The following is a 114570-nucleotide window of genomic DNA, read 5'->3' on the forward strand; positions in this document are numbered from 1 at the left end:
TGCGTACGGCCGCGAGTCGCTCGGCGAGTCGATGGGCGAGCCAGATAGGCACCGGCATGAGTTCTGGAGTCTCACGGGTGGCGTAGCCGAACATGATGCCCTGATCGCCTGCCCCCTGCTGGTCGAGCGCGTCGTCACTGGCCCGCTCACGAGACTCGAACGCGCGATCGACGCCCTGTGCGATGTCGGGCGACTGGCCGCCGATCGACACCGAGACTCCGCAGGAGCGCCCGTCGAACCATGCGTCGGATGAGTCGTAGCCGATCGATGTGACGCGCTCGCGCACGATCGCCGGAATCTCGACGTACCCGCTCGTCGTCACTTCGCCCGCGACGTGCACGAGCCCGGTGGTCACGAGGGTCTCGACCGCCACTCGGCTCGTCGGGTCTTCACGCAGCAGCGCGTCGAGGATCGAATCGGAGATCTGGTCGCACAGCTTGTCTGGGTGCCCTTCGGTGACTGACTCGGAGGTGAACAGGCGGAGTGCGCTCATGCTGGATCGGATTCCTTCGTAGTCGTCGCGGCAGTCGTCGCTTCCGAGACAACCACGTCGAGGATGTCATGCGCCACCGACAGCTTCGTTCCGTGTGCTCGTGTGACGACGACGCCGTCGGTGCCGATGACGACGACCCGGTTCTCGTCGCTCGCGAAGCCCTCATTCCAGCCGACCCGATTGACGACGAGCAGGTCGGCACCCTTCGCCTCGAGCTTGGCCCGGCCGAGTTCGAGCAGCCGATCGTCGTCGGCCTCGGTCTCGGCCGCGAAGCCGACGAGCAGGGTGCCGTCGTGCGGTGCATGGCCGAGGCCGGCGAGGATGTCGGGGTTGCGCACGAGTTCGAGCGTGAGTCCGTCGTCGCTCTGGTCTTTCTTGATCTTCGCCTCGCTCACCGTCGCGGGGCGGTAGTCGGCGACGGCCGCCGCCATCACGACGACATCGGCGCCCGACACCGCCTCGGTCACAGCGCGCTGCAGTTCGAGCGCCGTCGAGACACGGCGGATGTCGCAGCCATCGGGTTCGGCGACCTCGAGGTTCGCTGCGATGAGCGTGACGCGCGCGCCCCGTTCCCGCGCGGCCTCGGCGATCGCGATTCCTTGCTTGCCGCTCGAACGATTACCGAGGAACCGCACGGGATCGAGCGGTTCGCGCGTGCCGCCGGCGGTGACGACGACGTGCAGACCCGAGAGATCACCGCGATCGGCGGATGACGCGGCCGCACCGTTCGCGCCGAGCGCCCGCTCGAGCGCCGCGCGCACGATCTCGTCGGGTTCCTCCATGCGACCTGGCCCACTGTCGGTGCCGGTGAGCTGGCCGACCGCCGGACCGACGATCGTGACGCCGCGGGAGCGCAGCGTCGCGACGTTCGCCTGGGTGGCGGGGTGACGCCACATCTCGGTGTGCATGGCAGGCGCGATGACGACGGGCGCTTCGCTTGCGAGCACCGCGTTGCCGAGCAGGTCGTCGGCCAGGCCCGCGGCGAGTTTCGCGATCGAGTTCGCCGTCGCCGGAGCGATGACGATGAGGTCGGCTGCCTGACCGATGGCGACGTGCCGCACCTCGGCGACGCCCTCGTACAGCTCGGTGTGCACCGGGTTGCGAGAGATCGCCTCGAGCGTGGGTTTGCCGACGAAGCGCAACGCTCCCTCGGTCGGTACGACGTGCACATCGTGCCCCGCGAGCACGAGCGCGCGAATGACGCCGACGGCCTTGTACGCGGCGATGCCGCCGGTGATGCCGACGACGATGTTGAGCCGAGTCATCCGGCCCTCCCGGATCACTCGGCGATCGGGCGGAGCCGGAGCTTGTCCTCGTTGATCTCGTGCAGTGCGACCGAGAGCGGCTTGTCATCGATCGAGGAATCGACGAGCGGGCCCACGTTGTCGAAGAGGCTTCCCTCGTGCAGGTCGGCGTAGTAGTCGTTGATCTGACGCGCACGCTTCGACGCGAAGATGACCAACTGGTACTTCGAGTCGACCTTGGAGAGCAGGTCGTCGATGGGCGGATCGATGATGCCGGACAGCTTCTCAGCCATGGATTGACTCCTTGATCGTGGGGTGCGCACCCGCGGTGCGCGAAAAGTCGTGGCGAGGGCAGCTCAACGCCGACCCTTGCGAGATCTCATCAAGTCTACGACCTCTTGCGCGGCTTCGGCGACGTCGTGGTTGACGACCTGATGATCGAACTCGTCGACCGCGGCCAGCTCGACCCTTGCGGTCTCGAGTCTGCGCTGCTGTTCGGCCGGACTCTCAGTGCCCCGACCGACGAGCCGGCGCACCAGTTCGTCCCAGCTCGGCGACAGCAGGAAGACGAGGGTCGCCTCGGGCGCGGCCCGTCGAATCGAGCGGGCTCCCTGGATGTCGATCTCGAGCAACACGCTGTTGCCGGCGGCGATGGCCTCTTCGACCGCCTTGCGCGGTGTGCCGTAGCGGGAGGCGTTGTGGACCGTCGCCCACTCGAGCAGCTCGCCGTTCTCGACGAGACGATCGAATTCGGCGTCGTCGACGAAGAAATAGCTCTCGCCCTCGACTTCGCCGGGCCGTGGTTTTCGGGTCGTCGCCGATACCGAGAGTCGCACGTCTGGGTGATGACGACGGATGTAGTCGGCCACGGTGCCCTTGCCCACCGCCGTGGGACCGGCGAGCACGACGAGCCGGTCGCCGGTGCCGCCGTGCGCGGCGACCCAATCGGCGAGGAACTCCCGCAGTCGCCGACGCTGCAGCCGGCCGAGCCCGCCGAGACGCTTCGACGGGGAGATCTCGAGCTCCTCCATGATGCGTGCCGACTTCGTCTGACCGATCGCGGGGATGGAGGTCAGGAACTCGGTCACCCGCAGTCGCCCCTCGACCCCATCGGGTGACTCGAATGCCTCGCGCAACACGTCGAGCGGGCTCCGCGAGCCCGCCGCGATCGCGGACTTGACCGTGGCCCGCGCCCGACGCGCGGCGACGGCCGCGCGGGATGCCGCGACCCGGTCGACCTCGGGCGGAGCCTGCCGCGTCGCGGCGGCGGTTTCGTGCTCAGACACTCGCGGCCCCCACTTCGTCGACGCGACGGGTGATCGCCTCTGCGAGGCCGTCGGGCCCGGCGCTGAGAATCGACCGTGACTCGCTGACGATCACGCCGCCTGCGAGCGATCCGTAGATCGCCCGCAGGTCGGAGAGCTCCGCCCCCTGATACCCGAAGCCCGGCGCCAGCACCGGCAGGCCGGGGCGCGGCGGGTCGGCATCGAGATCGATGCCGTACGTGCGGGGGTCGACGGTCGCTCCGAGCACCACGCCTACCGAGCCGAGCGCCCGGCTCGCGGCATCCGCTCGCCCCTGGTTCCAGCCGATGACGCCGGAAGTGATGGCCTGCGCGACCGTGAAGCCCTCGCGGCTCGACTGCTGAAGTACCGCCCGCTGGATGGCCGCCGCCTCGGGGTTGGAGGTCGCGGCGAGCACGAAGACGCCCTTGCCCGCCGACTCGGCTGCGGTCAGGACGCCCTCGAGCGAACCGAGGCCCTGGTAGGCGCTGACGGTCATCGCATCGGCCTCGAGGCTCGATCCGGGTCGCAGCCACGCCTGGCCGTACGCCTCGACGCTCGTGTCGAGATCGCCGCGCTTCACGTCGGCGATGATGAGCAGCCCGGCGTCGCGCGCTTCGGCCAGCACTCGCTCGAGCGCCGCGTACCCCGCCGCACCGTGTCGTTCGAAGAACGCCACCTGCGGCTTCACGATGCCCACGCGACCGGCGGTCGCCTCGACCACGCGCAAGCCGAACTCCCGCACTCCCTCGGCCGAGTCGGGCAGGCCCCACGCGTCGAGGAGTGAGGCGTGCGGGTCGATGCCGACGCAGAGCTTGCCATAGGCGGCGAAAACGGCTTCGAGTCGTTCTCCGAAGGGCGTCTGGCCGATCATGCGTTCGCCTCCCGTCGGAGCTGGTATTCCTGCAGGCTCGTGACTTCGAAGCCCTCGCGCTGCACGTCGAGCGAAGCGACCGCAGCGGAGAGTTCGGCGATCGTCGTGAACAACGGGATGTCGGCGGCGACGGCCGCCGCACGGATTTCGTAGCCGTCGGCGCGCGACGAACGCCCGCTCGGGGTGTTCACCACCACGTCGACGTCGCCGCGGTGGATGAGCTCGACCACGGATGCCGCGTCTTCGCTCGTCTTCTCGCTGAACTTCAGCACCTCCTGCGCCCGGATGCCGTTGCGCCGCAGCACCTCGGCGGTGCCCTCGGTCGCTGCGATGTCGTAGCCGAGTTGCTGCAGGCGGAGCACCGGCAGGATGATCGCGCGCTTGTCGCGATCGGAGACCGAGACGAACACCGTGCCCGAGGTGGGCATGCCGCCGTAGGCCGCGAGCTGGCTCTTCGCGAACGCGGTCGGGAAGTCCTTGTCGATGCCCATGACCTCGCCGGTCGAACGCATCTCGGGCCCGAGCACGGAGTCGACCATGATGCCCTCGCGGGTGCGGAAGCGGTGGAAGGGCAGCACGGCCTCCTTCACGGCGACCGGTGCGTCGAGCGGCACGCGCGAGCCGTCGGATGCAGGCAGCATTCCCTCTTCGATGAGCTCGGCGACGGTCGCACCGACCATGATGCGCGCAGCCGCCTTCGCGAGTGGAATGCCGAGCGCCTTGGAGACGAACGGCACAGTGCGGCTCGCACGAGGGTTCGCCTCGAGCACATAGAGCACGCCGGCCCCGATCGCGAACTGCACGTTGAGCAGGCCGCGAACACCGATGCCCTCGGCGATCGCGCGCGTCGCTACGCGCACGCGGTCGACCTCTGCACGCCCGAGCGTCACGGGCGGCAGGGTGCAGCTCGAGTCGCCGGAGTGGATGCCGGCCTCCTCGATGTGCTCCATGACGCCGCCGATGTAGAGGTCGGTGCCGTCGTAGAGGGCGTCGACGTCGATCTCGATCGCGTCGTCGAGGAACCGGTCGACGAGCAGCGGATGACTCGGGCCGACGATGCCCTGACCTTCGATGCGATCGAAGTAGTCGGCGAGCGAGGGCGAGTCGTAGACGATCTCCATGCCGCGGCCGCCGAGCACGTAGCTCGGGCGCACGAGCACTGGGTAGCCGATGCCCTCTGCGACCTGCACCGCGCCGGCGACGTCGAGGGCCGTGCCGTTCTTCGGCGCGAGCAGCCCGGCCGCGTCGAGGATGCCGGAGAAGAGGCCGCGCTCTTCGGCCAGGTCGATCGCGTCGGGGGTCGTGCCGAGGATCGGGATGCCCGCCGCCTCGAGGCCCTTCGCGAGACCGAGCGCCGTCTGGCCGCCCAGTTGCACGACGACCCCGACGAGTTCACCGGACTGCGACTCGGCATGGATGACCTCGAGCACGTCTTCGAGGGTGAGCGGCTCGAAGTAGAGCCGGTCGCTCGTGTCGTAGTCGGTCGAGACCGTCTCTGGGTTGCAGTTGATCATGATCGTCTCGAAGCCCGCTGCCGAGAGAGCGAACGAGGCGTGCACGCACGAGTAGTCGAACTCGACGCCCTGGCCGATGCGGTTCGGGCCGGAACCGAGGATCACGACCTTCTTGCGGTCGCTCGGCTCGACCTCGGTCTCCTGGTCGTAGCTCGAGTAGTGGTACGGCGTGAGGGCCGGGAACTCCCCCGCGCACGTGTCGACGGTCTTGTACACCGGCCGGATGCCGAGGATGTGCCGCACCTCGCGCGCGTCCGCCTCGCCGAAACCGCGGAGCTGTCCGATCTGCGCGTCGGAGAACCCGTGGTTCTTGGCGAGCAGCAGGAGTTCGGTGTCGAGGTTCTCGGCCGCCGCGATCGTCTCGGCGACCTCGTTGATGAGCACGATCTGGTCGAGGAACCACGGGTCGATCTTCGTCGCCTCGAAGAGCTGCTCGAGTGTTGCGCCCTTGCGAAGCGCCTGCTGCACGAGCACGATGCGACCGTCGGTCGGGGTGGCGGATGCCTCGACGAGCTCGTCGGCCGTTCGGGCCTCGTCTCCCCAGTGGAACGAGGAACCGCGCTTCTCGAGCGAGCGGAGCGCCTTCTGCAGCGCGGTCGCGTAGTTGCGGCCGATCGCCATGGCCTCGCCGACGGACTTCATGGTCGTCGTGAGCGTCGGGTCGGCGGCCGGGAACTTCTCGAACGCGAACCGGGGCACCTTCACGACGACGTAGTCGAGCGTCGGCTCGAAGCTCGCCGGCGTGACCCGCGTGATGTCGTTGGGGATCTCGTCGAGCCGGTAGCCGATCGCGAGCTTCGCGGCGATCTTGGCGATCGGGAAGCCGGTCGCCTTCGATGCCAGCGCACTCGAACGCGACACACGGGGATTCATCTCGATGACGATGATGCGTCCGTCGGCGGGATCGATCGCGAACTGGATGTTGCAGCCCCCGGTGTCGACGCCGACGGCGCGGATGATGTCGATGGCGATGTCGCGGAGCTTCTGGTACTCGCGATCGGTCAGCGTGAGCGCCGGCGCGACCGTGATCGAGTCGCCCGTGTGCACGCCGACGGGGTCGACGTTCTCGATCGAGCAGACGACGACGGTGTTGTCGGCCGTGTCGCGCATGAGTTCGAGCTCGTACTCCTTCCAGCCGAGGATCGACTCCTCGAGGAGCACCTCGCTCGTGGGTGAGTCGTGGAGGCCCTGCGTGACGATGCGCACGAGGTCTTCCTCGGTGTGGGCGAAGCCGGATCCGAGACCGCCCATCGTGAACGACGGGCGCACGACGAGCGGGTAGCCGAGATCGAGGGCGAACTCCTTCGCCTGCTCGAGCGTCTTCGCGACGTGCGAGCGCGCGACCTCGGCGCCGATCTCGATCACGAGGTCTTTGAAGAGCTGGCGGTCTTCACCCTTGCGGATGGCGTCGACCTTGGCGCCGATGAGTTCGACGCCGTGCTTCTCGAGGATGCCGGCGTCGTGCAACGCGATCGCCGCGTTCAGCGCCGTCTGCCCGCCGAGCGTCGGCAGTACCGCGTCGGGCTTCTCCTTGATGATGATCGACTCGATGATCTCGGGCGTGATCGGCTCGATGTAGGTCGCGTCGGCGAAGTCGGGGTCGGTCATGATCGTCGCCGGGTTGGGGTTGACGAGGATGACCCGCACGCCCTCCGCTCGGAGCACGCGGCACGCCTGGGTGCCCGAATAGTCGAACTCGGCGGCCTGGCCGATGACGATCGGACCCGATCCGATGACGAGGACGCTGTTGATGTCGTCGCGCTTGGGCATTACTCGTTGCTTCCTTCGGTCGCTGAGCTCGTCGAGGTGTTCGCGATGACCATGTCGCGGAATCGATCGAAGAGGTAGTTCGCGTCGTGCGGGCCTGCCGCGGATTCGGGGTGGTACTGCACGCTGAATGCGGGGATGTCGAGGCAGTTCAGGCCCTCGACGACATTGTCGTTGAGGTCGTAGTGGCTCACTTCGACACGCCCGAAGCCCTCGCTCGACTCGCTCACCCGGTCGATGGGTGCGTCGACCGCGAACCCGTGGTTGTGCGCCGTGATCTCGACACGGCCGGTCGCCTTGTCGAGCACCGGCTGGTTGATGCCGCGGTGGCCGAACGGCAGCTTGTAGGTGCCGAAGCCGAGTGCCCGCCCGAGCAGCTGGTTGCCGAAGCAGATGCCGAAGTAGGGCAGCCCTTCGCGCAGCGTGGTTCGCAGCAATTCGACATGGCGGTCGGATGCCGCGGGGTCGCCGGGCCCGTTGGAGAAGAACAGTGCATCGGGGGCGAGTGCGAGCACCTCTTCGGCGGTGATCGACTGCGGCACGACGTGCACCTCGAAGCCCCGCTCGGCGAGGTACTTCAGGGTCGACGTCTTCACACCGAGGTCGAGCACCGCGACCGAACCGACCCGCTCGCTCTCGGCGGGCAGCGTGTAGGACTCGGTGGTCGAGACGGCGCCCGACAGGTTCGCGCCGGTCATGGCGGCGCCGCCCTGCACGAGGTCGAGCTGCTCCCCCGGTGTCAGCAGCGCGTCGTCGCCCGAGAAGACTCCGGCGCGCATGGCACCGGCGGAGCGGAGGTGCCGGGTGAGCGCTCGAGTGTCGATGCCGCTGATGCCGACGACGCCCGCGGCCGTGAGATCGTCGTCGAGACTCCGCTGCGAGCGGAAGTTCGACACCACCCGTGATGGATCGCGCACGATGAACCCCGCCACCCAGATGCGGGCGGATTCCATATCTTCGTCGTTCATGCCCGTGTTGCCGATGTGCGGCGCGGTCATCATGACGATCTGACCTGCGTACGACGGGTCGGTGAGCGTCTCTTGGTAGCCGGTCATGCCGGTGGCGAAGACCGCTTCGCCGAGCGTACGGCCGCGTGCGCCGTAGGCGCGCCCGTCGTAGCGGCGTCCGTCTTCGAGGACGAGCACGGCGGTGTCGCTCGTGCTTGCTGGGGTCTCAGTCATTCGAGGCCTCACTCTCTTGCTCTGGCTGCGGCGCGGCCGGCGCTGCAGCGATGTCCTCTGGCTGCGGCGCGGCCGGCGCCGCAGCGATGTTGTTGACGACCTGGATGATCCTGGCCGGGTCGCCCGGATACCGGGCGCGCACGTAACTGTCGACGCGAGTCTCAGTCTGCTCGGCCGCGCCTCGTTCCTGGGCGATCCAGGTGAGGGCGATGAGACCATCGGGCTCGACGCCGCGATCGATCGCATAGCTCGCGAGCTCGGCACCGACCAGCTTGTCGGCCGGGACGAAGGTCGTCGACTCCCCCGCGATGCGGAGGATGATGCCCTCGGGGAGCACTTCGATGCGCGCCGAGCCGCGGAACGCGAGACCATGCACGGCGAGGCGCTCGAGCGGCTCACCGAGCGGAGTCGTCGCGACGTAGAGCACCTCGGTCTCGAGCAGGGGCGTTCCGCGCGTCGACGGCTCGGGATAGGACCCGAGGGTCTCGTCGCGCACGGTGCGGCGCTTCCAGGAGCGGTACATCAGCCAGCCGGCGACACCGACGATGACGACCGCGACCACGATTCCCATCCATTTATCCATGGTCGCCCCCCGATGCCGCCGCGAGCCGGGCGACCTCGTCGCGCGGGCGCACCTCGCCGTCGAGGAAGGTCGGGTAGCCGCCGTGGAAGGTCGCGACGACGCGGCCGGGCAGGCTCCGCCCGAGGTACGGCGAGTTCGCGCTGCGGCCGGCGAGGCGGTCGAGGTCGAACTCGGATGCCGCGGCGGGGTCGTACAGCGTCAGCTCAGGTGCGGCGCCGACTGCGATCGACTCGCCGTGACCGCGGAGTCGGCCGATTCGGGCAGGGGCGGCCGACATGACGCGCGCGACGTCCGACCAGCCCATGAGCTCCGTCTCGACGAGGGCGGCGTGCACGACCGCGAGCGCCGACTCGAGCCCCACCATGCCGTTGGCTGCCGCCTGCCACTCGCTCTCTTTCGCCTCGACCGGATGCGGAGCATGGTCGGTCGCGACGATGTCGATCGTGCCGTCGGCCAGTGCCGCGCGCAGCGCCTCGACGTCTTCAGCGCGGCGCAACGGCGGGTTGACCTTGAAGCGGGGGTCGTAGCCGGCGATGAGATCCTCGGTGAGCAGGAGGTGGTGGGGAGTCACCTCGGCCGTCACGTCGATGCCGCGGGCCTTCGCCCAGCGGATCACCTCGACGGAACCGGCGGTCGAGACGTGGCAGACGTGCAGCCGCGACCCGACGTGCTCGGCGAGGAGCACATCGCGGGCGATGATCGACTCCTCGGCGACGGCCGGCCAGCCGGTGAGGCCGAGTTCGCCCGACAGCGCACCCTCGTTCATCTGCGCGCCTTCGGTCAGGCGCGGTTCCTGAGCATGTTGGGCGATGACGCCGTCGAACGCCTTGACGTACTCGAGCGCGCGGCGCATGAGCAGCGGGTCGGAGACGCAGAAGCCGTCGTCGGAGAAGACCCGCACGTTCGCGCGCGAGCGGGCCATCGCCCCGAGCTCGGCGAGCTGTTCGCCCTTGAGCCCCACCGTCACGGCTCCGATCGGTTGCACGGTGGCGTACCCGGCGGCGCGGCCGAGACTGGCCTCCTGCTCGACGACACCGGCGGTGTCGGCCACGGGGAATGTGTTCGCCATCGCGAACACCGCGGTGTAGCCGCCGGCGGCGGCCGCCTGGGTACCCGTGAGCACGGTCTCGCTCTGCTCGTAGCCCGGCTCGCGCAGGTGCGTGTGCAGGTCGACGAGACCCGGCAGGGCGATGAGCCCGTCGGCGTCGATCACCGTTGCGCCAGCGGCATCCGCAACCCGACCGACCTCGGCGATGATGCCACCGTCGAGGAGGATGTCAGCGCGTTCGCCGTCGGGAAGGCTGGCGCCCGTGATCAGGAAACGCTCGTTCATCAGGCTTCCCCCCGATCGCCGGACAGCAACAGGTACAGGGCGGCCATTCTCACTGAAACTCCGTTCGCAACCTGCTCGCGCACCGTCGACTGCGGGGAGTCGGCTGCACGAGCGGCGATCTCCAGCCCGCGATTCATCGGGCCGGGATGCATGACCATCGTACTGGGGGGCAGGGCGTCGAACCTGGCGTCGTCGAGACCCCAGGTGCGCGCGTACTCGCGACTGTTCGGGAAGAACGCCGCATGCATGCGCTCCGCCTGGATGCGCAGCATCATGACGACGTCGGGCGTTCCGCGCAGCGCCGCGTCGAGGTCGTACCCGACACGCGCAGGCCACGCCGTCGTATCGACCGGCACGAGTGTCGGCGGGGCGACGAGCTCGACCTCGGCGCCGAGGGTTGCGAGGAGCCACACGTTCGATCGCGCGACTCGCGAATGCAGGATGTCGCCCACGATGACGACGTGGACTCCGTCGAGTGCCCGTCCGCGCGAACACTTGCCATGCAGGCGCCGACGAATCGTGAATGCGTCGAGCAGTGCCTGCGTCGGATGCTCGTGGGTGCCGTCGCCGGCGTTCACGACTCCGGCGTCGATCCAGCCGCTCGTCGCGAGCGTGTACGGCGCACCCGAGGCGTGGTGGCGGATCACGACACCGTCGGCGCCCATCGCCTGCAGGGTCTGCGCCGTGTCCTTCAGGCTCTCGCCCTTCGAGACGCTCGAGCCTTTCGCACTGAAGTTGATGACGTCGGCCGAGAGGCGCTTGGCGGCCGCTTCGAACGAGATGCGAGTGCGTGTGGAGTCTTCGAAGAAGAGGTTCACGACCGTCTTGCCGCGAAGCGTCGGCAGCTTCTTGACCTCACGGTGCTGCACTGCGGCCATGTCTTCGGCGATGTCGAGCAGCTCGATCGCCTGCTCGCGCGACAGTTCGCGGGTGCTCAGCAGGTGTCGCATCACTCCTCGCCCTCGTCGATCGTCACGCCGTCTTCGCCGTCGATCTCGCTGAGACGCACGTTGATGCGCTCGCGAGTCGAGCTCGGGAGGTTCTTGCCGACGAAGTCGGCACGGATCGGGAACTCGCGGTGGCCGCGGTCGACGAGCACCGCGAGCCGCACGGCGCGGGCACGGCCGAGGTCGCTCAGCGCGTCGAACGCGGCTCGGATCGTGCGCCCCGAGTACAGCACGTCGTCGACGAGCACGACCGTCTTGCCATCGATGCCGCCAGGGGGCAGTTCGGTCGGCTGCGGTGTGCGGGTGCGCGTGCGCGTGAGGTCGTCACGGTACATCGTGACGTCGAGTGCACCGGCGAGGGCCGGAGGCGCGTCGGGCTCGATGCGGGCGATCGTCTCGGCGATGCGACGGGCGAGGATCACGCCCCTGGTCGGGATGCCGAGGATGACGAGATCGGAGCTTCCGCGATTGGACTCGAGGATCTCGTGCGAAATGCGGGTCAGCGCCCGCGAGATGTCAGCTTGACTCAGCACAGCACGTGCCATCAAACGACTCCCTTCTCCGCCTCACAGGACGGCCTTAAAGGTTGTCAACTTCGACAAGCCTATCCTGTCTCAGGCGCGTGTGGTCTCGTTGTTCCCGTCGGTCTCGGGGTGCCTGCCGTTCGGACGACCCCCGCCGCAATCGGCAGGGGTCGTCGGTGGACACCGATCGCAAGGTCCTCCGGTCACCCGATTCGGCGGGTGAATGCTCTCGACGCGACGACCATCGCGGCGGCGACGAGCACGACATCCTTCAGGATGTACTGCGCGGTCAACGTCGGACCGGTCGCGGTGAAGAGTTCGCCGGCGAAGAACGCCACGGGCGAGAACACCCCGACGAAGGTCACCGCCAATGCCAGGAGCCCGATTCGGAGCAGCACACCGGTCACGAGCGTGATCCCGACGAAGACCTCGAGCGTCGCCGTCAGTGCAAGAGCGGCGTAGCCGTCGACGACGCCGAATGAGAGCACGTTCCACGTGCGGATCACGAGGTCTTCGACCGGGCTCATGCCCGGCAGAAACTTCAGCGCACCGAAGACAAGGAAGACGAGGCCGAGCGAGATCCGCAGCGCAGGCGCCCCGGCCCGTGCGAGGAAGCGTTGGACGACCGCCTGCGCCGCGTTCGCGCGATCGAGGATCGAATCGTGGCCGGCCGCCGTCGAATCGCGACCCGTGCCGATGATGGTGCTGGACATGGTGCCCCTTCCGAGAGCAACGAGGGTGATGCCGGCCGGAAATCGGCGGCTCGCTCATCACACCGTCATCGCGCCGACCCGTCGTCGGGATTGCCGCTGATCTCCGCTCGGTGGTCGCACGGAACCCGGCCTCAGGGCAACGAGCCGCGGACCCCCTGTCTGCGGGACATCGCGCACGCGCCCCACATGGTGGAATGGGCCTGAGCCTCGGCGCTCATCTCGTCGCGACGCACACGGGAACGCGGTGGGTGACGGTGAGCATCGTGCCACACCGCCGGCGCTCGGCTTGTCGCCCGCCCGCGGCCCGGTGGGGCGTCTCCGCGATCTGGTCTTGCATCGCCTCGTGCTTGTCGCGGCTCGCGGGATCCAGCGGGCCTACGAGGAGCAACGAAGTGCAGTCGGGCTACCGGCCGTCGAGCTGACCTTCGCCGAGGCCTGCTACTCCCCCGACCGCGTCTGCGCGAGCGGGGTCGCCGAACTCGAGTATCCACGGCGCGAGTGGCAGAGTCGGGTGGTCTTCGTCGGCGCACTCGCCTGGCCCGCGGGCCGCCCCATGTCCGGCGCAACCCCGCCGGCCGTACCCGAACGAGCAGCCTGGTGGCTGACGTGCGCGAGGGGAAGGAGCCGATCGTGCACGTCAGCCAGGGCACTCTGAACGTCGACCCAGACGACCTGATCCGGCCGGCATCCTCCGCACCGGCCGCCCACGTCCGCGGGCCATTCTCGCGGCGTGGCGCCGGGTCTCGACGGACGCCGCCTTCCGCACGAACGCCGAACGCATCGGTTCGAGTCTTCGCAGCCACGATGGTCCGACCGAGGTCGTCGCTCACACGCTCGAACTCGTCGAGTCGAGCCGCTCGACCTGACCGCGCACCCCGCAGGGTGCCGCGGGGTCAGGCCTTCGAGTGCGAGATGGCCGCGAGCAGCCCGTTGACGAAACCGGCCGAGTCATCGGTCGAGAGCACGGTGGCCGCCTCGACGGCTTCGGAGATCGCCACGGCGTCGGGCACGGCGTCGTTGTGGGTGATCTCCCACACGCCGATGCGCAGGATCGCCCGGTCGACGGCGGGCATGCGCTCGATCGTCCAGCCGTGCGAGTTCGTCTCGATGAGCTCGTCGATCTCGGCGCGGTGGTCGACGATGCCGTCGACGATCTCGCGGGCGTACAGCCACGAAGCTGCTCGTTCAGGTTCCCCGACGGCTTTCTCCGCCTCGACGACCAGCATCTCCTCGACCGGCACTTGGCGCATGTCGGCGGAGTACAACATGTCGAGCGCGCGTTTGCGTGCTTTGGTTCGAGCGCTCACTAGTCGTTCACGCGGCCGAGGTAGTCACCCGTGCGGGTGTCGACCTTGACCTTCGTGCCGGTCTCGAGGAAGAGCGGCACCTGGATCTCATAGCCGGTCTCCACGGTGGCAGGCTTCGTGCCGCCCGTCGAGCGGTCGCCCTGCAGGCCCGGCTCGGTGTACGTGATCTCGAGCACGACCGATGCGGGCAGGTCGACGTACAGCGGGTTGCCGTTGTTCAGCGCGATCGTGACCGCCTGGTTCTCGAGCATGAAGTTCGCGGCATCGCCGACGACCGTGCCGGGCACGGTGATCTGGTCGTAGTCGCTCGTGTCCATGAACACGAATCCGTCGCCGTCGGCGTACAGGTAGGTGAAATCGCGGCGGTCGACGTTCTCGATCTCGATCTTCGCGCCCGCGTTGTAGGTGCGATCGACGGTCTTGCCGGTGACGACGTTCTTGAGCTTCGTACGCACGAACGCACCGCCCTTGCCGGGCTTGACGTGCTGGAACTCGATGACGTTCCAGAGCTGGCCGTCGATGGAGAGGACGACGCCGTTCTTGATGTCAGCGGTGCTTGCCATGCGTGTGTGTTCCATTCGGTAGCGAAGAGGCTCGGCCTGAGGCGGCCGCAGAAGTACAGTCGGTCGAGTTTAGTCGCTCGGTTCCAGCTGCGCCAATGCGAGCGGATGTCGCCCAGCAGGTGAGTGCGCGTCAGGCGTGACGCAGTACCCAGTCGACCGCGAGGCGATACGAATCGCCGCCGAAACCGGCGATGACGCCCGTCGCCACGCCCGAGATGACGCTCGTGTGGCGGAACGTCTCGCGCGTGTGCGGGTTCGACAGGTGCACCTCGACGAGCGGGATACCGGCCTGCTTCAGCTGCGCGGCGGCGTCGCGGAGTGCGTAGCTGTAGTGCGTGAACGCGGCCGGGTTCAACACGACGGGAAGCCGCCGATCAACGGCCTCGTGGATCCAGCCGATGAGTTCGGCCTCGTCGTCGCTCTGGCGCAAGTCGATCTCGACGTCGTCTGGTACGAAGCCGGCGAGCGAGGCACGGATGTCGACGAGGCTCTCGCTGCCGTAGACCTCGGGTTCGCGGGTGCCGAGCCGGCCGAGGTTCGGGCCGTTGAGCACGAGGATCGTCGTCATGCGAAAAGCCTAGCGTCGCGGCATCCGTCGCCCTGTTCGTTCAGGAGGCGATCTCCTGGTAGGCGGCGAAGAGGAGCGACTGGTCGGGCGCGAGCATCACGGTCGGTTTCGCGAGGTCGTCGAGCACGATGAACCGCAACTGGCCGGCGCGCGCCTTCTTGTCGCGCTGCATGGTGGCGAGCAACGTGTTCCACCGCCCGGCGGGATAGGAGGTCGGCAGGCTCAACAGGTCGAGCACCCGCTTGTGCCGGTCCGCGACCTCGTCGGAAAGGCGGCCGGAGAGGCGGCCGAGCTCGGCCGCGAACGACATGCCGACCGCGACGGCTGCGCCGTGCCGCCATTGGTACCGCTCGGCGTGCTCGACCGCGTGGCCGAGGGTGTGCCCGTAATTCAGGATCTCGCGCAGCCCCTGCTCGGTGAAGTCCTCGGAGACGACGTCGGCCTTCATCTGGATCGCGAGCTCGATGACGCGCCGGAACTCGGGGGTCGCCGGGTCGGTCGCGACCTCGGGGTCGGCCTCGATGATGTCGAGGATCTCGGGGTAGCGGAGGAAGCCCGCCTTCACGATCTCGGCGAAGCCGGCGAGGATCTCGTTCTTCGGCAGCGTGTCGAGCACGTCGAGGTCGCAGATCACCGCGGCGGGAGCGTGGAAGGCCCCGACGAGGTTCTTGCCCTCGTTGGTGTTGATGCCGGTCTTGCCGCCGACGGCCGCATCGACCATGCCGAGCACTGTGGTCGGCACCTGCACGACGCGCACTCCGCGAAGCCACGTCGCCGCGACGAACCCCGCGAGATCGGTGACCGCTCCCCCGCCGAAGCCGACGATCGCGTCGGTTCGAGTGAAGTCGGCCTGCCCGAGCACCTGCCAGCAGAACGCGGCGACCTCGACGCGCTTGCCGGTTTCGGCGTCGGGCACCTCGGCGAGCAGCACCTGGTACCGGTCGGAGAGCGCTTCGCGCAGCTCGGCGGCGCGGGCCCCGAGCGTCGCGGGGTGCACGATGAGCACTTTCGTCGGTGCCGTGCCGAGCGCCTCGCCGAGCTCGGCGATCACGCCCCGGCCCACGACCACGTCGTAACCCGATTCGCCGCCGACGCGGATGCTCGTTCGTGCCTCGTCTACTGTCATCGTGTTCCTCCGAAGTGCTCGGTGATGTCCTCGACGATCCGTGCGACCGAGCGGCGCGAGGTGTCGATGCCGAGATCGGCCAGTGCTGCGTAAATGGGGCGGCGCGCCTCGAGAATCGCCGTCCAGCGTTCGAGCCCGCCGTCGGCGAGAAGGGGACGATTGCCGCCGGCGAGTCTGGGGGCGACTGCCGCTGCCGAAACCTGGAGCCAGACTACGGGCAGGCCGGTCAGGTCGTCGCGAGTGTCGGCGTGCAGCACGGCGCCGCCGCCGACCGAGATGACCGCCTCCTCACGGAGCGCCTCGGCGACGACCTCGCGCTCGACGATGCGGAAGTACTCCTCACCCTCGCGTTCGAAGATCTCCTCGATCGGTCCGTAGCGCTCGACGATGCGCAGATCGGTATCGATGAACGGTGCACCGACGGATGCCGCGAGCCGCTGTCCGACCCGGGACTTGCCCGCGCCCATCGGGCCGACGAGCACGATCGGCAGGGCGAGGCGGCTCGTCTCAGACACCGTCTGCCGCGGCATCCGCCGACGCGACCGCCGTACGGAGGGTTTCGGGAATCGCCGCGAGGTAGGACTCGAGGTTGCGGCGCGTCTCGGCGACCGAGTCGCCGCCGAACTTCTCGAGCACCGCGTTCGCGAGCGTGAGGGCCACCATGGCCTCGGCGACGACGCCGGCAGCGGGAACGGCGACGACGTCGGAGCGCTGGTGGTGCGCTGCGGCGGCCTCCCCGGTTGCGACGTCGACGGTCGGCAGTGCGTGCGGGATGGTCGCGATCGGCTTCATGCCGGCTCGCACGCGCAATACGGTGCCGGTGGACATGCCGCCCTCGGTTCCGCCCGCGCGATCACTCGAACGCGAGATGCGCCCGTCTGCGACGTGCAGCTCGTCGTGGGCCGCAGAGCCGCGTCGTGTCGTCGTGAGGAAGCCGTCTCCGACCTCCACGCCCTTGATGGCCTGGATGCCCATGAGCGCAGCGGCGAGCTGAGAATCGAGCCGGCGGTCCCAGTGCACGTGGGAACCGAGGCCGGGCGGCACACCATAGGCGAGCACCTCGACCACGCCGCCGAGGGTGTCGCCCTCTTTGTGGGCGAGATCGACCTCGGCGACCATGGCGGCCGAGGTCTCAGGGTCGAAACAGCGCAACGGATCGCCGTCGAGCCGGTCGACGTCGTCTGGCGTGGGCAGCGGCCGCCCCTCGGGCACTCGCACCGGCCCGATCGCGAGGGTATGCGCGACGAGTCGGATGCCGAGTTCTCCGAGGAACGAGCGGGCGACGGCACCGAGCGCGACACGGGCGGCGGTCTCACGGGCGCTCGCCCGCTCGAGCACCGGCCTGGCCTCGTCGAAGCCGTACTTCTGCATGCCGACGAGGTCGGCGTGCCCCGGCCTCGGGCGAGTCAGCGGCGCTCCGCGACCGCGCCCGAGCTTGGCAGGGTCGATCGGCTCTGGGCTCATGACCTCTTGCCACTTCGGCCACTCCGTGTTGCCGATGCGCAGCGCGATCGGACTGCCGAGGCTCAGGCCGTGCCGCACGCCACCCGAGATCGCGAGTTCGTCTTGCTCGAACTTCATGCGAGCGCCCCGCCCGTAACCGAGTTTGCGGCGCGCGAGGTCGGCGCGAATATCGTCGAGCGAAACGGGGATACCGGCGGGAAGACCCTCGAGGATCGCGACGAGCTCAGGGCCGTGCGACTCTCCGGCAGTGAGCCAACGGAGCATGCTCCCATCCTTCCACAGGCTCACGCACGAGACTTGCGCATGACCTACGCGCGGGGACGTCCTCGATCAGCTGACGGCGTCGCGCATGACGGCGAGCACGCGCTCTTCATCGTCGAGGGCGATGCTCGGGTCGCCATGCACGAAGATGCGCACCTGGAGCAGCGCCTGGTGCAGGAGCATCCCCAGGCCATGCACGACCGTGCCACCGCCGGCGAGCCAGCTTGAAGCCAGCGGCGTCGGCCACGGATCGTAAGCGACGTCGAGCAGGGCGGCGTTCGAGATGAGCGCAGCGGATGCCGCGACACCGAGGTCGGAGGCGCCGGGAATCGTGCTCACCACCACCTCGCCTGCTTCGACCGCCGCGAGATCCGAGATCGCGCCTTCGATGACCTCGACGCCGAGCTGCGACCCGAGCTTCACGAGTGCCGCCGCCGCACCCGGCCGCCGCACGAGCACCTGCACGCGGCGCGCCCCGAGCTGCGCCATGGCGACGAGCGCCGATGCTGCGGTGGCGCCGCCACCGAGTAGCAGTCCGTCGGTGATCTCGTTCACGCCCACGTCGCGCAGGGTGCGCACGATGCCGCCCACGTCGGTGTTGAACCCTCGCCTGACTCCCTCATCGAAGAGCACAGTGTTCGCTGCTCCCGTGAGCGCCGCGACCTCATCGACGGTGTCGAGCAGCGGCAGCACCTCCTGCTTCAGCGGCATGGTCAGCGAGAGACCGCGCCACTCGCCCTCGCGGCTCGCGATGAAGTCACGCAGACCGGCCCCATGCATCTCGATCGCGCTGTACTGCCAGGGAAGACCGAGCAGTTCATAGGCGGCTCGGTGCAACGCCGGGCTCTTGGAGTGCGAGATCGGCGAGCCCAGCACGGCAAGCCGGCGGGGCTCATTCACAGTACGAGGCGTTCTCGTCTTGCGCGCACCATTCCTGCAGGCGTGCCACGGCGGCCTCGTGCTCGTCGACGGTTGTCGAGAAGACCGTCTCACCAGATTCGAGGTTCACCGGCACGAAGAACAGCCAACTGCCGTCCGCCGGGTGGATCGCGGCGTTGATGGCGACGTCGCCCGGGTTGCCGATCGGGCCGACCGGTAGACCGGGGTTCGCATACGTGTTGTACAGGTTCGAGGCGTCGGCCCGTTCCGCGTCGGTGGTCCAGACCGTGTGCGTGTTGCCGGTACCGTATGCCACGGTCGCGTCGGATTCGAGATTGATCCCCTGGTCGAGTCGGTTCTGGAATACACGCCCGACCTTCGGGAAGTCGGCGACGTTCGATCCCGCTTCGCGCTGCACGATCGAGGCGAGCACGATGGTGCGCCAGCGCTGATCGGCTGGCACCCCGGCCGTGTCGAGTGCTTCGAACTGACGATTCACGAGCGTCTGCAGCACGGTGTGCGCGTCGAGCCCCGGCTCGAGGGTGTACGTCGCCGGGAAGAGGAAGCCCTCGAGCGTCGTCGCTTCGGCCGGCAGCCCGTAGCTCGCGGGCGGCTCGGCCGCCGCCGCCTGCAGCTCTTCGATGGGCACGCCGGAGCCTTCGGAGATCGCGACGAGCGCGTCGGGCAGAGCCGTGCCCTCTGGAATCACGAAGGTGTTCTCGAGTTTGTTCGCAGGATCGACCAGGGCGTCGAGTGCTGCCTGCGCACTCATCCGCTCGGCGAGCTGATAGGCGCCGGGGTGGAACTCCGGCTCGGGGGTCTGCTCGAGCAGCAGATCGTAGAACGCGTCGTACGAGGCGGTGACGCCCTCATCGACGAGGTTCTCGGCGATGCTCGATCCGGTGTCGCCGTCGTGGATCATGAACACGACCTCGCCGGTTCCCGTGCCGGAGTAGTCGGCGGCCGGGGAGAAGCGCTCGATGAGCGCGTTGATCGGCCCCTGCAGGAAGAAGAATGCACCGGCGCCGAGCGCGATGACGACGATCAGGGCGACGAGGCATCCCCATGCACCGCGTTTCTTGGGCTTCTCGGGTTCGTAGGGGTCGGATGTCACGGCGCGGCGCTCCGCCCGCGACGGTCGCGCCGGCCCTGGTTCCTCGGGCGCCGGCGTCTCGGGCGCCGGCGTCTCGGGCGCTGCCGCAGCCCAGTCGTGCGTCGGTACCGGGCGTTCCGGTGGTGCTGCAGCCCAGTCCGGCATCGGTACCGGGCGTTCCGCCGTCGCGGCTTCCGCTTCGGCTGCGCGCCGTTGCTCCGCCTCGCGGGCCTCGCGCCGGGTCATCGGGCGGTCGTTTGCGCCGCCCTGGGGCGGCCCGGCGGAAGCGACGCCTGGTGCGGGCGCGGCATCCCTGCGACCCGGTGGCGACGTCGGCGGCTTGCCCGCGAGCATCGCGTGCCAGTCGGTTGCGGCGCGGGCGGCTGCGTCGTCGTTGTGCTCTGGGGGGAGCTGGGTCACAGGGGGGATGGCCCTTCGTCAGTGTCGATCGTGCGGCCGGGCGGGCGGCCAGAGGTGCGTTCAGCATCGATGGCGTGTTGCAAAATGATAACGGCTGCAACTTGGTCGACGATGGGACGCTGCTTGCGCGTCGACTTTCCCGCCGCACGAAGGGCCTGCTGGGCGCTCACGGTCGAAAGGCGTTCGTCGACCAGCCGCACGGCGGCTCCGCCGCTGGCGAGCCGTTCGGCGAAGGCCACCGCGTCGTCGGTCGACGGGGTCGCCGCACCCGAGAGCGACAGGGGGTTGCCGACGACGACCTCGATCACCTCGAGTTCGCGCGCGATGTCGAGGATTCGACTCACGTCGGCGTCACCGTCGGCTGCGCGGGGAACCGTTTCGATGGGGGTCGCGAGCAATGCCCCGGCGTCGCAGCGTGCCACACCGATGCGCGCTCTGCCGACGTCGACGCCGAGTCTCACCCCGAGTCGCACGAGCGCTACCCGCGAAGCGCCGAGCGCGCCGCATCGAGCGCCGCGGGGATCGCCGCGAGATCGCTGCCGCCACCCTGAGCGAGGTCGGGCTTGCCGCCGCCGCCGCCCCCGAGCACTCCGGCCATGGTTTTCGCGAGCGCACCGGCGTTCGCACCGGCATCGCGAGCGGCCGGCGAAGTCGCCACGATCGCCACTGGCTTGCCGCCGACCTCGGCGGTCAGTGCAACGACGGATGCCGCGTCGCCGAGCTGCGCCCGCACGGCGAGCGCAAGCGCGCGCAACTCGTCACCGGAGCCGAGCGCTCCGACGTTTTCGGCGACGAGCAGCACCTCTCCGGTGCGCACGGCCTTGGCTGCCAGAGCCGGCACACGGTCGTTCAGTGCCCGAGCCTCGAACGTCTGGATGCGCTTCTCGGCTGCTTTGAGGCTCGACACGAGCTCGCCGACACGGTCGACGAGATGCTCCGGCCGGGTCTTCAACGTCGAGGTGAGTTCGGAGACGAGCGCGCGCTCCGATGCGAACCGCCTGAACGCGTCGAGGCCGACGAGCGACTCAACGCGGCGATTCGAGGCGCCGACGGATGACTCGCTGACGATGTTGATGATGCCGACTTCGGAGCTCGTCGCCACGTGCGTGCCGGCGCAGAGCTCACGCGACCACGGGCCGCCGATGTCGACGACGCGCACGACATCGCCGTACTTCTCCCCGAACAACGCCATCGCACCGAGGGACTTCGCCTCATCGAGGGGCATCTCACGGGTGACGACCTGGAGGTTGTCGCGGATCGCGGCATTCGAGATCTCCTCGATCTCGCTGCGGGTCTCTGCAGACAGGGCTGAATTCCAGCCGTAGTCGAGACGGAGGTAGCCGGCTTTGTTGAACGAGCCTGACTGGTGGGCGTTCGGGCCGAGCACCTGCCGGAGCGCCGCGTGCACGAGGTGCGTGCCCGAATGCGCCTGAGTGGCGCCGCGACGGTACTGCTCGTCGACGAGCGTGGTCGCCGGCACGCCGACGCCGACTTCGCCGGAGGTCACCTTGACGGTGTGGCTGATGAGGCCCTTGATGGGCTTCTGCACATCGAGCACCTCGAGCTCGAAGCCGTCGCCGACGATGCGGCCCTGATCGGGCGCCTGTCCGCCCGACTCGGCGTAGAGCGAGGTCTCGGCGAGGATCACCTCTGCGGTCTGCCCGGCGGTCGCGAAGGGAACGGGCCGGCCGTCGACCAACAGGCCGAGAACCGTCGAGCCCGTGGCGAGCTCGGTGTAGCCGGTGAAGATGGTCTCGCCCTTGGCACGGAAGTCGGCGTAGACAGAGAGGTCGGCGAGCACCTTCTTCTTCGACTTCGCATCGGCCTTCGCGCGGGAGCGCTGCTCGGTCATGAGGGTGTCGAACGCGGCGCGATCGACGGCGAGGCCGGCTTCATCGGCCATCTCGAGGGTGAGCTCGATCGGGAAACCGTAGGTGTCGTGCAGGAGGAACGCGGTGTCTCCCGCGAGTTCGGCCCGCCCCGAACCCTTCGTCTTCGCGACGGCGAGGTCGAGGATCGACGTTCCCGCCGTAAGGGTGCGGAGAAAGGTCTCCTCCTCACCGATCGCGAGCTGTTCGATGTGCGCGTAGTCGGTCGCGACCTCGGGGTAGGCGGACTTCATCGCGTCACGGGACGCGGCGAAGAGTTCGCGGAACGTCGGGCCCTCGACGCCGAGGAGTCGCATGGCTCGGATGCTGCGGCGCAGGAGACGACGCAGGATGTAACCGCGTCCCTCGTTCGACGGGCTCACACCGTCGCTCATGAGCATGAGTGCCGAGCGCACGTGATCGGCGATGACGCGCATGCGCACGTCGTCGTCGTGGTTCGCGCCGTAACGGCGACCCGAGATCTCGGCCGCCCGATCGAGCACGGGACGCACCTGGTCGATCTCGTACATGTTGTCGACGCCCTGCTTGATGAACGCGACGCGCTCGAGGCCCATGCCGGTGTCGATGTTCTTCTTCGGCAGCTCTTTCACGATGCGGAAGTCGGTCTTCGACGTCACGTCATCGATGAGGTACTGCATGAACACGAGGTTCCAGATCTCGACGTACCGGTCGTCATCGGTCGCCGGGCCGCCGTCGATCCCGTACTCGGGGCCGCGGTCGAAGAAGATCTCCGAGCACGGGCCGGCCGGGCCGGGCTGGCCCGTATGCCAATAGTTCGTGTCTTTGCCGAGGCGCTGGATGCGCTCTTCGGGAAGACCCGCGATCGACTTCCAGAGCTGGATCGCCTCATCGTCGTCTTCGTAGACGGTCACCCAGAGGTCGTTCGGGTCGAAGCCGTAGCCGCCGGCATCCTCTGCGGTCGTGAGCAGCTCCCACGCCATGCGGATCGCGCCCTCTTTGAAGTAGTCGCCGAAAGAGAAGTTGCCGCTCATCTGGAAGAAGGTGCCGTGACGCGGCGTCTTGCCGACCTCTTCGATGTCGTTCGTGCGGATGCACTTCTGCACGCTCGTCGCCCGCGGGTACGGCGCGGGTACGAGCCCTGTGAGGTACGGCACGAAGGGCACCATGCCGGCGACCGTGAAGAGCAACGTCGGGTCATCGGACACGAGCGACGCCGAGGGCACGACGGTGTGTCCGCGCTCGGCGAAGAAGTCCAGCCAGCGCTGGCGGATGTCGGCAGTCTGCATGTTTCCGTTCTCAGTCTTGCCCGGGGCAGCCGGGCCATCAGATTCGCGTGCGGCTGAGGTCGCGTCGGCTCAGAGCGACGCGGGCGTTTCGCCCTGCTCGGCGCGGATCTCCGCGTCACGTGCGTGATAGCCCTCGGCGATCGCGTGACCGAAGGCGCGGGCCTTCGCATCCACTGTGGAGAAGAAGTCCCGCCCCTGCTTGGTCTGGTTGACCTGGTGCGCGACGGCGAATCCGGCCGCGACGCCGACGGTGAACCACAGAATGCTCTTCACGAGGTGTTCCTGCTCCCTGATCGATTTATCGCCGACGCGGTGCGCTCGGCACGCCTCGGACCAGTCTAGTGGCCGGGCACGAGCCCTCGCCGAGTACGCGACAGGGGCCGCGGGAAACCCCGCGACCCCTGTCGGAACTGCTCTGCGTCAGCGAGCGGCGTAGTACTCCACGACCAGCTGCACGTCACAGGTCACGGGGACCTCGACGCGCTTCGGACGACGGAGCAGCTTCACCTGGAGCTTGTCGAGCTCGACCTCGAGGTAGCCCGGGAGCTTGGGCAGCACGTCGACGTGACCGCCGGCGGCGGCGACCTGGAAGGGCTCGGTGCCCTCGCTGCGTGCCTTCACGTGCACGAGCTGGCCCGGCTTCACGCGGAACGAGGGGCGGTCGACGAGCTGACCGTCGACGAGGATGTGACGGTGCACGACGAACTGGCGGGCCTGCGAGATGGTGCGGGCGAAGCCGGCGCGCAGCACGATGGCGTCGAGACGCATCTCGAGCAGCTCGACCAGGTTCTCACCGGTCAGGCCGTCGGTGCGACGGGCCTCGTTGAAGGCGATGCGCAGCTGCTTCTCGCGAATTCCGTACTGGGCGCGCAGGCGCTGCTTCTCGCGAAGACGCACCGCGTAGTCGCTGTCCTGCTTGCGCTTGGTGCGGCCGTGCTCGCCCGGGGCGTACGGACGCTTCTCCATGTAGCGGGCGGCCTTCGGGGTGAGGGCGACGCCGAGCGCACGGGAGAGGCGGGTCTTGCTACGTGACTGGTTCGACACGAATGTCCTTTCGGAAGAATCTCAAGTGAATTTCACGGCGCGATCATGCGCCGAAAATCTGTGTCAGAGGGATTCGCCAAGGGTGCATCGGCTACAGATCGCACCCATTCGCCGGTGATCCTCTCGCAGCCGCGCTCGAGAATCAGGCTTCAGGCCAACGGAAATGATACCACGGGGCCCGGTCGCGACCCAACAGACCGCGAGCGTGCGATCGACATCAGCCCTCGCCCCGCACGATGCGACGCAGCTTCGCGAGTCGCGCCGACACCGCGCGCTCGTTGCCGTGCTCGGTCGGCTCGTAGTAGACGGCGCCGCGCAGCGAGTCGGGCAGATACTGCTGCTCGACCACACCGATCTCGTCGTTGTGCGGGTAGCGGTAGCCCTTGCCGTGCCCGAGCCGTTTGGCACCCGGGTAGTGCGCGTCGCGCAGGTGCTTCGGCACCCGGCCCGCCTTGCCCTCGCGCACATCGGCGATCGCCTGGTTGATGCCGAGGTAGGCGGCGTTCGACTTCGGCGCGGTCGCGAGATGTACCACGGCCTGTGCGAGGGGGATGCGCCCCTCGGGCATGCCGATGAGCTGCACGGCGTCTGCAGCGGCCACCGCGACGCCGAGCGCGCTCGGGTCGGCGAGCCCGATGTCTTCCGAGGCGAGCACGATGATGCGTCGGGCGATGAACCGTGGATCTTCGCCGGCCTCGATCATGCGGGCGAGATAGTGCAGCGAGGCGTCGACGTCGCTGCCTCTCACCGACTTGATGAACGCGCTGATGACGTCGTAGTGCTCGTCGCCGTTGCGGTCGTACCGCAGCAGTGCGCGATCGACGGCGCGCGCCACGATATCGGTGGTGATCACGGGCGTGACGGATGCCGCGGCATCCGCTTCACCGTCGCTCTCGTCGGCGTCGGCGCCCGCGGCTTCGCCCTCGTCATCGGCATCGCCTTCACCATCGGCGAGTTCGGCGGTCGCGGTCTCTGCGGCCGGAACCGACTGCGTCGCTGCGACCGCTGCCGCCTCGAGCGCCGTGAGGGCCCGCCGCGCATCGCCCGATGCGAGCCGGATGATGGCAGCGCGCGCCTCGGCGTCGAGCATCACTCGACCGCCCAGCCCGCGCGGATCGGCGACCGCGCGGTCGACGAGCACCCCGAGGTCGTCGTCGGTGAGGAGTTCGAGGGTCAGCAGGAGCGACCGCGACAGGAGCGGGGAGATCACCGAGAACGACGGGTTCTCGGTCGTCGCGGCGACGAGGATGACCCAGCCGTTCTCGACTCCTGGCAGCAGGGCGTCTTGTTGCGCCTTCGTGAAGCGGTGGATCTCGTCGAGGAAGAGCACCGTCGACAGCCCGTAGAGGTCACGGCTGGCACGTGCCTCTTCCATCACCTGGCGCACGTCGCGCACCCCGGCACTGACCGCGGAGAGTTCGACGAACTTGCGGCCGGAAGATCGCGCGATCGCCTGCGCGAGCGTCGTCTTGCCCGTGCCGGGCGGCCCCCAGAGGATCACGGAGACCGAGCCCGACTCCCCCGTGCGGTCGCCCGCGAGCGCCACGAGCGGAGAGCCGGGGGTCAGCAGATGCTTCTGCCCCGCGACCTCGTCGAGACTCGTGGGGCGCATGCGCACCGCGAGGGGGGTCGCGCCGGAGCGCAGCCCCGGGCCGGAATCCACCATGCGATCCAGCGTAGTCGCGGCATCCGACACCGGAACCGGACCAGGACCACGCCGCAGGCACCCCGCGACGTCCCCCGCGACGGCCGGGATCGCTACCTCGAACGGAGCGGCGATTGGTATGCGCACCGGCGCTTGCGTAGAGTCGGCTCGCAGGAGTCCCGAGAAGGAGCATGCGTGGCATCGAACGACCGGCTGGCGCGCGAAGAGCGAGCGCGCCTTCGCACCTACCAGGCACGCCAGGAAGTCCACACGCGAAAGCAGCGCCGGCGTACGCGCGACAACGTCATCGCGGTGCTCGCACTCGTGGTCGTGCTGGCCCTCGCGACGGGCGCCCAGCTCTTCTACTTCAGTGGCGGTCCGGGCACTCCCGAGCCCGTCGCGTCCGAGACGCCGACCCCGACCGCCACGCCGTCGGCCGACGAGAACCAGGGCGACGTGCCCTCGGCCGACCTCGCCGAAGGCCGCACGTGGACCGGCACGCTCACCCTCAACGAGATCCCCCTTGGCATCGAGCTCGATGGTGCGGCCGCTCCACAGGCCGTCTCGAGCGAGATCAGCCTCATCCAGACGGGCTTCTACACCGGCACGAGCTGCCACCGCCTCACGACGGAAGGCCTCTGGGTGCTGCAGTGCGGTGACCCGGCCGGTGACGGCAGCGGCGGCCCGGGCTACAGCTACGGTCCGGTCGAGAACGCGCCGGCCGATGCGCTCTACCCGGCCGGCACGATCGCGATGGCTCGCCAAACCGGCGCGGGCTACAGCCACGGAAGCCAGTTCTTCATCGTCTACGAGGACACGACACTCGATGCCGACGCGGCCGGCGGTTACACGATCATCGGTCACGTCACGAGCGGCCTCGACGAACTCCGGGCCGGCATCATCGACGCCGGCATCAGCGAGGCCGGTCAAACGGACGGCACCCCAGCGGTGCCGACCACGATCACCTCGTTCACCATCCAGTGACGGCCGGCCCCGCCATTCGGCGGTGCAATAGGCTTGATGCCGTCATCGCCGCCTGCGGGCGGCATCCGACCTATGACAGGGTGAGGCCGTGACCGATTCAGAGCAGCAACCGTGGGGCCGCGTCGACGAGACGGGTACCGTCTTCGTGCGCACGAGCGACGGCGAACGAGCCGTCGGGCAGTATCCCGACGGCTCGGCTGAAGAGGCACTGGCCTACTTCGAGCGCAAATACGCCGATCTCGCCGGGCAGGTGGGCCTGCTCGAGCAGCGCGTTCGGCGCGGTGCACCGGCAGCGGACGTCGCGAAAGCCGTCACCACGCTCCGATCCTCGGTCTCCACTGCCAACGCGGTCGGCGACCTCGAATCGCTCGCCCGTCGTCTCGAGGCGCTGTCTGGCACGACCAAAGAGCTGACCGAGCAGCAGCAGGCCGAGACGAAGGCCGCAGTCGCCGAGGCGGTCGCAGAACGCACCGCGATCGTCGAAGCCGCCGAGGCGCTCGCCGCCGGCGACCCGGCGAAGACGCAGTGGAAGCAGGCGACCGCAGAGCTCGACGAGCTGTTCGCCCGCTGGCAGAGCCACCAGCAAGACGGCCCCCGCCTGCCCAAGACCGAGGCCAACGAGCTGTGGAAGCGGTTCCGTGCTGCGCGATCGACGATCGAGACGCACCGCAAGGCGTTCTTCGCCGAACTCGACGCCGCGCACCGCGACGTGCGCACCCGAAAGCAGGCGCTCATCGAACGCGCCGAGGCACTCGCGCCTCGCGGCGCCGACGCAGTGGGCGACTACCGCAACCTGCTCGACGAGTGGAAGCTGGCCGGCCGCGCCGGCAAGAAGCTCGACGACGCGCTGTGGGCGAAGTTCAAGGGGGCGGGCGACGTGCTCTTCAACGCCAAGGCTGAGATCGACGCGCAGGAGGATGAGAGCTACCGCGCCAACCTCGACGAGAAGCTCGTGCTGCTGACCGAGGCCGAGACGCTCCTCACCGAGAAGGACCCGAAGCAGGCACGCGCCGCGCTGAACAAGCTGCAGCGCAAGTGGGATGACCTCGGCAAGGTGCCCCGTGATCAGGTGCGTGTCGTCGAAGATCGTCTGCGCAAGGTCGAGAACCACGTGAAGTCGCTCGAGGAGGAGCGCTGGCAGCGTGAAGACCCCGAGAAGAAGGCGCGGTCCGAGGGCATGCTCGGGCAGCTGCACGACGCCATCGAGAAGCTCGAGGCCGAGCTCGCCGTAGCAGAGGCTTCGGGCGACGCACAGGCCGAGGCATCCGCTCGCGAGGCGCTCGAGGCACGGCGCGCTTGGCTGAAGGCCGTCGGCGGCTGAGATCGGCAGGCGGCGGCGCAGGCGCCGCTACCGACTCGTGCGATCGATTCGCCCTCGATCGACTCGCCCTCGACCGTCGGCTGCACTCGCCGTTCTCCACAGATCGCGCACGGCCGAGCGATTCGCGGTACGGATGCTGCAGCATGAGGTCATGGCCAAGCTTCCGACGGTGCTCAGCACCGACGATCTCCCGCTCGCCGAGCTCTACGCTGCACGCATCGACGGTGAGCTGATCGCGATCGACGAGGTGTGGGCGCCTGTCGACGAGCCCGATCTACCATCGCTTCGCGCTTCTGCCGTGGCGCTGCGTGCGCCGCGTGCCCTCGTGATCGAGCGCTACTCAGCGGCCTGGGTGCACGGTGCGTTGCCCGCTCCCCCGGCGCTCGCACAGTTCTGCGTGCCGCGCACCTCGCGCATCGCGGTGATCTCGGCTCGACGCCTCGTCGTGCGAGAGGTGGTGCTGGCCGAGGCCGACATCGTGGACTTCCCGCATGCGCGATGCACCTCGGTCGTCCGCACGGCGTTCGATCTGTTGCGGGAACCTGGCCGCGACGACCTCCGGCCGGAGCAGGTCGTCGCCGAGCTCTGTGCTACCCGCGCCTGGCTGGTCGGCGAGCTCCGCGGCAGGTTCTCCGCAGCGAACCGGCTGCCCCATCGCGCGCTCGCGCTCGAACGGCTCGATCGCATCGGCATGAAGTTTCGCGCCATGGGCGACGACGCCGGTCTCACCGCCGCTTCGCCCGTCAGCCGTCGCTGACGCGATAGACGTCGTACACCGCGTCGATGCGACGTACCGCGTTCAGTACGCGGTCGAGGTGGGTCGTGTCGCCCATCTCGAATACGAAGCGGCTGAGCGCAAGCCGATCGGTGGAGGTCGACACGTTCGCCGAGAGAATATTGACGTGATGCTCCGAGAGCACTCTGGTCACGTCGGAGAGCAGTCCGGCCCGATCGAGAGCCTCGATCTGAATCTGCACGAGGAAGACGCTCTTCGAGCTCGGCGCCCACTCGACCTCGATCATTCGCTCGGGCTCTTGCATGAGCGATTGCACGTTGTGGCAGCTCGCCTGGTGCACCGAGACGCCCGCGCCGCGGGTGACGAACCCGACGATCTCGTCGCCCGGTACCGGCGTGCAGCATCGCGCGAGCTTGACGAGGATGTCTGGCGCACCCCGCACGAGCACCCCCGAATCCGATTGCCGCGGCAACGGCCGCGACCGCACGGGCATCGGCAGATCGGGCTCGTCGCCTTCGTCGACATCGCGCACGAGCGCGACAACCTTCTCGAGCACCGACTGGGTCGAGACGTGGCCCTCACCGACTGCTGCGTACAGCGATGACACGTCGTCGTAGCGCAGCTGGGCGGCGACCTCGGCGAAGGACTCCTGGCTCATGAGCTTCTGCAGCGGCAGGTTCTGCTTGCGCATCGCACGTGCGATCGAATCGCGACCCTGTTCGATGGCCTCGTCGCGGCGCTCTTTGGTGAACCACTGCCGGATCTTGTTGCGTGCGCGCGGGCTCTTGACGAAACCGAGCCAGTCTTTGCTGGGGCCCGAATCGGGGTTCTTCGAGGTGAACACCTCGACCACGTCGCCGCTCGACAACTCGCTCTCGAGCGGTACGAGCCGCCCATTGACCTTGGCGCCCATCGTGCGGTGGCCGACCTCGGTGTGAACGGCGTACGCGAAGTCGACCGGGGTCGCTCCAGCGGGCAGCCCGATCACTCGCCCCTTCGGGGTGAAGACGTAGACCTCTTTCGCCCCGATCTCGAATCGAAGGGAGTCGAGGAACTCGCCGGGATCGGCGGTCTCCGCCTGCCAATCGGAGATGTGCGCGAGCCAGGCCATGTCGGTCTCGTTCTGACCGGGCTTCTCCGCTGCACGACTCCCCGCCATGCGCTCCTTGTACTTCCAGTGCGCGGCGACGCCGTACTCCGCGCGCTGGTGCATGTCGTGGGTACGGATCTGGATCTCGACCGCGCGGCCCTTCGGACCGATGACGGTCGTGTGCAGCGACTGGTAGAGGTTGAACTTGGGGGTGGCGATGTAGTCCTTGAACCGGCCGGGCAGCGGGGTCCACCGGGCATGGATGGCACCGAGCACCGCGTAACAGTCACGCACGGAGTTCACGAGCACCCGAATGCCGACGAGGTCGTAGATCTCGTCGAAGTCGCGGCCACGCACGATCATCTTCTGATAGATCGAGTAGTACTGCTTCGGTCGGCCGACGACCTTGCCGCGGATCTTGCCCGTCTTCAGATCATCGGTGACGAGATCGATGACGTTCTGCACGAACTCTTCACGCTGCGGCGTGCGCTGCTTGACGAGACTCTCGATCTCGGCATAGAGCTTCGGATAGAGCACGGCGAAGGAGAGGTCTTCGAGCTCCCACTTGATCGCCTGGATACCGAGTCGGTGCGCGAGCGGTGCGTAGATCTCGAGCGTCTCGGTCGCCTTGCGTGCAGCCGATGCGGCCGGGACGAAGCCCCAGGTGCGTGCGTTGTGCAGCCTGTCGGCGAGTTTGATGATGAGCACCCGGATGTCTTTCGACATCGCGACGATCATCTTGCGAACGGTCTCGGCCTGCGTCGAGTCGCCGTACTTGACCTTGTCGAGCTTCGTGACCCCGTCGACGAGCATCGCGATCTCGTCGCCGAAGTCGGCCCGCACCTGGTCGAGGGTGTACGCGGTGTCTTCGACGGTGTCGTGCAGCAGGGCTGCGGCGACGGTCTTCGAACCGATGCCGAGGTCGGCGAGGATCTGCGCGACCGCGATCGGGTGTGTGATGTACGGCTCACCGCTTTTGCGCTTCTGACCTTCGTGCGCGCGTTCAGCGACCGTGTACGCGCGCTCGATGAGTGAGAGGTCGGCCTTCGGGTGGTGCATGCGCACCGTGCGCATGAGCGTGTCGACGGCACCGGAAGGCTGAGCCTTCGAGAAGATGCGGGGTACCAGACGGCGCAGCGATGCCGTCGAGTTGACACCCGTCTCCGTCATCGATCACCTCCGAAACTCAATTATCGCCGCTCCGGAGGCCTCGACATGCCATATGGCGCACGCCGAACGCGAACATCATGCGGTGGGCAGCGCCTCGGCCCCATTCGAAACGGATGTCGCGCGCTCGCGCTCCTTCAGCACCTTCTGGTCGTGACGGCTGATCGCCGGCTCCCCCTCGCGGAGCTGCGAATACAGCGGAGCCGCGACGAAGACCGTCGACCACGTGCCGACGAGGATGCCGATCAGAAGTGCGAGCGAGATGTCGCGCAGTGTGTCAGCACCTAGGACGCCCGCACCGATGAAGAGGATCGCCGCGACCGGGAGCGCAGCCACGACGCTCGTGTTGATCGAGCGCACAAGAGTCTGGTTGACCGCGAGGTTCACGGACTCCGCGAACGTACGGCGGGACTCCTGACCGTCTTCGGCGGTGTTCTCGCGGACCTTGTCGAAGACCACGACGGTGTCGTAGAGGGAGTAGCTGAGGATCGTCAGGATGCCGATCGTCGCTGCCGGGCTGATCTCGAAGCCGACCGCGGCGTAGATGCCCACGGTCACGACGAGGTCGCCGATCAGCGCGAGGATCGCCGCGAGCGACATCTTCCAGGTGCGGAAGTACAGCGCCATGATGATGCCCGCGAGCAGGAGGAAGGCGACGAGGCCGACGAGCGCCTGCCGGGTGACGTCCGCACCCCAGCTGGGTCCGATGAACGAGGAGGTGACCTCGGACTCGGGAACGTCGTAGGCCTCGGCGAGAGCACCGGTCACGTCCTGCGAATCAGATTGGTCGAGCTGGTCGGTCTGCACACGCACACCGGTGCCGCCGACGATCGCGACATGCACCTCGGCGTCGGGAACAACGGAGTGCACCGCCTCGATGGCGGGCTCAGCCGTGGCGTTCTCGACCTCAGCGATCTGGAACTGGGATCCGCCGCGGAACTCGATGCTGAAGTTGATGCCGGTGAGGAGCGGCACGACGATCGACAGCAGGATCAGGATGCCCGCGATCGTGTACCACTTCTTGCGGCCTCCGACGAAGTTGAAGGAGCGCTTGCCGGTGTAGAGGTCGTTGCCGAAGGTCGTGAGACGGTTCGCCATCAGGACTCCTTCCCTTCGTCGGACGAATCGGAGGCGCCGACTGCTGCAGATGCCTTCCGTTCGGCGATCGTCTGACGGCGCTGCGCTTCTTTGGCGCTTGCCGCGGTCTTCTTCGCCGGCTGTCCGACGGGCTTGCGGAACTCGGCACGACCGCGGTACACGGCTCCAAGTGCGTTCGGGTCGAGGCCCGACCAGGAGTTGCCGCTGGAGAAGAAGCGGGTCTGCGCGAGCAGCTGCAGCATCGGATGCGTGAACAGGATGACCACGACGACGTCGATGATCGTGGTGAGTCCGAGTGTGTACGCGAAGCCCTTGACGCTGCCGACGGCGAGCACGAAGAGCACGACGGCCGCGAGCAGGTTGGTGGCCTTCGACGCGAGCACGGTTCGGAATGCGCGCTTCCAACCGGCCTCGACCGCACCGACGAGTGGCCTGCCGTCGCGGAGTTCGTCTCGAACGCGTTCGAAGTAGATGATGAACGAGTCGGCGGTGAAGCCGATGGAGACGATGAGGCCGGCGATGCCGGCAAGCGACAGGCGGTATCCCTCACGCCACGACAGGATCGTGATCATCAGGTAGGTGATGATGCCCACGATCACGAGCGAAGCGATGGTAACCGACGCGAGAGCGCGGTACTGGAAGATCGTGTAGATCACCACGAGGATGAGGCCGATGAGGCCGGCGATCAGGCCGGACTGCAACTGCGAGGTGCCGAGGGTCGGCGAGATCGTGTCGGAGGACTGCACCGTGAAGCTGAGAGGCAGCGCGCCGAACTTCAACTGGTCGGCGAGCGACTTCGAGGACGCCTGGTCGAAGTCGCCGGTGATCTGCGGCTTGCCGTCGGTGATCGCGCCGTTCATCGAGGGTGCAGTGAGCACAGCGCCGTCGAGCACGAACGCGAACTGGTCGCGCGGCGTCTGGCCCTGAAGGCCGTACAGGCGGGTGCTGACCGCGGCGAAGTCTTCGGTGCCCTGTTCGTCGAAGACGATGTTCACGGCCCACTGGCCGGTCGTCGCGCCGGTCGAGGTCTGCACCATGCCGTTGGTGGCGTCGACGATGTTCTCGCCGCTCGCCTCCACAGGGCCGAGCAGGTACTTCGCCGTACGATTCACATCGCAGGTGACCAGCGGTTCATCGGCAGGTGCGACGTTCGTCGACGCCTCGTCGAGCTGCGAGCAGTCGAAGTCGTCGAACTGCTGCTGCAGCGCCGGCGTGATCCACGAGGGGTCGCTGCCATCTGTCGGCACTGCAGTCGGCGTCGACTCGAGCTCTTCGGCGGGCGCTTCAGTCGGCGACGGGCTCGCGCTGGGATCGGCCGAGGTCGTGGTCGCCGCGTCGGCGAGCAGCACAGCTCGGAGCTCGAGCTTCGCTGAGGCCTGGATACGGGCACGGGTCTGGTCGTCGAGTTCGCCCGGAATGCGGACGACGACGTTGTCACCCTCGGTGTTGATCTCCGCCTCGGCCACACCGGACGCGTCGACGCGCTGACGGATGATGGAGACGGCCTGATCGAGCTGCTCCTGCGAGACGTCCGCCCCGGTCTCGACCTTCGGCGCCAGTATGATCTGCGTGCCGCCCTCGAGGTCGAGCGCGAGCTTCGGTGCCCACGACCCGTCGCCCCAGATGACACCGGCTGCGTTGATGCCGAAGAGCAGAGCGATGATGATGCCCAGCCAGGTGAGTGATCTCCATGCCTTGCGCACAGGGGTCGGCCGGGATGACCGCTTCGATGGTGCAGCCACGTGCTCCGCTTTCTCTGCAGGAGCCCGCGCGACAGCGCGCGGGCCCAGCCTCGGGGTGAGTCTTAGTCGTCCGACTTCTTGGTGTCGGGCGTCTCGTCGGTCGTGTCGCCGGGAGTCGCATCGGGCGCGGAGTCGGCAAGGCGCTCTCCGAACTCGGGCTCGCCGTCGACGGATGCCACGGTCGCATCGACATCGTCGACCTTGGGCTCGACGACGCGGGCGATCGTCTGACGGTGCACGGTGAGGATCGTGCCCGGCGAGGTCTCGAGCAGCACCTGGTTCTCTTCTTCGTCCATCGAGAGGATGGTGCCGAAGACGCCGAAGTTGGTCATCACCTTCGCGCCCGGCTGCACCTTCGACTGCAGCTGCTCGGCGTCAGCCTTGCGCTTACGCGAGTTGCGGAACATGAAGAAGATGAGCACCGCCAAGACGGCGAGCATGATGATGGTGAACGGATCGAACGTCATGAGGGGGAGGTACCTTCCGGGGTGCGGCGCGCGCACGAAGTCATCGGTGCTGAGTGGTCAGCCTCAATGGATTATAGGTCATCGATCGGAAGAGCCGTTGCCGAGTCGGGTGCATTCGCGGCGAGACCGAAGTGCCGCCACGCCTCGGGGGTCGCCACTCGGCCCCTCGGGGTGCGGGTGATGAGCCCGATGCGCACGAGGAACGGCTCGACCACCGCTTCGATGGTCTCCGCCTCTTCGCCGACCGACACGGCGAGCGTGTTCAGCCCGACGGGGCCTCCGCCGAACCGCGTGAGGATCATCTCCATGACAGCCCGGTCGAGCCGATCGAGCCCCAGCGGGTCGACGTCGTAGAGCTCGAGCGCCGCGCGCACCGCCGTGATGTCCGCCTTGATCGCCCGCCCAGAGTCTGCCGAAGGGTGCACGAGCGCGTAGTCGCGCACGCGCCGCAGCAGGCGGTTCGCGATGCGCGGCGTGCCCCGGCAACGGCCCGCGATCTCGGCGAGTGCCTCACGGTCGACGTCGAGTCCGAGCATCGTGCCCGCACGCGCGAGCACCTGTTCGAGTTCGGCCTCGTCGTAGAACTCGAGGTGCGCGGTGAAGCCGAACCGGTCACGGAGCGGGTTCGGCAGCAGGCCGGCGCGAGTGGTGGCCCCCACGAGCGTGAACGGTGACAGGTCGAGCGGCACGGACGTCGCTCCGGCCCCCTTGCCCACCATGATGTCGATGCGGAAGTCCTCCATCGCGAGATAGAGCATCTCTTCAGCCGAACGCGCCATGCGGTGGATCTCGTCGATGAAGAGCACCTCACCGGGCACGAGCGAGCTGAGGATGGCGGCGAGGTCGCCGGCGTGCTGGATCGCCGGCCCGCTCGACATGCGCAACGGCCGGCCGCCCTCGTACGCCACGATCATCGCGAGCGTCGTCTTGCCGAGCCCTGGAGGGCCGGCGAGCAGGATGTGGTCGGGTGTGCGCTGCTGCAGGGTCGCGGCAGTGAGCAGCAATTGCAGCTGACCGCGCACCCGCGTCTGCCCGACGAACTCGCCGAGGCTCTTCGGACGCAGCGCGCCCTCGAACGCGAGTTCGGCCTCGGAGGCGAGCACCGGGTCGGTGAGGTCGAGCTCACCGCCGTCGAGATCGTTCTGGCTCATCGCGAACGACCCGCCTGGTGCGCCGGCCCCAACCGGGCGAGCGTCAGCCGTAGCAGCGTGGGCACGGACGTCGCTTCGAGGTCGGATGCCGCGGCGACCGTCTCGTCGACGGCCTCGGCCGCGACCCGCTCCGACCAGCCGAGGCCAGTGAGCGCTGCGAGGACGCTGTCGCCGGCGCTGCCTGCCACGATCGTGGTCTGCGGCGTCGCCGTCACTGCAGCGATGAGCTTGCCGGCGAGCGAGACGGTGATGAGTTTCGCCGTTTTCGGACCGATGCCGCTGACCTTGCGGAAGACGGCGTCGTCGTCGCGCTGCACGGCCTCGGCGATCTGGCCGGGCGAGAGCGACGACAACACACCGAGCGCCGATTTCGGTCCGACACCGGTGACGCCGATCAGCAGGTCGAAGACCTCGAGCTCGTCTCGGGTCGCGAAGCCGAAGAGGGTCAGCGAGTCTTCACGCACGATGAGCGTGGTGTGCACGGATGCCTCGTGGCCCTCGCGCACCGAGAGGGCGAACGCAGGGGTCGTGTTGACGTGGAAGCCGACCCCGCCGACCTCGATCACGACCGAACCACCGGCTGCTGCGAGCACGCGGCCACGAAGAGAAGAGATCACCGCTTCAGCCTACGGGCCGCCCCCGACACGGCGGCAGAGCGTTCAGCGGCGAGCCACGCTCGCTGCGCCGGCGTGAGCGCCGAGTCGTCGACGGACGCGTCGGCGCTGTCGCGCACGGCGGCCCCGGCGACTCCCCCGGTGCGCCAGGCGTGACAGATCGCGAGGGCGAGCGCGTCCGCGGCATCCGCTGGTTTCGGCACCTCGGCGAGGCCGAGGATGCGCGCCACCATGGCCCCGACCTGCTTCTTGTCGGCTCGACCGTAGCCCGTGATCGCGGCCTTGACCTCGCTCGGGGTGTGCAGAGCGACCGGGAGCGCCCGGCGAGCGGCGATCAGCATCGCGACGCCCGAGATCTGGGCGGTGCCCATGATCGTCGAGACGTCGCTGCGCGCGAAGACCCGCTCGAGTGCGACGGCCTGCGGCCGATGCTCCTCGATGATCGCTTCGAGTCCCTCGGCGATGCGCGCGAGCCGGCGTGGCGTATCGAGGTCGGCGGGCGACCGCAGCACCACGACGTCGACGAGGCGCGCCGTGCGGTTCGGATCGACGTCGACCACACCCACGCCGCATCGCGTGAGGCCGGGGTCGATGCCGAGCACGCGCACGGCGATCGGCTACTCCGCCTCGAGCTCGGCCTGCACCTCGGGGGTGAGGTCGAGGTTGCTGTAGATGTTCTGCACGTCGTCGCTGTCTTCGAGCGCATCGATGAGCCGGAACACCTTGCGGGCGGTCTCGGCATCGACCTCGACCTTGATCGACGGCACGAACGCGGCATCCGCCGAGTCGTAGTCGATGCCGGCCTCTTGCAACGCACTGCGCGCCGCGACCATGTCGGACGCCTCGGTGATGACCTCGAAGGTGTCCCCCTCGTCGGTGACCTCTTCAGCACCGGCATCGAGCACCGCGCCGAGCACGTCGTCTTCGGTGAGGCCGTCGGTCTTGCCGACGACGATGAGGCCCTTGCGTGCGAAGTTGTAGGCGACCGAACCCGGGTCGGCCATCGTGCCGCCGTTGCGGGTCATCAACGTGCGCACTTCTGCGGCCGCACGGTTCTTGTTGTCGGTGAGGCACTCGATGAGCAGAGCCACGCCGTGGGGGCCGTACCCCTCGTACATGATCGTCGTGTACTCGATCGACTCACCAGTGAGCCCGGCGCCCCGCTTGACGGCGCGATCGATGTTGTCGTTCGGAACAGAGGTCTTCTTCGCCTTCTGCACGGCGTCGACGAGGGTCGGGTTGCCGGAGAGGTCGGCGCCGCCCATCTTCGCGGCGACCTCGATGTTCTTGATGAGCTTCGCGAACGACTTCGCACGGCGCGAGTCGATGATCGCCTTCTTGTGCTTGGTCGTCGCCCACTTGGAATGCCCGGACATGCGTCTCCTGAATCGAATCCTCGCGCGGCCGGGTCGCGGCTCGCGCGCCACCATTCTAAGTCAGCGACAGCCGCTTCCTGAGCTTGGCGAAGGATCAGGCGAGCAGCTTCACGAGAGTGCGCAGATTGCGGTTCGTCGTCGTGGGCCTGAAGCGCGTCTTCGCAGCGAGCTTCGCGAACGCGCTGTCGACGCCGCGCTCACGGCGGTTGTGCCAGTAGATCACGCCGTCTCCTGGCGCGATCACATCGTCGGCGGCATCGAGGTCGACCGCGACGGCGACGAGATCGGTGAGGTGCTCGGCATCCGAGCCGAAGAGCACGTACGGATGCCACCCCTCGCGCGTCGCATCGAAGGGAAACGCCGCGACGATCCGCTCGAGTTGCTCCCGGTTGATGAGCACGATCCATGCTTCGTACCCGAAACGCTCGCCGAGCGCCTGCTCGATCTGCCTCTTCAGGGCATCGGATGTCGCGGCATCCGCCGTCTCGAATGCGATGTTGCCACTCGCGAGAACTGTGCGCACTCCCCCGAAGCCGAGACGCTCGAAGAGTTCGCGCAACTCGGCCGACTTCACCGTGATGCCGCCGACGTTGATTCCACGGAGCAGCGCGATGTACCCGGTCATTCCCCTAACCTACGAGCCGTGACCTTGCCGAGGAAGTACTCGTGGAAGCGGTACTCCCCCGCGATCTCCGGGTGGAAGCTCGTGCCGAGCAGATTGCCCTGTTCGACGGCGACCACGCGGCCGTCGGAGAGCGTGGCGAGCGGAGTCGCCGCATCGCCGACCGATTCGACGACAGGCCCGCGGATGAAGACCGCGTGCACCGGCTCCTCGCCGAGCGCGGGGACGTCGAGGTCGGTCTCGAACGACTGGTTCTGCGATCCGAAGGCATTGCGGCGCACGACGACATCGAGCCCGCCGAGCGACTCCTGCCCGGCGATCGCATCGAGCACGGTGTCGGCGAGCATGATGAGGCCCGCGCAGGTTCCGTAGACGGGCAGTCCAGACGCGATCGCCGCCCGCAACGGCGCTTGCAGACCGAACATGCGCGCGAGTTTGTCCATGACGCTCGACTCGCCGCCGGGGATCACGAGGCCGTCGATCGCGTCGATCTCCTCTGGGCGCCGCACGAGGGAGACCTCGGCGCCGAGCTTGGCGAGCACGTGCGCATGCTCGCGGAAGTCACCCTGGAGGGCGAGCACTCCGACGCGGGGCCCGGCCGAAGCCGGCCGCCGCGCGTCGAGGGAATCGCTCCGAAGGTTGCTCGTCACCAGCCGCGCTCGGCCAGACGGTGCGGGGCGGCGAGGTCGGCGACGTTGATGCCCACCATGGCTTCGCCGAGTCCGCGTGAGACCTCGGCGATGACCGAGGGGTCGTCGGAGAAGGTGGTCGCCTTGACGACGGCAGCAGCACGCGCCTCGGGGTTGCCCGATTTGAAGATGCCAGAGCCCACGAAGACGCCGTCGGCGCCGAGCTGCATCATCATCGCGGCATCCGCCGGGGTGGCCACGCCGCCCGCGACGAAGAGCACGACCGGGAGCTTGCCGGTCTCGGCGACCTCGAGCACGAGTTCGTAAGGCGCCTGCAATTCTTTCGCAGCGACGTAGAGCTCGTCGCGCGACATCGACTTCAGCTGGTTGATCTCGGAGGAGATCTTGCGAATGTGCTTGGTCGCCTCCGAGACGTCGCCGGTGCCGGCCTCGCCCTTCGAGCGGATCATCGCGGCGCCCTCGTTGATGCGGCGCAACGCCTCGCCGAGGTTCGTCGCCCCGCAGACGAAGGGGGTGTTGAACGCCCACTTGTCGATGTGGTTGACGTAATCGGCCGGCGAGAGCACCTCGGACTCGTCGATGTAGTCGACGTCGAGCGCCTGCAGCACCTGCGCCTCGACGAAGTGGCCGATGCGGGCCTTCGCCATGACGGGGATCGACACCTCGGCGATGATGGCGTCGATCAGGTCGGGGTCGCTCATGCGGGCGACGCCGCCCTGAGAACGGATGTCGGCGGGCACGCGCTCGAGCGCCATGACGGCGACGGCGCCGGCATCCTCGGCGATGCGCGCCTGCTCGGCCGTGACGACGTCCATGATGACGCCGCCCTTCAGCATCTCGGCGAGGCCGCGCTTCACGCGGCTCGAACCCGTTTCGGATACGGTCACAGGGAATCCTTTCGGACGAGCGCGCGCTCTCGTCGCGCATCAGAACAGATCAACAGAACTATTGTCCTAGGCCAAAAGATAGCATGATCGAAGACACGAGGAAGGGCGGTTCGTGACCATCGACATCGAGGGCCGTTCTGCGGCCGAGATCGCCGACAGCCTGCGCGGGCTCATCGAGCGCGGCGCACTCAGACCGGGTGACGCGCTTCCGCCGGTGAGAGCGCTGGCCGACCACCTCGGCGTCAATCGGAACACCGCCGTCTCCGCCTACCGACAGTTGACGAACGCCGGCGTCGTCATCACCCTGGGCCGGGGTGGAACCCGCGTGGCGGCCGCATCCGCCGTCGCTCAAGAGGGGTTCGCTGCTGACACGGCGCTCCGCGACATCGGCACGGGCAATCCGGATCCCGCGCGCATCCCCGACCTCTCCCACGCGCTGGCGAGCACGGCCCGGCGCCCGGTGCTGTACGGCGAGCCCGTCATCGATCCCGAGCTGGCACGATGGGCGCACACGTGGATGAGCGCCGATCTCCCCGCCGAGACGCCGATGCGCATCACGGTGACGAGCGGAGCCGCTGATGCTGTCGAGCGCCTGCTCGCCCAGGCACTCACCCGCGACGACGCCGTCGCCCTCGAAGACCCGTGCTTCCTCACGAGCATCCATACGGTCCGCCTCGCCGGCTACCGTCCGGTTCCGGTTCCCGTCGACGACGAGGGGATGACGGTCGCCGGTCTTCGGGCCGCACTCGATCAGGGGGTCCGAGCCCTGATCTGCACGCCGCGCGCGCAGAACCCGACCGGGGCGAGCCTTTCCGAGCGACGCGCGTCCGAACTGCGCGCGGTGCTCCGCGATCATCCGTACGTGCTCGTCATCGAGGACGACCACTACTCGCTGCTCTCGCAGGTGCCCTTCCACTCGCTCATCGGCGCCGAGCACCGGCGCTGGGCGCTCGTGCGTTCGGTGTCGAAGTTCCTCGGGCCCGACATGTGCCTCGCAGTCACAGCGTCCGATCCCGAGACCGCCGACCGGCTCGCGATGCGGCTGACACCTGGAACCACCTGGGTGAGTCACCTGCTGCAGCGGCTCGTGCACGCGCTCGCGACCGACCCGGGCGTCGAGGCGGGCATTCGAGCCGCAGGCGAGCACTACGCAGCCCGCAACGCCGCGTTCGCCGAACTGCTCACCGCGCAGGGAATCCACACCCGCCCCGGTGATGGCCTCAACGTCTGGGTCCCACTCGGCGCACCGGCGCGCGCCGTGTCCGAGCAGTTGATGCGACGCGGATGGCTCGCCCGGCCGGGCGACGAATTCGCACTCGGTGACACCGCACCATCCGAATGCCTGCGCCTGACCGTCCACGATCTCGAAGATGCCGAGCTGCGGAGGCTCGCGGCCGACCTCGGCGCCTCCGTGCGCAGAGTGAGCGAGCAGGCGGGCAACGGCGGGCGGAGTGCGCACGCCGGAGATGCGATGATCGATCGGTGAAGATTCTCTCGATCCAGTCCGCGGTCGCTTACGGTCATGTCGGCAACTCCGCCGCCGTCTTCCCCCTGCAGCGCATCGGCGTCGAGGTGCTGCCGGTCAACACGGTCAACTTCTCGAACCACACCGGCTACGGCGCCTGGCGCGGGCCGATGATCAGCCCCGACGACGTGCGCGAGGTCATCACCGGCATCGAGGAGCGCGGCGCGTTCCCGCAGATCGACGTGGTGCTCTCGGGTTATCAAGGCGGCGAGGGCATCGCCGATGTCATCCTCGACGCGGTCGCCCGGGTCAAGGCCGCCAATCCCGACGCCGTCTACGCGTGCGACCCGGTCATGGGCAATGCGAAATCCGGATGCTTCGTGGCCCCCGCCATCCCGATCCTGCTGCGCGACCGCGTCGTGCCCGCCGCCGACATCATCACGCCGAACCAGTTCGAGTTGGGCTTCCTCACGGAGACCGAGCCCGACACGCTCGAGTCGACCCTGGCCTCGGTCGACCTCGTGCGCGCCACCGGACCCCGCACGGTGCTCGTGACGAGCGTCGAGCGCCCCGATCGCGAAGACGGCACGATCGAGATGCTCGCGGTCGACGACTCCGGCGCCTGGATCGTGCAGACCCCGCTCCTGCCGATGAAGGCGAACGGCTCCGGGGATGTCACTGCGGCGCTGTTCACGGCGCACTACCGAGGTTCGGGCGACGCAGCAGACGCGCTCGCGCGCGCCACCTCGAGCGTCTTCGACCTGCTCTCGCTCACGCACACCTCGGGCGAGCGCGAACTGCAGCTCGTCGAGGCGCAAGAGGCCTACGCGAACCCGCGCATGCAGTTCGCCGTTCGCCAGGTGCGCTGACCCTCCAACGCCGGTCGAGTAGCGCCGTCACGAGGTCCCGATACGGCGCCGGCGCGCCTACTCGACCAACGGAGTGCCCGCCGGTCGAGTAGCGACGAAGGAGCGTATCGAGACCCGTCACGAAGTCCCGATACGGCGCCGGCGCGCCTACTCGACCAACGGAGTGCCCGCCGGTCGAGTAGCGACGAAGGAGCGTATCGAGACCCCCACACCGCACCTACACCACCGACGCCGGCCACGCCTCCGCGATCTCCTGACGCACCTCGCCGAGGAGTCGGGGCAGCGCCTTGGTGCCCGCGATGATCGGGAAGAAGTTCGAGTCGAGGGCCCAGCGCGGCACGATGTGCTGGTGCAGGTGCTCTGCGATGCCGGCACCGGCGATGCGGCCCTGGTTCATGCCGATGTTGAACCCGTCGCACTTCGACACCTGCTTCACGACCCGCATCGCGATCTGCGTCAGTTCGCCGATCTCGGCGACCTCTTCGGGCGTCGCCTCGTCGTACGTCGCAACATGCCGATAGGGGCAGACCAGCAGGTGTCCGCTGTTGTATGGGTAGAGGTTCAGCAGCACGTAAGCGTGCGTGCCGCGTGCGACGATGAGCGACTGCTCGTCGCTCATCTCGGGCGCGCGGCAGAACGGACAGGCGTGCTCGTCGGGCTGTTGACCGTGCTGGATGTACACGAGACGATGCGGCGTCCAGAGCCGTTGGAACGCGTCGGGTACGCCGGCGAGGTCTGCCGCGTCATCCGTCGGCACGCCTTCGAACTCGTCGGGCTGGTACGCAGTCATGCGAACAGGTCGTCGCGGGTGATCACCTGACGACGCTCCTCGATTACCTGCTGGATGCGCGCGACCGCCTCGGCGATCGCGACACCGTTCTCTTGGGTGCCGTCGCGGAAGCGGAAGCTCACAGTCTCGGCTGAGCGATCGTTCTCACCCGCGATGAGCTGGAACGGCACCTTCTGGGTAGTGTGCGTGCGGATCTTCTTCTGCATGCGGTCGTCGCTCACGTCGAGCTCGGCGCGTACGCCGGCACCCTTCAGCTGCTCGATGATCGCGCCGAGATATGGCACGTACTCGTCGGCGACGGGAATGCCGACGACCTGCACGGGCGCGAGCCACACCGGGAACGCCCCGGCGTAGTGCTCGAGGAGGATGGCGAAGAAGCGCTCGATCGAGCCGAACAGCGCCCGGTGGATCATGATGGGGCGCTTCTTCTGCCCGTCGCGGTCGGTGAACTCGAGCTCGAAGCGTTCGGGCAGGTTCGGATCGACCTGCACGGTCGAGAGCTGCCAGGTGCGGCCGATCGCATCTCGCGTCTTGAGGTCGATCTTCGGCCCGTAGAACGCGGCTTCACCGGGCATCTCGGTGAGTTTGAGTCCGCTCGCGCGGGCGACGTTGCGGAGCGCGTTCGTGGAGTACTCCCAGAACTCGTCTGAGCCGATCCACTTGTCTTTGTGGTCGTCCCGCATCGACAGCTCGAGCTCGAAATCATCGAGCCCGAAGTCGCGCAGCATCGAGATGACGAATGCGATGACCTTGGTGGTCTCCTCCTCGAGCTGGTCGGGGGTGACGAAGAGGTGCGAGTCGTCTTGCGTGAAGCCGCGCACCCGGGTGAGACCGTGCAGTGCCCCCGACAGCTCGTTCCGGTACACGGTGCCGTTCTCGGCGAGCCGCATCGGCAGGTCGCGGTAGCTGCGCCCGCGCTCCTTGTAGATGAGGATGTGCATCGGGCAGTTCATGGGCTTCAGGTAGTAGTCCTGGCCCTGCTTCGTGACGTTGCCCTCGGCGTCGCGCTCCTCGTCCATGCGGATGGGAGGGAACATGCCCTCCTTGTAGGTGACGAGGTGGTTCGACTGCAGGAAGAGGTCTTCCTTCGAGATGTGCGGAGTGTACACGTAGGTGTAGCCGCCCTCCACGTGGCGACGGCGTGCGTGCTGCTCCATCTCCATGCGCACGACACCGCCCCGGGGGTGCCACACCGAGAGGCCAGACCCGATCTCTTCGGGAAAGCTGAACAGGTCGAGTTCGCGCCCCAGCTTGCGGTGGTCGCGGCGTGCGGCTTCCTCGAGTCGGTGCTGGTACGCCCGCAGTTCGTCTTTCGTCGCCCACGCGGTGCCGTAGATGCGCTGCAGTTGCGGGTTCTTCTCGGAGCCTCGCCAGTACGCCGCAGCAAGGCGCGTGAGCGCCCAGCCGTTGCCGATCATGCGGGTGTTCGGCAGGTGGGGTCCGCGGCAGAGGTCCTTCCAGATGGTCTCGCCGGTCTTCGGGTCGACGTTGTCGTAGATCGTGAGCTCGCCGCCACCGACCTCGACGGACTCGTGGTCGTCGCCCGTCGACTCGCCGTGTCCGGCCCCGCCCTTCAGGCCGATGAGCTCGAGCTTGTATGGCTCGTCGGCGAGCTCGGCGCGGGCTTCGTCGTCGGTCACGACGCGGCGCATGAAGCGCTGGCCGGCACGGATGATGCGCGACATCTCTTTGTCGAGCGATTTGAGGTCTTCGGGCGTGAACGCCTCGGCGACGTCGAAGTCGTAGTAGAAACCGTCGCTGATGGGGGGGCCGATGCCGAGCTTGGCCTCGGGGTTCACGGCCTGCACCGCTTGGGCGAGTACGTGGGCGGCCGAGTGCCGCAGAATGCTGAGCCCGTCAGGCGAGTCGATCGTGACAGGTTCGACCGCATCCGTGTCGGTGACCGTCGTGGCGAGGTCCTTGAGCTCGCCGTTGACGCGCATCGCGACAACGGATCGGTCGGTGAAGAGCTCGAAGCCGTCGGCCACCTGGTCCACTCCTTGCAGTAGGAAAACGAATCCTTCAACTGTAGTCGGCGCATCGTGGCCGCTCGGCACCTCGATGGTGGCCCTGAACCGTTGTCGGGGCGACGATTTCACGCTCTTGCGCGATCCACGCAAGTACGTGTCAAGAGCCGCCTGAACTTCCACCTTCTTTCGACCATTTCCGCAAGAACTCGACTTTTCCGTGACGTTCCCTCACGTTCCCTTGTGACGGGATGCGATCGCGCCGTACAGTCGGCACACTCGGCGAGCGCGGATCGCCCACCGAGGTGTCCGATGGCGTGCAACCACCATAAGGAGACGAGTCGACGATGACGCGTATGACGAGCCCTACTCCACTGCCACGACGTGCGCCACGACCGGCCCGCGTCGCAGCGCTCGCCGCAGCCGGGGCGTTGGCGCTCGGCGCGATCGCGGGCGCTCCGCTTTCCGCGGGTGCGGCACCCGGCACGGCGCCGCCTCCCGTCGTCACTCGTGCTGCACTCGACCCCGCCCTCGTCGAGGGGCGAGGGGCATCCGTCGCGTTCCTCGAGCAGGAGGCCGAGTTCTCGGTGCATACCGGCACCGTCATCGGCCCCGACCGAAGTGCGTACACGCTGTCCGCCGAGGCCTCGGGCCGGAGCGCGGTACAGCTCGCGCCGGGCCAGTACGTCGAGTTCACGCTCCCGGCGGCAGCGAACGCCCTCACCGTGCGCTACAGCATCCCGGATGCGCCGAACGGCGGCGGCATCGAGGCTCCCCTCGACATCACCGTCAACGGCAAGCACAAGCGCACCATGACGCTCACATCCGAGTTCGCCTGGCTCTACAACCAGTACCCGTTCACGAATGACCCGAATGCCGGCCTCCTCCACCCCGACTGGTGGATCACCGAGTGCGCTTGCGTTCCCGGTGACGGGTACGAGGTCGCGAAGCCGTTCCGCCCGATGCACTTCTACGATGAGCAGCGGATGCTCCTCGGCAAGTCCTCCCGCGCGGGCGACGTCATCCGGCTCACCGCGCCGGCGGGCACGAATGCCGCTTCGACCACGATCGACCTCATCGACACCGAGCAGGTCGATCGGCCGCATGTCCGGCTGAAGGCCGCGAACGTACTCCTGTTCGGTGCAGACCCGTTCGGTCGTCGCGATTCGGCGAAGGCGTTCGATCGTGCGATCGCATTCGCGCAGCGGCACGACCTGCCCGTCTACGTGCCGCCGGGTAAATTCCGGGTCGATCGGCACATCATCGTCGACGACGTGACGATCGAGGGCGCGGGCAGTTGGTACACGACCATCACGGGCGAGCAGGTGGCCCTCGACGAGCCCTCACCTGATGGCTCCGTGCACACCGGCGTCGGCTTCTACGGCAAGGATGCCTCGGCGGGTGGCAGCTCCAATGTGCACCTCTCGGGCTTCACGATCGAAGGCGATGTGCGCGAACGCATCGACACCGACCAGGTGAACGGCATCGGCGGCGCGATGAGCGACTCGACGATCGAAGGGCTGTACATCCGGCACACGAAGGTCGGCATTTGGCTCGACGGTCCGATGGACGCCCTGACCGTGAAGGACAACATCATCGTCGACCAGATCGCCGACGCCCTGAACTTCCACGGCGGTGTGACGAACTCGACCGTCTCGAACAACTTCATCCGCAACACGGGGGACGACGGGCTCGCGATGTGGTCGGAGCACACCGCGAACGCGAACAACACGTTCGACCGGAACACGGTGCAGACCCCGACCCTCGCCAACGGCATCGCGATCTACGGCGGCACCGACAACACCGTGTCGAGCAACCTCATCGCCGATCCGATCCGGGAGGGCAGCGGCATCCACGTCGGGTCCAGATTCGGTGCCGAGGCATTCACCGATCACCTCTGGATCACCGACAACACCACGGTTCGCGCGGGCACCTACGAGTTGAACTGGAACATCGGGCTCGGTTCCATTTGGCTCTACGCGCTCGATCAGTCGATCGACGCCGACATCCAGGTCGTCGGCAATCACTTCCTCGACAGCACGTACAACGCGATCATGCTCGTGGCCGACTGGCCGGTGAAAGACCTCTACGGCATCACCGATGTCCATTTCGCCGACACGCTGGTCGACGGCACCGGAACATCGGTGCTGAGTGCACGTGTCGCAGGTTCCGCCAGCTTCGAGAACGTCGATGCGCGCAACGTGGGGGCGGTCGGGGTGAACAATTGCGGTTCGTTCAACTTCCCGCCCACAGGCTCCGAGTTCTCGATCGTCGACCTCGGCGGCAACGACTCGAGCGGCGTGAACACCACCGGGCCATGGCTCGCCCCGTGGGAGCTGCCCAACACCATCACGTGTGATGATCGCCCTGCGGTGGTCGCGCCGCCGGCACCGTCGCCGTGGTGGTGAGTGCACCTGATCGCCGATCGGGTCGCTTCGGTGTTCGCACTGAGGCGCACACTTCGATGGCGATACTAGAGTTTTGCTCATGTTCAATGACGACAAGGAATCCCCCGGCGGCAGCTTCGACGACCGGGTCATCCACCTCTCCGAATTCGAGGCGGATATCACGCCCGCCGACTGGATGGAGAAGCACCGTCTCGACAGCCTCTTCCCCGGGCCGGTCTTCTGGGCGCCGATCGAGACCCTCACCCCCACGCGCACGGTCGGCAGCGGACGAACGAACCTCACACTGATCCGACCCACGATCATGCAGACGGATGCCGCGACCCCCCACGCCGGATTCGACCTGCGCGAGACCCCGAACCGGAACCCCGCGGTCTCGGTGCATTTCGCCCCCGGGGCGTACGGCATCACCGGAGTGGGCACTTACGTGTTCACCTTCGCCGTCGACGCACCGACGCGGGCCGCGTTCAGCCCGACCGGCTTCGCCGGAGGCGGAACCGTCGACGCGCCTGGATCGATCCGGTTCAGCGGGAGCCGCGTGATCACGATCATCCTGAGGAACGTGCCACCGACGGCCGAGGTGTGGGCAGCGATCGAACAGACCAGTGGCGAGACCTGGTCGTGGTTCAGCACTCGGATCGGGCACCCGCCGCTCGTGCTCGAGGTGCTGCAGCCCTGAGGAACAACCGGAGCGCAGCCCTCGAGAGCACGTTGGTACACCCTGAGTTTGTCGGACCGGCCTGCTGCCCCAAATGGCGAGTTGCAATACTGCCCGAGTATTGCCCACGCGATCCAGACAAGAAAAAACCCCCGGTAAACCGGGGGCCTCGTGGTGGGCGATACTGGGATCGAACCAGTGACCTCTTCCGTGTCAGGGAAGCGCGCTACCGCTGCGCCAATCGCCCAAGTCAGAGAATGGAAGTTCTCAGCTTGGAGGTGGATACGGGATTCGAACCCGTGTATACGGCTTTGCAGGCCGCTGCCTCGCCTCTCGGCCAATCCACCGTGTCTGGGTTCACCACCAAAAGAGCAGGAATCGGGCTTTCGCCCGATCCTGATCAGAGCGGATGACGAGATTCGAACTCGCGACCCTCACCTTGGCAAGGTGATGCGCTACCACTGCGCCACATCCGCAACGCCCGCATTACTGCGTGCAGAGAGACTCTAACCGATTCTCTGAACGATTCACAAACCGAGCGGATCGAGTGGCCCGTTCGCGCCGGTCACGACGGGATTCCATGCCCGCTTCCCGGGCGTGTCGAGGCCATTCGTCTCGCAACCGCGGAGGTAGCGCTTCGTGCGCCTCCGCCTGCTCGATGTGCATTCGCCCTACCCCGTCGGCTAGTATCGAGTCCGCAGTCACCACGCGTGACCGTGAATGACATGGGCGATTGGCGCAGCTGGTAGCGCGCTTCCTTCACACGGAAGAGGTCATCGGTTCGAGTCCGGTATCGCCCACGAAAGCCCCCACTCCACTGGGGGCTTTCTTCATTCCTCGCGCGCCTCGAACGCGCCCTCCCATTCGCCCCTCGTGTTGTGGCTGTTGCGGCCGCCCACTACGGTGTGCCGTGAACACGCATCGATACGAGGGGGAACCATGTCGGGCGAAGTGTCGTTCATCGAGTTCGGGGCAGCGGATGCCACGACTGCACGCAGCTTCTACGGGAAGCTCTTCGGCTGGTCGTTCGAGTCGGGGCCGGGGGGCAACGGCTACGCGGTCGACGGTGCGGGAGTGCCCGCCGGTGTGCACGGCGGCGATCCGGGCGCCGCACCGTCTGTGTTCTTCAGGGTCGATGACCTCGACGCCGCTGTCGCCTCGGTCGAACGCCTCGGCGGTACCGTCGAATCGCTTCCCGGTGCCGATGACGAGGAGACCGTCGCCATCTTCGGTCAGTTCCGGCTGTGCCGTGACGATCAGGGCTCCCCGTTCGGGCTCCACCATCCGCCGCGGGCGTGAGGCTCAGCGCCAACCGTAGCGCGCGCCCAGTGCAGCCGCCACGAGCCGGTAGCGCGCTGCATCGAGCGACGCCGCCTCGCGCCGCATGCCGCCCGCCCGCACCCGGAACACCCGATCGATGCTCGTCCAGCTCGGGCGCCCCGCGGCGTCCCACGCGCCATCGCCGAGCGCGACGAAGTCGCGATCGGCCTCGTGCGCTTTGCTGGTCAGCTGCACGGCCAGGTAGTCGCCTGCACCGGATGCCGCGATGATCACGACCGGCCTGTCTTTGCCGCGCCCGTCGTTCTCCTGGTATGGCACCCAGGTCCAGACGACCTCACCGGGGTCGGGCTCACCGTCGCGTGCTGGCGCGTAGCCGAGCCTGACACCCCGCAGCTTCCGCGGATCCACCTCGACGGTGGCCGACGGCCCCGCCTGCCCCGGTGAGAGCGTGTCGGTCGCCGTGGCCGCCCGCGACGGGGCATCCGAAGACCGCGTCGACCCACTGCCGACGAGCGATCTGAATACGCGAGTAAGGGCGGTGAGGAAGCGGCTGGTGTCTGACACACCGGCACACTACCCCACCGCCCACGCGGACCGACGGGCCCGCTCACTGCGGGCCCGCCAGGATCAGACGCTCTCGAGCTTGTAGCCCTCTTCGCCGTGCACGACGGTGTCGATGCCCGCGATCTCGTCTTCGTTCTTCACACGGAAGCCGATCGTCTTCTCGATCGCGAAGCCGAGCACGAAGGCGACGATGAACGAGTAGAGCATCACTGCGAGTGCGGCGATGGTCTGCACTGCGAGCTGGCCGAGGTCGCCGCCGGTGAAGAGGCCGGTGTCGATGGCGAAGAAGCCGAGGTACAGGGTTCCGATGAGGCCGCCGACGAGGTGGATGCCCACGACATCGAGCGAGTCGTCGAAGCCGAGCTTGAACTTCAGCTCGATCGCGAGCGCGCAGACCGCACCAGCCACGGCACCGAGGAGCAGTGCCCAACCGGGCTCGAGGTTCGCACAGGCCGGGGTGATCGCGACGAGACCGGCGACGGCACCGGAGCCGGCGCCGACCGAGGTGGGCTTGCCGTCCTTGAACTTCTCGACGAGCATCCAGCCGATGATTGCAGCTGCGGTTGCACCCAGCGTGTTCACGACGATGAGTCCGACGTTGGCGAGGCCGTTCAGCCACTCGGCACCGGCGTTGAAGCCGAACCAGCCGAACCAGAGGATTGCGGCGCCCAGGAGAACGAGCGGTACGTTGTGCGGCTTGTCCATGCCCTTCTGGAACCCGACGCGCTTGCCGAGCACGAGCGCGAGCGCCAGGGCCGCAGCACCGGCGTTGATGTGCACCGCGGTACCACCGGCATAGTCGATGACGCCGGGCAGGCCGAGCGTCTCGCCGAGGTTCAGGATCCAGCCGCCACCCCACACCCATGCCGCGACCGGGAAGTAGACGAGCGTCGCCCAGATGCCGGCGAAGATGAGCCACGAGCCGAACTTGGCGCGGTCGGCGATGGCACCGGAGATGAGCGCGACCGTGATGATGGCGAAGGTGGCACCGTACGCGACACCGATGAGGTCGGTGTTCGCCGTCTCACCCGTTGCGAGCGAGCCGAGCCCGAAGTCCGAGAACGGGTTGCCCGCGAAGTCCCAGACGCCGCCCACGGCGCTCATGTTGAAGCCGTACAGCAACCAGAGCACGCTGACGAGCCCGAGTGCACCGAAGCTCATCATCATCATGCTGACGACGCTCTTGGCCTTGACGAGGCCGCCGTAGAAGAAGGCGACACCCGGCGTCATGAACAGCACGAGCGCTGTAGCCGTGACGGCCCACGCAATGCTTCCCGTATCCATTGGAATTCCTCACACCTCGGTGAATCTGCAGGGGACATACCGCGAGGGGTGACGGGGCGTCGGTCTCGGGTACTGCGATCAGAATGGTGTGGTGAGGTTTCGGCGACGCTGCAGGGTTCGTTTCGCGTCGGTTACGAACAGGCGCCGTGTGTAACGAGCATGTTTCCGGATGCCGGGAGGCCGCCGACAGATCGACGGAAACGGGGTGCCGCAGTTGCGGGCGACACCGTCGATGCGACATCCGTTCGGCGGCCGTCGAGCGACGGGCCAGACCAGCGGATGCCGCGTAGCGGGCGTCAGTCGTGCGGCGGCAGCTCACCCGTGGTGAGCGCGATCATGCGCGACATGGCTCGCAAGTACTTCTTGCGGTAGCCACCGGCCATCATGTCGGAGGCGAAGACCTCGTCGAGCGGCAGGCCGCTCGCGATGATCGGCACCTCGGCGTCGTAGACGCGGTCGATGAACGCGACGAGGCGCAGTGCAGCGTTCTGGTCGGTGAGCTCGTGCACGCCCTCGAGCGCGATGAACTCGAGTCCGGCGACGAGCTTGACGTACTTCGAAGGGTGCACGGTCGCCAAGTGCTCGACGAGTTCGTCGAAGCCGTCGAGCGAGACGCGATGGCCGCGAGCTGCGAGCGCGGCCGCCGTGCGAGCGACGTCGGCGTCGCCCGCGAGGGATTCGGCGTGACCCTCGGTGTCGCGGCGCCGATAGTCGAGCCCGTCGATGCGCAGCGTCTCGAAGTTCGACGAGAGTGCGTGGATCTCACGGAGGAAGTCGGATGCGGCGAACCGGCCTTCGCCGAGCGCGTTCGGCGGGGTGTTCGAGGTCGCGGCCACGCGGGTGCCGCCGGCCATGAGTTCGCCGAGGAACCGCGTCATCAGCATCGTGTCGCCCGGGTCGTCGAGCTCGAACTCGTCGATGCAGACGAGTTTCGCGCCCCGCAGCAGCTCGACCGCCGGCTGGTAGCCGAGAGCGCCGACGAGGGCCGTGTACTCGATGAAGGTGCCGAAGTACTTCGGGCCGTGCGCCACGTGCCACAGCGCGGCCAGCAGGTGCGTCTTGCCGACGCCGAACCCGCCGTCGAGATAGACACCGGGCAGCTCGATGCGCGCAGGACGCTTGCGAGAGAAGAACCCGCCCGGACGCTGCGCCGCGCGCCAGGCACCTGCGAACTCCTTCAACCGCTCGAGCGCGGCCTGCTGCGACGGGAAGTCGGGGTCGGGGCGATACGACTCGAACGATGCGTGCTCGAACTGCGGCGGCGGCGAGAGCTCCGAGGCGATCTCGGCGCCCGAGATCGATGGGCTCCGCTCGACGAGACGGATGAGGGCATGGCTCGATGCCGTGGTCATGCTGGAGGAGCTCCCGTATTGCATCGGATGACGGCCGCACTGACTTCGCCCCGTGCGCCGCGTAGATTCGTGGTGGACAGGTGATCAGCCTAGTCCGCTCCCCCAAACGCCCCGCCCGACCGGGCACCCCAGGAGGCTCCCATGTCCGCCGAATTCGACTCCGCTGCGAAGCTCGCCGAGTACGCCCACCCCGAGCGTCTCGTCACCACCGAATGGCTCGCCGAGCACCTCGGTGAACCCGGCCTCGTCGTCGTCGAATCCGACGAAGACGTGCTGCTCTACGAGACCGGGCACATTCCCGGCGCGGTGAAGATCGACTGGCACACCGAACTGAACGATCCAGTGGTGCGCGACTACATCGACGGCGAGCAGTTCGCTGCCCTCCTCGGTTCGAAGGGCATCGCCCGCGACAGCACGGTCGTGATCTACGGTGACAAGAACAACTGGTGGGCCGCCTACGCGCTCTGGGTGTTCACGCTCTTCGGCCACGAAGACGTGCGCCTCCTCGACGGTGGCCGCGACCTCTGGATCGCCGAGGGTCGCGAGATCACGACGGATGCCCCCGAGGTCACGCCGGTCGAGTACCCCGTGGTCGAGCGCGACGACAGCGTCGTGCGCGCCTACAAAGAGGACGTGCTCGCCCACCTCGGCAATCCGCTCGTCGACGTGCGCTCGCCCGAGGAGTACAGCGGCGAACGCACGACCGCGCCTGCGTATCCCGAAGAGGGCGCCCTGCGTGCCGGGCACATTCCCACCGCGGCATCCGTGCCCTGGGCCCGTGCCGCGGCCTCCGACGGCACCTTCAAGTCCCGCGAAGAGCTCGACGCCATCTACCGAGGCGAAGTCGGCCTCGAAGACGGCGACGACATCATCGCCTACTGCCGCATCGGCGAGCGTTCGAGCCACACCTGGTTCGTGCTGAACCACCTCCTCGGCTTCGAGAAGGTACGCAACTACGACGGTTCGTGGACCGAGTGGGGCAGCGCGGTGCGGGTTCCGATCGTGACCGGCGAAGCGCGCGGAGAACTCCCCGCCCGCTGAGATGGCCGACGGGCGGGGTCGCTCGCCACCATGGGAGAATGAGATCGATGGACGCGCCGACCCTGCCTGCCCGACTCGCCGAGATACGAGACGATTTCCTCGCACTCGAGGTGCGCGATCGTCTGCAACTGCTGCTCGAGTTCTCGAACGAGCTGCCCGAACTGCCTGCCCGCTACGCCGAGCACCCCGATCTCTTCGAGCGGGTCGAAGAGTGCCAGTCGCCCGTGTTCATCTTCGTCGAGGTCGATGAGGGCCGGGTGCATCTCTACGCGACCGCGCCGGCGGAGTCACCGACCACCCGCGGGTTCGCCTCGATCCTTGTGCAGGGCCTCCATGGTCTGACGGTGCAAGAGGTCTTCGACGTGCCCGCCGACTTCCCGCAATCGCTGGGCCTCGCAGCGGCCGTCTCCCCGCTGCGCGTTCGCGGCATGACTGGCATGCTGGCCCGCACCAAGCGGCAGCTGCGCGATCGCATCGCCGCCTGACCGGCGATCGGAGTACTCGCAACGACCAGGCGGTCAGCCCACGATCTGCGCCTCGTCGCCGAGTCGAGCGACGCTCTCACCGCGTCGGGTGAGCCAGTCGTGCACGAGCCCCGTCCATCGTTCGGGATCGTGATTCCAGAGCTTCGTGTGCCGCGCACCCTCGAACTCCTCGAACTCGATGAGGTCAGGCCTGGCCGCGGCGAAGCGGCGTGATCCGTCGATCGGTACGAAGCCGTCGTCGACACTGTGCATCAGCAGCATCGGCACGTCGAACTCGTCGGCCCGAGCGATGGGGTCGAGCTCCTCGACGTCGATCGGCGCCGCGATGCCGGTGAGCCCGGCCCCGAGCGGCCCGCCGAGCACCCGCACCACGAGGTCGCCGAGCTCTGGCGGGAGGCCCTGCAACCGGCCCTGGAATCGGAGGATGTCGGTCCAGTCGATGGCGGGCGAGTCGAGCATGACGCCCACGAGATGTTCGCGCACCTCCGCAGAGCGCAACACCGCCTGGAGCGTGATCGCACCGCCCATCGACCAGCCCATGAGCACGATCTGCTCGGCACCGTGCTCGACGGCGAATCGCGTCGCAGCGACCACGTCCGCCCACTCGGTGCCGCCGAGCCCGTACTTGCGGTCTTCGCTCTCGGGCGCCTCGCTGTCGTTGCGGTAGGAGATGAGCAACGAGTTCCAGCCGGCGACACGCACCGGCGGCACGGCGCGGAGACCCTCTGGTCGTTTCGACCCTCGGCCGTGCACCTGGATCACCCAGCGCGCCGAAGCATCCGCAGCCCTGATGAGCCATGCCGGGGCCGGGCCCAGCTCCGTCTCGATGACCACGTTCTCGTACGGCGCATCGAGTTCCCACGGCCCGAGGTGGTACCAGCCGTTGATGCGGCCGCGCCGCGCCCGATCGAGTCGGCCGAAATCGACGGATTCGATGCCGCGACGCACCTCGCGTTCACCGTCGTCGATGACGTCGCCGAGTCGGGCGTGCCCCGCGTCGTGATCGAACCACAGCCCGTACCGGCCCCGCATGCGGGTCTCGTCGGAGCCGACGAGCGTGATCTCGCCCGCCGCGAGGTCGACTCGGGCGACGCGTACGTCTTCTTCGTGCTTTTCGGGCGGAGTGACGACCTTCCGTGCGAAGTACACGGCGAGGGCGGCGGTCGCCGCGCCGATCGTCACCGCGATGAGCCCCACGGCGGCAGCCGCGATGCCGATTGCAGAACTCGTACCGTGCGTTCGACGCATCCGTTCCTCCCGAACCAGCCACCGTGTGCAGAGTGATGCGGCGTGCCGCCGACGTCCCCCGCACCCGAGACTCTAGTCTGCACACGTGCCCGACTCCGCGCCTCCGCTTCCTCCCGAGTTCGAGGCCGCGCTCGACTCGTTGCGTGCGGCCTCTCCGCGGTCCGAGCTGCGCGTCAGCGAAATCCCGGCTCCGGGCTCGCTCGCACCGAACGCGGTCGCCCTCTCGGCCGACGTCACGCCGAGTCGTCACGACGATTCCGAACTCGGCACCGGCCGGTTCGTGCTGCTGCACGACCCGAGCGAACCGGAGGCTTGGGGCGGCCGATTCCGGGTCGTCTGCTTCGCGCAGGCACCTCTCGAGACCGACATCGGCCTCGACCCCTTCCTCGCGGATGTCGCGTGGTCGTGGTTGGTCGACGCACTCGACGCACGTGGTGCCCGTTACATCGCGGCGTCGGGCACAGCAACGAAGATCCTCTCCACCGGATTCGGTGAGCTGGCCCGGCAGGGCGACGGCGCCCAGATCGAGTTGCGCGCCTCGTGGACCCCCCTCGACTCGACCATCGGCCCGCATGTGGAAGGCTGGGGAGAGTTGTTGTGCATGCTCGCAGGACTCCCACCCCGATCGGAAGGGGTGACCGCACTGCCACGTCGGAGGTCGAACCGTGGATGAATTCCGGGTGATCGATACGCCCGCCGCCTACGATGAGGCGGTGCGGCGGCTCCTCGATGGCGAGGGGCCGATCGCCGTCGATGCCGAGCGTGCGAGCGGATTCCGCTACTCCCAGCGGGCCTACCTGATCCAGATGTACCGGCGCGGTGCGGGCACCTTCCTCTTCGATCCGCCCCAGATTCCCGACTTCTCCGAGCTCCAGGCCGGTATCCGCAGCGAAGAGTGGGTGCTGCACGCAGCCAGTCAAGATCTCGCGTGCCTTCGCGAGGTCGGGCTCGATCCCGACCGCATCTTCGACACCGAACTCGCGGCGCGGTTGCTCGGCATGCCGCGCGTCGGCCTGGCGTCGGTGGTGGAAGAGCTCCTCGACATCCGTCTCGCCAAAGAGCATTCGGCTTCCGACTGGTCGACGCGGCCTCTGCCGCAATCGTGGCTGAAGTACGCCGCTCTCGATGTCGAGCTCCTCGTCGATGTTCGCGAACGCCTCGGCGTCGCCCTCATCGACGCCGGCAAAGCGGAGTTGGCCGACGAGGAGTTCGGTGCCGTGCTGCATCGTGCGGCCAAGCCGCCGGCTGCCGAGCCGTGGCGCCGTCTCTCCGGCATCCACGCGATGCGGGGGCCCCGAAACCTCGCGGTCGCCCGCGAGCTCTGGCTTTCACGCGACGAACTCGCGATCGAGACCGACGTCGCACCCGGTCGTCTGGTTCCGGATGCCTCGCTCCTCGCGGTCGCGCGCTCGTTGCCGTCGACCCGGCGCGCGCTCGCCGACCTTCGCGAGTTCAACGGTCGCGCGAGCCGCACCGAACTCGATCGTTGGTGGGGCGCTGTGGAACGCGGCCTCACGACGTCCGAGCTGCCGGCCGTGCGGGTTCCCGGCGATGCGCCTCCCCCGCCGCGCGCGTGGGCGGCGCGCAATCCCGAAGCCGATGCCCGGCTGCGCATCGCGAAGGTGGCGGTCGCCGAGATCGCGGAGCAGATCGACATGCCGATAGAGAATCTGTTGACGCCCGACCATCTGCGCCGGGTGGCATGGACCCCGCCGTCTGAACCGACTGCGGAGGCGATCGGCGATACCTTGCTCGCGCTCGGCGCGCGCCACTGGCAGGTTGCGGCAACCTCACAGACAATCGCCGATGCATTTGTCGAGGCAGCACAATCGGTTGAAGACGCCACCTCCGACGCTTCGTAGGTTCCGTCAAGCGATTCAGCGGCTCCTCGGCGGCCTTCGTAGGATCGAAGCAACTGATCGAAAGTGAGCTGCAGCGTGGCTGATCAAGCTGAAGTCGTGTTCGTCGACGGGGTCCGCACCCCGTTCGGCAAGGCCGGCGACAAGGGCATGTACTGGAACACCCGAGCCGACGACCTCGTCGTGAAGGCGATCGTCGGACTCCTCGAACGAAACCCGAACGTCCCGAAAGACCGCATCGACGATGTCGCCATCGCCGCGACGACTCAGACCGGAGACCAGGGGCTCACTCTCGGACGAACGGCCGCGATCCTCGCCGGCCTCCCGAAGACGGTCCCGGGCTTCTCGATCGACCGCATGTGCGCGGGCGCCATGACGGCCGCCGCGATGATGTCGGGCTCGATCGGCTTCGGCATGTACGACCTCGCGATCGCCGGCGGTGTGGAGCACATGGGCCACCACCCGATGGGGTCGGGCGTCGACCCGAACCCGCGCTTCCTCAGCGAGAAGCTCGTCGGCGAAGACGCCCTCGTCATGGGCGCGACCGCCGAGCGCATCCACGACCGGTTCCCGCAGCTCACGAAGGAGCGCAGCGACCGCTACGCCCTCGCCAGTCAGCAGAAGACGGCTGCGGCCTACGCCACAGGCAAGATCCAGCAAGACCTCATCCCGGTCGCGATCCGCACCGAAGAAGGCTGGGGACTCGCCACTCGTGACGAGGTCATGCGTCCTGAGACCACCCTCGAGGGCCTCGCTGCGCTGAAGACCCCGTTCCGCCCGCACGGCCGCATCACCGCCGGCAACGCATCCGGGCTGAACGACGGCGCGACCGCGGCGATCCTGGCTTCCGGTGCTACCGCCAAAGAGCTCGGTCTCTCGCCGAAGATGAAGCTCGTCAGCTACGCTTTCGCCGGCGTCGATCCCGAGATCATGGGCATCGGCCCTATTCCCGCGACCGAGAAGGCCCTCCGAAAGGCCGGCCTCACGATCGCCGACATCGGCCTCTTCGAGATGAACGAGGCGTTCGCGGTGCAGGTGCTCTCCTTCCTCGACCACTACGGCATCGCCGACGACGACCCCCGCGTGAACCCGTGGGGCGGTGCGATCGCGGTCGGCCACCCGCTCGCCTCCTCCGGGGTGCGCCTCATGAACCAGCTCGCGAGCCAGTTCACCGAGCGGCCCGACGTGCGCTACGGCATCACGAGCATGTGCGTCGGCCTCGGCCAGGGCGGCACCATGGTCTGGGAGAACCCGAACTACGACAAGAAGGCGAAGAAGGCCTGATGACCGACTACAGCACGATCGACTTCGGTTCGCTGCTCGCCCTCGCGGGCGACGACGAGGTCGTCACGCACTCGTACGTGCGCGACATCCCTCTGGCTTCGGGCAAGACGCTCGCACTCATCACTCTCGACAACGGACGCGACCACACGCGCCCGAACACGCTCGGTGCGGCGACACTGCTCGAGTATGCGAAGACGCTCGATGAGCTGAAGGCGCGCGCCGCCGCCGGTGAAATCGACGCGGTCGCCGTCACGGGCAAGCCGTTCATCCTCGCTGCCGGCGCCGACCTCTCGAAGGTCGCCGACATCCCCGACAAGGAGACCGCGAAGAAGTTCGTACAGCTCGGCCACTTCGCGCTCGCGAAGATCGGCGAGGTCGGCGTGCCGTCATTCGTGTTCTACAACGGCCTCGCACTCGGCGGGGGCCTCGAGATCGGGTTGCATGCCGACTACCGCACGGTGGATGCCTCGGCGCCGGCCCTCGCGCTGCCCGAGGTCTTCCTGGGCCTGATCCCCGGCTGGGGCGGCGCGACGATCCTGCCGAACCTCATCGGCATCGAGAACGCGCTCAAGGTCGTCATCGAGAACCCGCTGAAGCAGAACCGCACACTCAAAGGCCAGGATGCATACGACCTCGGCATCGCCGACGCGATCTTCCCGTCGGTGAGCTATCTCGAGGACTCCATTCGCTGGGCCGACGACGTCATTTCCGGACGGGTCAAGGTCAAGCGGTCGAACGAACCCGGCAAGGTGGAACGCCTCGTCAAGTGGGATGCCGCTATCGGCATCGCCACCAAGATGCTGAAGAGCCGCATCGGTTCGATTCCGCAGTCGCCGTACGCCGCGCTCGACCTGATGAAGGCAGCGAAGAGCGGCACGCGTGCCGAGGGATTCCAGCGTGAAGACGAGGTGCTCGCCGACCTCATCGCGGGCGACCAGCTTCACGCATCCATCTACGCCTTCAACCTCGTGCAGAAGCGGGCCAAGCACCCGGCGGGCGCTCCCGACAAGGCACTCGCGAAGAAGGTCACCAAGGTCGGCGTGCTCGGCGCCGGCTACATGGCGAGCCAGCTCGCCCTGCTCTTCGTGCGCCGCCTGCGGGTACCGGTGGTCATCACCGACATCGACCAGGCACGCGTCGACAAGGGTGTGGCCTACATCGCGGAGGAGATCGACAAGCTTCTCGAGAAAGGTCGCATCTCCCCCGATGAGGCGAACCGGTTGAAGGCCCTCGTCACGGGCACGACCGACAAGGCCGACTTCGCCGACTGCGACTGGGTCATCGAGGCCGTCTTCGAAGAGCTCGAGATCAAGCAGAACGTCTTCGCCGAGGTGGAGCAGTTCATCTCGCCCGAGGCCGTGCTCGCCACGAACACCTCCTCGCTGTCAGTCGAGCAGATCGGCGCGAAGCTCGCACACCCCGAGCGCCTGGTGGGCTTCCACTTCTTCACTCCCGTCGCGGTCATGCCCCTGATCGAGGTCGTGAAGACGCCGCACACGGATGAGGCGACACTGTCGACCGCCATGGTGACCGCGAAGAATCTGCGCAAGAACGCCGTCATCACGGCCGACACACCCGGATTCGTCGTCAACCGAGTCCTTGCCGTGCTGCTCGGCGAGGCGATGCGCGCGGTCGACGAGGGAACCTCGTTCCAGACCGTCGACGAGGCCATCGCGCCGCTCGGTCTACCCATGGCGCCGTCGGCACTGCTCGACCTCGTTGGCCTGAAGGTCGGAGCGCACGTGCTCGACACGCATCATTCGGCGTTCCCCGACAGGTTCTACCGCAGCGAGAACCTGCACAAGCTCGCCGACTACGGCAAGCTGCTCGACAAAGACGACAAGGGCAAGGTCAAGGGCTTCGACAAGGGTGCCCTGAAGATCGTCGCCGGCGGCAAGAACCCGCGCTCGGCCGACGAGATCCTCGTCGCCCTGCAAGACGGCCTCGCGCGCGAGGTGCGACTGATGCTCGACGGCGACGTCGTCGCGGCGGCCGAAGACATCGACCTCTGCATGTTGCTCGGTGCCGGATTCCCGTTCCAGATGGGCGGTCTGACACCGTATCTCGACCGTGTCGGCGCGTCGGAACGCGCCTTCGGAGACACCTTCCACCACCCGACGATCACGGGTGTCGGAGCGTAACGTCCGGCTCGAGACGAACGGCCCTCGGCTTCACGCCGAGGGCCGTTTGGCCGTACCGATAGTGCCGCGGCCCCGAGGCATCCGATTCGCGGCCTCGACGCCGAGTCAGACGCGCGGCTGCGGTCTCGTGTCGGTCGGGACGTCTGCATCGACCCCGGCACCGCGCGCGTGCGGCAGCTTCGAACCGAGCACCATCGCGGTGACGTCTCGGGCAATGTGCTGGGGGGTCAGGCCGACCCGTTCGAGGATGTCGGCTCGCGAACCGTGATCGAGGAACTCGTCGGGCAATCCGAGTTCGGTCACCGCGGTGTCGACGCCGGCCTTGCGCAGGTCCTGCCTGATGCGGGTGCCGATGCCGCCCACACGGATACCGTCTTCGATGCTCACGACGATGCGATGCTCGGCCGCGAGGTCGATGACGCTGCGGGGCACCGGCACGACCCAGCGCGGATCCACGACGGTGGCCCCGATGCCCTGCGCCTCGAGGCGCTCAGCCACCTGGAGGCCGGTGTCGGCCATCGGCCCGACCGTGACGATGAGCACGTCTTTACGCTCGGACTCGACGAGGACGTCGACTCCGTCGGCTGTGCGCCGCACGGCATCGAAGTCGACGCCGACCGTGCCCTTCGGGAAACGGATGACCGTGGGCCCGTCGTCGACGACCACGGCCTCCCCCAGCTCTTCGGTCAGTCGCACCGAGTCTCGCGGGGCAGCGATGCGGATGCCGGGGACCACCTGCAGAATCGAGAGATCCCACACGCCGTGGTGGCTCGGCCCGTCGGGTCCGGTGACACCGGCCCGGTCGAGCACGAAGGTGACGCCGGCCTTGTGCAACGCGACATCCATCAGCACCTGGTCGAAGGCCCGGCTGATGAAGGTCGCATAGACCGCGACGACGGGGTGGAGTCCGCCGAACGCGAGGCCCGCCGCGGCGGTGGCCGCGTGCTGCTCGGCGATGCCGACATCGAAGACCCGGTTCGGGAACCGTTCGGCCATGCGGTGCAGGCCCGTGGGACGCAGCATCGCTGCAGTGATGCCGACGAGTCGTTCGTTGCTCTCGGCGAGGTGCACCATCTCGTCGGCGAAGACGCCGGTCCACGACGGCGCCGAGGCGGTACCGAGGGACTCGCCCGTCTCGGGGTCGATCTGCCCGACGGAGTGGAACTGGTCAGCGGCATCGCGCAGCGCCGGCTCGTACCCGCGCCCCTTTTCGGTGATCGCGTGCACGATCACCGGCGCGCCGTAGTCTTTCGCCTGGCGGAGCGCCGCCTCCAGGGCGTGCTCGTCGTGACCGTCGATCGGACCGATGTACTTGATGTCGAGGTTGGAATACAACGCCTCGTTGCCGGTGAACCGGCTGAGGAAGCCGTGGAGTCCGCCGCGCACGCCCCGATAGAGCGCGCGTGCCGGCGCGCCCATGTTGTCGAACGCGCGGCGACTCGAGAGGTGCAGGTTGCGGTAGCTCTGCTTCGTGCGAACGGTGTTCAGGAACCGCGCCATGCCGCCGATCGTCGGCGCATAGGAACGGCCGTTGTCATTGACGACGACGACGAGCTTGCGCGTGTTGTCGTCGGAGATGTTGTTCAGCGCCTCCCACGTCATGCCACCCGTGAGGGCACCGTCGCCGACGACGGCCACGACGTGTCGACCGGTCTGTCCGGTCATCTCGAACGCCTTGGAGATGCCATCCGCCCACGACAGTGAGCTGGAGGCGTGCGAGCTCTCGACGATGTCGTGTTCGGATTCGGACCGTTGCGGGTAGCCCGCGAGCCCGCCGGTCTGGCGGATGGTCGAGAGGTCTTTCCGCCCGGTCAAGAGCTTGTGGACGTACGACTGATGCCCGGTGTCGAAGACGACTGCGTCGCGCGGCGACTCGAAGACCCGATGGATCGCGATCGTGAGCTCGACGACGCCGAGGTTCGGTCCGAGGTGGCCGCCGGTCTTGGAGACCGACTCGACGAGATACTCACGGATCTCGCCGGCGAGCTGATCGAGCTGATCGGGACTCATCGCATCGAGATCGCGAGGTCCCGAAATCGTCTCGAGCAGGGTCATTCGTCTAGCCTCCGGAGATTCACTGGCGCTGCCGCCGAACGGAACGATTCTACGCCGGGCTCGCTGGGAAGCCGGGCAGAGATCGGGGCGATCGGCGAAAAGCCGACCGCCCCGATTCTCCTGTGGTTCGCTCAGACGAGTGAACGCAGAACGTACTGCAGGATGCCGCCGTTGCGGTAGTAGTCGGCTTCACCCGGAGTGTCGATGCGCACGACCGCATCGAACTCGACCGTCTGCTTTCCGGCCGGCGAGTGCTCGGTCGGCTCGGCGATCACGTGCACCGTCTTGGGCGTGGTGCCCTCGTTCAACTGCTCGATGCCCGTGATCGAAACGACCTCGGTGCCGTCGAGCCCGAGCGATGCCCAGCTCTCCCCTGCGGGGAACTGGAGCGGCACGACACCCATGCCGATGAGGTTCGAGCGGTGGATGCGCTCGAAGCTCTCGGTGATGACCGCCTTCACGCCGAGGAGACTCGTGCCCTTGGCCGCCCAGTCGCGCGACGAACCCGAGCCGTACTCTTTGCCGCCGAAGATGACGAGGGGGGTGTCCTGCGCCTGGTAGTTCTGGCTCGCGTCGTAGATGAACGACTGCGGGGCGCCGGCCTGCGTGAAGTCACGCGTGTAGCCGCCCTCGACATCGTCGAGGAGCTGGTTCTTCAGGCGGATGTTGGCGAAGGTGCCGCGAATCATGATCTCGTGGTTACCGCGACGCGAGCCGTAGGAGTTGAAGTCCTTGCGGTCGACGCCGTGCTCGGTCAGGTACCGACCGGCGGGGCTGTCGGCCTTGATCGAACCGGCGGGGCTGATGTGGTCGGTCGTGACCGAGTCACCGAGCTTGGCGAGCACGCGCGCGCCGACGATGTCGGTGACGGGCGTGGTCTCCATGGTCATGCCGTCGAAGTACGGGGGCTTGCGCACATAGGTCGATTCGGCGTCCCACTCGAAGGTGGCGCCCGTGGGCGTCTCGAGGTTGCGCCAGCGCTCGTCGCCCTCGAACACGCTCGCGTACTGGTGCGTGAACATCTCGGTGTTGATCGAGGTGTCGATCGTGTGCTGCACCTCGGCCGCGTCGGGCCAGATGTCTTTCAGGAACACGTCGTTGCCGTCGGTGTCGGCGCCGAGCGCGTCGACCTCGAAGTCGAAGTTCATCGACCCGGCGAGGGCGTACGCGATGACGAGCGGCGGGCTCGCGAGGTAGTTCATCTTCACGTCGGGGTTGATGCGCCCCTCGAAGTTGCGGTTGCCCGAGAGCACCGCGGTGACCGCGAGGTCCTGCTCGTTGACCGCGGTCGAGATCTCGTCGATCAGCGGGCCCGAGTTGCCGATGCAGGTCGTGCAGCCGTAGCCGACGGTGTAGAAGCCGAGGTCTTCGAGGTAGCTCGTGAGACCAGCCTTCTCGTAGTAGTCGGTGACGACCTTCGAGCCCGGCGCGAGGGTGGTCTTCACCCACGGCTTGGCCTTCAGGCCCTTCTTCGCCGCATTGCGGGCGAGGAGGCCCGCGGCGAGCATCACCGAGGGGTTCGAGGTGTTCGTGCACGAGGTGATCGCGGCGATGGCGACGGCGCCGTGATCGAGCGTGAACTGCTGGCCGTCTTCGAGCCGCACCGGCGTCGGGTTCGACGCGGTCGCAGGCGCGTGGCTGCGGTGATGGTGCTCGTGGTGGCTGTGCTCGTCTTCGGGAGTGTTTCCGGGCGGGTCGGAGGCCGGGAAGGACTCGGCGCCCTCGAGGTCGACGAGATCGTGGTCGACCCGAGCGTAGCTCAGCAGGTCTCTCTCGAACGCGCTCTTCGAATCGGTGAGCTCGATGCGGTCTTGCGGGCGCTTCGGCCCGGCGATCGAGGGCACGACCGTCGAGAGGTCGAGCTCAATGTACTCGCTGAAAGCCGGCTCGCTGTCGGCGTCGTGCCAGAGCTTCTGCACCTTGGAGTACGCCTCGACGAGCGCGATCTGCTCGGCGCTGCGGCCGGTGAGCCGCAGGTAGTCGAGGGTGACGTCGTCGATGGGGAACATCGCGGCCGTCGAGCCGAACTCGGGGCTCATGTTGCCGATGGTGGCGCGGTTGGCGAGCGGCACGGATGCCACGCCCGAGCCGTAGAACTCGACGAACTTGCCGACCACGCCGTGCTTGCGGAGCATGTCGGTGATCGTCAGCACGACGTCGGTCGCGGTCACACCCGTGGGGATCGCACCGGAGAGCTTGAAGCCGACGACCTTCGGGATGAGCATCGACACTGGCTGGCCCAGCATGGCCGCCTCGGCCTCGATGCCGCCGACGCCCCAGCCGAGCACGCCGAGGCCGTTGACCATCGTGGTGTGCGAGTCGGTGCCGACGCAGGTGTCGGGGTAGGCGCGCAGCACACCGTCGACCACGCGCGTGAAGGTGACCTTCGCGAGGTGCTCGATGTTGACCTGGTGCACGATGCCGGTGCCCGGCGGCACGACCTTGAAGTCGTCGAACGCCGTCTGGCCCCAGCGGAGGAACTGGTACCGCTCGCCGTTTCGCTCGTACTCGATCTCGACGTTGCGCTCGAGTGCGTTCTCGGTACCGAAGAGGTCGGCGATCACGGAGTGGTCGATGACCATCTCGGCGGGCGCGAGTGGGTTGATCTTGTTGGGGTCTCCGCCGAGGCCGACGACCGCTTCGCGCATCGTGGCGAGGTCGACGATGCAGGGGACGCCCGTGAAGTCCTGCATGACGACACGAGCCGGCGTGAACTGGATCTCGGTGTCGGGCTCGGCCGTCGGCACCCACGACCCGAGGGCCTCGATCTGCTCCCTGGTGACGTTCTTGCCGTCTTCGGTGCGCAGCAGGTTCTCGAGCAGCACCTTGAGGCTGAACGGCAGCTTCTCATGGCCCGGCACGCTGTCGATCCGGAAGATCTCGTAGGACTCATCACCGACGTGGAGCGTGTCCTTCGCCCCGAAACTGTTCACTGCAGACACGATGTCCTCTCCTTCGTGGATGCCGCCGAACACGCGGGCGACGCTCCATCTTCTCCGTCAGACATGGGGCTGTTCCAGCAAGGGTAACCTAAGCCACTCGCCCGCCGACAGGCCTCGCACGGTGTGCGGATTTATCTTGACGTCGAGATAACTCTATCACTCGGCAGAGCGAGCCGAAGACGGATAGATCGCCCGAACCACGAGCCAAGAGAAGACCAGCACGAGCGCGTAGAGCGGCACGCCCATGAGGAGGCGAGTGGCCCCGAGCGCCTCGACGTTGTCGACGAGGTAGAACGGCACCTGCACCGCAAGGCGCGCGACGAACAGCCCGATCCAGACGAGCGTGAGGAACTGCGCCGCGCGGTACTTGCGCTTGTCGTGCTTCCAGGCGACGCCGTCGCCCATGAGGAATCCGACGATGAGGCCGAGCGCCGGCCAACGAACGAGCAGCGATACGATCAGCGCGAGCGCGTACCCCGCATTCGTGAAGAACCCGAGCACGTAGTTGTCGCGCGCATTGCCCGACCAGAGGGCGAGCGCCGCCGAAGCGAGCACGCCGATGAGCCCCGCGATCGCCTGGGTCGGCTGCCCCTTGGTGGCGAGCCGCACGACCGTGAACACCACTGCGAGACCGACGGATGCCGTGAGTGCGGGCACGAGCGCGGCCTGCGCGTCTTGGCCTGCGAAGCTCGTGAGCCCGCTGTAGACCACCAGGAACACGAGTCCGGGCAACAGTGCCTCGAGGATGCCTCGAACGCCGCCGACCGCGGTCAGCAGGTCACGGCCGCTCAGCTTCTCGTCACGCGCGAGGGCGCCGAGGCCGCTCTTCTCGGCGGCGGCGGCGAACTGCCTTCCGAACTCGCCGCCCTCTGCGGGCTCACCCTCGGATGCGGCATCCGTTCGGCCGCTCTCATCGGGACGCGACGGCCCAGAGGCATCCGTCATCTCGGTCACGCCGTGGGTGCGCCTGCGGAGGACGCGGGCATGCGCAGCGGAATCAGGTCGCGCGGCGGCATCGGCGTGGTGCCGCGCACCACGACGATCGAACGGAAGAGGTCTTCGACCTTGGCAGCCGCGGCCGGGTCGACCGCGGCTTCACCGGCGATCACACCGCGCAGGAACCATCGGGGTCCGTCGACCCCGACGAAGCGCGCGAGTCGCATCTGACCCTGCTGCCCCTCGCCCGCGGCGACGGGGATCTGGGCGAGCAGTTCAGGCCCGAAGCTGCCCTCGCGCACGGTGGTCGTGCCGCCCTGGCGGGCGATCTGCTCAGCGATCTGCGCGCGGATCTCGTGCCAGAGACCACTCGAACGCGGCGCGGCGAACGGCTGCACCTGCAGCGTCGAATTCGCGTAGTCGAGGCCGATGGCGACGACCCGTTTGGTGCCCTCTTCTACTTCGAGGCGAAGGTGGAGACCCTCACGCGGCAGCACCTTCACACCGCCGAGGTCGACATAGGGACGAACCGGGTTCGCCTCGGCCTCATCGAAGGGGCCCGCGCTCGCGCGGTCTTCGGGGGCCGACTTTGGCTGGTCGGCGGAGATCTCGCCGGTGTTCTCGATGTCGCTCACGCGTTCACTCCTGACTTGTGCGCCCCGGTACCGGTGGAGCCGAACCCGCCCTCGCCGCGCACGCTGCCGGGCAGTCGCTCGACCTCGACGAACCGCGCGCGGAGCACGGGCATCACGACGAGCTGGGCGATACGGTCGCCGGCCTCGATCGTGTACGGCTCGATCGCGTCGGTGTTCAGCAGGGCGACCTTGATCTCGCCGCGGTAGCCCGCATCGACCGTGCCTGGCGCATTGACGATCGTGATGCCGTGCTTGAAGGCCAGACCCGAACGGGGCACGACGAAGGCGACGTACCCGTCTGGCAGCGCGATCGCGACGCCTGTGCCGACGGTGGCGCGCTCTCCGGGCTCGAGGATGACCGACTCGGCGGCATGGAGATCGGCGCCCGCATCGCCCGGATGGGCGTACGACGGAACGTGCTCGGCCGTGATCAGCACATCGATGGAATCGGTCACTGTTCGAGGGTAGTGCAGAAGTCTGGTCGAATAGAGCCATGCCCGACTACCGCGAAAGACTCTGGCCGACGCCGTGGATCTACCTCGCCTCACTGCTCTTCATCCCCGCCAGCATCCTCGTGCTTGCGCCGGTCTCCCTGCCCGCCGGCATCGCGACCGGGATCATCCTCTACGGCGCGGTGGTCATCTCACTCAGCCTCACGGCACCGGTCATCGAGGTCGCCGACGGACGGCTCAGTGCGGGTCGTGCGTCGATCCCGCTCGTCGACACCGGAACAGCGGTGGGGGCGACGGATGCCGCTGCGCGCGTCGAACGCGGAACGGGTCTCGATGCCCGCGCGTTCCTCGTGATCCGCGGATGGGTGCAATCCGTCGTGCGGGTTCCCGTCACCGACGAGTCGGACCCCACGCCCTACTGGCTGATCTCGACGCGTCATCCGAAAGAACTGGCCGCCGCGATCAATGGATCACGACGGCCTGAGCGTACTGAGCCGAGCGTCTAGGACGCGCACTCCAAGCAGATCGGCCCGAGCTTCGTCTCGTGGTCGATCTGTGAACGATGTTTCACCAGGAAGCAGTTCACACAGGTGAACTCGTCAGCTTGCGGCGGAAGCACCACCACGTCGAGTTCGACGTCGGAGAGATCGGCACCAGCGAGGTCGAACCCGCCGGGGTTATCGGCGTCTTCGACATCCACTACGCCCGACATCTTGTCGGGGACGCGCTCCTTGAGGGCCTCGATCGACTCAGAGTCGTCTTCGGTCTTCCTCGGTGCGTCGTAATCCGTTGCCATTCCCATCCATTTCCTCATCGCCGAAGATTCGGCGGCCATAGTCTGCATCAAATCGGTTGCGTTAGCAAACCACTTGTGTGGGTTTTCCCAGGTCCTTCGTGCTCAACTTCCGCCGCGCCCGGGGTATTCCCACGAGCACACATCCCGACGTGGCATCCTTGGGCGGAGACGAAGGCACGGAAGGGCTTGTCGCGATGCAGGAACTCAAGGTAATCGGAGTCGAGAACGGCGCATTGCTCGCCGCATCCGACGATGGCGCGCGCTTCCGGATCGAGATCGACGAAGTACTGCAATCTCGTATCCGGCAGGCGCAACCCGAACAGCACACCGGGCCCAAACCTTCGCCGCGCGAAGTGCAGTCCCACATCAGGTCGGGCATGTCGGCCGAAGAGGTCGCTCAGGTCACCGGCGCATCCCTCGACTACATCCGCCGCTTCGAAGGCCCCGTGCTCGCCGAGCGCGAACACATGGTCACCTCGGCACTCGCGGTGCCGGTGCACGTCTCGATCGAGGTCGACCCGGCCGACGAGCCGCCGTCGTTCGGCGGAGTCATCCGTGACCGACTCGCCCAGCTCAGCGCCCATGGTGAACGCTGGGCGAGCTGGAAAGACGAGGAGCGCGGCTGGATCATCAAGCTCGAGTTCACTGCCGAGACGATCGAGCACGACGCACGCTGGAGCTTCGAGCCCCGCAAGCAATCGCTGCAACCGCTGAACTCCGAAGCGATCACACTCTCGCAGCAGGGCGAGATGAAGGGCGGGCTGATCCCGCGCCTGCGCGTCGTCGCTGCCGACTCCGACGAGTCGCGCTTCGACAGCGGCGCCTTCACCTTCGAAGAGCCCGAGCACGGCGAATTCGACACCGCCCCGCATCTCGAACCGCTCCCGTACTCGCGCTCGCCGCAGACGTCGAGCCCTGCAGCGTCGCGTGCTGCGATCAAACGAGCGGATGAACCGAAGCAGACGCTCGGCGAGACAGCAGACCTGCTCGAGGCGCTCCGGCGACGGCGCGGCGAGCGGGAGGCTGCCGGAAACGGGCAAGAGCAGCCGCCGACACCGGTCACCCCGGCTGTGATGCAGGAACCAGTACCCCCGCCCGAGCAACCGGTCGAAGAGAAGCCCGGCACGGCCGCTCGGAGCATTTGGGGCGGCAAAGCCTCCACCGGCCCGGCCGGCGCACGGGGCGCTTCCAAGAAGGGGCGTGCTTCGATGCCGAGCTGGGATGAGATCGTCTTCGGCGCGCGCACCGACGACGATCTCGCCTGATCGCCGACTGAGCTGAGGAACGCCGCCGGGCAGATGCTCGGCGGCGTTTCGTGCGCTCGAGCGCGGTGCTACCATCGAACATACATTCGATTTCGGTGAGGTGCCCATGTCGCTCGTTCACGAGTTCGTCGAGGTATGGACGAACGACGACGGCCGCCCCGAGCGACTCGTGTGGCGCTCACGTCGCTTCCGCGTGACGGACACTCCGACGACGCTCGTGGGCCCGTGCGACTGGTGGTCACCCGTCGCGGCACACGATGTCTCACCAGGCAGACCGCCGCTGCAGATCGCAGGCTGGCGTTTCCAGGCCACTGCCGACGACGGCGAGACCCACGTCTTCGATGTACGCCGCCACGAGCGCCGCTGGGAGCTCGTGCGCGTCTTCGATTGAGCACCGCGTGGCATAGCCGCCTTCAGGGCGTCAGAGCCCTCACCGGGCTGTTCAGCGGGCTTCGCTGGCCTTCGCGCTCCGGTCGCGGACGCGCGGACGCAACCAGAGCATGAGGATTCCACCCACCACGAGCCCCCAGAAAGCCGAGCCGATCCCGACGACCGCAACGCCCGACGCCGTCACCAGGAATGTGCCGATCGCGGTGATGCGCTGCCCCGGAGCTTCGAGCGCGCCCGTGACGGACGTGACCAGGGCGCCGAGCAGCGCGAGTCCGGCAACCGCCGTGATGATGATCGGCGGTGAGGCCTGCACGACCGCGGCAGCGAGCCCCGCCCCTGCTCCGAACACGAGGTAAACGACCCCCGAAGTGAGCGTGGCGACCCATCGGCGCCCGGCGTCGGGATTCGACTCGGGGCTCGCCATGATCGCAGCGGTGATCGCCGCGAGGTTGATCGCGTGGCCGCCCGCGAAGGCCGCGGCCACGGATGCGGCGCCTGAGGTGACGAGAACCTGCCTGGGAGCGAGGCGATAGCCGAACGTCGACATCACCGCGAACCCCGGCACGTTCTGGCCCGCCATGGTCACGATGAAGAGGGGCAGGCCGAGACTCACGATGACGAATGGGTCGAAGACCGGTGCGACGAACTCGAGCTGCGGCCGCACGGCTTCACTGCCGAGCACGGCCGGACCCGCGATCACTGCGATGCCGATCACCGCCACGAGCATCGCCGCCGGAACGGCCCAGCGAGGCGCGAGGCGAGCGAGCAGCAACCAGACGAGGATCATCGGAAGGGCGATCGCCGGCTGCTCGACGGCCGCGAACACCGGAGCGACGCAGATCGGAAAGAGGATGCCGGCGAGCATCGCGCTCGCGATCGGCTTCGGGATGCTCGTGATCGCGCGCCCGAGCGCAGGCCACAGGCCCGAGAGCACGATGAGCACACCGCAGACGATGAAGGCACCGATCGCCGCCGCGAATTGCTGGGTGGTCGCGGCCGCCGCGACGAGCAGCGCCGCACCGGGTGTCGACCACGCGAACGAGACCGGCATCCGGGTGATGACCGGCAGAAGGATGCACGTGACGCCGGTCGCAATGCACAGCGCGAACAGGCCTGAAGCTGCCTGCGTCTCGCTCGCGCCGACGGCGAGGAGTCCTGCGATCACCAGGGCGAAGGAGCTCGCGAACCCGGTGATGGCCGCGATGACGCCCGCGACGACGGTTTGGAAGATGTCCGGTGCTCGCTCTCGAACGAGTTCTACGCCGACTTCTCAGCGCGACGCGGCTTGTGCTGCACGATCGTGGGGGCGGCATTGTCGAGCACCGCGGCCTTGGTGACGACGACCCGGGCGACACCTGTCGAAGAGGGCACCTCGAACATGATCGGTCCGAGCACCTCCTCCATGATCGCGCGGAGGCCGCGTGCACCGGTCTGTCGAAGCACGGCGAGGTCGGCGATCGCCTGCAACGCCTCCTCTTCGAAGTCGAGTTCGACGCCGTCGAGTTCGAACATGCGCTGGTACTGCCGCACGAGCGCGTTCTTCGGCACCGTGAGGATCTGCATGAGCGCCTCGCGGTCGAGCGGCGTCACGGTCGCCACGACCGGGAGCCGGCCGATGAACTCGGGGATCAGGCCGAACTTGTGGAGATCTTCGGGCAGCACCTCGCTGAAGATGTCGGCTTCGTCTTCTTTGTTGTGCAACGGGGCACCGAACCCGATGCCGCGCTTGCCCGCCCGCGAGGAGATGATGTCTTCGAGGCCCGCGAACGCTCCGGCCACGATGAAGAGCACGTTCGTCGTGTCGATCTGGATGAACTCCTGGTGCGGGTGCTTGCGCCCGCCCTGCGGCGGCACCGATGCGACGGTGCCCTCGAGGATCTTCAGGAGCGCCTGCTGCACGCCCTCACCCGAGACATCCCTCGTGATCGACGGGTTCTCGGCCTTTCGCGCGATCTTGTCGACCTCGTCGATGTAGATGATGCCGGTCTCAGCGCGCTTCACATCGAAGTCGGCGGCCTGGATGAGCTTCAGCAGGATGTTCTCGACGTCTTCACCGACGTACCCCGCCTCGGTGAGCGCGGTGGCGTCGGCCACGGCGAACGGCACGTTCAGCTGCTTGGCCAAGGTCTGCGCGAGGTAGGTCTTTCCGCAGCCCGTCGGGCCGATCAGCAGGATGTTGGACTTCGCCAGCTCCACGTCGTCGCGCGCATCTGCCGACGTCAGCGTCGTGCGTGCGCGAACGCGCTTGTAGTGGTTGTAGACCGCAACGGCGAGCGCCTTCTTCGCGGCCTCTTGACCGATGACGTACTCCTCGAGGAATCCGAAGATCTCTTTGGGCTTCGGCAGCTCGAACTCGCCCGCCTCCGTCTCGCCGGCTTCGGCGAGCCGCTCCTCGATGATTTCGTTGCAGAGCTCCACGCACTCGTCGCAGATGTAGACGCCGGGTCCGGCGATGAGCTGCTGCACCTGCTTCTGGCTCTTTCCGCAGAAGGAACACTTGAGCAGGTCGGCGCTCTCTCCGATGCGTGCCATCGAAACCCTCCCTGTCGACGAGTCTGTTCCGAGCCTAGCCCGAGATCGGGCCGATCGAGGGTAGCCGGTCGGATTCGACACGCCCAGCAGTTCGCCGGTCGCGAACTGCGGCCATCAGTCGAGCAGGTGACGCAGATACCGCTTCGGGTCATCGAGGTACAGACGCCAGTGCGAGACGAGCTCGAGTTCCTCCCAGGTGGTCTCGCGGATGCCCCACTCCCCCAGTTCGAGGATCGTGGCGCCCGGCACCGAGGCGAGGATCGGCGAATGGGTGGCGCAGATGACTTGCGTGCCGCGCGACACCATGCGGTCGAGGCCGGCGATCCAGCTGAGGATGGAGGCGAACGAGAGGGCTGCCTCTGGCTCGTCGAGGCAGACGAGGCCGGCCAGGTACTGCGAGTGGTTCAGCTTGTTGTCGAGTAGGTCGTTGAACGACTCGCCGTGGCTCATCGAATGCAGATGCTGGTCGGGGCTGCCGGGCAGCGCCTCGAGGTAGCTGTAGTAGCCGTGCATCGTCTCTGCCCGCAGGAAGAAGCCCCATCGCGGCGCCGACGGACTGCGTTCGATTCGCAGCCAGTCGCCGAGCGGCGATTCGCTCGGTCTGGTGGATCGCCCGCCGTTGTTGCTGCCGCCCTCTGGTGGGAGCCCGTAGGCCGTCGCGATGCCCTCGAGCAGCGTCGACTTGCCGCTGCCGTTCTCGCCGACGAGGAAGGTCAGCCCGGGCGCGAACTCGATGCCGCCATCCCGGATGAGCTGGGCGACCGCGGGAATCGTCGCCGGCCAGGAACCGCGGTCGATCGCGGCATCCGAATACAGCGAAACGCGACGGATGGCGCGGCTGTCGTTCAGCCAGTCATCCGCCGCGTTCACCACGCTGCGAGGTTATCGCGTGATCGCCGGGAGGCTCTTGCGCGAGGTGAGCACCTGGTCGATGAGACCGTACTCGAGGGCTTCGGCCGCGGAGAGGATCTTGTCGCGGTCGATGTCGGTGTTGACCTGCTCCTGCGTGCGGTTCGAGTGACGCGAGAGCGTCTCTTCGAGCCATCCGCGCATGCGCAGGATCTCGGCCGCCTGGATCTCGATGTCGGATGCCTGGCCATGCCCGGCCTCGCCCATCGCCGGCTGGTGGATCAGGATGCGCGCATTCGGCAGTGCCAGGCGCTTGCCGGGCGTGCCTGCAGCGGCGATGACCGCCGCTGCCGACGCAGCCTGGCCGAGTACGACCGTCTGGATGTGCGGACGGATGTACTGCATCGTGTCGTAGATCGCCGTCATCGCAGTGAAGGAGCCACCGGGCGAGTTGATGTAGAGGATGATGTCGCGGTCGGGATCCATCGACTCGAGCACGAGGAGCTGCGCCATGATGTCGTCGGCGGATGCGTCGTCGACCTGCACGCCGAGGAAGATGATGCGGTCCTCGAAGAGCTTGGCGTAGGGGTCTTGGCGCTTGTAGCCGTAGGCAGTGCGCTCCTCGAAGCTCGGCAGGATGTAGCGCGAGCCCGGTGCTTGGACGCCGTTGAAGGCGGTGCCACCGAAAGCGGGTATGTTCATTCGCTCGTTCTCTCTTCTCTCGAGTGCCTACGCCTGGGTTCCGCCGCCGCCGGCGACATCGAGTGCCGACTCGCGGATGTGGTCGACGAAGCCGTACTCGAGTGCCTGCTGTGCGTTGAACCAACGGTCGCGGTCGCCGTCGGCGTTGATCTGCTCGACGGTCTTGCCGGTCTGCGCCGCGGTGATCTCGGCGAGGCGCTTCTTCATGTCGAGGATGAGCTGCGCCTGCGTCTGGATGTCGCTCGAAGTGCCGCCGAAGCCGCCGTGCGGCTGGTGCAGGAGCACGCGCGCGTTGGGGGTGATGTACCGCTTGCCCTTGGTGCCGGCGGTGAGGAGCAGCTGCCCCATCGAGGCGGCCATGCCGATGCCGACCGTGACGATGTCGTTCGGCACGAACTGCATCGTGTCGTAGATCGCCATGCCGGCCGTGATGGACCCGCCCGGTGAATTGACGTAGAGGAAGATGTCTTTCTTGGCATCTTCGGCGGCGAGCAGCAGCAGCTTCGCCGCGATCTCGTTGGCGTTGTCGTCGCGCACCTCGGAGCCAAGCCAGATGATGCGGTCCTTCAGCAGTCGATCGAAAACACCGGTGCCTGGTGTCGGTTCGGCCATGTTTCGCTCCGTTTCCGTTGTCGCGTTCACTCGAATCTATCCGGTGCAACGCACGCGAACGGGGCTGTTCGCCCTAGGCGGATGCCGCGAGCTCCGCGGCGTATGCGGCGACCGAGACGCGGTAGCGCTGCAGGTGCGGCGCGAGAGCCGAGAGAGCGTCTGATGCCGCCCGGGCGGGCAAGCCCGCATCGACGAGGGCGAGCGCCCTGAACGCGACGACCGCGTCGTGCAGCTCACCGGCGTCGGGCTCGATCGCATCGAGGAGGGCGATCGCTTCGAGCGGCCGCCCGAGGTTGCGGATCGTGGAGGCGAGCTGGACATGGGCCTGCACGCGTTCAGAACCGGCGAGGCCGTTCGCGAGGGCGTCGCGGTACAGCACTTCGGCGTCGACTTCGAGGCCCGCGGAGTCACGTGAACCCGCACGTTCGAAGAGCGCGAGCGGATCATCTGCCGGACGCTCGGCGGCGATGGCGTCGATACGGCGGACCACCTCGTCGTCACCGAGTTCGTCTGCTGCCGCCCAGACGGCGTCGACCCGCTGCTGCCAGTCGCTCATGCTGTGCTCCTCTTCGACGAACAAGCGGGGCCGGGCGATTCGCCCGGCCCCGCTCACTGAAATCGACGCTCGACTATTCGGCGTCTGCCTTCTTCGTTGCACGCTTCTTGGGCGCGGGCTTCTCAGCAGCGTCGTCGGCAGCGGCGGCCTTCTTCGGCGCACGCTTCTTCGGCGCGGGCTTCTCGACGGCTTCGGCCTCTTCGACGATCTCTTCAGCCTCGTCGACGGTCTCGGTCTCGGCCTCTGCTTCGGCTTCGTTTTCGGCGACGGCGGTGAACTCGGAGAGATCGACGGGCTTGCCCGCGGCATCCGACACCTTCGCCTTGCCGAGCGCGAGCGCGAGCGCCTTGTTGCGGGCGACTTCGCCGACCATGGCGGGAATCTGGCTGTTCTGGCTGAGCGCCTGAACGAACTCGTTCGGCTCCATGCCGTACTGGGCCGCGCCCTGCACGAGGTACTGGGTGAGCTCGTCTTGGCTGACCTGCACGCCTTCGGCTTCGGCGATCGAGTCGAGCAGGATCTGCGTCTTGAACGCCTTCACGCTCGACTCGGCGACCTCAGCGCGGTGCTCGTCGTCTTCGAGGCGGTTCTCGTTCTCGAGGTGACGGTGCACCTCGTCGTCGATGACGGCTTGCGCGACCGGCACCTCGACGAGCTCGAGGAGCTTGTCGACGAGAAGGTCGCGGGCCTGGTTGCCCTGGCCGAACGACTTGTTGCGTGCGACTTGCTCTTTGAGGCTGTCGGTCAGCTCGGCGAGCGTGTCGAACTCGCTCGCGATCTGCGCGAAGTCGTCGTCGGCCTCGGGCAGCTCGCGCTCTTTCACGGCGGTGACGGTGACGGTGATCTCGGCGGTCTCGCCCTCGTGGTCGCCGCCCAGGAGCTTCGATGCGAAGGTCGTGGTCTCGCCTGCCGAGAGCGTGTCGAGCGCCTCGTCGATGCCCTCGAGCAGCTCACCCGAGCCGAGCTCGTACGAGATGCCGCTCGCCGTGTCGACCTCGGTCTCTTCGATCATGGCGACGAGATCGAGAGTCACGAAGTCACCGGTCTTGGCAGGCCGGTCGACGGTGATGAGCGTACCGAAGCGGCTGCGCAGGCGCTCGAGTTCTTCGCTGACCTCGTCGTCGCCGACCTCGACGGAGTCGACCGTGAGCTCGAGTCCCTCGTAGGCCGGCAGCTCGATCTCGGGGCGAACGTCGACCTCGATCGCGAGCAACAGCTCGCCAGAGAAGTCTTTGTCGCTGGGCCACTCGACGATGTCGGCCTCGGGCCGGCCGAGGGGGCGCAGTTCGTGCTCGGCGACGGCAGCGCGGTAGAAGCCGTCGAGGCCCTCGTTGACGGCGTGCTCGAGCACGGCGCCCTTGCCGACGCGCTGGTCGACGATGGGCGGCGGCACCTTGCCTTTGCGGAACCCGGGCACATTGATCTGCTCGGCGATGTGTTCGTAGGCGTGGGTGATGCTGGGCTTCAGCTCCTCAGGCGTCACCGAGATGGTGAGCTTGGCGCGTGTCGGGCTCAGCTTCTCAACCGAAGTGGTCGGCATGTGGAAGATCTCCTGTTGTGTGGAAGTTCGTGTCGAGTCGTAGAACTCGTCGGGGCGACAGGATTCGAACCTGCGACCTCCCGCTCCCAAAGCGGGCGCTCTACCAAGCTGAGCTACGCCCCGAGTCGCGACTCAACTCGTCGATTCAGCCGCACGGACATGCCGAAGCATGCGTCAGACGGATGGACCCCGGAAAGTCTACTGCACAGCGCTTGCGCTCGTTGTGCACTTGCCTCCCGGCTGCCGACGCGCTGCTGTGGATGAATCGTCACCGGGACTGCGCACCGTGGCAGAGTGTGCGCATGCCCGACCACGATTCCGTCGTCCGACGCGACCTCCGACGCTGGCCGTCCAGCCCGGCGCAGCTGGTCGACACGACCCTCTGCCCGTCGTGCTTCAGCACGCTGACCTCGGCGGTGTGCGGCACCTGCGGCCTCGATCTGTCGGTTCCCGCAGCGAGTCAGCTGCTGGCGGCGGGTCGACGGCTGCATGACGACGAGCTGGGTCGACAGTCGCTGATCTCGGCCATGCGCGAGGCGCAATCGGCACGGGCTCGCGATGCGGCTGCGATGGACGGCACGGTGCGGGTCGCCGTGCCGATCGCCGCAGGAGTGCCGTCGGTGGCCAGCGCAGCGACAGCAGCGGATGCCGCGATTGCCGTTCGCACACCGCTCGCCGCGGTTGCGGGTCCCGTTGCGGTGCCAGTCACGCCGGACGCGCCTGCCCCGGCTCCCGTCGCCGCTGCGATGGCGCCTTCCGCTCCGTCGGCATCCGATTCGACCCGTTCCGGTCGTTCCGGCGTACAGGTGCTGCTCCTCACACTCGGCGTCGTGTTGATCTCGATTACAGCCGTCGTGTTCCTCTTCGTCGCCTACCTCGTGGCGAGCCTCGAGGTGCGCTCGGTGATCATCGCGATTGCGAGCGTGCTGGTGCTCGGCGTCGCATGGCTGTTGCGGGCGCGAGGCCTTCCGGGCACCGCCGAGGGCGTGGCATCCGTCGCTATCGTGCTGCTGTTGCTCGACGTGTGGATCGTGCGGGCCAACGGGCTGTTCGGCACCGATTCCCTCGGCGCCGCCGGGTACACGGGCGGCGCGCTGCTGATCGTCGCGGCCGTGCTCTTGGGCGTACGTGCGGTCAGTGGCATCCGCGTGACCGGCTTCGCCGCGGCAGCGCTCGCGCCCGTCGGTGTCTTCCTGCTCACGTTCGAGCTTGCGCCCGACGACCTCCCGGGCACTGGCTGGTGGCTCGGCCTCCTCACCGTTTCGCTGCTCGGGTCGGTTGCAGTACTGCTGCCGCGCACCGCCGAGCGCGCGATCGTGCTCGGCGCTGGATTCGTCGCCGGTGCGTTCGCGCTGATCCCTGCGTTCTGGGCGCTGGTCGACATCCAGTGGAACCAGCTGTGGAGTTACCTCGCAGTCGCGGTGGCGTGGTTGATCGCACTGATCGCGGTGCGTCTTCGAAGCAACGACGTGTCTCAGATCTGGGCTCGCATCGCCGCGCCCGCGTTCGGGCTGAGCCTCGCGCTCGCGCCGACGGTGTCGATCGTCTCCGAACTCGACACGGATCTCGCGATCTGGCTCGCGCCCGCCGCGGCGGGCGTCGTGGCCGCCGTGCTCGGGGCCGGTGTGCGTCTGACCGGGCCGGCGTCGCGCGACTCGCTCTGGGCTTGCGTGGCTGCGGTGGTCGTCGCCGTCGCCGCTGCGATACCCGGGGCGTTCCTCGGCCTCGGCGCGATCGCTGCCAGGCTCGTGGCGAGCGTGCCGCCGTGGAACCTCGCCGTCGACGAACAATCCGTGACCTTGCCAGTGGAGCACGATCTCGCGGTCGTCCTCGTGCCGTTCGTCGCCGCGGTCGGTGCACTCGTCATCACGACGCTGGTGCGCCGGGTGCGCATGCTCGTGGCCATCCCCATCGGCGCTGGGCTTGCGGGTGTCCTCGTGGCCGGTGCCATCGCTCCGAACCTCGTCGTGTCCGCTGTCGTGCTGATCGCCCTCGGGGGCGGCGCGCTGGCGCTCGCGGCGGCACTTCGACGCTTCTTGTTGCCGGGCCTCCTCGTGACGCTCATCGTCATCGGAAGCTGCGGCGGCGCGCTCGCCTGGCAGGTGGGCTACTCGAGCTCGGTGCTGTGGCCGTGGGTCGCTGCCCTCGTGATCGCCATCATCGTGGTCGGGCGGGTGCTTGCGCGTCGCGTCTGGGCGGCGCACGTCAGCGCGCCGATCGGCTCGGCGCACCTTGCGATCGCGACGACGCTCTTCGCCGGCGCCGTCTTCTCGATCGCTCCCTGGCTCGATGCGGCCGGATGGCGACCCCTCGAATCGTGGAACTCGCCGTGGATGTGGCTCGCAACGGTGAGCGCCGCCCTGCTCGCCATCGCCGCACTCATGCGGAACGGCAGCACGGGCGATCGCCTGGCCGTCACCGTGCCACTGCTCGCGGCATCCGTCGTCGCGCTGTGGGCGCTCGCCTTCGAAACGGATGCCGCCGCTCGCTGGCTGCCCGCGGTCGTCTTCGTGGTCGCGGGTGTGCTGTGGCTTCGCCTCGGCAAACCGGTGGTGCTGCGCACGGCCTTCGCCGCAACGACCCCGCTCTCCCTCGCGTTCGCGTCTGCCGTCGTCGTCGACGTCGTCTTCGGGGCCGAGTTCGTCGCCATCGGCCTCGCCGGGGCCACCCTGCTCACAGCCGCCCTTGCACACCTGGTGCCGCCGCGTACCGGGAGTTCTCGGCTCGCATGGGGCATCGCGGTCGGGGTCATGGGCCTCACGGCTCTCGTCTCGGGCTTCACCGGCGCCTTCGCGACGGACACGTCGTGGCTGGTACTGCTTTTGCTCACTCCTGTGCCGATCGTGATGGCCGCGCTCGACGGCGACCCGATCGCCGGCCAGAAGCCGACCCGACACGTCGCCTGGCTGAGCCTCGGGCTCGGCGTATCCACGGTGTGGGCCTGGCTCGCGGGTAACGGCGTCGAGAACGTCGAGGCCTATACACTTCCACTCGCCGCTGCGTTGGCCGTCACCGGTGGTCTCATCACCTGGCGGCGGATCACCGCCGACTCGCGCGCCACGGGCCGCACGGCCCTCTTCGGCGCTGCCGCGGCGGTCGCTGTGCTGCCCAGTGTCGCGTCGAGCGGCGACTCCGAGTTGCGCACACTGCTGCTCGTTTCGATCGGCATCGTCGTGTCGATCGCCGCGATCTTCCTGCCCGAGGCGGCACGCGGAGTGCCCATTCGCCTCCTTGGAGTGAGCGCCGGTTGGGTGGCCGTCACCGGCGCGGCGCTCGTGCGCGGTTCTGCCGCCGCGACCGGCGCAGCCGACAGCGTGCTCGTCGTCGAATTCTGGCCGGTCGTCGCGCTCATCGCCGGTGCGGTGATCGCGGTGATGTGGGCCCGCACCGAGTCGAAACCCGAGTGGCTCGGCGAGGTGATGCTCGCGGCATCCGTCGCCCTCGCGTCCGTGCCGACCGTGCTCGCGATCGTCGGCGGTGACGAGCCCACCGTGCGCGCTGCCGTGCTGTTCCCGCTGCTCGCGTTGGTGCACATCGCCACTTCGGCGACGACCGCGAAGCCGGTCGCCGGGCCGATGCTCGGCTGGACCAGCCTCGGCGCGCTCGTCGTCGGCGGCCTCATCGCGCTCGTGCCCGGCGAAGTCGAGCCGTTCGACCTCATCACGGCGTCGGTTGGCGTCGCGCTCATCGGCGCGGGCGCATTCCGTATGCGCCGCTCCCCCGAACTCGGCAGCTGGCCGGCACTCGGGCCTGGCCTCGCGGTGCTGCTCATCCCGGCGCTCATCGCCGACTTCGCCGATCCCGAACTGTGGCGCAACGTCACCCTCGGCGTGGTGGCGGTCACCGTCGTGGTCATCGGCGCCGTACGGCGCCTGCAGGCGCCACTCCTCCTCGGCGGAGCCGTGCTGCTCGTTCACGCCATCGTGCAGCTCTGGCCGTGGATCACCGCGCTCTACGAGGCCGTCTGGTGGTGGCTGTGGCTCGGCATCGCGGGCGTTCTGCTCGTCGCGCTCGCCGCGACCTACGAGCGCCAGATGCGTCTCGCGCGCGGCACGATCCGCTCGATCGCGTCGCTGCGGTAGTCGGCGCGCGCGGTTTCTGCGGCGCGCGTCACAGCGACGGATGCATCGTGTACTACGATGATCCAGTGCCCGCGAGCGGGCGCGCGGGGATGTAGCTCAATGGTAGAGCCTCAGTCTTCCAAACTGATCACGCGGGTTCGATTCCCGTCATCCCCTCTCCATAACCGCCTTCTCATCAGGCATTTTCCCGCCGCTCCATGCTGTTGCCCAGTGGTTCTCAGAGAACGAGTCAGGCCGGAATCCGTCTCGCGGCGAGTTAAGTGCGGTCGTTCTGGAGATAGGTCAGGACCGCCCTGACCCGGCGGTTTTCATCGACTGGGTTGAGTCCGAGCTTGATGAAGATGTTGCCGATGTGTTTGCTGACTGATGCGTCGGTGAGGACGAGTGTGGCGGCTATATCGGCATTCGACTGTCCGTCTGCCATGAGGCCGAGCACTTGGCGCTCTCGTGCCGTGAGAGTTTCGAGCGGTCCCGGCTGGGTAGTGCTGAGGAGGTGCTGCACCACGTCGGGGTCGATGACGGTGCCGCCGGACGCAACTGTTTCGAGTGCGTCGTCGAAGTCGCGGACTCGATTCACGCGGTCCTTGAGGAGGTAGCCGATCGCACCTTCGCGGAGTGTGAGCAGTTCGCGGGCGTAGTTGTCTGCGATGTATTGCGACAGCACGATGATGGGCTGGGTCGGATGCGCGGCCCGAATCTCGAGTGCGGCGCGAAGCCCATCGTCGCTGTTGTTGGGCGGCATCCGGACATCGGTGAGAACGAGATCTGGTCGCTCGTCGATATCGGCGAGGCGCGCGAACTTCGCGAGGAGATCAGGTGCGGTCTCCGCTGTGGCGGCGACGGTGTGGCCGAGTCGTTCCAAGAGGGCAGTCAGCGCTTCGCGCAGCAGCGCGGAGTCCTCAGCGAGCAGCAGACGCATCGCGCTCCGAAATCGCCGCAATGATCGGCAGGGCCATGTACAAGGTCGTTGGTCCCCCGTCTGGGCTGATGATGGTGAACTGCCCGCCGAGCGTCTCAGCTCGCTCGCGGAGTCCGCGCAGCCCGGTTCCAACGTTCTCGTCGGCCCCGCCGTGCCCGTTGTCGGTGACGGCCACAGCGAGCATGTCGGCTTCGATGCCGACTCGGACGGTCAGGCGTGTGGCGGTGGTGTGCTTGACGGTATTGCTCATCGCCTCGGTGACGAGATAGTACGCGACCGTCTCGACCGCGCTCGGGAGCCGACCGAACTCGGCCGCGTCGAGGACGATCGGGACCGGGGTGCGGTCCGCCAGCTCGTTGAGCGCGGCACGGAGTCCGTAGTCAGTGAGGACAGCGGGGTGGATACCGCGAACAGTATTGCGCAGCGTCGCCATCGCATGCTCGGCCTGGCCCTGAGCAACATCGAGCGCGCCGCGCGCCAACCCTGTGTCGCTCCCTTGTGCGGCGAGATCATCGAGTTCGAGGCTGACCATTCCAAGTCGGGCAGCGAGAGTCACGAGTTCCTGCTGTACTCCGTCGTGCAGGTCGCGCTCGATGCGTTGCCGTTCGCTCTCGAACGCCTCGACCAGCGCGGCACGCGACTGGATGAGCCGTTCGACGTTCCGGGCGAGCTCACGTGGGCGAGGTCCGCAGAGCATTCGCAGTAGCGACGATTGGCCCGCCGCGACCAAGGCATTGACGTAAGCAAACAGGCACATCGCGACCAGGCCGATCGGGATGACCAGCCACCAGTTGTCCGGTCCCGCGATGATCCGGACGTCTGCGAAAAGGTTGACTTGCGCGAGGCCACGGGCGCCGGAGAAACCGATGAAGACGAACACGACGAGGCAGAGCCCTTGAGCGAACAGGACGGCCAGCGCGACCCAGCCGAGCACGAGGTCGAGAAGCAGTGCCGCGGTCTCCCGCCAGGTCGCGCCCTCGTTCATCCGCACACCCAACCAGATATGCCGTTGCGCACGAGTGAGGGGCACGTGCCCGGAGGCTTGACGGGGAAAGCCGAGGATGTGGGTGCGACGGCGCTCGATCGCGCCGATGACGATGCCCCACAGTGGCAGGAGCAGAAGCGTGACGATCACGACCGGCAACAACACGAGCCCGAGCGCGGAGCTCGCCAGCAGGTAGATGAGCGTGCGCCAAGGCCATCGGCTGAGCAGGAACCGCCACGGCGGCTGCATCAGCGCCTGCCATACGGTTGCCGGCCTCATACCCCAACCCTACGGAGGCGACGACCACGGGGCTGGGGCCTTTGCGAAGAGTAGAGCCAGCTCTACCTCGACTCCCCACCTCGCCCCCTCGCGCCCGTCCCGGCCGTCGCATCCAATAGGGAGTGTGACCAAACCGCTCATTCGCGCCGAGAACCTGCACAAGACCTTCCCCGGAGTCGGGCCGAAGGAACCCCGCGTGCCGGTGCTGCGCGGGATCTCCCTCGACGTTCATCCCGGCGAGATGGTCAGCATCGTCGGACCCTCCGGCTCCGGCAAGTCCACCCTGCTCTACTGCCTCTCCGGGCTCGAACCCTACGACTCCGGCTCCGTTCAACTCACCGGGCGCGAACTGCGCACGCTCCGGCGCGGTGGACTCGCCACTCTTCGTCGCAAGCATGTCGGTTTCGTGTTCCAGTCCTACAACCTCATCCCTTCCCTCACCGCCCGGGAGAACATCGCCTTGCCTGCGCGACTCGCCCGCCGGGGGGTGAACCGGGCGAGCATCGATCGCGTGCTGGCCGAAGTCGGGCTGACTGACCGGGGCCGCCACAGGCCTGGGCAGCTCTCGGGCGGGCAACAGCAGCGTGTCGCGATCGCCCGCGTGCTCGCCATGCGCCCCGACCTCGTGTTCGCCGACGAGCCCACAGGCTCCCTCGATACCGCAACCGGCGCCGACGTGCTCCGGCTCCTACGTGGCGCAGCCGGTGACCACCGCTCGGTCATCGTCGTCACGCACGACCTCGAAGCTGCCGCCCTCGCCGACCGCGTGCTGGTACTGCGAGACGGCCTCATCCACAGCGAACTCCGGCATCCGGCTCCCGAACAGGTACTCGAGGCAATCACTCTCGCCGGGGTCGCCGCGTGATCCGGCTCATCTTGTCCGATCTGGCCGCTCACGGCCGGGTGTGGCTCGGCATCGTCGCCGTAACCGTCGCCACCGGCTTCGTCTCCGCGATTGCCGCCGGACTCATCGAGACCGGCGCGGTCCATGGCGGCCGCATACAGGAAGGGCTTGCCAGCACCAGCGCCGCCGTCATCATGTTCACCACCATCGCCGCGCTCATCGTGCTCAGCTCGACCGCGAACCTCACCGTCGCCCTGCAACAGCGCAGCTATGCCCTGTGGCAACTCGTCGGTATCCGACCTGTCCTTGTCGCGCTGGTGGTGCTCGCTCAGCTCGCCATCGTCGGCATCATCGGCGCGCTGATCGGATGCATAGTGGCGATCCCGACATTCGGCCCGCTGTTCACGTGGGCGTTCAGTGATTGGGAGCAGATGCAGGGCATCACTCTTCACCTGGGACTTGTCAGTGTGCTCGTGGTGACCGCTGGGATCACCACGGTCGTGCTCCTCGGCGGGCTCCGCGGCGCACGCCGGGCCAGTCGCACCCCTCCCATCGAGGCGCTGCGCGACGCGGACCCGCCCCAGATCAAGATGGGGCGGGTCCGTATCGTCCTCACTGCAGCGATCTTCGCCGGCACCACCGCGCTGGCGATGAACCTCGACGGAAGCGCGTCGATGTCCGCGCTTTCCGGCCAAGCCATCCTGTTCACGCCACTCATCGCGGCGGCGCTCGCCGCAGCGGGACCCGTCGTGTTCCCGATCGTCCTTCGAGCATGGACGTCGCTGCTGCCGGCGAGGGCATCGGCGTCGTGGTTTCTCGCACGCAACACCGCCAGCCACCGACTCGGCCAGTCCAGCGCCGCGATCGGCCCGCTCATGGTCGCCATCGCCCTTGCCGGCGGCCTGTACACCACCGGCGCGACACTTGCCGCAGGCCAAGCCACGCGAACCGGCACCAACGAGGGATTCGATCTTGCGCCAGAAGGCGTCGTGATCCTCCTCGGCGGCCCGCTCCTGCTCTCGGCCGTTGCCGCTGCCGCGACCGTGTTCATGTCCGGCCACGCACGCGAACGCGAGTTCGCACTCGTCCAGGCGGCTGGCTCAACGCACACCGGAATCATCCTCACCGCGATCTGGGAGGCCGTCATCTTCACCGTCACTGCGGCCATCCTCGGCGCACTCGCCACCGTCATCGGCGGTCTCATCGTCGCCGCCGCGCTCGCACTGCCGGTCCCCGTAGTGTCGTTCGGAACCATCGCACTGATCGCCGGTGGCGGCCTAGCGCTCACCCTCGCGGCGACCGTCGCACCGACCACCGCGGCTCTCCGGCATGAGATACCCCGAACGCTCGCCGTCGAGTAGCACTGTCCCAGTCAGTGAATGACGCCTTGTCAACCCCTCCTCAGCCGAGCCTTCCCTTCCTTGAAATACGCAGGCATCCGCGTAGCGTTGAGGAAGACATACGCTCCAGGGAAGGTGGACCACATGACCGATACCAAGATCGCTCCCAAGACCCCGAAGACCGGCGCGAACGCCGACGTCGCCTCGGGGGTCGCCCAGTTCCTCACGCCCGTCGTGCAGGAGCTCATCGCGCTCGCCGTCAACGGCAAGCAGGCGCACTGGCACGTACGCGGGGTGAACTTCATCGCCGTGCACGAACTGCTCGACGAGGTCGTGGCGCACGCGCAGGACTGGGCCGACCTCGCCGCTGAGCGGGTGGTCGCCCTCGGCTTGCCCGTCGACGGCCGCCTGAAGTCCGTCTCCGACAAGAGCGGCGCTGTGAACCCGAAGCTCGGCTTCCAGCCTTACGACGAGGCGATCGCCGACGTCGTCGCGCAGATCGACCTCGCAGCCGAGAAGGTCGCCGAAGCGATCGAGGGCCTCGACGAGCTCGACCCCGTGAGTCAAGACGTCGTGATCGAGATCCGCCGCGGGCTCGACAAGGACCGCTGGTTCCTCTTCTCGCACGTCGCCGTGAAGTAAACGCGCGATGGCGGCCTGACGGGCCCGGGTGCAGAATGCCGATATGACGGCGGATGCACCCGGGCCCGACTCGTCTCACGGCTGCGACGACCAGCGGTGATCAGCGCTGCAGCCAGGTGAGCACCGCGAGCACGCGGCGGTGGTCGGTGCCGGAGTCTTCGAGGCCGAGCTTCTGGAAGATCGAGGTGACGTTCTTCTCCACGGCTCCGACGCCGATGAACAGCTGCTTGGCGATGCCGGCATTGGTGCGGCCCTCGGCCATGAGGGTCATCACCTCGCGCTCGCGTGGGGTCAGCGACTCGAGTGGGTCGCTGCGACGCGCAAGCAGCTCTCGCACGACCTGCGGGTCGAGCACGGTGCCGCCCTGGCTGACGCGTTCGACCGCGTCTTCGAGCTCGTCGAGAGAGGCCACGCGATCTTTCAAGAGGTACCCCATGCCACCCTCGCCCGATGAGAGCAGCTCGTGCGCGTAGGTGCCCTCGACGTACTGGCTGAGCAGCAGCACCCCGACCTTCGGCATGCGTCGACGCAGTTCGAGAGCCGCGCGCACACCCTCGTCGCGGAATGTCGGCGGCATGCGCACATCGAGCACGGCGAGGTCGGGCCGGGTTTCGTCGATCGCTGCGAGCAGGGAATCGGCTTCGCCGTACGCGGCGACCGTCTCGAAGCCGGCCTCATCGAAGAGACGCACCAGGCCTTCCCGCAAGAGCACCGAGTCTTCGGCGAGCACGATTCGAAGCGGCGTGCGGTCGGTCATTCCCCCAACATTAGCGGCGGCATCGGCGGTCGAGTGCAGGGGTCCGAGATCGGGTTGCGGGGTCTCGATACGGCCCTGGCGGGCCTACTCGACCAACGATCACACTGGGCTACTCGACCGACGAAGTTGCGAGGTCTCGATACGGCCCTGGCGGGCCTACTCGACCGACTATCACACTGGGCTACTCGACCGACGAAGTTGCGAGGTCTCGATACGGCCCTGGCGGGCCTACTCGACCGACGAAGATGCGGCCTACTCGACCGACGAAGGTGGCGACTCGAGCGGCACGTACGGGATGTGCGCGCCGATCGTCGTCGGTCCGCCGACGGGGCTGTCGACGACGAACATGCCGCGCAGGCCCTGCACCCGATCTTGCAGTCCGGCGAGCCCGTGGCCCGTGGCCAGCGTTGCGCCGCCGCGCCCGTTGTCAGTCACCCAGAGGTCGATCCAGTGGCCCGTCGGCCCGGTGTCGCGTGTCGAGACGGAGAGACGGATTCCGGTGGCCTCCGCGTGCTTCACGGCATTCGTCAGCAGCTCGGCGGCGACGAAGTAGACGTTGCGTTCGATCGGCGCCGGCAGCGCGGCATCCGTCGGCAGAGCGATCTCGATCGTCACCGGAATGGGGCTCCGCGCTCCGAGCGACTGAAGTGCGACGGCGAGACCGCGGTCCTGCAGGATCGGCGGTGCGAAGCCGCGCGAGAGAGCTCGCAGCTCGTCGAGCGTCTCGCGAGCCTGCTCGCGGGCCTCGCCGAGGAGTTCACGCGCCGAGTCCGGGTCGCGCTCGAGCTTGCGCTCGATGGCGGCGAGATCCATCTGCAGTCGCACGAGCCGCTGCTGCGGGCCATCGTGGATGTCGCGCTCGAGGCGGCGAAGCGAGGCGTCTTCGGCCTGCACGGCCGCGCCGCGGGAGGCGGAGAGCTGTGCAACCTCGCGCTCCAGAGCCTCGGAGCGCCATGCGCCGAGCACGCCGCGCGCGATGACGTCGTGCAGCAGGGTGAGGCCGCGGAAGACGAACGGCAGCGTGGCGAGGAAGATGAGGCCGATGACGAATTCGAAGATCGCTTCACCCACTCGCGGATCGACGCTCATCGTGTTGCCGGGGAAGAGCCAGTCGACGACGACGTCGTAGAGCCAGAAGTCTTGATCGCCACGGCCCACGGGAATGTACCGCTGCCAGATCCAGCCGGTTGTGCCGCCGAGTGCGACGGAGGTCCATGCGACGGTGACGCTCCACGTGACGACGCTCACGATCGGGTTGATCACCATGCCGTGCAGGAGGTACAGCCAGTAATGGCCTTCGATGAACGGTGCGAATATCGTGCGCCAGAAGCCCCGGTCGCGGTCGGCCCGCTCCCATGGCGGTCGGGCGATCGGGTGCCGCCCCGCCCCGCGAAGGCGCGTGAGTTCGAGAGTGCCGAAGCCGCGCGCCATGAACAACGACGCGACGAGGATGAAGACGCCGAAGACGAGGACGATGAGCCCGAGCCCGGTGAAGAAGGTCGTCGACAGCAGCACGAGGCCCGCGATCGCGATGGGCATCGTGAGGATGAGGAAGCCGAACTCCCGTGGCACCGTGGCCCACAGCGACCAGTAGCTGCGGCGCATCGCCGCGGCATCCGTGGGGCCGGCCGCGGGCGCGGGGGGAGTGATGGTTTCAGTGCTCATGGTGGGTTCCTTCAGTCATCGTCGCACGCTGGCCCAGTTCGACGACGGCGAACTGGCCCATCATTCCCTGGTCTTCGTGCCACAGCAGGTGGCAGTGGTACATGTACGGCGTATCGGGGTCGGTGTAGTCCTCGAAGCGCATCAGGAGTTCGTACTCGGTGTTCGGCTCGGTGAAGATCGTGTCCTTCCAGCCCGCGAGTTCGGGCGGTGGTGCAGCGCCGTCGATCGATGCGATGCGGAACTGCACGTCGTGCACGTGGAAACTGTGCGGCAGATTGGTCGCATTCTCGACCACCCACCGCTCGAGCGTGTCGACCGTCACGGTCGCGTCGATTCGGCCCATGTCCATCGAGTCGCCATTGATCTCGAAACTGTCGTTCAGTTCGAAGGTTCGTGTGGTCGCAACCTCGGCCTCGTCGAACTCGGGAATCGTATTCAGCCGTTCGGGCACGGCGGGGGCCGGGTCGAGTGCGTCGGCGGCGCGCAACTCGAGCACGTCGTACGAGTCCGTGCCGCCGTTCGTCGCAGCGATCGGCGCCACGAGCGCGGCGATCTCAGGGGTCATACGCGACTGCAGAACCAGGCGTTCGCCGGGAGTCACGCGCACGAGCACCTCGGCGCGCTCCCCCGGCGACAGACGCACATGATCGAGTTCGACGGATGCCTCCAGCAGCCCGCCGTCAGTCGCGATGAGCTCCACCGGCCGCCCATCACTCCACGTGAACGCATAGCTGCGGGCGGTGGAGGCGTTCAGGAGCCGGAGCCGGACGAGCTCGTCGTTCACGTCGAGATACGGGCCTCTGGTGCCGTTGACGATGAGCTCGTCGCCGAGTCCCCCGGCGTAGCCGTAGGGGTTCGGTTCCTTCCGCCCCTCCGCCGAGAAACCGGTGTCCTGCACGATCACGGGAACGTCGTCGACGCCGTACTCGCGCGGGAGGCCGAGAGCGGCCTCGGCGTCGTCCTGCACGATGAACATTCCCGCGAGGCCACGTGAGACGTGATCTTCGGTCTCGCCGTGCGGGTGCGGGTGATACCAGAGGGTGGCCGCCTGCTGGTCGATGTCCCACTCGGGCGACCATGTGCCACCCGGATCGACCATCTGGTGCGGCCCGCCGTCCATCTCCGCAGGCAGGTGCATGCCGTGCCAGTGCACGGTCGTCGGTTCCTCGAGCGAGTTCGTGACGTCGACGCGTACGTGCTCGCCGCGCTTGGCGACGATCGTGGGGCCGAGATAGCTGCCGTTGAAACCCCAGGTGTTGCTGGGCCGGCCCGGTTCGAACTCGGTTTCGCTCGCTTGCGCGTCGAGCGCGAAGACGCGAGTGCCGTCGGCGTCGACGGTCGCCTCGGCGAGCGGAGGGATCGCGAGCGGCTTGTCGAACTCGACCTTGCCCACCGTCGAGACCTGACCCGGACCGGCGTTGCTGCACCCGGCGAAGGCCACCGCGATGAGCCCGCCGGCCGCGACTGCGGCGAGCGCGGATCCGAGCGCGGCACGGGGTCTGCGGAGGCGTGTCTGAAGCATGACTCCAGCCTCGCGATGTCGAGGCCGGCAACCCAGCCGGTGCACGCCCCGATCCCATCGGGGGTTTTCCCCCGCTCGCCCAGCGATGGCGCGCGGGGGATCGCGGGTGATCGCGCGCTGCGGCCTCAGCAGATCGACGAGAACGTGAAGCGGCCGGCGAGGAGGGTGCCTGCCACCGGCATCCGGCGCAATTCGTCGACGGATGCCTCGAACGGGTCGATCTCGACGATGGCGAGATCGGCCGCCCCACCGACCTGCACCGCCGTGCCGTGGCCGCCGGTCGATGCCGCGAGCGCGGCTCGTGCCTCGATCGCCTGCTCGGGATGCCAGGGCTCGCGACCATCACGGGCCCGACCGACCGCGGCCGAGATCGCGACCCACGGGTCGAGTGGTGCGACCGGCGCATCGGAACCGAGCGCGAGCTCGACGCCCGCCGCCGCGAGCTCCGCGAGCACGAACGCCCGATCGGTGCGACCCGCCCAGTGCCAGTCGGCGACGTCGCGGTCGTCCATCGCGTGCTCGGGTTGCACGCTCGCGACGACACCGAGGCGTGCGAAGCGTGCGATGTCGTCGCGACACAGGAGTTGGGCATGCTCGATCGATCCGGTGCATCCCACCTCGTCGAAGGCGTCGAGCACGCGTGCGTTGGCGTGGTCGCCAATGGCGTGCACGGCCGGGGTGAGACCCGATTCGTGTGCTCGGCGCATGTGTCGCACCAAGTCGTCGTACGTCACCGTCGCGAGCCCGTAGGGGTGGTCGGACGGCCCGACACCGGGGTACTGGTCAAAACACCAGGCGGTTCGCGTGTTGAGCGAGCCGTCGGTGATGACCTTGTACCCGCCGACGGTGACGAGACCCGCGGTGGCCGGCACGATGTCGCCGGTGCGGAGGCCCTCATCGATCGCGCGGTCGAGGTGCTGCGTGTACACGCCGAACGAGACACGCAACTCGTCGGCCCCTGCACCGACGCGTCGGGCCCAGTCGTCGCGGTTCCACCGCATCTCGTAGTCGGTGATGCCGACCACACCGCGAGCCGCGGCCTCTCGCGCGGCCTCGGCGACCCACTCGTCGAGCACCTCGTCGGCGATGTCGTCGAGCTGCCGCACGACGCGGAAGCAGTCGTCTTCGCGGACCACTCCGCTCTGCCCGGCGAGCGACTCGACTCCGTGCCGCCGCAGCGCAGCGGTGTTCAGCCAGCACGAGTGCAGGTCGGCCGCGACGAGCACGACCGGCACGTCACCCGAGACGGCGTCGAGCGCATCGCGGGTGGGCGCATCGGCCCAGAGTCCGTCGCGATAGCCGAATCCGATCACCTCATGTGCACCTCGGGCGACGGATGCCGCCACCAGGCGCGCGACGGCGGCAGCCGACTCGGCCCCGGCGAGATCGAGGCGGCGCGACACCATCGCCCACTGGGAGAAGTGCACGTGCCGGTCGTGCAGCCCGGGCAGCACGAAGCGGCCGTCGAGGTCGAGACGACGGATGCCGCGGGGCCGGACGGCACCGGAAGGGATCACCGCGGCGACGTGGCCTCCGTCGAGGTGGAGATCGACGAGCCCGTCGGTGCCGGGCAACCGGGCTCCGGTGAGCAGCAGCGACTCGGCGACATCCGCGGCGCCCGTCGTGACCGGAGCACTCACGCCCGAGCCGCCCGAAGGGTCTCGTGTGTACGGCGCATCTCTGCGGCGAGCGCGGGGCTCGCATACGGGCCGTCGCCCTCGAGCTCGTCGATGATGCGGTCGACGGTCTCAGCGGACTTGTTCTGGCTCATCTTGTTCTTCGCGACGAACCGTGTAATGGGAATGCGGAGGCCGACGGTGCCCGCGGAGATGCGATCGGCGTAGGCCGAGTTCTCGGCGGTGCCGCGCATGCGCCGCGGTTCGGGCATCGGGTCTTCGAAGTGGTCGACGAGTGCTTCGAGCACCCGGAGGTTCTCGTCGGCGGAGAGCAGCTCGGGCGTGCCGTAGAGATGCGCGGTGACGAAGTTCCACGTCGGCACCGCGGGATTCGCGTCGTACCAACCGGGCGAGATGTAGCCGTGCGGCCCCTGCACGATGACCATGAGCTCGTGGCGTCCGAGCTCGTGCACGACCTCGTCGGGCCGGCCGACATGCGTGAGCAGCACAATGCCGGAGGCGGTCTCATCGAGGAGCACCGGATAGTGGGATGCGACGAGCCCCGCGGCATCCGTCTGGCTCACGATCGTCATCCACGGGTACTCGCGGATGAGGCGCTTCACGCCGTCGTCGCTCGCGAGGGTGAAGCTGGGGTTCTGTCTCATGTGCTTCCTCGGTCTCGATACGCTTCGCTACTCGACCAGCGAACGGCTGCGCTACTCGACGAGCGAACGATGGTCAGGCTTGGCAGTACGGGCACCAGTAGAGCTTGCGGGCGCCCATCTCTTCGAGCACGATGTTCGTGCCGCAGACCCGGCACGGCAGGCCCTCGCGCTTGTAGACCCAGTGCCGGTCTGCGCGGTTCGCCATCGCGGCGCGGTAGGCCTCGGGGTCGAGATCGTCCATCGTCATCATCTGTCCGGTCTCGACGCCGATGCGCAGCAGTTTCGCCCAGTCGCGCCATAAGTGGCGCACGTGCTCTTCGGGCACGAGCTTGCCCGGCGTATGCGGGTTCTGCTTGGCGCGGAACAGCAGCTCGGCGCGGTAGACGTTGCCGATGCCTGCGACGACGTTCTGGTCCATGAGCAGCAGGCCGATCGGGGTGGCCTTCTTCAGGATCGTGCGCGTGAAGCGTTCTTCGACCTCAGGCCCTGAGTCGAGCAGCGGGTCGGGGCCGAGCTTGCCGACGACGGCCTCGACCTGGGCGGGGTCGAGCACTTCGCACGCGGTGGGCCCGCGCAGATCGGCGCAGATCGTGTCGGTGAGCAGGCGCACCCGCACCTGGCCGACAGGCTCCGGGGGAAACGTCGTGAGCTCGTTCCCCTCCTTCTCGGACTCCGACATGCGCAAGCGGGTCTTGCGAGGCGCGCCGATGGACTGCAGGGAGTTCTCACCCGAGGTGTCGAACACGACTGCATCGGGGTTCGACCCATCGAGGAACGTCCCCTGCTGGTTCGTCTGGCCCATGCGACCGTTCGCCGACGCGATCGTCGCATCCATCAGAATGTCGCCCGCGAAGTCCCACGCACCGTACATGCCGAGGTGCACGCGCAGCCACACATCGCCCTCGAAGCCGAGGAACATCTGCTTGCCCACGGCACGGGCATCCGTCATCCGTCGCCCGTCGATCTCGGCCGCCCCGACGGCGAACCGGCCCTGCGGACTCGACGCGTGCACGACGTGCCCGACGAAGTTGCGTTCGAACTGCCGGGTGATGCGGTGTACGGAGTGACCCTCGGGCACGGTGCTTTCCTACTCCGCAGTGGCCGCTGAGTCCGTCGAAACGTCGACGCCCTTGCCCGCGATGTCACCCGTCGTCTCGTACTCGGCGACCTGCGCGATGCGTCGCACGTGCCGCTCATCACCCGAGAACGGCTCGGCGATGAACGCGTCGATGTAGCGGATGGCCTCTTCGACCGTGTGCTGGCGGGCGCCGATCGAAATCACGTTGGCGTCGTTGTGCTCGCGCGCGAGGATCGCGGTGTCCATGCTCCAGACGAGGGCGGCACGGATGCCCCGCACCTTGTTGGCCGCGATCTGCTCGCCGTTGCCCGAACCGCCGAAGACCACGCCGAGCGCACGTACTCCCGCGGCCTGGTCGCGCGCGACGCCGAGCGCCGCGTTGATGCAGAACGCCGGGTAGTCGTCGAGGGCGTCGTATTCGGCCGGGCCATGGTCGACGACCTCGTGACCGCCGTTGGTCAGGTGATCGACGAGCGTGCGGCTGAACTCGAGGCCGGCGTGGTCGGTCGCGATGTGGATGCGCATGCGCCAATCCTATTGACAGGAGAGACCGGCGAACCCATCGAACGGCACTCAGGAGAACGGATCGAGTGACGCGGGAATACATGCGCAGTCATGTTGTTGTGGTGATGAGACACCGTGGAAAGGCGGACACCATGCAGTTCGGAATCTTCACCGTCGGGGACATCGCCCCCGACCCGACCACCGGGTACACGCAGAGTGAGGCGGAGCGCATCGCCAATATGGTGCGAGTCGCACAACGGGCCGACGAGGTCGGGCTCGACGTGTTCGCACTCGGAGAGCACCACAATCCCCCGTTCGTGCCATCCTCACCGCCGACCCTGCTGGCGCACATCGCTGCGCTGACGAAGAACATCGTGCTGAGCACCTCCGTCACGCTGATGACCACGAACGACCCGGTGAAGATCGCCGAGGACTACGCCATGCTGCAGCACGTGGCGAAGGGGCGCCTCGACCTCATGGTCGGGCGCGGCAACACCGTGCCGGTCTATCCGTGGTTCGGCAAGGACATCCGCCAGGGCGTCGCTCTCGCGCTGGAGAACTACAACCTGCTGCACCGACTCTGGCGCGAGGACGTCGTCGACTGGGAGGGGAAGTTCCGCACGGCGTTGCAGGGCTTCACCTCCACCCCGCGTCCCCTCGACGATGTGCCGCCCTTCGTCTGGCACGGATCCATCCGCACGCCCGAGATCGCCGAGCAGGCCGCGTTCTACGGCAACGGATTCTTCGCCAATCACATCCTTGCGCCGAACCTGCACTTCAAGCCGCTCGTCGACTTCTACCGGGAGCGATTCGAGCACTACGGGCACGGCACGAAGGAACAGGCGATCGTCGGTCTCGGCGGCCAGGCCTTCATCGCGAAACGTTCCCAGGATGCCGTGAGGGCCTTCCGCCCCTACTTCGAGGAGTACCCCATGTTCCGGGGAAGTTCGCTCGACGACTTCATGACGCGAACGCCGCTGAGTGTCGGCAGCCCGCAAGAGGTCATCGACAAGACCCTCACCTTTCAGGAGGGTTTCGGCGACTATCAGCGCCAGCTGTTCACGGTCGACAGCATGGCACTCCCGGTCGAGATGGCGCTGGAGCAGGTCGAACTGCTCGGCACCGAGGTCGTACCGGTGCTCCGACGGGAGATGGCCGCGCGGCGCGCGCCGAGCGCTCCGGATGCCCCGACCCACGCGAGCCTGATCGCCGAGAAGTACGGCGATGCGAAGCCGCGCCAGCCGCGACCGAATCCGAACCGCGGCGACAACCTCTCGGGCGCCTCGCCGTACCAGGACAGCGACCCGGCCGTCGAGGCACGATTCCCGATGGTGGCGTGAAGATGATCAGCGATGTCCGGCTCGCGAACGAGGCCTGGGAGGCGTACTACCGCGCACAGGCCACGATCGCCCGCGAGCTCTCCGACGCCGACATCTGGGACGGCCTGCTGGTGAAGGAGTACGCCGTCCTCCACGCACTCTCGGCCGAGCCCGACGGCTTGCGCATCACCGAGCTGGGTGACGATGTCCTGCTCACCCAACCCGGAATGAGCCGGCTGATCACTCGTCTCGAGGCCCGTGGTCTCGTCGAACGCGGTGACGACGTCGACGACGCCCGCGCGCATCGCATCCGACTCACTCCCGAAGGCGCGCAATGTCAGCGGCGGGTCGGTGCCCATGTGGCCCTGAACGTCGCCCGGGTGATGTCCCGCGCACTGAACGCCGAGCAACTCGGCACACTCCGTGAGCTCAGCCTCGTGCTCCTCGCCGGCGCCACCGGCCCGAAAGCGGGAGTGCAGCAGAACGCCGTCGAAAGGTTCACGTCATGACCGGTCAGTCGTCTGGACCGCACATTCCGATCGATTCGGATGCTCCGCACGCCCCCGTGCGACTCGTCATCGTGAGCGCCGGGGTGAGCGAGCCATCCTCGACCAGATTGCTGGCCGAGCGGGCCGCGCAGAAGAGCATCGACCTGCTCCGTGAGGCCGGCAGGCCGGCATCCGTCGGCGTCATCGAACTCGGTCCACTGGCGGTCGAGATCGCTCAAGCCATCGTGTCGGGAATTCCCGGCGAGCGCCTGCAGGCGGCGATCGAACGCCTCGCGGCCGCCGACGCCGTCATCGCCAGTACCCCGGTGTACAAGGCCGGGATCAGCGGCCTGTTCAAGTCCTTCGTCGACGTGCTCGACAACGACCTGCTCATCGCGAAGCCGGTCCTGCTCGCCGCGACCGCCGGCACGGCGCGGCATGCAATGGTCGTGGACGAGCAGCTCAGGCCCCTGTTCGCGTTCCTCCGCGCACTCCCCCTGCCGACGTCACTGTACGCCGCGCCCGAGGATTGGGGATCCACGACGCTCGGCGACCGCATCGAGCGTGCGGCGACGGAATTGGTGCTGTTCGTGAGGAGCGGCGTCGGCCCGTCGATCGCCGAGAACGCCTGGGGCGGCTATCAACACCAGTTCGCGGGCAACGCGACTCGCGCCGAACACAGCACCGCGGATGTCGACTTCACGACCGATCTCATGCGGCTCGCCGCGGGCGGAGGCGGGTGAGTGCGATCTCGGTGACACGTCACGGCAGCGGAGGCCGTGTGTTCAGCGCTGCGCCGTCACAGCGAACCGCTTCCCTCGGGACTGGCGACCCAACGGAGAGCACGGCCGTGGGGCTGCACCCACGCTCGTTGTTCGCCGTCGAGGGCGAGCACGAATTCCGTTCCGTCGCCGACCTCGTCGTGCACGACGATGTCTGGAACGATCGAGCGACCCTCGGCGGAGATCCAGTGGCCGGGCAAGTCGCGCACGGTCTCGACGAATTGCTCACGCGCCGCGTGCTCGAGATAGGCGATCACCGCGGTGTGGAACACCACGAGCGTCGCGTCGGCCGGCGCATCGGCGGCGAGCGAGCGGAGTCGTTCGTTGAGGTCACCGGAGACGATGCGGGGCGGATCGACAGCAGCGATGCGCGCTGCGGCACGGAGCCGCGCCCGCCGGTCGTCGTGCTCGGGCCAGATCAGGGCTTCGAGCCAAGCGAGATCCTCGGCTCGAGTCACGTCGAGCGGGTTGAGGTCGATTCCTGCGCGCCACACCACGTCTGGCAGTCGCGCGGGCACCGGCACTTCTCCCTCGCCCTCGATCGCGCAGTCGAGCACGACCTCGCTCGGGCCGTCGAGGGGGTCGAGCTGCGGATGCCCCGTGTAGCGATAGCTGTAACGGTCGGGGTAGAGGCAGAGCCCGGCCGAGGCGCCGACCTCGAGCAGAGCGAGCGGGCCGGGCAACCCGGCGAGCACGGGAAGGTGCAGTGCACACCGCGCGGCCTCGTTCGTCTGCGTCGCGTGATCGAGCGCGGTCGCCCGCACCTCGGCCCAATGCTCGTGCAGCCAGTCGCGGAAGAGCCCGTACCCCCCGCCGACCGGCGCGCCCGTGAACCGGGCGGCGCCGAACACGAGATTCGGTTGGCGCTTGGCGGGCGGCAGCTCGTCGATGAGCCGGATCGTCGCCGGGTCATCCGCGACGCCGAGAGCCCACTCCTCGTACGTCGCCGACATGCCCCTGGACTCGACCTCGGCGAAGGCCCGATACCGCTCGGCCGTCGGAGCGTGGGAGTCGACACTCGTATGCATGCGGTCACGCTACTCCGACGACGCGGCACCGGCCGACTCGACCGCACACAGGAGATCGTGGGCCGGCGACCCGTAGAGTTTCCGCATGCCCTCTGACGACTCTCCCATCTTCAGCGCGCCCACGATCGACGCGCGGGATCTCGAGACGACGCTGCGGGTTCTCGCCGCGCTCAGCGAGCTCGATGAGCACGACCCCGACTTCGAGACCGTGCGCCATGCGACCGCGAAGATGTTCAAGGCGGTCAAGGTCGCGCGCCGACTCGAGAAGCGGAAGGTCGTGCAAGACGCCGACCGCGCCGTGATCGCCGCGACGGCGACCGGCGCACCCACCCGCATCGACGACGAGACGCGCGGCGCAGACCTGGTCAGTGGCACCGATGCCCGCACCGCCGGCGAGCTGCGCGTGGCTCGGCCCTGCTACATCTGCAAGCAGCGCTACACGCTCGTCGACGCGTTCTACCACCAGCTCTGCCCGGGTTGCGCCGCCATGAGCCACGCCAAGCGCGATGCGCGCACCGACCTCACCGGCAAGCGTGCGCTGCTCACGGGCGGTCGCGCGAAGATCGGCATGTACATCGCCCTCCGCCTGCTGCGCGACGGCGCGCACACCACGATCACGACGCGGTTCCCGCGAGATGCCGCCCGACGGTTCGCCGCGATGCCCGATTCCGGCGAGTGGCTCGACCGCCTGCGAATCGTCGGCATCGACCTGCGCGACCCGGCGCAGGTCATCGCGCTCGCCGATGACGTGGCGGCGCAGGGGCCGCTCGACATCCTCATCAACAACGCGGCGCAGACCGTGCGTCGATCCCCCGGTTCGTACTCGCCCCTCGTCGAGGCCGAGTCCTCGCCGCTCCCCGAAGGACCGATGCCCGAACTCGTGAGCTTCGGCCACACGAACGATGCGCATCCGCTCGCCCTCGCGAACTCGGTGTCGAGCCACCCGGTGCTCTCGTCGGGTCTCTTCGCGGGCACCATGACGGCCGACGATCTCACGGCACTCGCGCTCGCACCAGGCTCGAGCTCGCTCGCGAGACTCGCCGATCGCACCGCGATCGACGCCGGCGGCCTCGTGCCCGACCTCCACCACGAGAACAGCTGGAGCGCGGCCGTGCAGGATGTCGACCCACTCGAGATGCTCGAGGTGCAGCTCTGCAATACGACGGCCCCGTTCATCCTCGTAAGCCGCCTGCGGGCGTCGCTGGCCGCGACATCCGCTCGTCGCAGCTACATCGTCAACGTCTCGGCCATGGAAGGCGTGTTCAGTCGCGGCTACAAGGGCCCCGGACATCCGCATACGAACATGGCGAAGGCGGCGGTGAACATGCTCACGCGCACGAGCGCGAAGGAGATGCTCGCCGACGGCATCCTGATGACGAGCGTCGACACGGGGTGGATCACCGACGAACGCCCCCACCCGACGAAGGTGCGGCTCGCCGAGGAGGGCTTCCACGCGCCCCTCGACCTCGTCGACGGCGCAGCGCGGGTCTACGACCCGATCGTTCGTGGCGAGGCCGGCGAAGACGTCACCGGGGTGTTCCTGAAGGACTACGCACGCGCCGACTGGTGAGGTCGCAGTGACGGTCACGGCGGCGGTCTCGATCGCGGCGCGGTGAGCCGCAGCATCCGCTCGCACTGCGACCTTCGAATCTTCGTGACCGCGGCCCGCCCGAGAGCTAGGCTGGTGCACGTTGCCTGCGGCCACGAGCCGCGTCGATGACTGGCGAAGGAGCGCACGTGCCCGGAGAGAACCTCACCCGAATCGAAGCTGAGGAGCGCGCAGCGCTCGTCTCGGTGCATGACTACGACGTCGTGCTCGATGTCACCACGGGGCCGGAGGTGTTCCGAGCCACGACGACCGTGCGCTTCACCGCATCGACCCCCGGCGCATCGACCTTCATCGACGCGATCACGGCGGCCGTGCAGTCGGTGACGCTCAACGGCGTCGAGCTCGACCCGGCCGCGGTGAGCGACGGCGTCCGCATCCAGCTGCCGAACCTCGCGGCCGAGAACGAGCTCACCGTCGTCGCCGACGGCCGCTACATGAACACGGGCGAGGGCCTGCACCGCTTCGTCGACCCGGTCGACGGCGAGGTCTACCTCTACACCCAGTTCGAGGTGCCCGACTCGCGGCGCATGTTCGCCGTGTTCGAGCAGCCCGATCTGAAGGCCGCGTTCACGTTCACCCTCACGGCGCCCGCACACTGGGAGATCGTCTCGAACTCGCCGACGCCCGAACCGGTCGACGCCCACGACGGCGCCAAGACCTGGGTGTTCACGCCCACCCCGCGTATCTCGAGCTACATCACGGCGATCGTGGCCGGGCCGTACCACGTGGTGCGCGACGAGCTCACGAGCAGCGACGGCCGCACCATTCCGCTCGGCGTGTTCAGCCGCAAGAGCCTGTCGCAGTATCTCGACGCCGACTACATCTTCGAGAAGACGAAGCAGGGCTTCGCGTACTACGAGGCGAAGTTCGACGTGCCGTACCCGTTCGAGAAGTACGACCAGATGTTCGTGCCCGAGTACAACGCGGGTGCGATGGAGAATGCGGGGGCGGTGACCTTCACCGAGGTCTACGTCTTCCGATCCAAGGTCACCGATGCCGTGCGCGAACGTCGCGTCGTGACGATCCTGCACGAGCTCGCCCACATGTGGTTCGGCGACCTCGTCACCATGAAGTGGTGGAACGACCTGTGGCTGAACGAGTCGTTCGCCGAGTGGGCATCCACTATCGCCACCGCCGAGGCGACCGAGTGGCACGAGGCCTGGACGACGTTCAACTCCATGGAGAAGAGCTGGGCCTACCGCCAAGACCAGCTTCCGTCGACGCATCCGGTGGTCGCGACCATCAACGACCTCGAAGACGTGCAGGTGAACTTCGACGGCATCACCTACGCCAAGGGCGGCTCGGTGCTGAAGCAGCTCGCTGCGTGGGTGGGTGTCGAGGCCTTCTTCCAGGGCGTTTCGGCGTACTTCAAGAAGCACCAGTGGGGCAACACGACCCTCGCCGATCTGCTCGCCGAGCTCGAGACCGCGAGCGGCCGCGATCTGTCGGGCTGGTCGGAGCTCTGGCTCGAAACGGCAGGCGTCAACACCTTGCGTCCTGAGATCGCGACGACTGAGCCGATCGGAACTGGATCAGGCACGATCACAGCGTTCACGGTGCTGCAGTCCGCACCGGCCGACTACCCGACGATCCGCCCGCACCGCCTGGCGATCGGCTTCTACAACCTCACGGGCGGCAAGCTCGTTCGCGACCACAGGGTCGAGCTCGACGTCGACGGCGAGCGAACGGATGTCGCGGAGCTCGTCGGTCTCGCCCGCCCCGACCTCGTGCTGCTGAATGACGACGACCTCGCCTACGCGAAGATCCGTCTCGATGACGCCTCGCAGCAGGTCGCGCTCGCGAATCTCTCCGAGATCGAGGACCCGCTCGCGCGAGCCCTCGTGTGGAGCTCGGTGTGGGATGCCACGCGCGACGCCGAGACGAGTGTCAGCGCCTACCTCGCCCTCGTGCTCGGCAACATCGCGAGCGAGACCGAATCGACGACGCTGCGCATCGTGCTCGCCAACGCGGGGCTCTCGGCGAGCGCGTACACCGCAGCCGAGCACCGCACCGAAGCGCGCCGCAAGCTCGCCGACGGGTTCTGGAAGCTCGCCGAGGAGGCCGCGCCCGGCAGTGACGCGCAGTTCCAGTTCGTGATGAACTTCGCGGCCATCGCCGAAGCCGGATCGCACGTCGACGAGCTCGCCGCTCTCGCCGACGGCTCGCTGACCCTCGAAGGGCTCGAGATCGACACCGACCTCGGCTGGGAGTTGCTCATCGCACTCGTGGCTGCAGGCCGGGCGGGCGACGCCGAGATCGATGCGCGCCTCGCCTCCGACAACACCGCGACGGGTCAGCAGTCGGCCGCGCACGCGCGTGCCGCGATTCAGACCCTCGAGGGCAAAGAGCGTGCATGGGCCTCGCTCATCGACGTCGACACCGCGACCAACACGGTCGTGCGCGAAACGGCTGAGGGCTTCCTCCGTGCGGGCGATCCCGCGCTGCTCGAGGCGTTCGTCGAGCGGTACTTCGCGATGCTCGAAGAGATCTGGGAGGCGCGCAGCTACGCGATCGCCGACAAGCTCATCGACGGCCTCTACCCGTCGCCGCTCGCGAGCCAGGCGCTCGCCGACGCGAGCCGCGCCTGGCTCGAGACGCACCCCGATGTGCCGGCACTCCGCCGGCTCGTCGTCGAGCGTCTCGCGGGCATCGACCGGGCTCTCGCCGTGCAGGCGCGCGACGCACAGAAGTAGCCGCCCGCCGGTCGAGTAGCGAAGCGTAGCGAGACCCTTCGCGAGGTCTCGATACGCTCCTGCGTCGCTACTCGACCGGCGCACGGCCGGTCGAGTGGTACCGCGGTACTACCTGACCAGCCCTGAACCATTCCCCAGACGGATGCCCCGGCCGCGACTGATCCGTAGCGTTGAAGCATGATCACGGCAGAAGGGCTCGTCAAGCGCTACGGCGCGAAGACCGCCGTCAACGACATCAGTTTCACCGTCCGTCCTGGGCAGGTCACCGGATTCCTCGGTCCGAACGGCGCAGGCAAATCCACCACGATGCGCATGATCGTCGGCCTCGACCGGCCGAGCGCCGGCAGCGTCATCGTCAACGGCAAGCCGTTTGCCTCGCATCGCGCGCCGCTGCACGAGGTCGGCGCACTGCTCGACGCCAAGGCGGTGCACACCGGCCGGAGCGCGTACAACCACCTGCTCGCGATGGCGGCCACGCACGGCATCGGCGCGAGCCGGGTGCGCGAGGTCATCGAGCTCACCGGGCTCGAGTCCGTCGCACGCAAGCGCGTCGGCGGGTTCTCGCTCGGCATGGGCCAGCGACTCGGCATCGCCGCGGCGATGCTCGGCGACCCCGCCACGCTGATCCTCGACGAGCCCGTCAACGGCCTCGACCCCGAGGGCGTGTTGTGGGTGCGCCAGTTCGTGCGCCACCTCGCCTCCGAAGGCCGCACGATCTTCCTCTCCTCGCATCTCATGAGCGAGATGGCCGTCACCGCCGATCACTTGATCGTGCTCGGCCGAGGCGAGATCATCGCCGATGCGCCCGTCGCCGACATCATCGCCGGCGGCACGCGCCCCCGAGTCCTGGTGCGCTCACCGCATTCCTCCCAGCTCGCCGACCTGCTCGCCGCGCCCGACGTCGCCGTGGTGCGCTCCGAGGCGGGGGTGCTCGAGATCACGGGCGTCGAGGCATCCGGCATCGGGGACCTCGCCGCCCAGCACGGGCTGGCGATCCACGAACTCACCCCGCTCAGCGCGTCGCTGGAAGAGGCCTACATGGCCCTGACCGCCGACGCCGTCGAATACCGTACGGAGGCAGTCCGATGACCACGATCAGCCCCACTGCGACGCACCCGTCGCAGCGCACTCGTTCCACCTCGCTGAGCTTCGGTGGTGTGCTGCGCTCCGAGTGGATCAAGCTCCGGAGCCTCCGTTCGACCGTGTGGTCGTACCTCATCGTCATCGCGCTCTCGCTCGGCATGGCGCTCATCATGTCGTTCAGCATGGTGAGCGGTATGAGCGGCGGCGCGGATGCCTCGGGCGCACCGGCCGAGCAACAGCTTGCGCTCATCGGGCAGTCCTCAGTGTTCGGCGTCTACTTCGGCCAGCTCGTCGTCGGCGTGCTCGGCGTGCTCGTCATCAGCGGCGAGTACACCACGGGCATGATCCGCTCGACCCTCACGGCTGTTCCGAAGCGGCTGCCGGCCCTCGCTGCCAAGGCCATGGTGCTGTTCGCGGCGACGTTCCTCGTCGGTCTGATCAGTACGTTCGGCGCCTACCTCGCCTCGTCGCTCGTCTTCGCGGGCGACGGCGTCTCGGCGAGCATCACCGAGCCGGGCGTGTACCTCACCCTGCTCGGCGGCGCACTCTACCTCGCCCTCGTCGCGGTCTTCGCGCTTGGCGTGGGCACGATGCTGCGCTCGAGCGCCGGTGGTATCGCCGCAGTGCTCGGCCTGCTGCTCCTCCTCCCGAGCGTGCTGCAGATGATCCCCGCTGACTGGGCCCAGGACATGGTCCCCTACCTGCTCTCCAACGCCGGACTCGACCTGTTCTCCGATGCGATCTCGGGTGGCGCCACTGGCGACGGGCTGAATGTTTGGCAGAACCTCCTGGTCGTGCTGGCCTGGGTGGCGGCATCCATCGCCGGCGCTGCGGTGCTCCTGAAGCGACGGGACGCGTAGAGTCCTGTCCATGGCGGAAGCACCGTTCTCCCCCGGCTACCCGGCTTCGGTAGCCGGGGGAGAACTTCGTCTGCCGAAACCGCCCGGGGTGATCAGGCAGTTCTGGGCGAGGCATCCCAGGCTGACCGACGCACTCATCGCGGGCGCCTACTTCGTGCCGACCTTCATCGGCACGTTTATCGTCGCTGGATTCGGCGACCCGGCTCCTCCGCTCTGGTCGAGCGTGCTGCATCTGGTGGGCATCGTTGCCGCCGGCGCGGCGCTGCTGTTCTTCCGCCGGTCGCAACCGTGGTGGGTGCTCGGCGCGGCCTGGGCGGTCTGCCTGCTCGTCTACCCGTTCGGCACGACCGACGTGCTGCCGATGCTGTTCGCCCTCTATGGGCTCGGCGTCTACCGCTCGACGAGGGTGGCCTGGATCGGGTTCGCGGGGTCGGTCGCCGTGGTCTCGGCATCGGCGTACATCGCGGAGTGGCTCTCGACGAACGCGCTCGTCGCCCGACTCAACATCTCCGAGGGCGGCCCCTTGGCATCGGCGTCGCAGTATGCCGTCGTCATGCTCGTCGCGACGCTCATCGGCGTCACCGTCGGCAACCGCCGTCGATACCTGAACGCGCTCATCGCGCGGGCCCACGACCTCGCACGCGAACGCGACCAGCAGGCGCGACTCGCCGCGGTGGCCGAACGGGCGCGCATCGCCCGTGAGATGCACGACATCGTCTCGCACGGTCTGACCGTCATGATCACGCTCGCGGACGGATCGGCGGCGACTGCCGAGCGAGATCCGGCCCGCGCCGCCGACGCGATGCGCAACGTCGCCGACACCGGGCGCGGCGCGCTCGACGAGATGCGACGCATGCTCGGCGTGCTGCGGGATCCCGCCGACGAAGGGGCCGACCTCGCACCGCAACCCGATGTGGCGGCGATCCCCCGCCTCGTCGACGGGTTCCGCGAGGCTGGGCTGCCGGTGCACCTCACCACCGTCGGCGCTCCGATCGTCGAATCGACCCTGCAACTGGCGGTGTACCGGGTCGCGCAAGAGGGCCTCACCAACGCCCTGCGCCATGCGGCACGCGCCCACCGCGTCGACGTGCTCATCGAGCACCGCGACGACGAGGTCGAGATCTCGGTCGACGATGACGCGCCCGTGGCGGCCGACCAGATCATGCACGGCGCCGGCCGCGGCCTCGCAGGGATTCGTGAGCGCGTCGCCCTCTACGGCGGCACCCTCGAGGCCGGCGCGCTGCCCAATCGCGGCTGGCGACTGCGTGCGGTGCTGCCGACGCGACGCGACGCCGACGTGCGCGACGGCGAGGGCGACCACGAAGGCGACGGCGAGGAGCCACGATGACCGACGAGCACGCACCGATCCGAGTCGCGATCGTCGACGACCAGGCGCTCGTGCGCACGGGATTCCACATGGTGCTCGACGCCGAGCCCGGCATCGAGGTCGTGGGCGAGGCCGCTGACGGCCACGCCGCCGTCGCGCTCGTGCGCGACGTACCGGTCGATGTCGTGCTCATGGACGTGCGAATGCCCCGACTCGACGGCATCGCCGCGACCGAGGCCGTGACATCGGGCCCCACTCCCCCGCGCGTGATCGTGCTGACCACCTTCGACCTCGACGAGTACGCCTTCGCCGCGATCCGTGCGGGCGCGAGCGGGTTCCTGCTGAAGGACGTGCGCCCCGCCGAGCTGGCGTCGGCGATCCGCACAGTCCACTCCGGCGAAGCCGCGCTCTCGCCTCGCGTCACCCGACGCATGATCGAACTGTTCGCAGGCGAGCTGCCTGCCCTGATCGATGGTCGCGACGGCGAGCGCGGCGGCGTGACGGGCGTGCCCGACAGGTCCGTCGGAGTGCTCGAATTGCTCACCCCACGCGAGCGAGAGATCCTCATGGCGATCGCGGAAGGGTTGAGCAACAGCGAACTCGCCGCGCGGTTCTTCGTCTCGGAGTCGACAGTGAAGACCCACGTCGGCCGTGTGCTCGCGAAGCTCGACGCCCGCGATCGGGTGCACCTCGTGATCATCGCCTATGAGCAGGGGCTGCTGCCCGCGTCCGGCTCCGGCGCAGGCTGAGTCGGAGGCATCGAGTTCGGCCCTGCAGGGCTCGGCGGCGTCGAATCAGTAGGCTGGCGAGTCAACGACCACACGGAGGCCCCGCACATGCCCGCTGTCGATCTCACCCGAACCGAAGCCGAGGAACGCGCCCTGGTCGTGCGCACCCCGCGCTACGACGTTCACCTCGATCTGACGGCGGCGGGCGAGACGTTCCGCAGCGAGACGCGCGTGAACTTCCTGGGTGCCTCGGGAGCATCGACCTTCATCGAGGCGTGCACCAGCGAAGTGCACGAGATCACCCTCAACGGCCGGCCACTCGACCCTGCCGTCGTGAGCGACGGCACTCGCATCCGACTCGATGGGCTCGACGAAGACAACGACCTCCACATCGTGGCAACGGCCTCGTACACGAACACCGGCGAGGGCCTGCACCGGTTCGTCGATCCCGTCGACGGCGAGACGTACCTCTACACCGAGTTCGCCGTCGCCGAGGCGAACCGCGTCTTCGCGGTGTTCGACCAGCCCGATCTGAAGGCCTCGTTCACGTTCACCATCACTGCTCCCGCCGCGTGGACGGTGCTGAGCAACGCGGGCGCTTCGAAGAGCCTCCCTTCGACAGGCTCAGGGAGCACGAGCGCCACCTGGTCGTTCGAACCGGGTCCGGTCATCTCCAGCTACATCGTCGCGATCATCGCCGGCCCTTACGCCGCATGGCACGGCAGCGCGCACAGCGTCGACGGTCGCGACATCCCGCTCGGCCTCTTCACGCGCGCTTCGCTCGCCGAGTATGCCGAGCCCGACGTCATGTTCGAACTCGTGCAGGCCGGCCTGGGCTTCTACGAGACGGCGTTCGGCGTGCCGTACCCGTACGGCAAGTACGACCAGATCTTCGTGCCCGAGTACAACTGGGGTGCCATGGAGAACGTCGGCGCCGTCACGTTCAACGAGTCGTACCTGTTCCGCTCGCGGGTGTCCGACGCGCGACGCGAGCAGCGCGCGATCGTCGTGCTGCACGAGCTCTCGCACATGTGGTTCGGCAATTCGGTCACGATGCGGTGGTGGAACGACCTGTGGCTGAACGAGTCGTTCGCGACGTGGGCGTCGACGCTCGCGACGGCCGCGGTCACGGAGTTCACCGGGGTCTGGGCGACGTTCGCGAGCGACGAGAAGACGCACGCGGCAGAACAAGATCAACTCCCGTCGACGCATCCGATCGTCGCCGAGATCGCGAGTCTCGCCGATGTCGAGGTCAACTTCGATGCGATCACGTACGACAAGGGCGCCTCGGTGCTGAAGCAGCTCGTGGCCTGGGTCGGACTCGACGCCTTTCAGCGGGGCGTCGGCGCCTATCTCACGTCGTACGCCAGCGGCAACGCCACCCTCCGCGACCTGCTCGACGAGCTCGAGACCGCGAGCGGCCGCGATCTCACCCGATGGTCGGCGCTCTGGCTCGAGACGGCGGGCGTCAACACCCTTCGAGCGGTGACGGAGACGGATGCCTCGGGTATGATCACGGCGGCACGCGTCGAGCAGTCAGCGGCACCGGGGCATCCGACCCTCCGCCCTCACCGACTCGCGCTCGGCTGCTACGTGCTCGGCGTCGACGGGTTGCAGCGCACTCATCGCTTCGAGCTCGACATCGACGGTGCCGCCACCGAGGTGCCCGAGCTCGTCGGGCTGGCCCGCCCCGACCTGCTGCTCGTGAACGACGACGACCTCACCTACGCGAAGGTGCGGCTCGACCCCGCTTCGTTCGAGACTGCGATCGCGCACCTCCCCGACATCGTCGACCCGGTCGCACGCGCCGTCATCCTCGGCTCGGCGTGGGACGCTGTGCGCGACGCGGAGGTGCCGACGATCGATTTCGTGCGACTCGTCATCGGCAGCATCGGTCACGAGACGCAGTCGGCGGCGCGGGGGCTGGCGCTGACGCGCCTCGAACTCGCGATCGGTCGCTACCTCGCTGAAGAGCACCGCACGCAGCTCGCCGCCGAGGCGGGCGATGCCGTGTGGGCGCTCGCCGAGCTCTGCGAGGCCGGCTCAGACGCCCAGCTGCAGTTCGTCAAAGGGTTCACCCGTCTCGCCGCCACTGCGGCGCACGCCGACGTGCTCGGCAGCCTCCTCGACGGCTCGATCAAGCTCGCCGGTCTCGAGATCGACCTCGACTTGCGCTGGGAGCTGGTGATCGCCCGGGCCACCCTCGGCGCGGCCTCCGACGAGGAGATCGCCGATGCGCTCGCCCGCGATAACACGGCGAAGGGCCGCCTGCTCGCCGAGACGGCGCGCGCGGCACGGCCCGATCAGGCGACGAAGGATGCCGCATGGCGGCGCGTGGCGACGGACGCCACGCTCTCGAACGATCTCGCGCGCGCGATCGCCGATGGCTGGCGGCGCACCGCGCAACCCGAGCTCCTCGCCGGCACCACCGCGGAGTACTTCGCCTCGCTGCAATCGGTGTGGGAGCGCCGCAGCTTCACGATGGCCTCGCTCGTCGTGAATCGACTGTTCCCTGCGCCATTCGTCTCCGCCGAGCTCGCCGCGATGGCCCGCGATTGGCTCGAGGCGAATCCGACGCCGGCGCCGCTCCACCGCCTGGTCTCCGAGCAACTCGACGAACTCGAACGTGCACTCGCCGCTCAGGCCCGCGATGCCAGCGAGCTCTCGGGCACGGCTCAGTAGACTTTCACAACATGTTCGTTTTCGGTACGCCCGCCACTGACGAGAACCCGGTGTCCGTCGACTTCTGGGCGCGCATCGTCGAATACTGGGTCGAGAACTGGGACGTCGTGCTCGGCAAACTGATCTCGATCATCTTCATCATCGTCATCGCGCTCCTGGTGCGTTGGGTGCTGCACTTCGTTATCGAGCGAGTCGTCACGCAGATCGTCTCGGGCGTCAAGAAGAAGCAGGATGTCACCGACACCCAGGCGCTGCAGGCATCGCCGCTCGCGGCTGTTCGTCTCGTGCAGCGCACGAGAACCCTCGGCTCGGTGCTCACGAACATCGTGAATGTGACGCTCTTCATCATCGTCACGCTCCTCGTCGTGACCACCATCAACGAGACGATTCTGAGCTCGTTCGCCCTGCTCACTGCGGCACTGGGCGCCGGTCTCGGCTTCGGCGCCCAGAACATCGTGAAAGACGCGCTCAACGGCATCTTCATGGTCGTCGAAGACCAGCTCGGCGTCGGCGATGTCGTCGACCTCGGCCCGGCAACCGGCATCGTCGAAGAGGTGCGCATCCGGGTCACGAAGATCCGCGACGTGAACGGCACGCTCTGGTTCGTGCGCAACGGTGAGATCCTCCGGGTCGGCAACATGTCGCAGGGCTGGGCGCGGGTGATCGTCGATCTCGCCGTACCGTACGACGTCGACGTCGACGAGGTCGAGGCGACGCTGTTGCGTACCGCGACCGAGATGGCCCAGTCGACCAAGTGGCGTTCGCGCGTGCTCGAGAAGCCCGAGGTCTGGGGGATGGAATCGATCACGGCAGATGCGCTCGTCACCCGCGTCGTCATGAAGGTGCGGTCCTCGGCGAAAGACGACGTCGCAAGCGAGCTGCGCATGCGCTTGAAGCGAGCGCTCGACGAGCTGGGCGTCAAGCTGCCGAGCCTCACCAGCGTCGTGCTGGCCGGGTTCGACGGCGCGACCCGGGTGAAGGGTGCGAGGCCGCCCAAGACCTCGCCGAGCGCCGTCGTCGACGGTGACACGGGCGCCGCAGCGGCGCGGGCCGCGGTGAAGAAGCCGCGCGCGCCGCGTGCCCCCAAACTGCCGAAGCTGCCGAAACCGCCGACCGGAGAATCATCGTGAGTGAGCAACTGCCGATCGAGGCATCCGGCCCCCCGCAGCCTGCGAACGTGCCGCTGCGTGCCTCGGAACACGGCGAGGGGCTCGGGCCCTCGTTCTACGAGACGGTGGGCGGCCGCCAGACCTTCGAGCGGCTCGTCGCGGAGTTCTACCGGGGCGTCGCAAGCGACCCCGTGCTGAAGCCCATGTATCCCGAGGAGGACCTCGGACCTGCTGCCGAGCGGCTCACGATGTTCCTCGAGCAGTACTGGGGCGGCCCCGGCACCTACAGCGAGCAGCGCGGGCACCCGCGCCTGCGCATGCGCCATCAGCCGTTCAAGGTGAACCCCGACGCCCGTGATCGCTGGCTCGCGCACATGCGGGTCGCCGTCGATTCGCTCGCACTGCCGCCGCTCGCCGAAGAGACCCTGTGGGACTATCTCCAACGGGCCGCATACGCGATGGTGAACACCTTCGACGAATAACCGCACGCCCCACTCGATCACCACCCGCAATCCCATCACCACCCGCAATCCCATCACCACCCGAGACGAAGGAGTCCTTGTGGCCGCCTCCCCCGCACCCGCCGCGACCGATCGCACCCCGAAGCCCGCCGACGCGATCGTCGTCGGCGCCGGACTCTCGGGCCTCGTCGCCGCGGCCGAACTCGTCGATGCCGGCAAGCGCGTCGTGATCGTCGACCAAGAGCCCGAAGCGAGTCTCGGCGGCCAGGCGCACTGGTCGTTCGGCGGACTCTTCCTCGTCGATTCCCCCGAACAGCGCCGCATGGGCGTCAAGGATTCGGTCGCGCTCGCGCACCAGGACTGGGCGGGCACCGCGAGCTTCGACCGGGACGAAGAAGACGAATGGGGCCGGCGCTGGGCCGAGGCGTACGTCGAGTTCGCGGCCGGCGAGAAACGAGCATGGCTCCACCAGAAGGGCGTGCGCTTCTTCCCCGTCGTCGGCTGGGCCGAGCGCGGCGGGTACAACGCCATCGGGCACGGCAACTCGGTACCGCGATTCCACATCGTGTGGGGCACCGGCCCCGGCGTGCTCGCCCCGTTCATCGCCAAGGTGAAGGCGGGCGAGGCCGCGGGTCTCGTCGAACTGCGCCATCGGCACCGCGTCGATGAGCTCATCGTCGAAGGCGGCGCGGTCGTCGGCATCCGTGGCGCCGTGCTCGCACGCGACACCGCTTCCCGCGGCGAATCGTCCAATCGCGACGAGGTCGCCGAGTTCGAGCTGCGCGCACCGGCGGTCGTCGTCGCCTCGGGGGGCATCGGCGGCAACCACGACCTCGTACGCGCAGCGTGGCCTGAACGTCTCGGCCAGGCGCCGGCGAACCTGCTCTCGGGCGTGCCGGCGCACGTCGACGGTCGCATGCTCGGCATCGCCGAGGCATCCGGTGCCCGCCTCGTCAACGGCGACCGCATGTGGCACTACACCGAAGGCATCACGAACTGGGACCCGATCTGGCCGAAGCACGGCATCCGCATCCTCCCGGGCCCGTCATCGCTGTGGTTCGATGCCAACGGCAAGCGACTTCCAGTGCCGCTCTTCCCCGGGTTCGACACCCTCGGCACGCTCGAGCACATCGCCTCGACAGGTCACGACCACTCCTGGTTCGTGCTCACCCAGAAGATCATCGAGAAGGAGTTCGCCCTCTCGGGCAGCGAGCAGAACCCCGATCTCACCGGCAAAGACGTGAAGCTGCTCGCCGAGCGACTCGGCTCCGGCGCGCCTGGCCCTGTCGAGGCGTTCAAGCAGCACGGCGTCGACTTCGTGGTCGCCGACACCCTGCCCGAGCTGCTCGAGGGCATGCGCGGCCTCTCGACAGAAGCCGAGCTCGACACCGAGAACATCGAACGCGAGATCATCGCCCGCGACCGCGAACTCGACAACGAGTTCTCCAAAGACCTCCAGCTCACGGCGGTGCGCGGTGCGCGGAAGTACCGCGGCGACAAGCTCATCCGCGTCGCGACACCGCACAAGATCCTCGACCCGAAGGCCGGCCCGCTCATCGCGGTGAAGCTGCACATCCTCACCCGCAAGAGCCTCGGCGGCATCCAGACCGACCTCGATTCACGAGCGCTCGGAAGCGACGGCGCCCCGGTTCCGGGTCTCTACGCGGTCGGCGAAGCGTCGGGGTTCGGCGGCGGCGGCGTGCATGGGTACCGTGCGCTCGAGGGGACCTTCCTCGGCGGATGCCTCTTCACCGGTCGGGCCGCGGGGCGCGCGATCGCGGCACTCCCGCCGGTCGAATAGCGCCGACGCCCTTCGACAGGCTCAGGGAGCAGGGCGCGTATCGCGTCCCACTACGCCTTCAGGGTCCAAGGCTTGCGGCGCACGAGCACGTGGCCTCGCCGCGAGGAGAGACGGGTCCACGGACCAGTCTCGAAGAGCTTCACCTCGTCGTCGCCGAGGAACCCGAGGCTGAAGGCCGCGAATGCCGCACCGGTCGGCACGTACTCGACACCCTCGACACCACGCCCCCAGACCTCTGATCGCACGCGCTGCACGAGCTGCTCCCCGGTGCCGGCCGGAATCGCCTCGGCCACCTCGTCGATGCCCGCACGCGCCGCAGTCTCGAGCGTCGCGGCATCCGTCACACCGAGTGGTCGCCACCCGCCTCTGGGCGGTGAGATGCCCGCCCAGGTGACGGTGTTGACCTCTGGAGGTCGTGACATCGAGACCGGGCGCGAGTCGTCGTCTTCGCCGAGTTCGCCCCTGGCCCGCACGATGCGTTCGACGAGCGAACGCATCGGCACGACCGAATCGAACTCCTCGTCGTCGGCGAGCGCGAAGGTGCGCAGCCCGAGCACGGTCGGGCTCTCATCGAGGATGCCTCGTGGATACAGGATCGCGGTGTACACGGCGAGGATGCCCGAACCGGCGATCAGGCGCACCGAACCGTCTTCGACGCGGCCTGCTCGTTGCAGGTAGGTATGCAGGTCTCCGAGCGACAAGCTGTCGGCGAGCGTGAGTTGTTGAACCATCTCCTGTCTAAACTACCAAGTGAGCGCCGCCGCCCCGGCGGCCTCGCGCTCCGCGGGTGCCGGGCGGTCACCGACCACCGACACGGAGGAACGATGAACGGTCCGATCGACGGCCTGCTGAGCAGCCTGCACCTCACCGACACCGGGGCCCGCACCACCGAAGACATCTTCACCGGGCCTTCGCAATGGATGCCGCTCGGGCGTGTCTTCGGCGGTCAGGTGCTCGCGCAGTCGCTCATCGCCGCGATGCACACCGTGCCCGACGACCGCACGATCCATTCGATGCACGGCTACTTCCTCCGCCCCGGCGATGTCGCGCACCCCATCACCTTCTCCGTCGATCGACTGCACGACGGGCGATCGTTCTCGACCCGCCGCACCCACGCATACCAGAACGGCGAACCGATCCTCTCGCTCATCGCTTCGTTCCAGACTCCCGACGAGGGTGTCGAGCATCAGGTCGACATGCCGACCGACCTCCCCGACCCTGAGAGCCTGCCGTCGACCGCCGACGTGCTCGGCGCGTTCGATCACGACGTCGCCCGATACTGGGCGAACGAACGCGCCTTCGACATGCGGCACCTCCCTTCGCCCGTCTACCTCACCGTCGAAGGAGAGCGAGTGCCTCGGCAGGCGGTGTGGATGAAGGCGTTCGGCAAGCTTCCCGACGACCCGAAGCAGCATCGTGCCGCTCTCGCCTACGCGAGCGACTATTCGATCCTCGAGCCGATCCTCCGCGCACACGGTGTGGCTTGGGCGACACCCGGCCTCAAGGTTGCGAGCCTCGACCATGCGATGTGGTGGCATCGCGATGCGCGGGTCGACGAGTGGTTGCTGTACACGCAGGAGTCGCCGTCGGCGAGCGGGGGTCGCGGTCTCTCGCTCGGCCGCATCTACACTCGCGAGGGCGTGCTGGTGGCGAGCGTTGCGCAAGAGGGCATGGTGCGCGTGCCCGAATCGGGCGGGATGCATTCGCCTGAATAGATGCTGTGGAATCCGGCAGCGCCACCGCGCCGTGGCACACAATGGGCATCAGGCGCGCGTGTGACGCGAGCGAAGCGGATGAAGGAGCTCAGGCGATGACCGATCCCACCGATCTCACACGACGCACCATCCTCACGCTCGGCTCCGCCGGAGCCGTCGGCGGCGCCCTCGCGCTGGCCGGCTGCGCAGCGGATGCCCCGACCGACACCGCTTCACCTTCGACGACTCCCGATCCCTCGATCACCGACGAACCGCCGACCGAGCCGAGCACCGCACCCGATGCTCCGCCGGCCGGTGAAGACATCGCCGCGGTCGCCGACGTGCCCGTCGGCGGCAGCATCGACGCGAAGATCAACGGTGCGCCTGCACTCATCGCCCAGCCGACGGCCGGGCAGGTCGTGGCGTTCAGCGCGATCTGCACGCACCAGCAGTGCGTCGTCGCGGCAGCGGCATCCGAGTTCCACTGCCCCTGCCATGGCTCGATGTTCGATGCCGCGACGGGCGACGTGATCCAGGGACCCGCACTCGAGCCCCTCACGGCCATCCCGGTCGCGATTTCGGGCGACCGCATCGTCGCGGCGTCCTGACATGGACGGAGTCGACTACACGTTCGCAGGACTCCCATTGCACGTGTTGCTCGTGCACGCCGTCGTCGTGCTGACGCCGTTGCTCGGCCTGGTACTCATCGTGGTCGCGGTGTGGCCTGCCGCCAGGCGAGTGCTGTGGTTGCCGGCACTCATCGGCGCGGTGCTGCTGCTCCCCCTCGGTCTCGTCACGGTCGAAGCCGGCAAGTGGCTGGAACAGCGAGTGCCGTCGGCGCCGCTCATCCAGGAGCACACCGCCCAAGGCGAGGGAATCGTGCCGTGGCTGATCGCCCTGCTCGTGCTCGCATTCGTCGTCGCGGCGTGGGCGGTCGTCGAGCGCCGCTCGGCTCGTCGCAGCGCTGCAGAGCAGGGAGCCGGCATCGGCCGCGGCATCCGCCTCATCGTCGGAATCGCGCTGACCATCGCGGCGCTCGTCATCGCGGCAGGCTCCACCTGGACGCTCGTGCAGATCGCAGAGGCGGGTAGTCGAGCCGTCTGGGAGGGCTCGTTCAGCGACGAACCGCTCGGCGACTGAGTCAGCGGCGGCGGAAGCCGATCGGGTCGCCGACGTACGGCTCCCA

The 114570-nt window shown here is 67.9% G+C and carries 104 protein-coding genes and 6 tRNA genes (2 of these 110 running past the window's edge); 39 read left to right on the forward strand and 71 right to left on the reverse strand.

What is annotated here, in order from left to right:
* The 25 genes from metK to AC1C2R_RS17570 all read right to left on the reverse strand — a co-directional run.
* On the reverse strand, nt 1–493 hold the start of the coding sequence (gene metK, locus AC1C2R_RS17450) for a methionine adenosyltransferase (RefSeq protein WP_495380757.1). 701 nt of this gene lie to the left of the window's left edge; only the first 493 of its 1194 coding nucleotides appear in the window; the start codon lies at nt 491–493; its stop codon lies off the left edge, out of view.
* The gene (gene coaBC, locus AC1C2R_RS17455; protein ID WP_495380758.1) at nt 490–1758 is read right to left on the reverse strand and encodes a bifunctional phosphopantothenoylcysteine decarboxylase/phosphopantothenate--cysteine ligase CoaBC; all 1269 of its coding nucleotides are present in this window, start codon (nt 1756–1758) and stop codon (nt 490–492) included. Before coaBC ends, metK begins: the two co-directional genes overlap by 4 nt.
* Nucleotides 1759–1772: 14 nt before the next feature.
* Nucleotides 1773–2030: a DNA-directed RNA polymerase subunit omega gene (gene rpoZ / locus AC1C2R_RS17460; protein ID WP_022891987.1), complete on the reverse strand. Its 258-nt coding sequence runs from the start codon at nt 2028–2030 to the stop codon at nt 1773–1775.
* A gap of 63 nt (nt 2031–2093) precedes the next feature.
* Nucleotides 2094–3023, reverse strand: a complete 930-nt coding sequence (gene gmk, locus AC1C2R_RS17465; RefSeq protein WP_495353821.1) for a guanylate kinase — start codon at nt 3021–3023, stop codon at nt 2094–2096.
* Nucleotides 3016–3894, reverse strand: a complete 879-nt coding sequence (pyrF, locus tag AC1C2R_RS17470; RefSeq protein ID WP_495353820.1) for an orotidine-5'-phosphate decarboxylase — start codon at nt 3892–3894, stop codon at nt 3016–3018. The genes gmk and pyrF overlap by 8 nt, the downstream gene beginning before the upstream one ends.
* Complete coding sequence (carB, locus tag AC1C2R_RS17475; RefSeq protein ID WP_495380759.1) at nt 3891–7178, reverse strand: carbamoyl-phosphate synthase large subunit; 3288 nt, start codon at nt 7176–7178, stop codon at nt 3891–3893. Before carB ends, pyrF begins: the two co-directional genes overlap by 4 nt.
* Nucleotides 7178–8356 (reverse strand): glutamine-hydrolyzing carbamoyl-phosphate synthase small subunit, encoded by a 1179-nt coding sequence (gene carA / locus AC1C2R_RS17480; RefSeq protein WP_495353818.1) that lies wholly within the window; start codon nt 8354–8356, stop codon nt 7178–7180. The genes carB and carA overlap by 1 nt, the downstream gene beginning before the upstream one ends.
* Entirely contained in the window at nt 8349–8927 is a 579-nt protein-coding gene (locus AC1C2R_RS17485) for a PH-like domain-containing protein (RefSeq protein WP_495353817.1), read from the reverse strand. Before AC1C2R_RS17485 ends, carA begins: the two co-directional genes overlap by 8 nt.
* Nucleotides 8928–8931: 4 nt before the next feature.
* Nucleotides 8932–10272 carry a dihydroorotase gene (locus tag AC1C2R_RS17490; RefSeq protein ID WP_495380760.1) on the reverse strand — a complete coding sequence of 447 codons (1341 nt, stop codon included), beginning with the start codon at nt 10270–10272 and terminating at the stop codon, nt 8932–8934.
* Nucleotides 10272–11222, reverse strand: coding sequence for an aspartate carbamoyltransferase catalytic subunit (locus tag AC1C2R_RS17495; protein WP_495380761.1), 951 nt, complete (start codon nt 11220–11222; stop codon nt 10272–10274). The genes AC1C2R_RS17490 and AC1C2R_RS17495 overlap by 1 nt, the downstream gene beginning before the upstream one ends.
* Nucleotides 11222–11767, reverse strand: a complete 546-nt coding sequence (gene pyrR, locus AC1C2R_RS17500) for a bifunctional pyr operon transcriptional regulator/uracil phosphoribosyltransferase PyrR (RefSeq protein WP_495353814.1) — start codon at nt 11765–11767, stop codon at nt 11222–11224. Before pyrR ends, AC1C2R_RS17495 begins: the two co-directional genes overlap by 1 nt.
* Before the next feature lie 179 nt (nt 11768–11946).
* Nucleotides 11947–12456, reverse strand: coding sequence for a DoxX family membrane protein (locus tag AC1C2R_RS17505; protein ID WP_495380762.1), 510 nt, complete (start codon nt 12454–12456; stop codon nt 11947–11949).
* Nucleotides 12457–13349: 893 nt separating this feature from the next.
* Nucleotides 13350–13763, reverse strand: coding sequence for a transcription antitermination factor NusB (gene nusB, locus AC1C2R_RS17510; protein WP_495353812.1), 414 nt, complete (start codon nt 13761–13763; stop codon nt 13350–13352).
* Nucleotides 13763–14326, reverse strand: a complete 564-nt coding sequence (gene efp / locus AC1C2R_RS17515) for an elongation factor P (RefSeq protein ID WP_495353811.1) — start codon at nt 14324–14326, stop codon at nt 13763–13765. The genes nusB and efp overlap by 1 nt, the downstream gene beginning before the upstream one ends.
* A 130-nt stretch (nt 14327–14456) precedes the next feature.
* Nucleotides 14457–14894 carry a type II 3-dehydroquinate dehydratase gene (locus tag AC1C2R_RS17520; RefSeq protein ID WP_495353810.1) on the reverse strand — a complete coding sequence of 146 codons (438 nt, stop codon included), beginning with the start codon at nt 14892–14894 and terminating at the stop codon, nt 14457–14459.
* A 40-nt stretch (nt 14895–14934) separates the two neighbouring features.
* Nucleotides 14935–16020 carry a 3-dehydroquinate synthase gene (gene aroB, locus AC1C2R_RS17525; RefSeq protein WP_495353809.1) on the reverse strand — a complete coding sequence of 362 codons (1086 nt, stop codon included), beginning with the start codon at nt 16018–16020 and terminating at the stop codon, nt 14935–14937.
* Complete coding sequence (locus AC1C2R_RS17530) at nt 16017–16550, reverse strand: shikimate kinase (protein ID WP_495353808.1); 534 nt, start codon at nt 16548–16550, stop codon at nt 16017–16019. Before AC1C2R_RS17530 ends, aroB begins: the two co-directional genes overlap by 4 nt.
* Nucleotides 16528–17748 (reverse strand): chorismate synthase, encoded by a 1221-nt coding sequence (gene aroC, locus AC1C2R_RS17535; protein ID WP_495353807.1) that lies wholly within the window; start codon nt 17746–17748, stop codon nt 16528–16530. Before aroC ends, AC1C2R_RS17530 begins: the two co-directional genes overlap by 23 nt.
* Nucleotides 17749–17814: 66 nt before the next feature.
* The gene (locus tag AC1C2R_RS17540) at nt 17815–18645 is read right to left on the reverse strand and encodes a shikimate dehydrogenase (protein ID WP_495353806.1); all 831 of its coding nucleotides are present in this window, start codon (nt 18643–18645) and stop codon (nt 17815–17817) included.
* Nucleotides 18638–20137 carry an endolytic transglycosylase MltG gene (gene mltG / locus AC1C2R_RS17545; RefSeq protein ID WP_495380763.1) on the reverse strand — a complete coding sequence of 500 codons (1500 nt, stop codon included), beginning with the start codon at nt 20135–20137 and terminating at the stop codon, nt 18638–18640. The genes AC1C2R_RS17540 and mltG overlap by 8 nt, the downstream gene beginning before the upstream one ends.
* A complete protein-coding gene (gene ruvX, locus AC1C2R_RS17550) occupies nt 20134–20610 on the reverse strand; it encodes a Holliday junction resolvase RuvX (protein ID WP_495380764.1) in 477 nt (158 codons plus the stop codon). The genes mltG and ruvX overlap by 4 nt, the downstream gene beginning before the upstream one ends.
* Before the next feature lie 5 nt (nt 20611–20615).
* On the reverse strand, nt 20616–23273 hold the full coding sequence (alaS, locus tag AC1C2R_RS17555) for an alanine--tRNA ligase (protein ID WP_495380765.1): 2658 nt from the start codon (nt 23271–23273) through the stop codon (nt 20616–20618).
* A 69-nt stretch (nt 23274–23342) separates the two neighbouring features.
* Nucleotides 23343–23546 carry a hypothetical protein gene (locus tag AC1C2R_RS17560; protein WP_495353802.1) on the reverse strand — a complete coding sequence of 68 codons (204 nt, stop codon included), beginning with the start codon at nt 23544–23546 and terminating at the stop codon, nt 23343–23345.
* 147 nt (nt 23547–23693) lie between these two features.
* Nucleotides 23694–24317, reverse strand: coding sequence for a 30S ribosomal protein S4 (gene rpsD / locus AC1C2R_RS17565; protein ID WP_495353801.1), 624 nt, complete (start codon nt 24315–24317; stop codon nt 23694–23696).
* A gap of 217 nt (nt 24318–24534) precedes the next feature.
* Entirely contained in the window at nt 24535–25983 is a 1449-nt protein-coding gene (locus AC1C2R_RS17570; RefSeq protein WP_495380766.1) for a replication-associated recombination protein A, read from the reverse strand.
* A gap of 174 nt (nt 25984–26157) precedes the next feature.
* On the opposite strand from AC1C2R_RS17570, the gene AC1C2R_RS17575 reads away from it, so the two are divergent.
* From AC1C2R_RS17575 to AC1C2R_RS17585, 3 genes are all read left to right on the forward strand, one after another.
* A complete protein-coding gene (locus AC1C2R_RS17575; protein ID WP_495353799.1) occupies nt 26158–26946 on the forward strand; it encodes a peptidylprolyl isomerase in 789 nt (262 codons plus the stop codon).
* An 88-nt stretch (nt 26947–27034) separates the two neighbouring features.
* On the forward strand, nt 27035–28267 hold the full coding sequence (locus AC1C2R_RS17580) for a DUF349 domain-containing protein (RefSeq protein ID WP_495353798.1): 1233 nt from the start codon (nt 27035–27037) through the stop codon (nt 28265–28267).
* A gap of 151 nt (nt 28268–28418) precedes the next feature.
* The gene (locus tag AC1C2R_RS17585) at nt 28419–29024 is read left to right on the forward strand and encodes a hypothetical protein (RefSeq protein ID WP_495353797.1); all 606 of its coding nucleotides are present in this window, start codon (nt 28419–28421) and stop codon (nt 29022–29024) included.
* Here AC1C2R_RS17585 and AC1C2R_RS17590 read toward each other — a convergent pair.
* The 11 genes from AC1C2R_RS17590 to pdxS form a co-directional block, all read right to left on the reverse strand.
* Nucleotides 29011–31263 (reverse strand): RelA/SpoT family protein, encoded by a 2253-nt coding sequence (locus tag AC1C2R_RS17590; RefSeq protein ID WP_495353796.1) that lies wholly within the window; start codon nt 31261–31263, stop codon nt 29011–29013. The two genes, AC1C2R_RS17585 and AC1C2R_RS17590, sit on opposite strands and share 14 nt — an antisense overlap.
* A gap of 75 nt (nt 31264–31338) precedes the next feature.
* Nucleotides 31339–32358, reverse strand: a complete 1020-nt coding sequence (secF, locus tag AC1C2R_RS17595; protein ID WP_495353795.1) for a protein translocase subunit SecF — start codon at nt 32356–32358, stop codon at nt 31339–31341.
* The gene (gene secD, locus AC1C2R_RS17600) at nt 32358–34100 is read right to left on the reverse strand and encodes a protein translocase subunit SecD (protein ID WP_495353794.1); all 1743 of its coding nucleotides are present in this window, start codon (nt 34098–34100) and stop codon (nt 32358–32360) included. The genes secF and secD overlap by 1 nt, the downstream gene beginning before the upstream one ends.
* A gap of 62 nt (nt 34101–34162) precedes the next feature.
* A complete protein-coding gene (gene yajC, locus AC1C2R_RS17605; RefSeq protein WP_495353793.1) occupies nt 34163–34567 on the reverse strand; it encodes a preprotein translocase subunit YajC in 405 nt (134 codons plus the stop codon).
* A gap of 71 nt (nt 34568–34638) precedes the next feature.
* Nucleotides 34639–35718, reverse strand: a complete 1080-nt coding sequence (gene ruvB, locus AC1C2R_RS17610) for a Holliday junction branch migration DNA helicase RuvB (RefSeq protein ID WP_495380767.1) — start codon at nt 35716–35718, stop codon at nt 34639–34641.
* Nucleotides 35715–36335, reverse strand: coding sequence for a Holliday junction branch migration protein RuvA (gene ruvA, locus AC1C2R_RS17615; RefSeq protein ID WP_495353791.1), 621 nt, complete (start codon nt 36333–36335; stop codon nt 35715–35717). The genes ruvB and ruvA overlap by 4 nt, the downstream gene beginning before the upstream one ends.
* On the reverse strand, nt 36332–36940 hold the full coding sequence (gene ruvC, locus AC1C2R_RS17620) for a crossover junction endodeoxyribonuclease RuvC (RefSeq protein ID WP_495353790.1): 609 nt from the start codon (nt 36938–36940) through the stop codon (nt 36332–36334). Before ruvC ends, ruvA begins: the two co-directional genes overlap by 4 nt.
* 9 nt (nt 36941–36949) lie before the next feature.
* The gene (locus AC1C2R_RS17625; RefSeq protein WP_495353789.1) at nt 36950–37708 is read right to left on the reverse strand and encodes a YebC/PmpR family DNA-binding transcriptional regulator; all 759 of its coding nucleotides are present in this window, start codon (nt 37706–37708) and stop codon (nt 36950–36952) included.
* 94 nt (nt 37709–37802) lie between these two features.
* Entirely contained in the window at nt 37803–38333 is a 531-nt protein-coding gene (locus AC1C2R_RS17630; protein WP_495380768.1) for a DUF1697 domain-containing protein, read from the reverse strand.
* Nucleotides 38330–38980, reverse strand: a complete 651-nt coding sequence (pdxT, locus tag AC1C2R_RS17635; RefSeq protein ID WP_495380769.1) for a pyridoxal 5'-phosphate synthase glutaminase subunit PdxT — start codon at nt 38978–38980, stop codon at nt 38330–38332. Before pdxT ends, AC1C2R_RS17630 begins: the two co-directional genes overlap by 4 nt.
* Entirely contained in the window at nt 38977–39867 is an 891-nt protein-coding gene (gene pdxS, locus AC1C2R_RS17640; protein ID WP_495353786.1) for a pyridoxal 5'-phosphate synthase lyase subunit PdxS, read from the reverse strand. Before pdxS ends, pdxT begins: the two co-directional genes overlap by 4 nt.
* A 112-nt stretch (nt 39868–39979) precedes the next feature.
* Between pdxS and AC1C2R_RS17645 the strand changes: the two genes are divergently transcribed.
* A complete protein-coding gene (locus AC1C2R_RS17645; protein ID WP_495353785.1) occupies nt 39980–41353 on the forward strand; it encodes an aminotransferase class I/II-fold pyridoxal phosphate-dependent enzyme in 1374 nt (457 codons plus the stop codon).
* Nucleotides 41350–42201 (forward strand): pyridoxal kinase PdxY, encoded by an 852-nt coding sequence (gene pdxY / locus AC1C2R_RS17650; protein WP_495380770.1) that lies wholly within the window; start codon nt 41350–41352, stop codon nt 42199–42201. The genes AC1C2R_RS17645 and pdxY overlap by 4 nt, the downstream gene beginning before the upstream one ends.
* Before the next feature lie 217 nt (nt 42202–42418).
* Here pdxY and AC1C2R_RS17655 read toward each other — a convergent pair whose 3' ends face one another.
* Both AC1C2R_RS17655 and thrS read right to left on the reverse strand, forming a co-directional pair.
* Entirely contained in the window at nt 42419–42991 is a 573-nt protein-coding gene (locus AC1C2R_RS17655; protein WP_495380771.1) for an HIT family protein, read from the reverse strand.
* Nucleotides 42988–44934, reverse strand: coding sequence for a threonine--tRNA ligase (gene thrS, locus AC1C2R_RS17660; protein WP_495381107.1), 1947 nt, complete (start codon nt 44932–44934; stop codon nt 42988–42990). The genes AC1C2R_RS17655 and thrS overlap by 4 nt, the downstream gene beginning before the upstream one ends.
* Nucleotides 44935–45314: 380 nt before the next feature.
* On the opposite strand from thrS, the gene AC1C2R_RS17665 reads away from it, so the two are divergent.
* Nucleotides 45315–47366: a glycosyl hydrolase family 28-related protein gene (locus tag AC1C2R_RS17665; protein WP_495380772.1), complete on the forward strand. Its 2052-nt coding sequence runs from the start codon at nt 45315–45317 to the stop codon at nt 47364–47366.
* A gap of 79 nt (nt 47367–47445) precedes the next feature.
* Nucleotides 47446–48042, forward strand: coding sequence for a hypothetical protein (locus AC1C2R_RS17670; RefSeq protein WP_495380773.1), 597 nt, complete (start codon nt 47446–47448; stop codon nt 48040–48042).
* Between the two features lie 151 nt (nt 48043–48193).
* Here the strand turns inward: AC1C2R_RS17670 and AC1C2R_RS17675 are convergent.
* The 3 genes from AC1C2R_RS17675 to AC1C2R_RS17685 all read right to left on the reverse strand — a co-directional run bounded on the left by AC1C2R_RS17675 (nt 48194) and on the right by AC1C2R_RS17685 (nt 48497).
* Nucleotides 48194–48268: transfer RNA gene (locus AC1C2R_RS17675), tRNA-Val, on the reverse strand.
* A gap of 26 nt (nt 48269–48294) precedes the next feature.
* Nucleotides 48295–48368, reverse strand: a tRNA-Cys gene (locus tag AC1C2R_RS17680).
* Nucleotides 48369–48425: 57 nt separating this feature from the next.
* Nucleotides 48426–48497: transfer RNA gene (locus tag AC1C2R_RS17685), tRNA-Gly, on the reverse strand.
* A gap of 251 nt (nt 48498–48748) precedes the next feature.
* On the opposite strand from AC1C2R_RS17685, the gene AC1C2R_RS17690 reads away from it, so the two are divergent.
* Nucleotides 48749–48821, forward strand: a tRNA-Val gene (locus tag AC1C2R_RS17690).
* Between the two features lie 139 nt (nt 48822–48960).
* The gene (locus tag AC1C2R_RS17695) at nt 48961–49320 is read left to right on the forward strand and encodes a VOC family protein (RefSeq protein ID WP_495380774.1); all 360 of its coding nucleotides are present in this window, start codon (nt 48961–48963) and stop codon (nt 49318–49320) included.
* 3 nt (nt 49321–49323) lie between these two features.
* On the opposite strand, the gene AC1C2R_RS17700 is transcribed toward AC1C2R_RS17695, so the two are convergent.
* The 3 genes from AC1C2R_RS17700 to zapE form a co-directional block, all read right to left on the reverse strand.
* Entirely contained in the window at nt 49324–49866 is a 543-nt protein-coding gene (locus AC1C2R_RS17700) for a type II toxin-antitoxin system PemK/MazF family toxin (RefSeq protein WP_495380775.1), read from the reverse strand.
* Between the two features lie 63 nt (nt 49867–49929).
* Nucleotides 49930–51150 carry an ammonium transporter gene (locus AC1C2R_RS17705; RefSeq protein WP_495353778.1) on the reverse strand — a complete coding sequence of 407 codons (1221 nt, stop codon included), beginning with the start codon at nt 51148–51150 and terminating at the stop codon, nt 49930–49932.
* A 296-nt stretch (nt 51151–51446) separates the two neighbouring features.
* The gene (gene zapE / locus AC1C2R_RS17710; protein ID WP_495380776.1) at nt 51447–52502 is read right to left on the reverse strand and encodes a cell division protein ZapE; all 1056 of its coding nucleotides are present in this window, start codon (nt 52500–52502) and stop codon (nt 51447–51449) included.
* 141 nt (nt 52503–52643) lie between these two features.
* Here zapE and AC1C2R_RS17715 point away from each other — a divergent pair, with 141 nt between their 5' ends.
* On the forward strand, nt 52644–53543 hold the full coding sequence (locus tag AC1C2R_RS17715) for a sulfurtransferase (protein ID WP_495353776.1): 900 nt from the start codon (nt 52644–52646) through the stop codon (nt 53541–53543).
* Between the two features lie 47 nt (nt 53544–53590).
* On the forward strand, nt 53591–54028 hold the full coding sequence (locus tag AC1C2R_RS17720; RefSeq protein ID WP_495353775.1) for a SufE family protein: 438 nt from the start codon (nt 53591–53593) through the stop codon (nt 54026–54028).
* A 33-nt stretch (nt 54029–54061) separates the two neighbouring features.
* Here the strand turns inward: AC1C2R_RS17720 and AC1C2R_RS17725 are convergent, their stop codons facing one another.
* On the reverse strand, nt 54062–55276 hold the full coding sequence (locus tag AC1C2R_RS17725; protein WP_495380777.1) for an alpha/beta hydrolase family protein: 1215 nt from the start codon (nt 55274–55276) through the stop codon (nt 54062–54064).
* Nucleotides 55277–55361: 85 nt separating this feature from the next.
* On the opposite strand from AC1C2R_RS17725, the gene AC1C2R_RS17730 reads away from it, so the two are divergent.
* From AC1C2R_RS17730 to AC1C2R_RS17745, 4 genes are all read left to right on the forward strand, one after another.
* Complete coding sequence (locus AC1C2R_RS17730) at nt 55362–55949, forward strand: DUF3000 domain-containing protein (RefSeq protein ID WP_495380778.1); 588 nt, start codon at nt 55362–55364, stop codon at nt 55947–55949.
* The gene (locus tag AC1C2R_RS17735; protein WP_495380779.1) at nt 55942–57138 is read left to right on the forward strand and encodes a ribonuclease D; all 1197 of its coding nucleotides are present in this window, start codon (nt 55942–55944) and stop codon (nt 57136–57138) included. Before AC1C2R_RS17730 ends, AC1C2R_RS17735 begins: the two co-directional genes overlap by 8 nt.
* A gap of 75 nt (nt 57139–57213) precedes the next feature.
* Entirely contained in the window at nt 57214–58419 is a 1206-nt protein-coding gene (locus tag AC1C2R_RS17740) for a thiolase family protein (RefSeq protein ID WP_495380780.1), read from the forward strand.
* Nucleotides 58419–60560: a 3-hydroxyacyl-CoA dehydrogenase NAD-binding domain-containing protein gene (locus AC1C2R_RS17745; RefSeq protein WP_495380781.1), complete on the forward strand. Its 2142-nt coding sequence runs from the start codon at nt 58419–58421 to the stop codon at nt 60558–60560. The genes AC1C2R_RS17740 and AC1C2R_RS17745 overlap by 1 nt, the downstream gene beginning before the upstream one ends.
* 105 nt (nt 60561–60665) lie before the next feature.
* Here AC1C2R_RS17745 and dxs read toward each other — a convergent pair whose 3' ends face one another.
* The 5 genes from dxs to dut all read right to left on the reverse strand — a co-directional run bounded on the left by dxs (nt 60666) and on the right by dut (nt 67583).
* Nucleotides 60666–62615: a 1-deoxy-D-xylulose-5-phosphate synthase gene (dxs, locus tag AC1C2R_RS17750; RefSeq protein WP_495353769.1), complete on the reverse strand. Its 1950-nt coding sequence runs from the start codon at nt 62613–62615 to the stop codon at nt 60666–60668.
* 131 nt (nt 62616–62746) lie between these two features.
* Nucleotides 62747–65557, reverse strand: coding sequence for an aconitate hydratase AcnA (gene acnA / locus AC1C2R_RS17755; protein WP_495380782.1), 2811 nt, complete (start codon nt 65555–65557; stop codon nt 62747–62749).
* A gap of 156 nt (nt 65558–65713) precedes the next feature.
* Nucleotides 65714–66502: a DUF3159 domain-containing protein gene (locus AC1C2R_RS17760; RefSeq protein WP_495354417.1), complete on the reverse strand. Its 789-nt coding sequence runs from the start codon at nt 66500–66502 to the stop codon at nt 65714–65716.
* Between the two features lie 5 nt (nt 66503–66507).
* A complete protein-coding gene (locus tag AC1C2R_RS17765; protein WP_495380783.1) occupies nt 66508–67128 on the reverse strand; it encodes a DUF3710 domain-containing protein in 621 nt (206 codons plus the stop codon).
* Entirely contained in the window at nt 67125–67583 is a 459-nt protein-coding gene (gene dut / locus AC1C2R_RS17770) for a dUTP diphosphatase (RefSeq protein ID WP_495353766.1), read from the reverse strand. The genes AC1C2R_RS17765 and dut overlap by 4 nt, the downstream gene beginning before the upstream one ends.
* Before the next feature lie 38 nt (nt 67584–67621).
* On the opposite strand from dut, the gene AC1C2R_RS17775 reads away from it, so the two are divergent.
* Nucleotides 67622–68086 carry a DUF3093 domain-containing protein gene (locus AC1C2R_RS17775; protein WP_495380784.1) on the forward strand — a complete coding sequence of 155 codons (465 nt, stop codon included), beginning with the start codon at nt 67622–67624 and terminating at the stop codon, nt 68084–68086.
* Here the strand turns inward: AC1C2R_RS17775 and AC1C2R_RS17780 are convergent.
* On the reverse strand, nt 68083–68376 hold the full coding sequence (locus AC1C2R_RS17780) for a DUF4193 domain-containing protein (RefSeq protein WP_495353764.1): 294 nt from the start codon (nt 68374–68376) through the stop codon (nt 68083–68085). The genes AC1C2R_RS17775 and AC1C2R_RS17780 overlap by 4 nt on opposite strands.
* A 194-nt stretch (nt 68377–68570) precedes the next feature.
* Here AC1C2R_RS17780 and sepH point away from each other — a divergent pair, with 194 nt between their 5' ends.
* Both sepH and AC1C2R_RS17790 read left to right on the forward strand, forming a co-directional pair.
* The gene (gene sepH / locus AC1C2R_RS17785) at nt 68571–69641 is read left to right on the forward strand and encodes a septation protein SepH (RefSeq protein ID WP_495380785.1); all 1071 of its coding nucleotides are present in this window, start codon (nt 68571–68573) and stop codon (nt 69639–69641) included.
* 106 nt (nt 69642–69747) lie between these two features.
* Nucleotides 69748–70032: a DUF6504 family protein gene (locus AC1C2R_RS17790; protein WP_495353762.1), complete on the forward strand. Its 285-nt coding sequence runs from the start codon at nt 69748–69750 to the stop codon at nt 70030–70032.
* A 51-nt stretch (nt 70033–70083) separates the two neighbouring features.
* On the opposite strand, the gene AC1C2R_RS17795 is transcribed toward AC1C2R_RS17790, so the two are convergent.
* The 8 genes from AC1C2R_RS17795 to AC1C2R_RS17830 all read right to left on the reverse strand — a co-directional run bounded on the left by AC1C2R_RS17795 (nt 70084) and on the right by AC1C2R_RS17830 (nt 76945).
* The gene (locus AC1C2R_RS17795) at nt 70084–71262 is read right to left on the reverse strand and encodes a benzoate/H(+) symporter BenE family transporter (RefSeq protein ID WP_495354416.1); all 1179 of its coding nucleotides are present in this window, start codon (nt 71260–71262) and stop codon (nt 70084–70086) included.
* Nucleotides 71263–71288: 26 nt separating this feature from the next.
* On the reverse strand, nt 71289–72563 hold the full coding sequence (clpX, locus tag AC1C2R_RS17800; RefSeq protein ID WP_495353761.1) for an ATP-dependent Clp protease ATP-binding subunit ClpX: 1275 nt from the start codon (nt 72561–72563) through the stop codon (nt 71289–71291).
* 114 nt (nt 72564–72677) lie between these two features.
* Complete coding sequence (locus tag AC1C2R_RS17805; RefSeq protein WP_495353760.1) at nt 72678–73436, reverse strand: AAA family ATPase; 759 nt, start codon at nt 73434–73436, stop codon at nt 72678–72680.
* A gap of 9 nt (nt 73437–73445) precedes the next feature.
* Nucleotides 73446–74114, reverse strand: a complete 669-nt coding sequence (locus tag AC1C2R_RS17810; RefSeq protein WP_495353759.1) for an ATP-dependent Clp protease proteolytic subunit — start codon at nt 74112–74114, stop codon at nt 73446–73448.
* Nucleotides 74115–74141: 27 nt separating this feature from the next.
* Nucleotides 74142–74726 (reverse strand): ATP-dependent Clp protease proteolytic subunit, encoded by a 585-nt coding sequence (locus tag AC1C2R_RS17815; RefSeq protein ID WP_022891923.1) that lies wholly within the window; start codon nt 74724–74726, stop codon nt 74142–74144.
* A 73-nt stretch (nt 74727–74799) separates the two neighbouring features.
* Complete coding sequence (locus tag AC1C2R_RS17820) at nt 74800–75282, reverse strand: tetratricopeptide repeat protein (RefSeq protein WP_495380786.1); 483 nt, start codon at nt 75280–75282, stop codon at nt 74800–74802.
* Between the two features lie 73 nt (nt 75283–75355).
* Nucleotides 75356–76822, reverse strand: a complete 1467-nt coding sequence (gene tig, locus AC1C2R_RS17825) for a trigger factor (RefSeq protein WP_495380787.1) — start codon at nt 76820–76822, stop codon at nt 75356–75358.
* 49 nt (nt 76823–76871) lie between these two features.
* Nucleotides 76872–76945 (reverse strand) — tRNA-Pro (locus AC1C2R_RS17830).
* A 179-nt stretch (nt 76946–77124) separates the two neighbouring features.
* On the opposite strand from AC1C2R_RS17830, the gene AC1C2R_RS17835 reads away from it, so the two are divergent.
* Both AC1C2R_RS17835 and AC1C2R_RS17840 read left to right on the forward strand, forming a co-directional pair.
* Nucleotides 77125–80904, forward strand: a complete 3780-nt coding sequence (locus tag AC1C2R_RS17835) for an SCO7613 C-terminal domain-containing membrane protein (RefSeq protein ID WP_495380788.1) — start codon at nt 77125–77127, stop codon at nt 80902–80904.
* A gap of 85 nt (nt 80905–80989) precedes the next feature.
* A tRNA-Gly gene (locus tag AC1C2R_RS17840) sits at nt 80990–81060 on the forward strand.
* Between the two features lie 100 nt (nt 81061–81160).
* On the opposite strand, the gene AC1C2R_RS17845 is transcribed toward AC1C2R_RS17840, so the two are convergent.
* Complete coding sequence (locus AC1C2R_RS17845; protein WP_495353755.1) at nt 81161–81823, reverse strand: response regulator transcription factor; 663 nt, start codon at nt 81821–81823, stop codon at nt 81161–81163.
* The gene (locus tag AC1C2R_RS17850) at nt 81804–83087 is read right to left on the reverse strand and encodes a sensor histidine kinase (protein ID WP_495380789.1); all 1284 of its coding nucleotides are present in this window, start codon (nt 83085–83087) and stop codon (nt 81804–81806) included. Before AC1C2R_RS17850 ends, AC1C2R_RS17845 begins: the two co-directional genes overlap by 20 nt.
* A 124-nt stretch (nt 83088–83211) precedes the next feature.
* Between AC1C2R_RS17850 and AC1C2R_RS17855 the strand changes: the two genes are divergently transcribed.
* The 3 genes from AC1C2R_RS17855 to AC1C2R_RS17865 all read left to right on the forward strand — a co-directional run bounded on the left by AC1C2R_RS17855 (nt 83212) and on the right by AC1C2R_RS17865 (nt 85913).
* Nucleotides 83212–83952 (forward strand): ABC transporter ATP-binding protein, encoded by a 741-nt coding sequence (locus AC1C2R_RS17855; protein ID WP_495380790.1) that lies wholly within the window; start codon nt 83212–83214, stop codon nt 83950–83952.
* Complete coding sequence (locus tag AC1C2R_RS17860; RefSeq protein ID WP_495380791.1) at nt 83949–85292, forward strand: FtsX-like permease family protein; 1344 nt, start codon at nt 83949–83951, stop codon at nt 85290–85292. Before AC1C2R_RS17855 ends, AC1C2R_RS17860 begins: the two co-directional genes overlap by 4 nt.
* A gap of 123 nt (nt 85293–85415) precedes the next feature.
* Entirely contained in the window at nt 85416–85913 is a 498-nt protein-coding gene (locus AC1C2R_RS17865) for a Dps family protein (RefSeq protein ID WP_495353752.1), read from the forward strand.
* Nucleotides 85914–86013: 100 nt separating this feature from the next.
* Here the strand turns inward: AC1C2R_RS17865 and AC1C2R_RS17870 are convergent, their stop codons facing one another.
* The 7 genes from AC1C2R_RS17870 to AC1C2R_RS17900 all read right to left on the reverse strand — a co-directional run bounded on the left by AC1C2R_RS17870 (nt 86014) and on the right by AC1C2R_RS17900 (nt 93741).
* On the reverse strand, nt 86014–86670 hold the full coding sequence (locus tag AC1C2R_RS17870) for a response regulator transcription factor (RefSeq protein WP_495353751.1): 657 nt from the start codon (nt 86668–86670) through the stop codon (nt 86014–86016).
* Between the two features lie 252 nt (nt 86671–86922).
* A complete protein-coding gene (locus tag AC1C2R_RS17875; RefSeq protein WP_495380792.1) occupies nt 86923–88335 on the reverse strand; it encodes a sensor histidine kinase in 1413 nt (470 codons plus the stop codon).
* Nucleotides 88325–89857, reverse strand: coding sequence for a multicopper oxidase family protein (locus tag AC1C2R_RS17880; RefSeq protein ID WP_495380793.1), 1533 nt, complete (start codon nt 89855–89857; stop codon nt 88325–88327). The genes AC1C2R_RS17875 and AC1C2R_RS17880 overlap by 11 nt, the downstream gene beginning before the upstream one ends.
* 125 nt (nt 89858–89982) lie before the next feature.
* Nucleotides 89983–91497: an amidohydrolase gene (locus AC1C2R_RS17885; RefSeq protein WP_495380794.1), complete on the reverse strand. Its 1515-nt coding sequence runs from the start codon at nt 91495–91497 to the stop codon at nt 89983–89985.
* On the reverse strand, nt 91494–92138 hold the full coding sequence (locus AC1C2R_RS17890; protein ID WP_495380795.1) for an FMN-binding negative transcriptional regulator: 645 nt from the start codon (nt 92136–92138) through the stop codon (nt 91494–91496). Before AC1C2R_RS17890 ends, AC1C2R_RS17885 begins: the two co-directional genes overlap by 4 nt.
* A gap of 73 nt (nt 92139–92211) precedes the next feature.
* On the reverse strand, nt 92212–93216 hold the full coding sequence (locus tag AC1C2R_RS17895) for an Fpg/Nei family DNA glycosylase (protein WP_495380796.1): 1005 nt from the start codon (nt 93214–93216) through the stop codon (nt 92212–92214).
* Between the two features lie 9 nt (nt 93217–93225).
* A complete protein-coding gene (locus AC1C2R_RS17900; RefSeq protein WP_495380797.1) occupies nt 93226–93741 on the reverse strand; it encodes a ribose-5-phosphate isomerase in 516 nt (171 codons plus the stop codon).
* 131 nt (nt 93742–93872) lie between these two features.
* Here AC1C2R_RS17900 and AC1C2R_RS17905 point away from each other — a divergent pair, with 131 nt between their 5' ends.
* From AC1C2R_RS17905 to AC1C2R_RS17915, 3 genes are read left to right on the forward strand one after another with little or no spacing between them, the layout of a single operon-like run.
* Nucleotides 93873–95060, forward strand: a complete 1188-nt coding sequence (locus tag AC1C2R_RS17905) for a CE1758 family FMN-dependent luciferase-like monooxygenase (RefSeq protein ID WP_495353744.1) — start codon at nt 93873–93875, stop codon at nt 95058–95060.
* A 2-nt stretch (nt 95061–95062) separates the two neighbouring features.
* On the forward strand, nt 95063–95548 hold the full coding sequence (locus tag AC1C2R_RS17910) for a MarR family winged helix-turn-helix transcriptional regulator (protein WP_495381108.1): 486 nt from the start codon (nt 95063–95065) through the stop codon (nt 95546–95548).
* Entirely contained in the window at nt 95545–96270 is a 726-nt protein-coding gene (locus AC1C2R_RS17915) for a CE1759 family FMN reductase (RefSeq protein ID WP_495380798.1), read from the forward strand. The genes AC1C2R_RS17910 and AC1C2R_RS17915 overlap by 4 nt, the downstream gene beginning before the upstream one ends.
* Nucleotides 96271–96326: 56 nt before the next feature.
* Here AC1C2R_RS17915 and AC1C2R_RS17920 read toward each other — a convergent pair whose 3' ends face one another.
* A complete protein-coding gene (locus AC1C2R_RS17920) occupies nt 96327–97337 on the reverse strand; it encodes a DUF2332 domain-containing protein (RefSeq protein WP_495380799.1) in 1011 nt (336 codons plus the stop codon).
* 85 nt (nt 97338–97422) lie between these two features.
* Here AC1C2R_RS17920 and AC1C2R_RS17925 point away from each other — a divergent pair, with 85 nt between their 5' ends.
* The 10 genes from AC1C2R_RS17925 (at nt 97423) to AC1C2R_RS17970 (ending at nt 111690) form a co-directional block, all read left to right on the forward strand.
* Nucleotides 97423–98907, forward strand: coding sequence for an SDR family NAD(P)-dependent oxidoreductase (locus tag AC1C2R_RS17925; RefSeq protein WP_495380800.1), 1485 nt, complete (start codon nt 97423–97425; stop codon nt 98905–98907).
* A gap of 167 nt (nt 98908–99074) precedes the next feature.
* A complete protein-coding gene (gene pepN, locus AC1C2R_RS17930; RefSeq protein WP_495380801.1) occupies nt 99075–101639 on the forward strand; it encodes an aminopeptidase N in 2565 nt (854 codons plus the stop codon).
* A 177-nt stretch (nt 101640–101816) separates the two neighbouring features.
* Nucleotides 101817–102728, forward strand: a complete 912-nt coding sequence (locus AC1C2R_RS17935; RefSeq protein WP_495353739.1) for an ABC transporter ATP-binding protein — start codon at nt 101817–101819, stop codon at nt 102726–102728.
* On the forward strand, nt 102725–103582 hold the full coding sequence (locus tag AC1C2R_RS17940) for an ABC transporter permease (protein WP_495353738.1): 858 nt from the start codon (nt 102725–102727) through the stop codon (nt 103580–103582). Before AC1C2R_RS17935 ends, AC1C2R_RS17940 begins: the two co-directional genes overlap by 4 nt.
* A gap of 10 nt (nt 103583–103592) precedes the next feature.
* Nucleotides 103593–104930 carry a sensor histidine kinase gene (locus AC1C2R_RS17945; protein ID WP_495353737.1) on the forward strand — a complete coding sequence of 446 codons (1338 nt, stop codon included), beginning with the start codon at nt 103593–103595 and terminating at the stop codon, nt 104928–104930.
* Nucleotides 104927–105658: a response regulator transcription factor gene (locus tag AC1C2R_RS17950; protein WP_495353736.1), complete on the forward strand. Its 732-nt coding sequence runs from the start codon at nt 104927–104929 to the stop codon at nt 105656–105658. The genes AC1C2R_RS17945 and AC1C2R_RS17950 overlap by 4 nt, the downstream gene beginning before the upstream one ends.
* Before the next feature lie 87 nt (nt 105659–105745).
* Nucleotides 105746–108319, forward strand: a complete 2574-nt coding sequence (gene pepN / locus AC1C2R_RS17955; protein WP_495380802.1) for an aminopeptidase N — start codon at nt 105746–105748, stop codon at nt 108317–108319.
* 11 nt (nt 108320–108330) lie between these two features.
* Nucleotides 108331–109449 carry a mechanosensitive ion channel family protein gene (locus AC1C2R_RS17960; protein ID WP_495353734.1) on the forward strand — a complete coding sequence of 373 codons (1119 nt, stop codon included), beginning with the start codon at nt 108331–108333 and terminating at the stop codon, nt 109447–109449.
* Between the two features lie 53 nt (nt 109450–109502).
* Entirely contained in the window at nt 109503–109910 is a 408-nt protein-coding gene (locus tag AC1C2R_RS17965) for a globin (RefSeq protein WP_495354413.1), read from the forward strand.
* Between the two features lie 79 nt (nt 109911–109989).
* Nucleotides 109990–111690: an FAD-binding dehydrogenase gene (locus AC1C2R_RS17970; protein WP_495380803.1), complete on the forward strand. Its 1701-nt coding sequence runs from the start codon at nt 109990–109992 to the stop codon at nt 111688–111690.
* Nucleotides 111691–111740: 50 nt separating this feature from the next.
* Here AC1C2R_RS17970 and AC1C2R_RS17975 read toward each other — a convergent pair whose 3' ends face one another.
* Nucleotides 111741–112421 carry a DUF8185 domain-containing protein gene (locus tag AC1C2R_RS17975; RefSeq protein ID WP_495353732.1) on the reverse strand — a complete coding sequence of 227 codons (681 nt, stop codon included), beginning with the start codon at nt 112419–112421 and terminating at the stop codon, nt 111741–111743.
* A gap of 93 nt (nt 112422–112514) precedes the next feature.
* Between AC1C2R_RS17975 and AC1C2R_RS17980 the strand changes: the two genes are divergently transcribed.
* The 3 genes from AC1C2R_RS17980 (at nt 112515) to AC1C2R_RS17990 (ending at nt 114524) form a co-directional block, all read left to right on the forward strand.
* Nucleotides 112515–113405, forward strand: coding sequence for an acyl-CoA thioesterase (locus AC1C2R_RS17980; protein WP_495380804.1), 891 nt, complete (start codon nt 112515–112517; stop codon nt 113403–113405).
* 95 nt (nt 113406–113500) lie between these two features.
* The gene (locus AC1C2R_RS17985) at nt 113501–113992 is read left to right on the forward strand and encodes a QcrA and Rieske domain-containing protein (protein ID WP_495380805.1); all 492 of its coding nucleotides are present in this window, start codon (nt 113501–113503) and stop codon (nt 113990–113992) included.
* Nucleotide 113993: 1 nt separating this feature from the next.
* The gene (locus AC1C2R_RS17990; protein ID WP_495380806.1) at nt 113994–114524 is read left to right on the forward strand and encodes a hypothetical protein; all 531 of its coding nucleotides are present in this window, start codon (nt 113994–113996) and stop codon (nt 114522–114524) included.
* A gap of 1 nt (nt 114525) precedes the next feature.
* On the opposite strand, the gene AC1C2R_RS17995 is transcribed toward AC1C2R_RS17990, so the two are convergent.
* Nucleotides 114526–114570, reverse strand: partial view of an acyl-CoA thioesterase gene (locus AC1C2R_RS17995; RefSeq protein WP_495380807.1) — the 3' end only. The gene runs 432 nt beyond the window's last position; the window shows 45 of its 477 coding nt (coding positions 433–477); its start codon lies off the right edge, out of view — the gene reads right to left on this strand; its stop codon occupies nt 114526–114528.

This window comes from Agromyces sp. Y182, assembly GCF_059445385.1.

Coding starts and splice junctions, on each gene's coding strand:
- coaBC (WP_495380758.1), bottom strand. CDS start 1,758: ATGACTCGGCTCAACATCGTCGTCGGCATCACCGGCGGCATCGCCGCG.
- rpoZ (WP_022891987.1), bottom strand. CDS start 2,030: ATGGCTGAGAAGCTGTCCGGCATCATCGATCCGCCCATCGACGACCTG.
- pyrF (WP_495353820.1), bottom strand. CDS start 3,894: ATGATCGGCCAGACGCCCTTCGGAGAACGACTCGAAGCCGTTTTCGCC.
- carB (WP_495380759.1), bottom strand. CDS start 7,178: ATGCCCAAGCGCGACGACATCAACAGCGTCCTCGTCATCGGATCGGGT.
- carA (WP_495353818.1), bottom strand. CDS start 8,356: ATGACTGAGACCCCAGCAAGCACGAGCGACACCGCCGTGCTCGTCCTC.
- AC1C2R_RS17485 (WP_495353817.1), bottom strand. CDS start 8,927: ATGGGAATCGTGGTCGCGGTCGTCATCGTCGGTGTCGCCGGCTGGCTG.
- AC1C2R_RS17490 (WP_495380760.1), bottom strand. CDS start 10,272: ATGAACGAGCGTTTCCTGATCACGGGCGCCAGCCTTCCCGACGGCGAA.
- AC1C2R_RS17495 (WP_495380761.1), bottom strand. CDS start 11,222: ATGCGACACCTGCTGAGCACCCGCGAACTGTCGCGCGAGCAGGCGATC.
- AC1C2R_RS17505 (WP_495380762.1), bottom strand. CDS start 12,456: ATGTCCAGCACCATCATCGGCACGGGTCGCGATTCGACGGCGGCCGGC.
- efp (WP_495353811.1), bottom strand. CDS start 14,326: ATGGCAAGCACCGCTGACATCAAGAACGGCGTCGTCCTCTCCATCGAC.
- AC1C2R_RS17520 (WP_495353810.1), bottom strand. CDS start 14,894: ATGACGACGATCCTCGTGCTCAACGGCCCGAACCTCGGCCGGCTCGGC.
- aroB (WP_495353809.1), bottom strand. CDS start 16,020: ATGACAGTAGACGAGGCACGAACGAGCATCCGCGTCGGCGGCGAATCG.
- AC1C2R_RS17530 (WP_495353808.1), bottom strand. CDS start 16,550: ATGCCGCGGCAGACGGTGTCTGAGACGAGCCGCCTCGCCCTGCCGATC.
- aroC (WP_495353807.1), bottom strand. CDS start 17,748: ATGCTCCGTTGGCTCACTGCCGGAGAGTCGCACGGCCCTGAGCTCGTC.
- alaS (WP_495380765.1), bottom strand. CDS start 23,273: ATGCAGACTGCCGACATCCGCCAGCGCTGGCTGGACTTCTTCGCCGAG.
- AC1C2R_RS17570 (WP_495380766.1), bottom strand. CDS start 25,983: ATGGTGGATTCCGGCCCGGGGCTGCGCTCCGGCGCGACCCCCCTCGCG.
- AC1C2R_RS17585 (WP_495353797.1), top strand. CDS start 28,419: ATGGCCAAGCTTCCGACGGTGCTCAGCACCGACGATCTCCCGCTCGCC.
- AC1C2R_RS17590 (WP_495353796.1), bottom strand. CDS start 31,263: ATGACGGAGACGGGTGTCAACTCGACGGCATCGCTGCGCCGTCTGGTA.
- secF (WP_495353795.1), bottom strand. CDS start 32,358: ATGGCGAACCGTCTCACGACCTTCGGCAACGACCTCTACACCGGCAAG.
- yajC (WP_495353793.1), bottom strand. CDS start 34,567: ATGACGTTCGATCCGTTCACCATCATCATGCTCGCCGTCTTGGCGGTG.
- ruvB (WP_495380767.1), bottom strand. CDS start 35,718: ATGAGCCAGAACGATCTCGACGGCGGTGAGCTCGACCTCACCGACCCG.
- AC1C2R_RS17625 (WP_495353789.1), bottom strand. CDS start 37,708: ATGTCCGGGCATTCCAAGTGGGCGACGACCAAGCACAAGAAGGCGATC.
- AC1C2R_RS17630 (WP_495380768.1), bottom strand. CDS start 38,333: ATGACCGGGTACATCGCGCTGCTCCGTGGAATCAACGTCGGCGGCATC.
- AC1C2R_RS17655 (WP_495380771.1), bottom strand. CDS start 42,991: ATGACTGCGTACCAGCCCGACGAGTTCGAAGGCGTGCCGACGGATGAC.
- thrS (WP_495381107.1), bottom strand. CDS start 44,934: ATGCGCGTCAACGGCGAGCTCAAGGACCTCGCCACGACGGTCACCGAC.
- AC1C2R_RS17665 (WP_495380772.1), top strand. CDS start 45,315: ATGACGAGCCCTACTCCACTGCCACGACGTGCGCCACGACCGGCCCGC.
- AC1C2R_RS17670 (WP_495380773.1), top strand. CDS start 47,446: ATGTTCAATGACGACAAGGAATCCCCCGGCGGCAGCTTCGACGACCGG.
- AC1C2R_RS17695 (WP_495380774.1), top strand. CDS start 48,961: ATGTCGGGCGAAGTGTCGTTCATCGAGTTCGGGGCAGCGGATGCCACG.
- AC1C2R_RS17705 (WP_495353778.1), bottom strand. CDS start 51,150: ATGGATACGGGAAGCATTGCGTGGGCCGTCACGGCTACAGCGCTCGTG.
- zapE (WP_495380776.1), bottom strand. CDS start 52,502: ATGACCACGGCATCGAGCCATGCCCTCATCCGTCTCGTCGAGCGGAGC.
- AC1C2R_RS17715 (WP_495353776.1), top strand. CDS start 52,644: ATGTCCGCCGAATTCGACTCCGCTGCGAAGCTCGCCGAGTACGCCCAC.
- AC1C2R_RS17720 (WP_495353775.1), top strand. CDS start 53,591: ATGGACGCGCCGACCCTGCCTGCCCGACTCGCCGAGATACGAGACGAT.
- AC1C2R_RS17725 (WP_495380777.1), bottom strand. CDS start 55,276: ATGCGTCGAACGCACGGTACGAGTTCTGCAATCGGCATCGCGGCTGCC.
- AC1C2R_RS17745 (WP_495380781.1), top strand. CDS start 58,419: ATGACCGACTACAGCACGATCGACTTCGGTTCGCTGCTCGCCCTCGCG.
- dxs (WP_495353769.1), bottom strand. CDS start 62,615: ATGACCCTGCTCGAGACGATTTCGGGACCTCGCGATCTCGATGCGATG.
- AC1C2R_RS17760 (WP_495354417.1), bottom strand. CDS start 66,502: ATGACGGATGCCTCTGGGCCGTCGCGTCCCGATGAGAGCGGCCGAACG.
- AC1C2R_RS17775 (WP_495380784.1), top strand. CDS start 67,622: ATGCCCGACTACCGCGAAAGACTCTGGCCGACGCCGTGGATCTACCTC.
- AC1C2R_RS17780 (WP_495353764.1), bottom strand. CDS start 68,376: ATGGCAACGGATTACGACGCACCGAGGAAGACCGAAGACGACTCTGAG.
- sepH (WP_495380785.1), top strand. CDS start 68,571: ATGCAGGAACTCAAGGTAATCGGAGTCGAGAACGGCGCATTGCTCGCC.
- AC1C2R_RS17790 (WP_495353762.1), top strand. CDS start 69,748: ATGTCGCTCGTTCACGAGTTCGTCGAGGTATGGACGAACGACGACGGC.
- clpX (WP_495353761.1), bottom strand. CDS start 72,563: ATGGCACGCATCGGAGAGAGCGCCGACCTGCTCAAGTGTTCCTTCTGC.
- AC1C2R_RS17810 (WP_495353759.1), bottom strand. CDS start 74,114: ATGAACATACCCGCTTTCGGTGGCACCGCCTTCAACGGCGTCCAAGCA.
- AC1C2R_RS17815 (WP_022891923.1), bottom strand. CDS start 74,726: ATGGCCGAACCGACACCAGGCACCGGTGTTTTCGATCGACTGCTGAAG.
- AC1C2R_RS17820 (WP_495380786.1), bottom strand. CDS start 75,282: ATGAGCGACTGGCAGCAGCGGGTCGACGCCGTCTGGGCGGCAGCAGAC.
- tig (WP_495380787.1), bottom strand. CDS start 76,822: ATGCCGACCACTTCGGTTGAGAAGCTGAGCCCGACACGCGCCAAGCTC.
- AC1C2R_RS17835 (WP_495380788.1), top strand. CDS start 77,125: ATGCCCGACCACGATTCCGTCGTCCGACGCGACCTCCGACGCTGGCCG.
- AC1C2R_RS17845 (WP_495353755.1), bottom strand. CDS start 81,823: ATGCGTCTGCTGCTCGCTGAGGACTCCGCGCTGCTGCGCGAAGCGCTG.
- AC1C2R_RS17850 (WP_495380789.1), bottom strand. CDS start 83,087: ATGAGGCCGGCAACCGTATGGCAGGCGCTGATGCAGCCGCCGTGGCGG.
- AC1C2R_RS17865 (WP_495353752.1), top strand. CDS start 85,416: ATGACCGATACCAAGATCGCTCCCAAGACCCCGAAGACCGGCGCGAAC.
- AC1C2R_RS17870 (WP_495353751.1), bottom strand. CDS start 86,670: ATGACCGACCGCACGCCGCTTCGAATCGTGCTCGCCGAAGACTCGGTG.
- AC1C2R_RS17875 (WP_495380792.1), bottom strand. CDS start 88,335: ATGAGCACTGAAACCATCACTCCCCCCGCGCCCGCGGCCGGCCCCACG.
- AC1C2R_RS17880 (WP_495380793.1), bottom strand. CDS start 89,857: ATGCTTCAGACACGCCTCCGCAGACCCCGTGCCGCGCTCGGATCCGCG.
- AC1C2R_RS17890 (WP_495380795.1), bottom strand. CDS start 92,138: ATGAGACAGAACCCCAGCTTCACCCTCGCGAGCGACGACGGCGTGAAG.
- AC1C2R_RS17900 (WP_495380797.1), bottom strand. CDS start 93,741: ATGCGCATCCACATCGCGACCGACCACGCCGGCCTCGAGTTCAGCCGC.
- AC1C2R_RS17905 (WP_495353744.1), top strand. CDS start 93,873: ATGCAGTTCGGAATCTTCACCGTCGGGGACATCGCCCCCGACCCGACC.
- AC1C2R_RS17910 (WP_495381108.1), top strand. CDS start 95,063: ATGATCAGCGATGTCCGGCTCGCGAACGAGGCCTGGGAGGCGTACTAC.
- AC1C2R_RS17915 (WP_495380798.1), top strand. CDS start 95,545: ATGACCGGTCAGTCGTCTGGACCGCACATTCCGATCGATTCGGATGCT.
- AC1C2R_RS17920 (WP_495380799.1), bottom strand. CDS start 97,337: ATGCATACGAGTGTCGACTCCCACGCTCCGACGGCCGAGCGGTATCGG.
- AC1C2R_RS17925 (WP_495380800.1), top strand. CDS start 97,423: ATGCCCTCTGACGACTCTCCCATCTTCAGCGCGCCCACGATCGACGCG.
- AC1C2R_RS17935 (WP_495353739.1), top strand. CDS start 101,817: ATGATCACGGCAGAAGGGCTCGTCAAGCGCTACGGCGCGAAGACCGCC.
- AC1C2R_RS17940 (WP_495353738.1), top strand. CDS start 102,725: ATGACCACGATCAGCCCCACTGCGACGCACCCGTCGCAGCGCACTCGT.
- AC1C2R_RS17945 (WP_495353737.1), top strand. CDS start 103,593: ATGGCGGAAGCACCGTTCTCCCCCGGCTACCCGGCTTCGGTAGCCGGG.
- AC1C2R_RS17950 (WP_495353736.1), top strand. CDS start 104,927: ATGACCGACGAGCACGCACCGATCCGAGTCGCGATCGTCGACGACCAG.
- pepN (WP_495380802.1), top strand. CDS start 105,746: ATGCCCGCTGTCGATCTCACCCGAACCGAAGCCGAGGAACGCGCCCTG.
- AC1C2R_RS17960 (WP_495353734.1), top strand. CDS start 108,331: ATGTTCGTTTTCGGTACGCCCGCCACTGACGAGAACCCGGTGTCCGTC.
- AC1C2R_RS17975 (WP_495353732.1), bottom strand. CDS start 112,421: ATGGTTCAACAACTCACGCTCGCCGACAGCTTGTCGCTCGGAGACCTG.
- AC1C2R_RS17980 (WP_495380804.1), top strand. CDS start 112,515: ATGAACGGTCCGATCGACGGCCTGCTGAGCAGCCTGCACCTCACCGAC.
- AC1C2R_RS17985 (WP_495380805.1), top strand. CDS start 113,501: ATGACCGATCCCACCGATCTCACACGACGCACCATCCTCACGCTCGGC.
- AC1C2R_RS17990 (WP_495380806.1), top strand. CDS start 113,994: ATGGACGGAGTCGACTACACGTTCGCAGGACTCCCATTGCACGTGTTG.